The following is a 111536-nucleotide window of genomic DNA, read 5'->3' as shown; positions in this document are numbered from 1 at the left end:
GCCGGGCACGGGCCCGGCCAGAACACCGAATCATGTTCTGCTCAGGCCCGCAACACCACCCGCCGGGCGGTCACCGGGGCCGGGCGGCGCGTACGGCGGCGGCGCTCCCGGCGTCGCCCCGCTCCTCCAGCCCGGCGATGACGCCGTCGATGTCCGGCCCCGGCCGGTTCTGGCTGAGCTTGAACTTCGCCTCGACGCGGCTGATGACCACCTCGACCCCGACGACGGCCCGCAGCTGACCGGCGACGAACGTCGCGGGGGCGTCGTCCACCGACCAGGCCGGATCGTTCCCGGCCTCGTGCAGCTCGGTGAGCCTGCGGACCACCGACTCCGTCCAGGCCGGGTCGTCGTGGACGACCAGCCGGCCGTGGACGTGCGCGGTGACGTAGTTCCAGGTCGGCACCACGCGCCCGTGCTCGGCCTTCGACGCGTACCACGAGGGCGTGACGTAGGCGTCCGGGCCCCGGACGATGACCAGGGCCTCGCCCTCGGCGGGCTGCCGCCACTGGTCGTTGTTGCGGGCGAGGTGACCGAGCAGCGCCCCGTGCGGGCCGGCGTCCGGCTCGTACACGAAGGGCAGGAACGTCGCGAGGAGCCCGGCCGGGGTCACGGTGACCAGGTCCGCCGCACCCGGAGCGGCCAGGAGGTCGCGTACGGCGTCGGCGTCGGGAGCGAAGTGGGCGGGGACGTACATGGTCTTCCTTCCGTTCCGGGCGCCGCGGTCTCCCGGGCGAGGACGCACGTGACAGAACCTACCGCCCGGCCGATCACCCTTCCGGAACGGGCCACCGGCCGCGTGACCGCTCCAGGGCGCCGGGGTGGTGGACGAACGCCGGACGCAGCCCCGCCTCGTCGCAGCGGCTCCTTCACGTCACCACGCTGGATCTCCGAACCTTGACACCGGAGGAGAGCGCGAGAACGCGGAAGGCCCCGGGAGCGGGGCTCCCGGGGCCTTCGTTGGCTCCCGCGATAGGACTCGAACCTATAACCTGCCGGTTAACAGCCGGCTGCTCTGCCGATTGAGCTACACGGGATCGTCGCTTTGCGCTGGTCAGGGGGGAGGTTTTCCCCGCTCCTCTCGGCGCAGGAATAGATTAGCGCACTCTGAGAGTGTGTGTCGCATCGAAGCTCGCGGGTAGGTCGGAGAGGACCGCCCGTCCATGGGTAGGGGGTTCTCGCGAAGCGCGGATGTGGAGGTTGAGATGTATCGACTGATGTTCGGGGCAGGGCTCGCCGTGGGCTACGTCCTGGGAAGCAGGGCCGGACGGCAGCGCTACGAGCAGATCAAGCGCATGGCCGAGCGGGTGGCCGACAGCCCCGCCGTGCAGGAGGCCGCCGGTCTGGTCGGCGCGCGTGTTTCGAAGGCCACCGACATCGCCAGGACCAAGGTCGGCGACGTGGCCAAGAACAAGCTCCCCTTCCTGCAGTCCGAGAACGGCTCGCAGATCGGTGAGCACGACGAAGCGGGCACCGGCTGGCCGCAGAAGGAGAGCCAGGCCGCGGCCGGACCCTACTGACCCGCGAGGTGCACGAGCACGACGAAGGCCCCTTTCCCGGGGGCCTTCGTCGTGTCCGGGGCAGGAGTCCCCCGGCCCGCCGTCAGACGCCGAAGCTGCGGCGGGCCTCCTCCAGCGCCTGCTCGGCCAGGGCCCGCAGGCCGGGGTCGTCGGGGTCCATGCCGCTGTCGAAGACGAACTCCCAGACCGTCCGGTCGTCGTCGGTCTTCCTGGCCACCAGCCGCACTCCCCCGCGCGCGTCCAGCGGGGCGTACCGGCTCACCACGATCGAGGCGGTCACCCGCTCCCGCACCGTCTCCGGGACGCGGCCGGGCTCGGGCAGCAGCGCCCGGTGCTCCTCGCCCGACGTGGTGACCACCGTCAGGCCCTCCTCGTCCCACACCCCCCGGTCCACCCGGAACCACGGCAGCCTGGTCCCCCGGATGTAGAGCGCCCGGTCGGTGGCGATGACGTGGCCGTCCGGCCCCTCGGCGTAGGTGAGCACCCGGTCGGGCGGCGTGACCGCCTCGCGGACCTCGGCGGGCATGCGGTTGAAGAGCTTCATGCTGCCACGTTATCCGCGAGCAGATCGAGGGTGAGGGCGGCCGAGGCGGAGAAGTCACGGCTGCCCCGGCCGCTGCCGTCGAAGGGGTCGAAGCACTCGCGGAAACCCGCCTGCCGTACCAGGCGCAGGGTCCCGGCGGCCAGCAACCGGGCCAGCTCGGTACGGCCGTGCGCGTCGGCCGCCCGCAGCAGCAGCCAGTTGGTGATCACCCAGGACGGTCCCCGCCAGTAGCGGGAGCGGTCGAACTGCGGGGAGCGGATCTCGCAGCTCGGCACCGGGTACCCCGCGGCGCCCATGAACCTGGGCGACTCCAGCACTCCCACCAGCGTGTCCACCCGGTCGGACGGCAGCCCCGGATCGAGCAGGGGGCCGAAGGAACCGACCGCGCAGACCGGGCTGAGCCGTCCGGACCGCAGGTCGCGGGCATGGAAGAGGCCGTCGAACCAGAGGCGTTCCAGCAGCGCCGCGCGGATCCGCTCCGCCGCCTCCCGATGCGGCGCGGGATCGGCCCCCGCCACCGGCGCCAGTTCGGCGAGCGCCTCACAGGAGGCCAGCCAGATCCCGTTGAACATCGGATCCTCGACCGCGAAGGGGTGGTCGTGCAGGTATGCGGGGTCGTAGCCGGAGTCGCGGTAGCGGGAGGCCAGCCAGACGTAGCGGTCGTGGTGGCCGGTCTGCGGCTCGCCGTGGGGCTCACCGTGCGGCTCCCGGCCCCGGTAGGCGGGGTGCAGGGGCGGCAGCGCGTCCAGCGGGGCGTCCCAGACGGGGCTGTCGTCCATCCCCGACTCCCAGGGGTGCACGATCGCCGCCAGCCCTCCCCCGCCGAGGTCCCGGGTGGCGGCGAGGTGGTCGTGCTGCGCGACGAGCATCGGGTGCACCCGGCGGACCAGCGCCGCGGCCTCGTCGCGGTCCGTCGCGTGCCGCCACACCCGCCACAGGGCCAGGGCCTGCGACGGCGGCTGGGTCAGTCCGGAGGTGGGCACCCGGCGCGGGGAGGCGGGGTGGTCCCGTGACCGCCAGAAGGCGGGGCCGGGGAAGTACGTCTCGGCGTGGGAGGCGTGGGAGGGGTGGAAGACGATGTGCGGCACCATGCCGGTGCGCCACTGACCCTCCATCAGTCCGAGCAGCTCCGCGCCGGCCCGGCGGGTGTCCCAGCGGGCCAGGCCCGCGGCGACGAAGGCCGTGTCCCAGTTCCACTGGTGCGGGTAGAGGCCGGGTGCGGGCACGGTGCAGGAGCCCGTCCGGTTCGCACCGAGCACGGACCACGCCTCACGCCCGAGCGCGCCGTTGTCCAACGCGGGCCGCGCTTCCATTCGCCCAGTCTGCTCCCGCATCGACGAGGAGAACAAGGTTCGGATCGGCTACCGACCCGTTGCTCCGCCGCCGGGCGGGCCCGGCCGCGCCGGGCCGCCCGAAGCCGCGCCGGGAGACTCCGGGACCGCTCCGGGACGTCCGGGGCCGCGCCGGGACGCCCTGGAAACGGCTGCGGGAAGTCCTGGAAGGGCCGTGGGAACGGCGAAGGCCCCGGGGAGCTGAGATCGCTCCCGGGGCCTTCGCCGTACGGATGTCCCGCCGGACGCTCAGTCGAGGTAGTCGCGGAGCATCTGGGCGCGGGTCGGATGGCGGAGCTTGGCCAGGGTCTTGGACTCGATCTGGCGGATCCGCTCCCGCGTCACGCCGAACTCCCGGCCGACCTCCTCCAGCGTGCGGGGGTGGCCGTCGGCCAGGCCGAAGCGCAGCTGGATGATGCGCTGCTCACGTTCGGACAACGTCGCGAGGATGTCGTCGAGCTGGTCCTGCAGCATGATGAAGGCGGCCGCCTCCATCGGCACGACGGCGTCGGCGTCCTCGATGAAGTCTCCGAGGTCGGAGTCCTCCTCCCCGATCGGCGACTGCAGTGAGACGGGCTCCTGGGCGATGCGCTGGATCTCGATCACCCGCTCGATCGGGAGGTCCATCTCCAGCGCGATCTCCTCGGGCGCCGGCTCACGGCCGAGATCCTGGTGGAGCTGGCGCTGGACCCGGACGAGCTTGTTGATCGTCTCGACCATGTGCACCGGAATACGAATGGTGCGCGCCTGGTCGGCGATCGCCCGTGTGATCGCCTGGCGAATCCACCACGTGGCGTACGTGGAGAACTTGTAGCCCTTGGTGTAGTCGAATTTCTCGACCGCCCGGATGAGTCCGAGGTTGCCCTCCTGGATAAGGTCCAGGAACAGCATCCCGCGGCCGACATATCTTTTGGCTATCGAGACGACGAGCCGCAGATTCGCCTCGATGAGGCGCTGCTTGGCGCGGTTGCCCTCCCAGACGAGCTCCCGGAACTCCGGGAAGGCCAGGCGCGAGGCGGCACTGGTCAGCTTGTCCTCGGCGAACAACCCGGCCTCGATCGACTTGGCGAGCTCCACCTCCTCCTCGGCGGTGAGAAGCGGCACCCGGCCGATCTCCCGCAGGTAGATGCGGACGAGATCGCTGGTCGGCGCGCGTTTGCCGACGTCCTCCTCATCCGGGCGGCTCGGCTCCTCGTCGCCCTGGGGCTCGAGGACCTCCACTCCCTGTTCGGCGAGCATGCGCACGACGCGTTCGAGCGCGTCGGACGGCAGCTCTGATCTGTCGAGAGCGGCGGCCACGTCCTCGACCGTGACGCTTCCGCGCTCTCTTCCCTTTGCGACGAGGTCGGCCACCTGGTCTACCGCTGGCGGCCCGCTTGGCAGCACCGATGCACCCACGGGAGACAGTCTGCTGTATTAGGCAGTCAAAATGGCAGACCCATTTTTGTAACCGAAGGTAAGGCCGCGATCATTATCGAATCGAGACCTCATTAGGGTTTGACCTAATGACGGCATGGAAATCAAAGACCATTACGCTTCAGCTTCCCGCGGCGCGTTCCCGCAGCACGCGCCGCTGCTGCTCCATCGCGACCAGCTCGCCGAACAGGCGGTTGTACTCCTGCTGCTCCTCGACCGGGTTGGTCCGCTCCATCCGCGACTTCAGCCGCTCGATCTCCCGGGACACCGAGATGAGCTCCAGGGCGGCCAGCATGGCCGAGGCGTAGCGCTCCTCGATCCCCACGCCGGCGCGCAGCTCCTCCACGGCGAAGCGGGTCACCGTACCGCGCAGGTCGTCGGGCGCCCCGGCGAGCAGGCGGTCGACCCACTCGCGGCCGCCCGGCCCGGCGGCGGCCGCGCCCCCGGCGTCGACGATCAGCTTGTGCAGGGCGGCGTGCTCGGGCAGCGTGAACGCCTCCGCGCCGACCGCGTCGAACCCGGGTCCGAGCAGCGCGGGACGCTGTACGGCCAGCTTCAGGATCTCCGCCTCGGTCCGCACGGCCGGATCGGTGAGGTCGGCGACCTTCCTCGGCCCGGCGGGCCGCTGGGCCCGCTGCTGCTGCCGGTCGGCGGAGACGGAGATCTCGGCGATGCGGTCCATGACGAACCGCTCGTTGTTGAAGCCCAGCCACCGGTCGAGGTCGACGGCGTACAGCTGGCGCAGGGCACGGTCCTTGATGCCGGCCACGATCGGCGCGGCGGCGTCCAGGGCGGACAGCCGGCCCTCGTTGGTCGTCACGTCGTAGCGGGAGATCACGCTGCGGATCGCGAACGCGAACAGCGGCTCGCGGGAGGCGATCAGCTCGCGCACCGCGGCCTCGCCGTGCCCGGTGCGCAGGTCGCACGGGTCGAGGCCGTCGGGCTGCACGGCCACGAAGGTCTGGGTGACGAACTTCTGCTCGTCGGCGAAGGCCCGCAGCGCCGCCTTCTGGCCGGCCGCGTCGCCGTCGAAGGTGAAGATCACCTCACCGTGGGAGCCCGCCTGGTCGAGCAGCAGCCGCCGCAGCACCTTGATGTGCTCGGCGCCGAACGCGGTGCCGCAGGTCGCCACCGCCGTCGGCACGCCCGACAGGTGGCAGGCCATCACGTCTGTGTAGCCCTCGACGATCACCGCCTGGGACCGCCGGGAGATCTCCCGCTTGGCGAGGTCGACGCCGTACAGGACCTCGCTCTTCTTGTAGAGGGGGCTCTCGGGGGTGTTGAGGTATTTCGGGCCGTCCTCGGCGTCGTTGAGCTTGCGCGCGCCGAAGCCGATGACGTCGCCGGTGATGTCGCGGATCGGCCAGATGAGCCGCCCGCGGAACCGGTCGATCGGGCCCCGGCGCCCCTCCTTGGCCAGCCCTCCCTTGACCAGCTCGGCGGCGGTGAACCCGCGGGACATCAGGTGCCGGGTGAGCGCCTCCCACTCGGCGGGGGCGTATCCCACGCCGAAGTGCTCGGCGTCGGCCCGCTCGAACCCGCGCTCCGACAGGAACCTGCGCCCGGCCGCCGCCTCGGGGGCGGCCAGCTTGGAGGCGTAGAACTCCGCCGCCGCCCGGTGCGCCTCGATCAGCCGGCTGCGCTCGCCCTGCTCCCGGCCGGGGACGTATCCCCCCTGCTCGTAGCGGAGCTGGATGCCCGCGCGGTTCGCCAGCCGCTCGACGGCCTCGGCGAACGACAGGTGCTCCAGCCGCCGGACGAAGGTGATGGCGTCGCCGCCCTCGCCGCAGCCGAAGCAGTACCAGTAGCCGCGGGCGGGCGTGACGTTGAACGACGGGCTCTTCTCGTCATGGAAGGGGCACAGCCCCTTCAGGTTGCCGCCACCCGCGTTGCGGAGCTGGATGTGCTCGCCCACGATGTCGGCGATCGGGGAGCGCTCACGCACGAGCGCGATGTCGTCGTCACTGATCCGGCCTGCCACGCCGCGAGTCTAGTCGGGCGCCCCGACAGGTCGGCGTCCCCGAGGGCGTCCCCGTGGCGTCTCCACGGCGTCCCCGAGGGCGTCTCCATGGCGTCTCCGCGACGGAGCCGCGGCGGGGCCGTGATGGGACCGCGACGGGACCCCGGTGGGATCACGGCAGGGCCGCGAGGGAGCCGCGAGGGGGCCGACTTTCCCGAATCGGTCATGACGGGCAATGAGGTCGGTTACAAATGTAAGGGCTGTTTCTCGATAGGTTACGCGGGTGGAGATCATGCGATCGGGGCACAAAGCACGACTGGCCGCCGTGACCGGCGCGGTGCTCGTCACCGGGGCCTGCGGCTCGGCCGGCGGGGTGACGAGCGTCAGCGCGCGGCCCGCCGCCCTTTCCCAGGCGGTCGCCGCGACGGCGACGGCCACCCCGGAGAGCCCTGGGACCCCGGCCGCCACGGCGACCGGGAGCCCGGCGCCGGCGGCCACGGGGACGCCCGTCCCCCGGGTGCCGCCGCAGACGGTGCGGCGTCCCAAGGCCGACGAGCCGGTGCAGGTGCCGCCGCCCAGACTCTCGAACTTCACCTACTCCTTCCCCGTCCGGGGATGCCGGGTGACCTACCAGAGCCAGCTCCTCGTGCTGCCCAAGACCACCGTCTGGGCCGCCAAGGGCTGCTCGTTCGTCTCCCCGGTGAACGGCGTGGTCGACGAGGTCAACGTCAAGAACCGGTGGTCGGCCTCCACCGACCGGGGCGCCGACCGCGAGGGCCGCTTCGTGACCGTCATCGGCGACGACGGCGTGCGCTACCTCGGCGGCCACCTGGAGCGGGTCGCCCCGGGGATCGTCCCCGGCCGGCGGGTGACCGCCGGCCAGATCCTCGGCCAGGTCGGCAACTCGGGCAACGCCCGCTCCACGGCCAGCAACCTCTACTTCGCGATCTCGTGGAAGACCGACCCGTCGCTCTGGTGGGTACGGCGCGGCATGGTCAACCCGTGGAACTACCTGGACGCCTGGCTGAACGGCAACCGCACCCTGTCCCCGCGTGACGAGATGACGGCCGTCAGGAACCGGACCGGCGCGACGCCCAGGTGCGCGACCCTGTGCGCCTCGAAGCCGAAGCCGAAGTCCAAGCCCACCGAGCGCCCGCCGCGGCCCGACGACAAGCACATCACGGTGGGCACGCTCAGCGGCGGCTGACCTCCGTACGGCCCGGCCGTCCCGCCCCGTGCGACCGGCCGGCCGTGCGGCCCCGTGCGACCGGCCGTGCGGCGTGACCGGGGGAGCGGGCGGCGTGGCCGGGTGAGGCCGCGGCCCGCGCCGGTCAGCGGGCCCCGTCCTCCAGGCGCCGGTGCCAGGTGACGGCCGCGGTGTCCGACAGCGAGGCGACCTGGTCGACGACCACCCGTAGCCGCCCGGCGTCGTCGGCCGCCTTGACGAAGGCCGCCCGCAGCGCGGGTTCCAGCGTCTCCGGGGCGCCCCGCATGATCAGGTCGGCCAGGCCGCGGATGAGCTCGCGCTGCCTGGCCTGGTTGGCATGGTGGACGTCGCGGGTCATCACATAGTGGGCGGTGAGCCCCTTCAGCACCGCGCACTCCAGCCGGGTGACCCTCGGCACGATGAGGGCGGCCTCGTGGCGGCCCGCGGCCGGGCCGTACGCCTCTCGGGTGGCGACCTGCGCGGACCGGCACAGGTGACCGATGAGCTCGCTGGTCAGGGCCTTGAGCGCGGCGAGGTCGCCGAGGGAGCCGTCGAAGTGACGGGGCCAGATCGGCCGGGCCACCAGGCGGGTGAAGACGTGCTCCAGCTCGCCGGGGTCGGCGTCCGGGGCGTACCAGGAGGCGGTGGTCACGCACACCTCGCGGCGCTCGGCGGGGTCGCGCAGGGCCGCGAGCACGACGTCCCCGGCGTGCAGGGCGTCCTCCAGGTCGTGCACGGAGTAGGCGACGTCGTCGGCCCAGTCCATGATCTGGGCCTCGAAGCTGACCCGCCGCTCGGGGGCGCCCTCCCTGATCCAGGTGAAGACGGGCAGGTCCTCGTCGTAGGCGCAGTACTTGGGGCTCGTCCGGCGCGTCCAGGGATACTTGATCGTGGCGTCCAGGGAGGCCCGGGTGAGGTTGAGCCCGGCACTGCGGCCGTCCTCGGTGAGGACCTTGGCCTCCAGCCGGGTCAGCAGGCGCAGGCTCTGCGCGTTGCCCTCGAACCCCCCGCACGGGGCGGCGATCTCGTCGAGCGCGGCCTCCCCGTTGTGCCCGAACGGGGGGTGACCGAGGTCGTGGGCCAGGCAGGCGGTCTCCATGAGGTCGGGGTCGCGGCCGAGCGCCTGCCCCATCTCCCGGCCGATCTGCGCGCACTCCAGCGAGTGGGTCAGCCGGGTGCGGGGGATGTGCTGCCCGCTGCCGAGGGTCTCGCCCGGCCCGACCACCTGGGTCTTGGCGGCCAGCCGTCGCAGGCCCGCGCTGTGCAGTACCCGCGCCCGATCGCGCTCGAACGGCCCTCGCTCCGGGTTGCCGGGGGGTTCCGGCACCCATCTGGCCTGGTCATGCTCCTCGTAACCGTGCATAAGTGCAGTGATTTTATCCGGCGTCCGCCAATCCATTCCGAACTATGGGAAAACCTCGGATGCCGCGCCGGCGGCGGCCCGGCGGGCGGGGTCCCGCGTCTCGCGGGACCCCGCCTGCCGGACCTCTCAGGCGCTGGACCTCCCGGCCCGGCCGCCCCTTTCCGGCCAGGTCTCCCCTTCCGGTCCCCGGTTCCGTCCGGTCCCCGGTTCCGTCCGGCTCCTCCCGGCCTCCCGGGGGGGTCAGCGGGTGTCGGAGTCCCCGCCGACCAGGGCGGCGCGGCCCGCCTCCAGCCGGGCCACCGGGATGCGGAACGGCGAGCAGGAGACGTAGTCCAGTCCGCTCTCGTGGCAGAAGTGGATGGAGTCGGGGTCGCCGCCGTGCTCGCCGCAGATGCCGAGCTTGATGTCGGGACGGGTCCGGCGGCCCTCCTCGGAGGCGAGCCGTACGAGCCGGCCGACGCCGTCGCGGTCCAGCGACTCGAACGGGGAGACGCCGAAGACGCCCAGCTCCAGGTAGCGGGAGAAGAACGCGGCCTCGACGTCGTCGCGGGAGAAACCCCAGGTCATCTGGGTCAGGTCGTTGGTGCCGAAGGAGAAGAACTCGGCGGCCTCGGCGATCTGCCCGGCGGTCAGCGCCGCCCGCGGCACCTCGATCATCGTGCCGACCAGGGCCTCGACGCCGGTCTCGGCGAGGATCGCCCGCGCCTCGTCCCGGACGTTCTCCAGCTCCTGCACGGCGGCGACGAGCGGGATCATGATCTCCGCGCGGGTCCCCTCGACGGCCTTGGCCGCCTCGGCGATCGCCCGGACCTGCATGGCGAACAGTCCGGGGATGACCAGGCCGAGCCGTACGCCGCGCAGGCCCAGCATCGGGTTCTGCTCGTGCAGCCGCTTGACCGCGGCGAGCACCTTGAGGTCCTTCTCCTCCGCCTGGTCCCCGGCGAGGGCGACCTTCACCGACAGCTCGGTGCAGTCGGGCAGGAACTCGTGCAGCGGCGGGTCGAGCAGGCGGATCGTGACCGGCAGGCCCTTCATCTCCCGGAAGAGCTCCACGAAGTCGCCCTGCTGCAGCGGGCGGAGCGCCTCCAGCGCGCGCTCGCGCTCGGCGTCGGTCTCGGCCAGGATCAGCTCCTCGACGAGCTGCCGCCGGTCGCCGAGGAACATGTGCTCGGTACGGCACAGCCCGATGCCCTGGGCGCCGAACCGGCGGGCGCGGGCGGCGTCCTCGGCGTTGTCGGCGTTGGCCCGCACCTCCAGCCGTCGCTTCTCGTCGGCGTGCCGCATGACGCGGTCCACCGCCCGCACCAGCTCGTCCTCGTGGTCGCCCGAACCCTCGAAGTACTCCACGACCTGGGAGTCCACCACGGGCACCTCGCCGAGGTAGACCGCGCCGGTGGAGCCGTCGATGGAGATGACGTCTCCTTCGGAGACCACGACGCCGCCGGGGGCGGTGAACGAGCGGTCCTGGACGGAGACCTCCAGCTCCTCGGCGCCGCAGACGCAGGTCTTGCCCATGCCGCGGGCCACCACGGCCGCGTGTGAGGTCTTGCCGCCGCGGCTGGTCAGCACCCCCTGGGCGGCGATCATGCCGGCCAGGTCGTCGGGGTTGGTCTCCCGGCGGACCAGGATGACGTCCTCCCCCCTGCCCGCGAGCTCGACGGCCCGCTCGGAGGAGAAGACGGCCTTGCCGACGGCCGCGCCCGGGGAGGCGTTCATCCCCTTGGCGATCCGCTCGGCGTCCGCGTCCCCGGCGAAGCGGGGGAACATGAGCTGGGCGAGCTGGTCGCCGGTGACCCGGGTGACGGCCTCGTCCATGCTGATCAGTCCCTGCTCGACGAGCTGTACGGCGATGCGGAACGCCGCGCCGGCGGTCCGCTTGCCGACCCGGGTCTGCAGCATCCACAGCTTGCCGCGCTCGACGGTGAACTCGATGTCGCACAGGTCGCGGTAGTGGTTCTCCAGCGTCGCCATGATCTGCATGAGCTCGTCGTAGACGGGCTTGTCGATGCGCTCCAGCTCCTGCAGCGACAGGGTGTTGCGGATGCCCGCGACGACGTCCTCGCCCTGGGCGTTCTGCAGGTAGTCGCCGTAGACGCCCTGGTGGCCGGTGCCGGGGTCACGGGTGAAGGCCACGCCGGTGCCGGAGTCCATGCCGCAGTTGCCGAAGACCATGGAGCAGACGTTGACCGCGGTGCCGAGGTCGGCGGGGATGCGTTCCTGGCGGCGGTAGAGGATGGCGCGCGGGGCGTTCCACGACCTGAAGACGGCCTCGACGGCCATGCGCATCTGAAGGTGCGGGTCGGCGGGGAACTCCTCGCCGGTCTGGTCGCGGACGATGCCCTTGTAGGTCTCGACGAGGCGCTGGAAGTCGGCGGCCTCCAGGTCGAGGTCGTCGCGGCCGGCCTTGAGCTCCTCGAGCGCGTCGTCGAAAAGCTCGCCGTCGATGTCCTGGACGGTCTTGCCGAACATCTGGATGAGGCGGCGGTAGGAGTCCCAGGCGAAGCGCTCGTTGCCGCTGGCCTGCTTGGCCAGGCCGTGTACCGACTCGTCGTTCAGCCCGATGTTGAGGACGGTCTCCATCATGCCCGGCATGGAGAACTTGGCCCCGGAGCGCACGCTGACCAGCAGCGGGTCGTCCGCCTGCCCCAGGCGGCGGCCCATCTTCGCCTCCAGCGCCGAGAGGTGCTCGGAGACCTCCTCCTCCAGCCCGTCCGGGAGCCCGCCCTCCGTCAGGAAGTGGCGGCACGCCTCGGTGGTGATGGTGAAGCCGGGGGGCACCGGCAGGCCGAGGTTGGTCATCTCCGCCAGGTTCGCCCCCTTACCGCCGAGCAGATCTTTGAGATCTTTGTTGCCCTCGGTGAAGTCGTAAACGTACTTGGGCACGGCTGCTCCTTCTGCGACTTCAAGCGACGTGTGTCACCGCCTCACTCGGGACTCTACCGATGAAAAAGATGATGAAACGTCACCCATCGGTATGCAGTGCGTTTCGGCATGTCAGCGGGCATACGACGGTCTAATCCAATCCAAAGGAGAGCCAAATAAACCGCCATATCGGCCCGCCGGTGAATTGGTTTATACCAATTGGTATAAACCAATTCACCGGGCATTCACGGGCCGCCGGAGCCGCGCCGCGAGGTTCGGAAAGCGCATTCCATGACAGGCCGGAGAACGCGTACGGCCCCCGCCTCACGGGAGGCGGGGGCCGTACGGGACGGGACGCCGGGCGGGCCGGCGGCGGGTCAGTCGTTGAGGTGCTTGCGGAGGTAGGAGTCGACCTGGTCGAGGGCCACGCGCTCCTGGGCCATCGAGTCGCGCTCGCGGATGGTCACCGCCTGGTCCTCAAGGGTGTCGAAGTCGACGGTGACGCAGAACGGCGTGCCGATCTCGTCCTGGCGGCGGTAACGGCGGCCGATCGCGCCCGCGTCGTCGAAGTCGACGTTCCAGCGGCGGCGCAGCGCGGCCGCCAGGTCGCGGGCCTTGGGCGACAGGTCGGCGTTGCGCGACAGCGGCAGCACGGCCACCTTGACCGGGGCGAGGCGGTGGTCGAGGCGCATGACCGTGCGCTTCTCCATGACGCCCTTGGCGTTGGGCGCCTCGTCCTCGGTGTAGGCGTCGAGCAGGAAGGTGAGCGTGGCGCGGTCGACGCCGGCCGCCGGTTCGATCACGTACGGGACGTAGCGCTCACCGGTCTCCTGCTCGAAGAAGCTGAGGTCGGTGCCGGAGGCCTTGCCGTGCGCGGTCAGGTCGAAGTCGGTGCGGTTGGCGACGCCCTCCAGCTCGCCCCACTCGCTGCCGGTGAAGTTGAAGCGGTACTCGATGTCGACGGTCCGCTTGGAGTAGTGGGACAGCTTCTCCTGCGGGTGCTCGTACAGCCGGAGGTTCTCGGGGTTGATGCCGAGGTCGGTGTACCAGCGGTAGCGCTCGTCGATCCAGTACTGGTGCCATTCCTCGTCGCTGCCGGGCTTGACGAAGAACTCCATCTCCATCTGCTCGAACTCGCGGGTGCGGAAGATGAAGTTGCCCGGGGTGATCTCGTTGCGGAACGACTTGCCGATCTGGCCGATGCCGAACGGGACCTTCCTGCGCGCGGACTGCTGCACGTTGAGGTAGTTGATGAAGATGCCCTGGGCGGTCTCGGGCCGCAGGTAGGCCAGGCCGGACTCGTCCTCGACCGCGCCGAGGTAGGTCTTCAGCAGGCCGCTGAACTGCCGGGGCTCGGTGAAGGAGCCCTTGTTGCCGCAGTTGGGGCAGGTGATCTCGGCGAGCCCGCGCTCCGGGGCGTGGCCGTGCTTCTCCTCGAAGGCCTCCTCGAGGTGGTCGGCGCGGTAGCGCTTGTGGCACGACTGGCACTCGGTGAGCGGATCGGTGAAGGTCTCGACGTGGCCGCTGGCCTGCCACACCTCGGGGGCCAGGATCACGCAGGAGTCGAGGCCGACCACGTCGTCACGGCCCTGCACCACGGCCTTCCACCACTGGCGCTTGACGTTGTTCTTGAGCTCCACACCCAGCGGGCCGTAGTCCCAGGAGGCGCGCAGGCCACCGTAGATCTCGCTGGAGGGATAGACAAGACCACGTCGCTTGGCGAGGCTGACGATGGTGTCCATGATGTCCGTACGGCGTGCCATAAGGGAAAATCTCCATCCGGCTGGAGGTCGGCGAGGAATCGTTGGGCTCCAGCTTAGGGGAGCCGGGCGGGCCGGGTGCCCGCACGGACCGGCACGTCCGTCTTGTCCGTGAAAAGCCCGGGGGAACGTTCCCGGCGGCCCGTCAGGCCCGTGCGACGTCCTCGAAGGCGCTCGGCTCGTTGATCATCAGTGTCATGAGCGGGTACATCGCCATCCGGGCCGCGCCCAGCGCCCGCCGGTAGAACCCGGCACCCTCCCACTCGCTGACCAGCGCCCACAGCTCCGGGTCGTCCACCGACCTGGCGACCCGGCCCCTGATGTGCCCGGGCTGGGCGGCCAGAGTGTCGGCGATGTCGTGTGCCTGGGCCAGGAACTCCCCGGTCCGGGCGGCGGGCACCGAGTAGCGGATGACTGCGAGCATCCGCCCAGCATGCCAGAGCCGCCCGGAAGGGCCGCACCGCGCACCGGCGCGGGAAGAGCGGCGCCGCACGTGCCACCGGAAGGGCCGCGCCGTACACCGGCGCGGGAAGGGCCGCGCCGCGCGTGCCGTCGCGGGGAGGGCGGCGTTAGGCTCGGGCCGTGGCCGACAAACGAAGCCAGCGTCCCGCGCACCCGCTGGCCAGAAGCCGCCCCCCGGAGCGAGGACGCCCCCGGGGCGGCCGCCCGCTCCCGCCGGGCGAGCACTTCCTCACCCCGGGCGCCACGGGCCTGCGGCGCACGGTCGAGCGGCGCAGCGCGGCGCCGCTGGTCTTCCTGTTCGGGCTCCCCCGCTGGATCCTGCCCGCGCTGCTGGTGGTGCTGCTCCTGGCCGGCTTCGCGGTGCCGTCCGTCTGGGGCGGGCTCGCGGTGCTGCCGGCACTGGCGTTCGTCGCCTGGCTGGCCTACATGTCGTGGCCGTCGCTGGGGGTGAAGGGGCGCGTCCTGCGGGTGGCGCTGATCACCTTCCTGGTCCTGCTGATCGCCGACCGTTTCGGGGCCTTCTAACCTGATTTTGACAATCATTTTCATTCTCGTCCATACTGATGGACATGAAGTCGGACTTCTCCCGACGTATGCCCATGCATATCGCCGGCGCCCTCGCCCTCACGACCCTCCTCACCACCACCGCGGCCTGCGGCTCCGGCTCGGCCGACGCCGGGAGATCGGGAGACGCGTTCGGCGTCAGCGCGGCCATGTACCCGCTGCAGTGGCTGACCGAGCGGGTGGGCGGGCCCGACATCGCCGTCACCGGCCTGGCCAAGCCCGGCGTCGAGCCGCACGACCTGGAGCTGTCGCCCATCCAGGTGGCCCGGCTGGAGGAGACCGGACTGGTCGTCTACATCAGGGGCGTGCAGCCGGCGGTGGACGAGGCGGTCGGGCAGCACGCCGCCGACCGGGGGTTCGACGCGGCGACCACGGTACGGACCCTCCCCGCGACCGCCGGCGACGAGCACGGTGACGAGCACCCCGGGGAGACGGCCGAGGAGCACGCCGCCGAACACGGCGACGAGCACGGTGACGAGCACGCCGGGGAGGACGGCTCCCCGATCTCCTACGACCCGCACATCTGGCTCGACCCGTCCCGCTTCGCGACGGTCGCCGCCAAGCTGGGCGAGCGGCTCGCCGCCGCCGACCCCGCCCACGCCCCGGGGTACCGGGACCGCGCCGCCAAGGTGGCGGCCGAGCTGACCGCCCTGGACGGCGAGCTGGCGCGGGGCCTGCGGACCTGCGCCTCGGACGCCATCGTCACCAGCCACTCCGCGTTCGCCTATCTCGCCGACCGCTACCGCCTCCGCCAGATCGGGGTCAGCGGCGTCAACCCGGACGCCGAGCCCGCCCCCGCCCGCCTCGCCCAGGTGGCCGAGGTGGCCCGGCGCGAGAAAGTGACTACCATTTTCACCGAGAGCCTCGTCAGCCCCAAGGTCGCCGAGGTCCTCGCCACCGAGGTCGGCGCGAAGACTGCCGTCCTCGACCCCATCGAGAGCCGGCCGGAGAGCGGCGACTACACCTCCGCCATGCGCCGCAACCTCACCGCACTCCAGGCGGCGCTCCGCTGCTCGTGAAGGACCATCGTGACCTCTGACCAAACCGTTTTCGCCATGAAGGGCGGCCAGGTGAGCCTGGACCGCCGCCCGGTGCTCCGCGGCGTCGACCTGACCATCGAGCCCGGCGAGGTCGTGTCCGTGCTGGGCGCGAACGGATCCGGCAAGTCCACCCTCATCCGCACGCTGCTCGGCCTGACCCCGCTGACGGCCGGCACCACCCTCCTGTACGGCAGGCCGCCCGCCCGGTTCCGCGACTGGCGGCGGATCGGCTACGTGCCCCAGCGGCTGTCGGTGGGCGGCGGCGTGCCGACCACCATCCGCGAGGTCGTCGCCTCCGGCAGGATCGCCCGGCAGCGGAGGTTCCGCCGGACGAGCGCGGCCGACCGCGAGGCGACCGAGCGGGCCCTTTCCGTGGTGGGCCTGGCCGACCGGGCCAGCGACCCGGTCCAGGCCCTGTCGGGCGGCCAGCAGCAGCGGGTGCTGATCGCCCGCGCCCTGGCCGGGGAGCCCGACACCTACGTCATGGACGAGCCCACCGCCGGGGTGGACTCCGGCAGCCAGCAGCTCCTCGCCGACACCCTGTCCACGCTCGTCGCCCAGGGCAGGACGGTTCTGCTGGTCGCGCACGAGCTGGGCCCCCTGGAGCCGCTGATCACCCGCGCCGTGGTGCTGCGCGACGGCTGCGTCTGCCACGACGGCCCGCCGCCGCGCGCCGTCGGCGCCCACGCACTGCCCGGCCACGACCACGTGCACCCGCACGCCGAGGAGAATCCCGTGAGCACGCTCGACTGGAGGCCCACGCCGTGATCGAACTGCTCAGCCTGGGCCTCATGCGGCGGGCGCTGATCGCGGCCCTGCTGGTCGGCCTGGCCGCCCCGGCCATCGGCACGTTCATCGTCCAGCGCCGCCTGGCCCTGCTCGGTGACGGCATCGGCCACGTCGCCCTGACCGGCGTGGCGCTCGGCTTCCTGACCGGCACCGCCCCCGTGCTGACCGCCGTGGCGGTCTCCGTGCTGGGCGCCGTGACGATCGAGCTGGTCCGGGCGCGCGGCAGGACCAGCGGCGACGTGGCGCTCGCCCTGCTGTTCTACGGCGGCATCGCCGGAGGCGCGCTGCTCATCTCACTGGCCCCGGGCGGCAGCAACACCACACTGATGTCCTACCTGTTCGGCTCGATCAGCAGCGTCACCGCCCAGGACGTGTGGGCGATCGGCCTGCTGGCCGCGGCCGTGCTCGGCGTGGTCGCCGTCTTCGGGCGCGAGCTGTACGTGCTGTGCCAGGACGAGGAGGTCGCCAGGGCCAGCGGCCTGCCGGTGCGCTTCCTCAGCCTGCTGATCGCCGTCACCGCCGCGCTGACCGTGGTCATCGCCATGCGGGTGGTGGGCCTGCTGCTGGTCAGCGCGCTGATGGTGGTCCCGGTGGCGACCAGCCAGCAGTTCACCCGGGGGTTCCGGGCCACGATGCTGCTGTCCATGGTGTTCGGGGTGCTCGCCACGGTCGGCGGGCTCACCTCGTCCTTCTACGTGGAGGTGCCGCCGGGTGCGATCATCGTGGTGGTCGCCCTCGCGGGGTTCGTCCTCGCCCTGGGGCTCGGTAGATTCGTACGCCGCAGCCGATCACAGGAGTCCACGCCATGAGCAACAGGCGCGATGCCGTACACGCAGTCCTCCGCAGCAGCGAGGGGTTCCGCAGCGCCCAGGACGTGTACGCCGAGATGCGCGCGCAGGGCGCGAAGATCGGCCTGACCACGGTCTACCGGGCGCTGCAGAACCTCGCCGACGGCGGTCAGGTCGACATGCTCCGGACGGACGACGGGGAGTCCGTCTACCGCGCCTGCGCCAGCGGCGACCACCATCACCACCTGGTCTGCCGCGTCTGCGGGCGGACGGTCGAGGTGGCCGGGCCCGTGGTGGAGCGGTGGGCCGAGGCGGTCGGGGCCGAGCACGGCTTCACCGAGGTCACCCACACGGTCGAGGTCTTCGGCACCTGCGGCGCCTGCTCGGCGGCGAAGGCGGCGGGAACGACGGGAACGGCGGGAACGGCGGCCCGCTCCTGACCGGCCCGCTTCCTGCCGGCCCGCCGCGCCCGTCCGGTCCGATTCCGGCCGGTCCGCGGTTCCCGCCGCGTCCGCTCCTGACCGGCCCGCGGCGCCCGTCCGGCGAGATGCCCCCGCGGGACCGTTCGCGGGATACGCTTCCGAGACGGCCGGTCGCCGTACGCGTTCCCGCGAAAACCACATATAACAGGAGTCAACATGCCATTCGCACATGACATGCTGTGCTCACTCGCCACCATGATCGATCTGATCAACACCTCGCCCACCGTCAACGGCGAGGAAGGGCTGGGCGATCTGCGGACGCTCGGCGAGTTCGTGGAACGTCAACAGGTGAGCAACGTCGGCAGGCTGCGCGCCGCCGACCTGACCGAGGTCCGGGCCCTGCGCGAGTCCTTCCACCGGGTCATCACCGCCCCCGACCGGGCAACCGTGATCATCCGGCTGAACACGCTGCTCGGCGGCACCAGGATCACCGCGGCCCTGGCCGAGCACGACGGCCACCCCCTGCACATCCACTACTTCGCGCCGGGCGTGTCGCTCGCCGAGCGACTGTCGGCCGACCTCGGCGTCGCCCTGGCCCACCTGCTCGTCGAGGACGAGTGGGAGCGCCTGCGGAGCTGCTCGGCCCCCGACTGCGACCACTTCTTCCTGGACGAGTCGCGCAACCGCTCACGTGTCTACTGCGACAGCCGCACCTGCGGCAACCGCATGCACGTCGCCGCCTACCGCGCCCGCCGCCGCGCCTGACCTCCTCCGGGCGCCCTCGCGGCGGGTGACGCCGCGGGAACGGCTCCGGCGATCGGCTTCACGGCGGACGGCTCCGCGGGAGCACCCGAAAGGCGGGGCGGACGAGAACGGTGAAGCGCCGTCCGGGGCGGGGCTCAGCTCGCGCCGAAGCTCCCGTGACGGCCCTCCCCCGCGATGAAACGCGCGGCGCCCGTAACGATGCCCGGCAGGACCTCCAACCCATGGGCCAGTTCGCCCTCCATGGCCTCCTCCTCGCTCAGCCCCTCCTGTTCCAGCACCGACATGCGGTCGCCGCGCATGCAGTCCTGTGGGAGACGCGCCAGGTCGGCGGCGAGGCTCTCGGCGGCCGCGCGTGCCCGGCCGGCCGGGACCACCCGGTTGACCAGGCCCATGTCCAGTGCCTCCAGGGCGGCCACCGGCCGGCCGGTGAGGATCATGTCCATCGCGCGGCCCGTCCCGACCAGCCGCGGCAGCCGTACGGTGCCACCGTCGACCAGCGGCACGCCCCAGCGGCGGCAGAGGACCCCGAACACCGCGTCCTCCTCGGCCACCCGCAGGTCACACCAGAGCGCCAGCTCCAGCCCACCGGCCACCGCGTACCCCGCGACGGCCGCGATCACCGGCTTGGTGAGCCGCATCCGGGTCGGACCCATCGGCCCGTCGCCTCCGGGCGCCACCCGATTGCCCCGCGCGGTGCCGACGGCCTTGAGATCGGCACCGGCGCAGAACGTGCCGCCCTCGCCCCACAGCACGGCCACCGACGCGCCCGGATCGGCGTCGAACTCACGGAACGCGTCGGCCAGGGCCGTGGCGGTGGGCCCGTCCACGGCGTTGCGCGCCTCGGGCCGGGACAGAACCACGGTCGTCACCGGCCCGTCCCGCTCGATCCTGACGGTCATCGCCCACCTCCGGCGCGGCGTTCCCCGACCCTTCGGGCCTTCGTGGCCCGATCCGACTCCCCCATTCAACCGGGAGCTCCCCGACTGCGGGTCTCCGCCCGGGAAACACCGTGTTCGGGCTCCGGACCGAATATGGGATGCGCGCCGCATTCGCCGGTTCATAGGGTGACGTACATGGTGAGGACCGCTTCGCGTCTGTCCGCTTATCCTCCCCTGAACGTGCAGGTGCACACGCCCCGCCTGACACTGTCCGGGGCCACGGACGAACTCCTGGAACGCCTGGTCCCAACGGTCCGCAAAGGCGTGGCCACAAAGCCTCCGTGGCCCTTCGACGATCCGATGTCGCTCTACGAGGAGAGCCCGGAACGCGAGTGGGGCTGGCTGCAGGGAGTGTGGCGCGGCCGCGGCAGGGTCGGCCCGAGCTTCTGGCGTCTGTACTTCGTCGTGGTCATCGACGGAGAGCCGGTGGGCATGCAGGACCTGATCGGCATCGACTTCACCACTTTCGGTACGGTCACCACCTTCTCCTGGCTCAGTCCGGACGCGCGGGGCGGCGGCCTGGGGAGGGAGATGCGCCAGGCGGTGCTGCATCTGGCCTTCGCCGGGCTGGGTGCCCGTGAGGCGGGCAGCGACGCCTTCTTCGACAACCATGCCTCGAACCGTGTCTCCCAGTCCCTGGGATACGTGCCGAACGGCATCGCCTGGGACACCCGGCGCGGTGAGCCGGCGGAGATCAGACAGTGGAGGCTGACCCGCGAGCAGTGGAACGAGCGGCGGCGCGACGACATCGAACTCGTCGCCGTCGATGAGTGCCTGCCGGTCCTCGGGATCGGCCCATCGCCGGCGGACTGATCACCGAGTCACCGCGTTCGGGCGGCTCCGCGCGGAGCCGCCGCCCCTTTCGATCTCAGACCTGGTTGGGCACCGCCCCGCCGTACCGGCGGTCGCGCTTGGCGTAGGTCTCGCACGCCTCCCACAGGTCGCGGCGGTCGAAGTCGGGCCACAGGCGGTTGAGGAAGACCATCTCGGCGTAGGCGCTCTGCCAGAGCAGGAAGTTGGAGGTGCGCTGCTCGCCGGAGGACCGCACGAACAGGTCGACGTCGGGGATCTCCGGCTCGTCGAGGTAGCGGGCGAAGGTCGTCTCATTGACCCGGCCGGGCTTGACGCGCCCGGCGGCGATGTCGGCGGCCAGGCGGACCGCGGCGTCCACGATCTCGGCGCGGCCTCCGTAGTTGACGCAGAACTGCAGGGTCAGCGTGGAGTTGCGCTCGGTCATCCGCTCGGCGTCCTGCAGCTCGCCGATGACGCTCTTCCACAGCCGCCCCGGCCGGCCCGCCCAGCGGACCCGCACGCCCATCTCGTGGAGCTGGTCGCGGCGGCGGCGGATGACGTCGCGGTTGAAGCCCATCAGGAAGCGCACCTCGTCAGGGGAGCGCTTCCAGTTCTCGGTGGAGAAGGCGTAGGCCGAGAGGTACGGGACGCCCAGCTCGATGGCGCCCTCGATGACGTCGAAGAGCGACGCCTCGCCCGCCTTGTGGCCCTCGGTGCGCGGCAGCCCGCGCTGCTTGGCCCACCGGCCGTTGCCGTCCATCACGATCGCCACGTGCCGGGGCACCAGGTCGCGCGGGATGGGGGGCGGAATGGCTCCGGAGGGGTGCGGTGCCGGAGGGCGGACGTTCACGTTGCAGACTCCCTTTCTACGTGTCGAAGAGAGCGTATTCCGTGTTCGAGGTGCCATTGGAGATACGCGGCGACCAGGCCGCTGCATTCGGCGCGGTGGCGCCCCTCGGAGGCGTCGGCGGTCGCCCAGTCGCCCTTCAGCAGCGCGCTCATCAGGGCGATGGTCTCCCCGGCGGGCACCGCGGCGCCGGCCGGGCGGCACGCGCCGCACACCACTCCCCCGGCCACGATGGCGAACGCCCGCACCGTGGGGGCCTTGCACCGGGCGCACGCCTCCAGGGCCGGGGCGTAGCCGGCGACGGCCAGCGAGCGCAGGAAGTAGGCGTCGAGCACCAGCCTGGGCTCGTGCCCGCCGGAGCCGAGCGTGCGCAGGCCTCCGACCAGCAGCAGGAACTGGCGGAGCGCGGGCTCCTTCTCCCCCATGATCAGCCGGTCGGCGGTCTCCAGCATCGCGCTGCCCGCGGTGTAGCGGGGGTAGTCGTGGACGAGCGCCTCGCCGTACGGGTGGATCGTCTCGGCCTGGGTGACCACGTCGAGGGTGCGGCCGGTGTGCAGCTGGAGGTCGACGTGGGTGAACGGCTCCAGCCGGGCGCCGAAGCGCGACATGGTGCGCCGGACGCCCTTGGCGACGCCGCGGACCTTGCCGGTGCGCCTGGTCAGGACGGTGACGATGCGGTCGGCCTCGCCCAGCTTGTGGGTGCGCAGCACGATGCCCTCGTCACGGTACAGACTCACCGGATCAGCTTAGTGCGGTGACCGGGGTGAAAGGCCGTTCTACCCGGTTCATCGGCACGGAACGATCACGAGTGCACGTTGTTCACCTGAAACTAACTAAACTTTGGCTCTCGGCGTACCCTCCGCCTTGATGTTCCACCCCCACCCCCGCACGAAAGGGTGCCATGCCCCGCGTGGTCCTGCTGGGTTCATCGCCCGGCCACGATGACGTCCCCGGCCAGCCGGCGCCGCCCGCCGCGCTGACGCTGCCCGCGCTCCCCGGCTGCCCCACGGTGATCGGCAAGCTGCACGGACAGCTCGCCTCCCTCGACCCGGCGCCGGTCACGATCGCCCGCGTCGCCGACGCGCCGGCCTACCGCGGCTTCCCCGGCACGCTCGTCGAGACCGCGGATCTCGCCGGCGACCTGCGCGCCCTGGCCGACGCGGTCGAGGACGGCGAGGAGAACCTGCTGATCCTCCCGGCCGACTCGCTGATCCACGACGAGCTGATCTACCAGATCACCAAGTCGAAGCGCGGCGCGCTGGCGCTGATCGCCAAGGAGCCCCGCGAGGACCGCGAGGAGGACGAGAACGGCGATCTCATCGTCCCGGACGTCCCGATCGCCGAGGCCGAGCCGGAGATCGGCGATCGGGTGTACGAGGGCCTGCCGGTCCGGCTGCGCGCCGCCAGGTCCCGGGTCGTCTCGGTCGGCTCGGCGTTCCACGCGGTGACCCGGCCCAACGCCATCGCGCTCGGCCCGCTGCACCTGCACCGCAAGCACGCGCCCACGCTGGCCGAGGCCGCCCGCGAGCTGGCGGACATGGCCCACCTGTTCGGCCCCGAGGACGACCTGGTCCAGCTCCTGATCCTGGGCCTGGTACGGCGGGGCGTCTCGGTCGGCATCCGCGGCCGCCGTGACCTGTTCTTCCGGCGGATCACCTCGCCCGAGCAGGCCGACGAGGCCGTGGCCGAGCTGGCGACCTTCGACGAGGACCGCGCCCGGCTGAACAACGCGGTCAAGGGCGCCGACGGCTTCTTCACCACCTACTTCGTCAGCACCTACTCGCGGTTCATCGCCCGCTGGGCGGCCCGGCGCGGGCTCACCCCGAACCAGGTCACGCTGATCTCGATCGCCCTGGGCGTGGCGGCGGCGGCGTGCTTCGCCACCGGTGCGCGGGCCGGGATGATCGCAGGCGGCGTCCTGATCTACTTCGCGTTCGTGTTCGACTGCGTGGACGGCCAGGTCGCCCGGTACGCCCGCAAGTTCGGCGTCCTCGGGGCGTGGCTGGACGCCACCTTCGACCGCTTCAAGGAGTACGTGGTCTTCGCGGGCCTGGCGGTCGGCGCGGCCGTGTCCGGCGTCGGCGACGTGTGGACGCTCGCGCTGGTGGCGCTGGCCCTGCAGTCCGCCAAGCACCTGCTGGACTTCTCCTTCGGCGCGGCCAACCGGCGCAAGCCGCCGTCGCCGCTGCCGTCGATGCCCCTGTCGATCAGCCCCGACACCGACCTGCGCCTGGCGCTGGAGCAGCGCCGTCTCGCGCGCAGCGGCGGCATCCGCGGGCTGCTGAGGATGTGGAGCAGGGCCGGCCGGAACCGCGCCGTGTACTGGGCCCGCAAGATGATCGTCTTCCCGATCGGTGAGCGCTTCGCGGCCATCGCGATCGTCAGTGCCCTCTTCGACGCCAGGATCACCTTCATCACGCTGATCATCTGGGGCGGCATCGCCGCCACCTACACGCTCACCGGACGTCTGATGAGGTCGCTCGCATGATCACCCAACCGCAGACCGCGCCCGTCCCGGACCCGTACGAGGAACGGCTGCGCATCCAGACCGCCCGGCTGCTCGCCTACCGCGACGACGGCCCGCTGGTGACGGCGCTGCGCGGCAGGGTCGGCCCCGGGCTGCCCGCGGTGCCCGCCGCGCTCGCCGCACTCGCCGCGATCATCGCGATGGCTGCGGCCGGGATCCTCAAGGACGGCCCGGTCCTGCTGCTCCCGCCGGTGGTGATGCTCGTCCTCGTGCTGCCGACCGCGGCCCGCGACCACCTGGGCAGGATCGACTGGCTGCTGCCGCCGCTGATCCGGTCCACCGAGTTCCTCACGATCATCCTGATCGGCCTGGCGGCCGACGCGCCCAAGTGGCTGATGTACGTGCTGCTGTACGTGATCGGCTACCACACCTACGACACGGTGTACCGCACCCGGCAGAGCATCTGGCCGCCCGACTGGGTGTTCCGGGCGGGCCTGGGCTGGGAGATCCGGCTGCTGCTGATCGGCGCCGGCGCGGCGCTGGGCGTGCTGACCTGGGTGCTGGCCGCGCTGACCGTCTATCTCGGCGTGCTGTTCGCCGTGGAGAGCGTGACGAGCTGGGTGCGCCTCGACAAGCAGTCGGCGATGCAGGCGAGCGCGAGCGACGACCTGGAGGCCTCCCCCGAGGAGGCGCAGGAGCAGGTGACGGGCGAGCCCGCCTGATCCTCCTTCCTCACCCGGTCCTTCGGAGAAGGGGGCCGCGACGATCCGTCGCGGCCCCCTTCTCGCTTTCCGTCACGACGTCCCCGACGTTCCGATCCGGTCGGCGGCGACGAGGACGGCGGCGCCCAGGGCCGCCAGGCTCAGGTTCGCATAGACCTCGTAGCCGGTCAGGAAGTCCAGGTGCGGGATGACCACGCGGTTGAAGAGGTTGAGGAGCCCGCCCATGAACGGCTGGACGAACAGGCGGTCGATCGTCCCGCTGACGCCCTGGAGGAGCATGAGGAATCCGATGAACTGAATGGCTTTGCCCATGGATCCGACGCTAGGGATCGCCGTCCCGGCGGGGATCGGCCGTCGGAACGCCCCGCTCCGACCGGCGTCGCCGTCCCCGGGCCCCGCCACCGGCGAAGGTAGACGCCGGGTGCGACTTTGGTATCTCCTGCCGTCCGTGAGGAGCGGCGTCCCCCTCCGGGCTCCTAGGCTTTCGGGCGATGAACGGATCCGCACCCGCCGCCGGGGTACGGCGGAGCCCGCGCGACTGGGCCGTGGACCTCCTGCTGTTCCTGCTGGCGGTGCTCTTCGGGCTCGTGATGGCGGGGTTGCGGCTGGAGGTCCACCCCCGGCCGGAGACGTGGCTGTTCAACCTCGACCAGGTCACCGGCGCGCTGGGCTGCGCCGCGCTGTGGCTGCGCCGCCGCCGGCCGGTCGAACTGGCCGTCGTGCTGGTGATCCTGTCGTCGTTCTCCGAGACGGTCGGCGGCGCGATGCTGGCCGCGTTGTTCACCGTGGCGGTGCACCGGCCGCCGCGCACCTCCTCGGCGGTCTTCGCGCTGAGCCTCGTGGGGGCGCTGGGCTTCGTCGTGCTGCGCCCGGAGCCCGAGGACCCTCCCCTCCTGGTGTTCCTGCTGGGCGTCTCGTTCCAGGGCGCCGCGGTGGGCTGGGGTCTGTTCGTCCACCACCGGCGCAGGCTCGCGGCGTCGCTGCGCGACCGCGCCGCCCGGGCCGAGACCGAGGCGGCGCTCCGCGCCGAGCAGGCCCAGCACCGGACCCGCGAGGCGATCGCCCGGGAGATCCACGACGTCCTCGGACACCGGCTGTCGCTACTGAGCGTGCACGCCGGCGCGCTGGAGTACAACCCCGGCGCCCCGGCCGAGGACGTCGCCCGGGCGGCCAAGGTGATCCGGGAGAGCGCCCACCGGGCGCTGCAGGACCTGCGCGAGGTCATCGGCGTGCTCCGGGCGCCTGTCGGCGAGCTGCCGCAGCCCACCCTCGCCGACGTCCGGGAGCTGGTCGCCGAGTCGGGCAGGGCGGGCATGGAGGTGACCCTCGGCGAGGACCTCGCCGGGGCCGCCCCCGATCCGGCGGGCCGCACCGCGTACCGGATCGTCCAGGAGGCGCTGACCAACGCGCGCAAGCATGCCCCCGGCGCCCGGGTGACGGTACGGCTCGCGGGGGCGCCGGGGACGGGGCTGACCGTCGAGGTGCGCAACACCGCTCCCCCCGCCGCGCCGGAGGTTCCTGGGCCCGCGTCCGGCGTCGCCGGGTCCGCGTCGCCCACGCACGGCGATCACCCGGACGAGGGCCCCGCCCTCGCGGCGGCCGCGTACGGCAGGCCGGGCTCATCCGCGTCCGGCGCGGGGTCGGGCCGGGGCCTGGCCGGGCTGGCCGAGCGCGTCGCCCTGGCGGGCGGCCGCCTGGAGCACGGCCCCGACGACGCGGGCGGCCGGCGGCTGACGGCCTGGCTACCATGGCCGCCATGACCGCCGTGACCGGTTCCGTCCCCGCGCCGGTCGGCGTGCTCATCGCCGACGACGACCCCCTGGTCCGCGCCGGTCTGACGATGATGCTGGGCGGCGCCCCCGACATCCGCGTGGTCGCCGAGGCGGGCGACGGGGCCGAGGCGCTCCGTCTCGCCGACCGGCACTCCCCCGACGTGGTCCTGATGGACATCAGGATGCCCTCGATGGACGGGCTGGCCGCGACCGAGAGGCTGCGCGCCCGGGGCGGCGCGCCGGAGGTCATCGTCCTGACCACCTTCGACGCCGACGAGCACGTCCTGCGCGCCCTGCGCGCCGGGGCGGCCGGGTTCCTGCTCAAGGACACCCCGCCCGGTGAGATCGTGACCGCGATACGCCAGGTGGCGCGGGGATATCCGGTGCTGTCGCCCTCGGTGACCCGCCGCCTCATCGACCGGGTGGCGGATCCCGCCCCCGACCTGAGGCGGACCCGCGCCAGGGAGCGTCTCGCCCTGCTGAACGACCGTGAGCGGGAGGTCTCCGTCGCGGTCGGCCAGGGCCGGTCCAACGCCGAGATCGGGGCGGTGCTCTTCCTCAGCGTGCCCACGGTCAAGACGCACGTATCGAGCGTCCTGGCCAAGCTGGGCCTCAACAACCGCGTCCAGATCGCGCTGCTGGTCCACGAGGCCGGGCTCCTCGACGACCACCGCGGAGACGGCCCCGGCTGAGACGGCCCGGACGGGCCGTACGGCCTGACCGGGCGGACCGCGGCGGACCGGCGCGAACCGGAGCGGCGCAGAGCGGGACGGACCGGCGCGAACCGGAGCGGCGCGGACCGGATCGGCACGGATCGGCCGGGGCGCATCGCTCCCGGGGCGGCCGGAACCGGGGCGCGGGCGGCGGGCCGTACGGCTCGCCGTACCGGCTCGCTGTGTTAGAAAGCAGCGGTGGAGTTGGACCGGCTGGACCGTGACATCATCGGGGCGCTCGTCGAGGACGCCCGCGCCACCTACGCGGAGATCGGGCAGCGGGTGGGCCTGTCGGCGTCGGCGGTGAAGCGCCGCGTCGACCGGCTGCGCGACCGGGGGGCGATCACCGGGTTCACCGCGCGGGTGGAGCCCGCGGCGCTCGGGTGGACCACCGAGGCGTACGTGGAGCTGTTCTGCGCGGGCAAGACCTCGCCGTCGGCGATCGGGGTGGCCGTGGCCCGCCATCCCGAGGTGGTCTCCGCCTGCACCATCACCGGCGAGGCCGACGCGCTGCTGCACATCAGGGCCACCGACGTCCGGCACGTGGAGCGGGTGATCGAGCGGATCGCGGCGGAGCCGTTCGTGGTGCGGACGAAGAGCTCCATCGTGCTCTCCCGCCTCACCGACACCCCGGTCATCGTCACGCACAACGAATCCCCGTTTCCCCGGTGAAACACGCAAGGAATCCGCGCGAACGCGCACGATCGCGCCCTTGGCCTGCGTGAACCCGCGTTCCTAGGCTGTAGCCGTTCTCACCGCGACGGTCTCGCCACGACGGCCGCCGTCGTTTCCCACCACGACGTCCTTTGCGGGGTTTCGCATGTCCAAGCACTACCTCATGTGCCGGCCCGACCATTTCGCGGTGGAGTACGCGATCAACCCGTGGATGCACCCGGAGGCGGGCGCCGACCGGGACCGGGCGATCCTGCAGTGGGAGACCCTCAGGAAGGTCTACCTCGAACTCGGGCACGAGGTCAGCCTGATCGAGCCGGTCGAGGGCCTGCCGGACATGGTGTTCGCGGCCAACGGCGCGCTGGTCGTCCGCGGCCGGGTGTACGGCGCGCGGTTCACCTACCCGCAGCGCGCCGCCGAGGGGCCCGCCTACCTGAACTGGTTCGTCTCCAACGGCTACGAGCGGATCTGCGAGCCGGCCTTCGTCAACGAGGGCGAGGGCGACTTCCTCACGCTCGACGACGTGATCCTGGCCGGGACCGGTTTCCGGACCGACATCACCGCGCACAAGGAGGCCCAGGAGTTCCTCGGCCTGCCGGTGGTGACGCTGCAGCTCGTGGACCCGCGCTTCTACCACCTCGACACCGCGCTCTTCCCGCTAAACGGACATAACGTGGCATACTTCCCAGGGGCCTTCTCGGCAGGCAGCCAGGAGGTGCTCCGCGCCATGTTCCCCGAGGCCGTCATCGCCTCCGAGGACGACGCGACCGTCCTGGGGCTCAACGCGGTCAGCGACGGGACCAACGTAGTGATCAACACGGAGGCGGCAGACCTCCAGCTGGAGCTCAAGCGCCGCGGTTTCGAGGTCGTGCCCGTCGACCTGTCGGAGCTGCGCAAGGCGGGCGGCGGCCCCAAGTGCTGCACGCTGGAGATCCGGGGATGAATGCAGGCAGGACGGCCTGACGGCTCTGACCGCTCTGACAGCAAGGAACCGCACCGAAGGAACGGCGGATATCGGATGACCAGCACCAACGAGTTCATCGAACTCAGTGAGCGCCGCAGCGCGCACAACTACCACCCGCTCCCCGTCGTGATCCACGAGGCGCAGGGAGCCTGGGTGACCGACGTGGAGGGCAAGCGGTTCCTGGACTGCCTGTCCGGCTACTCCTCGCTGAACTTCGGCCACGGGAATCCGAAGATCATCGCGGCGGCCCAGGAGCAGCTGTCCCGGCTCACCCTCACCAGCCGCGCGTTCTTCCACGACCAGTTCGCCGCCTTCGCGGCCGGACTCGGCGACCTCACCGGCAAGGAGATGGTCCTGCCGATGAACACCGGGGCCGAGGCCGTGGAGACCGCGATCAAGGTGGCCCGCAAGTGGGGTTACGAGGTCAAGGGCGTGACGCCGGACCGGGCCAACATCATCGTGATGGAGGACAACTTCCACGGCCGCACCACCACGATCGTCAGCTTCTCCACCGACCCCGACGCCCACGACGGCTTCGGCCCCTACACGCCCGGTTTCAGGATCGTGAAGTACGGCTCGGCCGAGGCGATCCGCGAGGCGATCGACGAGGACACCGTCGCCGTGCTGCTGGAGCCCATCCAGGGCGAGGCCGGCGTGCTGGTCCCGCCGGACGGCTACCTCACCCAGGTGCGGGAGCTGTGCACCGAGCGGAACGTCCTGATGATCGCCGACGAGATCCAGTCCGGCCTCGGCCGTACCGGTGACACCTTCGCCTGCGACCACGAGGGCGTCGTCCCGGACGTCTACGTGCTGGGCAAGGCCCTGGGCGGCGGCGTCGTCCCCGTCTCGGCGATCACCGCGAACGCGGACGTGCTCGGCGTGATCAGGCCGGGCCAGCACGGCTCCACCTTCGGCGGCAACCCGCTCGCCTGCGCGGTGGCGAACGCGGTCATCGAGATGCTCGGCACCGGCGAGTACCAGGCGCGGGCCAGGGAGCTCGGCGCGGTCATGCACGAGCGGCTGCGGGCGCTCATCGGCCACGGCGTGGTGGCCGTGCGCGGCCGCGGCCTGTGGGCGGGCGTGGACGTCGACCCGTCCCTGGCGAGCGGCCGCGAGATCTCCAAGGCGCTGATGCGCCGCGGCGTCCTCGCCAAGGACACCCACGGCTCGACCATCCGGCTCGCCCCGCCGATCGTCGTCTCCGAGGAGGACCTCGTCTGGGCCGTCGAACAGCTCGCCGACGCCATCGCCGAATTCACGAGCTGACCGCCCCGGTACGGCCCCGCCCCACGGCGCGGGCCGTACCGGCCGTCACTCCCAGGCGCGCAGGAGATCCCCGGGACCGTAGGCGGCCGCCGTCGTCCTGGATCGGGATACGGCCGTCAGAGGGGAACTCCACGGCGAGCGAGCGTTCGGCGGAGACCAGCAGCGGAGACATGGGATCGGCGAGGGCACGTCCGAGGAACGCCCACAGCTCCTCTCCGGCCCTCCACTCGGCGCGGCGCCGTGTCAGGGCAGCCGGACCGTGCTGACCTCGGAGATCTCGGTGGCCGCCGCGGTGTCCCAGCGGACCGACGGCGGGGTGCTGTCCAGCGTCAGGGTGGCCACCGCGTTGGAGAACCACGGCCCGTGGGCGATCTTCCACTTCATGGACGGCTTGGGGATCTTCGCCAGGCGCGCCAGCCAGCCGCCGATCAGCGTGGCGACGCCGAACTGGGCGACGATGTTGGCCAGGCGGAGCGTACGGCTCAGCGGGTTGCGGATCGGCGAGCAGACGAGCTGGTAGACCGGCAGCCCGTCGGCCTTGGCGACGTAGGAGTAGTGCACGTCGCCGGACAGGATGATCACCGGCTTGCCCGTCCGCGCCAGCAGTCCGGCCAGGTCCTCGAAGGAGCGGCGGAAGGCCGCCCAGTGTTCCAGGTCGACGGCCTGGCGCAGCTTCTCCGACCAGCGCGCCACCCGGGGGCCCCAGGCGCCCTGGGCCAGCTTCTCGTTCCAGTTCTGGATGTGGTGGATCCCGGAGGGCAGCAGGAACGGCACGGACGTGCCGATCACGAAGCGTTCGGCGCCCTCCCGCCGGAGCTGCTCGGCGAGCCATTCCCACTCGACCGGGTCGATCATCCGCCGGTCCTTCGGGTCCAGCTGGCGGGCGCACCGGGAGTCGAGCATGATCAGGCGGGTGTCGCCGAGGTCGCGGGCGTAGCTCCACCGGTTGTCGGTCGGGACGGCGTCGGCGTGCTCGGCGAACGCGTCGAGGATCTCCGCCCCGTCGCCCTCGGCCTTGCACAGCCTGGCCAGCACCTCGTCGGAGGCGCGCTCCCCGGGCGACATGTTGCCCAGGTGCTGGTAGACCCAGTAGGCGCTGAGCCCGGAGATCACCCGGCGCGGCCACCACGACACCCGGGCCATCTGCTCGCGCCAGGTGGCGGAGGTGTTCCAGTCGTCCCGCAGGTCGTGGTCATCGAAGATCATCGCGCTGGGCATCGTGGACAGGAGCCAGCGGATCTCGGGGTCGGTCCACGCGTAGCGGTACAGCTCGGCGTACTCCTCGAAGTCCGCGATCTCCCCGGTGGGCTCGCCGTCCCGGCGGTTCTTGATGAACTCCAGCATCTCGCTGGACGGCTCGTCCGCGTAGACCTGGTCGCCGAGCAGCAGGAGCAGGTCGGGCCAGTCCTCCTCGGGCGTCTCCATCATCGTGCAGCCGTAGGCGCGCAGCACGTCCACCCCGTGGGAGATGGTGTGCAGCGTGTCGTGCGGGACGCTGGTGCGGCACGAGCCGAACATCACCCGGCGGGGACCGCCCGCCCCGAGGAGGCGGATGCGGCTGGGCGGCTGGTCGGGCAGCGGCCAGACGACCTCCCCGTCGAGGCGGACCTCGTAGGTCCCCTCACGGGAGACGTCGACGATCGCGTAGTGGTGGCCGTGCACGGTGAACGTCGACGCCCGCGACCGCACCCCGCCGACCTCGACGGTCACCTCGCAGGGTTCGCTGGTCTCCACCCACACCGACGCATCGGTCTCGTCCACGTAGCGCAGCATCGGACCGACGACAAGTTCCGGCACCTCAGACCTCTCAACCAGTACAGAACGGCAGGCTTTCCTAGGGAAGCCTGCCGTATCGGCGCGTTCCCCCGGCCCGTTCCACCTGATCTGATCGGTTTCAACGGATCAGGCCCGCAGGCAGCGGAACGCACAAGAAACGTTCACACGAACGCAACATGCCCTGCTTGGCGGGCAAAAAACCCGTCATTAATGTGATCGTCACCAACAGTACCGGGCGGGGCAACGGCGCCCCGCCCATCCTACGGAGGCTGTCCTCATGACCACCATGGTGCCGTCAACGACGCCGGCGACCACTCTCATCGGCCCGGGGCGCCAGGCGCTCGACGCCGCGCTGCTCCAGCTCGACCGGGCCGCCGACCGGCTCGGACTCGACGACGGCCTGCGCACGATGCTGGCCACGCCCCGCCGCTCGCTCACCGTCTCGGTGCCCGTCCGCCGCGAGGACGGCCGGATGGACGTCGTGCAGGGCTTCCGGGTGCAGCACAACACCACCCGCGGCCCCGCCAAGGGCGGTGTCCGCTTCCACCCCTCCACCGACGTCCACGAGGTCACCGCGCTGGCCATGTGGATGACGTGGAAGTGCGCCCTGGTCGGCATCCCGTACGGCGGCGCCAAGGGCGGCGTCGCCGTGGACCCGGCCTCGCTGAGCACGCGGGAGCTGGAGCGGGTCACCCGCCGCTACGTCAACGAGATCATGCCGATCATCGGCCCGGACCGGGACATCCCGGCCCCCGACGTCGGCACCGACGAGCAGACCATGGCCTGGATCATGGACACGTACTCCATCAACGCCGGCCGTCCCGTGCCGGGCGTGGTGACCGGGAAGCCCACCATCCTCGGCGGCTCCGCCGGGCGGGCCGGGGCCACCTCGCGCGGCGTGCTGATCTCCGCGCTCAGGGCCCTCGGCGGCTCCGCGGACGGCCGTACCGTCGCGATCCAGGGGTTCGGCAAGGTCGGCGCGGGGGCGGCGCGGTACTTCGCCGACGCCGGCTGCCGCGTGGTGGCGGTCTCCGACGTCACCGGGGCCGTGGTGGACCGTTCCGGCCTGGACGTCGACGCCCTGCGGGCGTGGGCGGAGGAGACCGGCGGCGTGTACGGCTACCGCCACGCCGACGCCCTGTCCCACGACGAGCTGCTGGAGCTCGACGTGGACGTGCTGGTGCCCGCGGCGCTGGAGGGCGTGATCACGGCGGGCAACGCGTCCCGGATCAGGGCCGGACTGGTCGTCGAGGGCGCCAACGGCCCCACCACGCCCGAGGCCGACCGGATCCTCGCCGACGCCGGCACCACGGTGGTCCCCGACATCCTGGCCAACGCGGGCGGGGTGATCGTCTCCTATCTGGAGTGGGTGCAGAACCTCCAGGCGTGCTCCTGGAGCGCGGGCGAGGTGGACGCCAGGCTGCGCGGGCTGATGGAGGAAGCCTTCGACGCGGTCGCGGCGATGTCGGCCGAGCGCGGGATCACCCTGCGCGAGGCGGCGCACGTCATCGGCGTGGGCCGGGTCGCCGAGACCCACCGGATGCGGGGCCTGTACCCCTGAGCCGCCCTCTGGAGCGGAGAGACCGGCCCGTCCGTGGCGGGCGGGCCGGTCAGGGGCGGGCGGACCCGTCGCGGGCGTGGCGGAGCGGCCCGGTCACGTCGCGGTGACGGGCGGCTCCGCCGCCTCCTCCAGGGCGCCGACCAGGCCCGCCAGGTCGCGCATGAGCCGCTCGGTGCGCTCGGTGCCGTAGGCCGCCTCGATCACCCGGTGGTGGCCGGCCACCCCGCCCTCCACCCGGCCGAGCAGCTCGGCGCCGCGGTCGGCGAGGAAGACCGCGACCCGGCGGCGGTCGGCCGGGTCGTGGCCGCGGTAGACGAGGGAGCGGTCGATGAGCCGGTCGATCGCCTTGGTCAGCGTCGGGTGGGGCATCAGCACGGCCTCGGCCAGGTCTCCCATGGAGTGGCCCCGGCCGTCGGCGAGGGCGCGCAGGATACGCCACTGCTCGACGGTCACGCCCTCGGCGGTCACCGCGGCGGCGAGCCCGCGGTTGACGCTGCGCTCGGCCCGGCTGAGGAGGTAGGCGAGCGAGGAGCCCAGCCCGGTGGTCGCCACGTGACGCTCCCGTCTCGGTCGGGTGACGGGCCTGTCGGCGCCCGTCGGCAGTGGAGGATACTCCGCAGTGTGGCAGACATCGTCACGCCCGTCATGGAACCGCTGGAAGCCCGGTTGCTGCGGAGCGCCGCGCTGCGCGTCGGGCTCGTGGTGCCCCTGTCGGGGGTCCTCGGCCTGGTCGGCCCGTGCGCGGTCAACTGCGCGGTCCTCGCCGCCGACGAGGTCAACCTCGCGGGCGGGATGCTCGGCAGGCCCGTCGAGCTGGTGCTGGTCGACGGCGGCGGGCCGGCCGCGCGGGTGGCGGCCGAGGTCGCCGGGCTGGCGGCCTCCGGGGCGATCGACGCGGTGGCGGGCACGCACGGCAGCGACGTGCGGATCGCGGTCGTGCGGGCGCTGGGCGGCCGGGTGCCGTTCGTCTACGCCCCGCCGTACGAGGGGGGCGGGCACGCGCCGGGGGTGTACTTCCTCGGCGAGACGCCGGGCCGGCAGCTGCGGCCGGGCCTGGACTGGCTCATCGACCGGCGGCGGGCCCGCAGGTGGTTCCTGCTCGGCAACGACTACGTCTGGCCGCGACTGGTCCACGGGACGGCCCGGCGTCACCTGCGCTCGCGTGGCGCGGAGGTGGCCGGGGAGCGGCTGGTGCCGTACGGCGTGCGCGACTTCGCGCCGGTCCTGGCCGAGCTGGCCGCCTGCCGGGCCGACGCCCTGCTGGTCAGCCTGATCGGCAGCGACCTCGTCTCCTTCAACCGGGCCTTCGCCGAGGCGGGGCTGTCGCATCCGCGGCTGTGCGGGGCGCTGGAGGAGCACGGCCTGCTCGGCATCGGCGGTGACGCGACCGGCGAGCTGTACGGGGCGATGGGGTATTTCGCGAGCCTGGTCACCGACGAGAGCCTGAGCCTGGGCGAGCGCTACGTCCGCCGGTTCGGCCCCGACGCGCCGCTGCTCAACGGGCACGGCCAGGGGTGCTACGAGGCGGTGCTGATGCTGGCCGCGCTCGCGGGCCGGGCCGGGACGCTGGCCGTGCCCGCGGTGGACGCGGTGGCCGACGGCGCCTCCGTCGTCACCGCGCGCGGGCGGCTGACCCTGCTGAACCGGGGGGTGCGGCGGCGGGCCCATCTCGGCCGGGCGGACGGTCTGGACTTCGACATCGTCCGTTAAATCTTTCTATAGAAAACTTTTCATATGGAAGGATCGCCCCTAAGGTACGACCGGACCCCTTTCCGGCGCTTAGGAGCTCGCTTCCATGACCACCGAGCCCTCCATAGAGCAGTTCGGCTACCGACAGGAACTGCGCAGATCCCTCACCTTCACCGACCTGCTCGTCTACGGCCTGATCTTCATGGTCCCGATCGCGCCGTTCGGCATCTTCGGCAGCGTCTACCAGGGCTCCGGGGGCATGGTCGCGCTGACCTACGCCATCGGCATGGTCGCCATGGCGTTCACCGCGTCGTCCTACGCGCAGATGGCCCGTGCCTTCCCGATGGCCGGCTCGGTCTACACCTACGCGGGACGGGGCATCGCCGCCCCCGTCGGATTCCTGTCCGGGTGGGCGATCATGCTCGACTACGTGCTGGTGCCGGCGCTGCTCTACCTCATCGCGAGCGCGGCGATGGCGTCGTTCGTGCCCTTCATCCCCATCTGGGGATGGCTGATCGTGTTCGTGCTGCTGAACACGATCGTGAACTACACCGGCATCCAGATGACCGCGCGGGTCACCAAGATCATGCTGGTCGCGGAGCTGATCGTCCTGGCGATCTTCCTCATCGTCGGCGCGGTCGCGCTCCTGTCGGGCAAGGCCCAGGTGGGGGCGCTCAGCCCGCTGTTCGACTCCTCGACGTTCTCCTGGCCGCTGGTCTTCGGGGCGGTCTCGATCGCGGTGCTGTCCTTCCTCGGCTTCGACGGCATCTCGACGCTGGCCGAGGAGAGCCAGGTCGACAGCCGCCGGCTGGGCAAGTCGATGATCGCCGCGCTCGGCCTGGCCGGCGCGCTGTTCATCGCGCAGACCTGGGTGGCCGCGCTGCTCGTCCCCGACCGCGCCCGGCTGCTGTCCCAGGGCGACCCGGCCGGCACCGCGTTCTACGACGTCGCCGAGTTCGCCGGGGGCCGCTGGCTCGGCATCCTGACCGCGGTGGCCACCGCCATCGCCTGGGGTTTCGCCAACTCCCTCGTCGCCCAGGCCGCCACCTCGCGGCTGCTGTACGCGATGGCCCGTGACCGCCAGCTCCCGTCCTTCCTCGCCAAGGTGGACCCCCGGCACCGGGTGCCGGTCAACGCCACCCTGCTGACGGCGGCGGTGTCCCTGGCCGTCGGGCTGTACCTGACCACCCGCCCGGACAACGGCATCCCGCTGATCAGCGGGCTGGTCAACTTCGGCGCGCTGGCCGCCTTCCTCGTGCTGCACGTGTCGGTGGTCGTCCACTACGTCGTACGGCGGCGCAGCCGCGACCTGTGGCGGCACCTGCTCGCCCCGGTCATCGGCTTCGCGATCCTGGGCTACGTCGTGATCAACGCCAGCTTCGAGGCCAAGACGCTGGGGCTGTCCTGGATCGCCCTCGGCGTCGTGCTGCTGGCCGTCTCCTACGCACTGGGCCGCCGCCCCACGCTGTCCGGGATGCACGGCGACGCGCCGGAGCCCTCGGCCTCCCGCTCCGGGCGGACGGGGGACGCGCGATGAACGTCGTCTCCTACCGGCCCGAGCCCTCCGAGCTGAGCTACACCTTCGGCGGGCGGCCGGCCGTACGGCGGATCCGGCCCGGCACCGTCGTCGAGATGTACACCGAGGACTGCTTCGCCGGGCGGGTCCGCTCCGTCGGGGACCTGCCCTCGCGCGTCTGCGACTTCCCCTACCTGAACCCGGTCACCGGCCCCTTCCACGTGGAGGGCGCCGAGCCCGGCGACACGCTCGCCCTGCACTTCGTCTCCATCGAACCGGCCAGGGACTGGGCGGTGTCGGCGACCTTCCCGCACTTCGGCGCGCTCACGCCCACCCACGCGACGGCCATGCTCGCCCCGGCGCTGCCGGAGGTCGTCTGGCGCTACGACATCGACGCCGAGGCCCGCGTGGTCCGCTACCACGCCCGCAACGGCGACTTCACCGTCGAGCTGCCGCTGGACCCGATGCACGGCACGGTCGGCGTGGCGCCCGCCGCGTCCGAGGCGCGGATGACGATCACCCCGGACACGCACGGCGGCAACATGGACACCCCCGAACTGCGGGCCGGGGTCACGGTCTACCTGAACGTCAACGTCGAGGGCGGCCTGTTCGCGGTCGGCGACGGCCACGCCCGCCAGGGGCACGGCGAGGTCTGCGGCACCGCCGTCGAGGCGGCGATGAACACCGTCGTCGCGGTGGAGCTGGTCAAGGGGGTGACCACCCCGTGGCCGCGCCTGGAGGACGACACCCACCTGATGTCGACCGGCTCGGCCCGCCCGCTGGAGGACGCCTACCGGATCAGCCAGCACGACCTGGTCACCTGGGCCTCGGAGGTCACCGGCCTGGAGACCCTGGACGCCTACCAGCTCGTCAGCCAGATCGGCGAGGCGCCGGTCGGCAACGTCTGCGACACCAACTACACGATGCTCGCCAAGATCCCCAAGGCGTACCTCGGAGGTCCGGCGGTCTACGAGTCGGCCCACGAACGGCTGCGCGCCCTCGGCCGGGCCTACCTCGGACAGCGCTGACATCTTCGGGCCCGGATCAGGGGCGGGCCCGGCATGTCCCCCCGGCCGTCCGGGCCGTCCTGCGACGCGGCCCGGACGGCCGGCTGGGGCCTAGGACCTGTCAGGTCCTAGAGGGCGTCGGTCGCCGGGTGGATCGCCGCCCGGACGATGTCCTCGCAGACCGCGTGGGTGACCAGGGCGTCGCCGGCGTCGATGACGACGCCGGAGCGGACCGCGTCGAGGAACTCCCGGCAGACCTGCTCGATGCCGCGCTGCTCGCCGACCGGGACCCAGTCGCCGCGCCGGGTCAGCGTCTCCCCCCCGGCGTAGTCGATCACGTCGGCCAGGTTCACCACCCGGCGCTTGACGCCCCCGCCCATGACCTCCACGGTCTCCTCGGACGCGCCGCTCGTCCTGCTCATGATCCCGAACGCGGTGAAGCCGTCGCCCGACAGCTCCAGCGTCACGTGCTCCAGCAGGCCGTCGGCGACCCGGGTGCGGATCTGGGTGTGCTCGACCGGGCCGGGCGCCAGGAACCTGAGCGTGTCCACGACGTGGACGAAGTCGTCGAAGATCGCGACGCGCGGGTCCTCGGGGAGGTCCCTGCGGTTCTTCTGCATGACCACCAGGTCGCGGGGCAGGCCGAGCAGCTCCCGGTAGGACGGCGCCCGGCGACGGTTGAAGCCGACCAGCAGCGACCGCCGCCGCTCGCGGGCGAGCCGTACCAGACGCTCGGACTCGGCGTAGGTGTAGGCGATCGGCTTGTCGAGGTAGACGTGGACGCCCGCCCGGAGCAGCGGCTCGACGACCTTGACGTGCGCGGCGGTCGCGGCGTGCACGAAGGCCGCCTCGACCCCGGCCTCGATCACCTCCTCCACCGAGGTGGAGCGGGACGCCACCCGGTAGGCGTCGCCCAGGCGGTCGAGGGTGTCGCGGTTACGGGTGCTGAGGTGGATGTCGAGGCCGGGCAGCGCGGACAGGACGGGCAGGTACGCCTTCTCCGCGATGTCCCCCAGGCCGATCATGGCGATCTGCATGCTCCGAGCGTACGGCCTACGCCGCCGCCGCGAGACGGTTCCGCCACCACGCGATCGTCGAGGTCAGCGCCTCGTCGAGCGGGGTGGGCGACATGCCGAAGGTCGTCTGGAAATCGGTGGAGTCGAGAACGAAGGGCCGGGTGAACTGGTATCGCAGCTCCTCCAGCTCGCCGAGCATGGGCGAGAAGGCGCCCCCGGCGCGGACCAGCCAGTGCGGCATCGCCCTGACGCCCGGGTTGCGGACGCCGGCCAGCTCGCACAGCCGGTCGGCGACCTGGGCGGCCGGCAGCGGCGCGTCGGTGGGGATGTGCCAGGCGCGTCCCCAGACCCGGTCGTCCCCGGCCGCCGTCACCAGGGCCCGCGCCACGTCGGGGGTGTAGGTCCAGCTGTGCGGCTGCCCGGGGTCGCCGATGAAGCGGGCGACCTTCCCCGAGAGCAGCCGGGGGACGAACCTCTCCCCCAGGTGCGCCTGGTCCAGCGAGCCGGGGCCGAAGTAGTCGGAGGCCCGCAGCTCGGTCACCCTGACCCGGCCGGCCTCGTGCGCGGCCAGGGCGTCGCGCCACAGCCGCACCCGGACGGCGCCCTTGGCGCTGGGCGGGGTGAGCGGGTCGCTCTCGCGCATCGGCCGGTCGGGGGCGGCGTAGCCGTACAGGCAGCCGAGGATCACGTATCCGGCGCCGGAGGTCTCGGCGGCGCCGAGCATGGAGGCGGCCATCGGGGGCCACGCCTCGGCCCAGCGGTGGTAGGGCGGGTTGACGCAGTTGAACAGGGTGGCGGCGCCCCTGGTGAGGCCGGCCATCCGGTCGCGGTCGGCCACGTCCGCGGCGACCCGGCGGACGCCCGGCAGTTTGGGGCCGGAGCCGGAACGGCTGACGAGGACCACCTCGTCACCCCGCTCGGCCAGCAGCCGGGCCACCTGCGAGCCGACCTGCCCGGCCCCCGCGACGACGTGCTTGCTCATGGTCGCTCTCCCTCTCACTCTCACTGGTCTCTCACCGGTTCTCACTGCTTCTCACTGGTTCCACAGCAGCCGCAGCCCCGCGTTGACGAGGAAGACCGCGGCGAGCAGCGCCCCCGCGCCGGTACGGCCGGCCGCCACCAGGGCCGCCGCGCCGCCGCCGAACCAGACGACCTCCAGGGCGACCCGGCCGAGCCCGGTGGCCGGGATCGGCGCGTTGGCGCCGCCGCCCGCGCCGAAGACCGCCCAGACCACGGCGAACGCCACCGGGGCGCCCAGCCCGAGGAGCAGCCTCATCGGCCAGTTCGCTCCGGTGGTGAAGCCCCAGACCCCCGCCGCGACGAGGACGCCCAGCTCCAGCAGGAACATGACGAGGAGGTTCGCGCCTTTAGCGAGGTTCAGCATGGGGGGCTCCGATGAGATCGTTGCTTCGTTGTGAGAGCAATGCTCTCTCAAAAGAGAGACTCTCGTCAAGAGCAGTGCTCTCTTTTATTTCCGCCGCTCTGATATCGTCCTGACCATGAGCTCAAGCCGAACAGCACGGGAACGGGTCAGAGCCGAGCTGACCAGGGAGATCGCCGACATCGCGCGCCGGCAGCTCGCCACCGAGGGGGCCGCGGGGCTCTCCCTGCGGGCCGTCGCCCGGGAGATGGGCATGGTCTCCTCGGCGATCTACCGCTACTTCCCCTCCCGGGACGACCTTCTCACGACCCTGATCCTCGACGCCTACAACGCCCTCGGCGAAGCCGTCGAGAACGCCGACACGGCCGCGCCCCGCGAGGACCACACCGGCCGGTGGCTGGCGGTCTGCCACGCCGTACGGGACTGGGCGCTGGCCCACCCGCACGAGTACGCCCTGCTGTACGGCTCGCCCGTACCCGGCTACCAGGCGCCGCAGGACACCGTCGCCGCGGCCGTGCGCGACACCGTCGTCTACGGCCGCATCGTCTCCGACGCCTTCCACGCCGGGGCGCTGAACCCGCCGGACCTCACCCCTCCCACGGCCGCGTCGTTCGCCGAGGACGCCGCCCGGATACGGGGGATCATCCCGGACGTCCCCGACGACGCGATCGCCCGCGCCCTGGTCGCCTGGACCGGCCTGTTCGGCTGGGTCAACTTCGAGCTGTTCGGCCAGTTCAACAACGCGATCCTCGACCGCGGCCCGGCCTTCGACCACGCCATGCGCTCCCACGCCGCCTACCTCGGCCTGCCCCTCTGAGCCCGTCACCGAGCTCATCCCGCCGCGGCTCCCGGCCGGGCCCGGGAGCCGCACCAGGCCGGCCCTCGAAGGGGCATGACCTCGGACGTGGCGCGTGTGACCTCAGGGTCGGCCGCACGCCCCGGGGCAGAACCCGGCCTCGGGGAAGCGCTGTGACGGCCCGTCCAGGAGGGGCTGCCGCCGTGACTTCAGGTGCCGGTCGAGGAAGGCCGCCACGTACGAGCGGACGAGCTCGGCGGACCGCGCCGCGGTCAGGACGCCGGGAGGGTGCCTGATGCCGAGGGCGTCCTCCAGCAGCGGCGAGTCGGTGAAGGAGCCGTGTTCGCTGCCGGACAGCACCAGCCAGCGCTTCCACCCGGTCAGCCGCTTCCAGTCACGGTCCCACGAGGTGTCGCGGCCCCCCGGGACGTGCTGCGGCGACCCCATGAACATGAACGGCCGGGAGAGGCCGCTCCGGGGGATCCGGGCGTAGGTGGTGCCGTCCATGTCGATCCCGGCCCGCACGCGGGGGTCCTCCACCATGGCCGCCAGGGCGGCGGCCCCGCCGATCGACTGGCCCGCCATCGCGATCCGGGTGCGGTCGATCAGGCCGTGCGCCCCCCACCCGGAGATCAGCCGGTCGAGCACGAAGGAGACGTCGGCGGCCCGGCCCCGGACCACGCCCGTGCCGAAGCCCGGGTCGGTGTCGCTGTCGCAGGCGAGGCATCCGGCGACCCGCCCGCCGGGGAGGGTCGTGGCGTGACTCTCGTAGGTGTGGTCGATCCCGGCCACGACGTACCCCCGGCCGGCCAGGTCCTCGGCCAGGGAGGTGAGCGTGCTCACCGGCTCGGTGAAGCCCGGCGAGAGCACCACCAGCGGAAGCCTCCGTCCGGCGGGGGCGGCGTCCTTGACGGCGTTCGTACGCGTCCTGCTCAGCGTGTCGTACGGCACGCCGGCGATCCCCTTGCCCTTCAGCAGGAGCTCCGACTCCTCGGGCGTCATGTACGGCGCCCGAGGCCCGTCCCGCCGCCCGGCCGGGTACCACAGGGTGACCTTGAGTTCTCTGGCGTCGGCGTCGAGGTTCCACGGATCAGGGCGGGAGGTGTCCTTCAGGTACAGGGCGGTGGTGCCGACCGGGTGGGGGCCGGTCGGGGCGGGCAGGGCCGCGGGGCCGGTCGGCGTGACCGGCGGGGTGCCGGTCCGGGGCGGCGTGGGCGTGGAGCAGGCGGACACTGTCAGGACGGCCAGGACGGCCAGGGCTGTCAGGGCTGTCAGGACGGCCGGTCCCGCGACGACGGCCGGGAACTGTCTCATGGAGAGGTCCGATTCACTCGTGCAGCAGGGTCAGGGCCTTGACCAGCGCGGGGTCGCGCCCGGCGGCCGCGTCCTCGGGGGTCGGGGGCACGTGGTGGTCGGGCGGCACGCCGATCCGGTCGATCACCTCACGGTCAGGCCCCAGGTGGTGCCTGGCGGGGAGGCTCAGGACGGTGTTGTTCCTGAGCAGGTATGGCTGCGCCGGGCCGGAGACGACCCCGGCGGTCCTGGTGCCGACCAGCCGGCCGGCGCGCAGGTCCTTGACCGCGGCGCTGAAGTGCTCGCAGGCCGAGGCGCAGCCGCGGTCGACGAGCACCACCAGCGGCAGGCCGAGCAGCTCGACGGTGCCGTCGGTCCACATGGCCTGGCACCTGTCGTCCACGGTGCACTGGTAGGCGGTGACCCTGCCGTGGACGAACGCGCTCACCAGCCGGGTCGCCTCCGCGGGGCTGCCGCCGCCGTTGCCGCGCAGGTCCAGCACGAGGCCGGACAGCGTCCGGCCCGCGCGCAGCCTGGAGACGGCCTTGAGAACCCTGTTCGCGGAGTCGGAGGCGAACCCGCGCAGCCGTACATAGGCGACGTCGTCGTCCAGCAGCTTCGACGTCACCACCCGCAGGGTGGCCGGATCCTGCGGGTAGAGGCCGGGCTTGAGCGTGACGGTCCGGCGGCGGCCGGTGCTCTGCCGCAGGAGTCGCAGTTCGACCGGGCGCGCCTCCGGATAGCGCGGGTAGAGGGCGGCGATCGCGGGGCCGGCCTTCCCGTCGACGAAGGGCGCCGAGCCGTTGATCGATTCGATGACGTCACCGGGGCGCAGCCCGGCGGCCCGCGCAGCGCCGCCCGGTACGGCGGTGACGAACAGCGGGGGGAGCGCGGCGCCGGGGTCGCCGTCCACCTGCGGGCCGCTGACGTTCGCCTCGACACCCAGGTCGTAGCCGTCACCGTCGTAGTGGTCGGGCGGCGTTCTGACATCGTGCGTCCAGCGGGCGTGGTCGTCGCCGAGGGCGGCCACGACGGCCTCGAGGGTGACGACGGCCAGCCTGTCGCGAAGGCCGGGGACCTTATCGGTGATCTTCCGGTAGGCGGCTTCGAAGGCGGCCCAGTCGGCTCCGCGGTCGCCGGTCAGCGCGGGCATCGTCGCCTCGGGCAGGTCGCGCCCATCGCGGTTCAGCTCCTGGGTCAGGGCGACGAATCCGGCGGTCAGCAGCGAGCGCGCGTCCAGGGTGGCGCCGCCGTAGTGGTTGCCGAGGATGCAGAAGTACGCCTGTTCGATGATGTCGATCGTGGTGGCCGTCTCCGGCCCGGGGATTCCGCGAGGCCGCGCGCAGACCGTGCCGGCGGCCGTGCCCGCCTGGCTGCGCGGCGGCGGCGGCGTGGTGCAGGCCGCCGCCGACAGGAGGGCGAGCCCGGCGGCCGCGGCCCTGACGGCGGTCATGATCGTCTCCTTCGGCGATCGGATGCCCGGGGTGCCGTGCTCACCGATGACCTCGGCACGCCCGGTCATGACAGACGCCTGCGGATCCACCAGAAGCAGAACCCCGTGAGACCGGCGGTGAGCAGGGCGTAGATCCCGGTCTCGATCCACTGGAAGGGCCAGAAGCGCTCAAGGGGGTGGTAGGTCGCCCGCTGCCGGTAGCCGAGGCCGTTGACCTCGGCCAGGCACGCGCCCATTTCCGGCGATCTTCCCATCGGCGCGCAGGGGCCCGACGTGGTGGAGACGCCGACGGGGCCTTCCTCTCCGACACGGGCGATCGTGCGCCCGGACGGGTCGAGGAGGTCGCTGGACAGGGCCCAGGCGCCGGGATGACCGGGAACGACCGGCCTCAGCACGATGTGCGCGGATCCGGTCTCCCCGTCGATGGCGATGCCGGGCACGTTCGCCTGGCTGATCTCGAAGGTCTCGGTGATCGGGGACATCAGGTGGGGCCGGACCAGCAGCGGCACGGCGAACTGGACCGCGACGAAGGCGGTCAGGGTGAGGGCCACGGCGGGCAGCGTGCGGCGCACCAGCATGCCGACGGTCACGCCCAGGACGACGGCGAAGGCCGCGTACCCCATCGGGGTGATGCCGCGCGCGCCGAAGACCAGGGGAGCCATCACGGCCAGTTCGGGAACGGCCGACCTGTCCAGGGGGCCGGACCACCAGGTCACCACGAGGCCGCACAGGCAGGCGGCGGCCGTGGCGGTCAGGCCGATGAGGCCGAGCTTGACCGCCAGCCAGCGGCCGCGGGTGACGCTCTGGTTCCACACCAGCAGGTGGGTGCCCGCCTCCAGTTCGCGGGTGATCAGCGGTGCTCCCCAGAAGAGCCCGAGGAGGACGGGCAGGAGCAGCACGACGAGGCTGACGGCCAGGAAGGGCAGCTGGTGGCCGTCGAAGAAGCGGTCGTAGAAGCGCTCGCAGGTGTCGTCCCTCGTACAGGCGGCGATCCCCGCGGAGTAGCGGGAGGCCAGGTCCGGGCCGGTCAGGGCCAGGACGGCGGTGAGGACGACGAGGACGGCGGCCGTCATCGCGGCCGAGCCGCGGAACTGGCGCCAGGTCAGCCAGATCATCGCCGCACCTCCAGGGCGACCCGCCGGCCGTCGGTGACGGACCCGTCCATGTGGGCCAGGACGAGGTCCTCCAGGCCGAGCCGGCTGACCGTCCAGGCGGGGTCGTGGATCGGGGCGTCGGTGCGGACCACGTACGTGCTCTGCCGGTCGGTGTGGTGTGCGGAGACCACGTGCTGGTCGGCGGGGAGCCTGCCGGGGTCGCGGCGCGGGCCGGTGAGCCGGTGATGGGTGCTCAGCAGCGTGTCGATCTCCCCGGCGACCCGGACGCGCGAGTCGACGAGGACGATCAGGTAGTCGCAGACCCGTTCCAGGTCGGAGACCAGGTGGGAGGAGAGGACGACGCTGAACTCGTGCTCGGCGACGGCCTCCATCAGTCCCCGCATGAACTCGCGGCGGGCCAGCGGGTCGAGCGCGGCGACCGGCTCGTCCAGGATCAGCAGCTCGGGCCGTTTGGCCAGGCCCAGGGTGAGGGCGAGCTGGGCGCGCTCGCCGCCGGACAACCCGCCCGCCCGGTGGGCGGGGTCGATGCCGAGCCGGGCGATGCGCTCCCGCGCCGCGCCGTCGTCCCAGCGGGGGTTGAGCCGCGCCCCCAGCCGCAGGTGCTCGGCGACGGTCAGTCCCGCGTAGACGGGGGCGTCCTGGGCGACGAACCCGACCCTGGCCAGCTGCGCGGGCGTGCTTCCCGGCCGGCCGCCGAGCACGGTGACGCCGCCCGCCGTCGGTTCGAGCTGACCGCAGGCCAGCTTCAGCAGCGTGGTCTTGCCGGCTCCGTTGGGACCGACCAGCCCGACGACGTGACCCGCCGGGATGTCGACGGTGCACTCGCGCAGCGCCCAGCGCCTGCCGTACCTCTTGCCCAGTCCCCGGGCCTGTAAGACGGCGGTCACGCTATGTCCTCCTGAGCGGTGGTCCGGAAGGTCGTCATGAAAAGGGCCTCGATGCTCTCGTCGTCGAGACCGGCCAGGCGGGCCTTGGTCAGCCAGCGGCGCAGCTCCTGACGCAGCGGCCCGTGCGCGGCCAGCGAGGCGTCGGTCAGCGTCCTCGTCACGAACGTCCCGACGCCGGGCCTGGCGGCCACCAGTCCTTCGTGCTCAAGCTCCCGGTAGGCCTTGAGCACCGTGTTGGGGTTGATCGCCAGCCGCGCCACCACCTCCTTGACGGTCGGGAGCCGGTCGCCCTCACGCAGCAGGCCGAGCCGCAGCGCCTGCCGTACCTGCTGGACCAGTTGCAGGTACGGCGAGACGCCCGACCTGCCGTCCAGATAGAACTCGATCACTGTTTCCACCATTTATCTAGTCTCCTAGTACTTTAGGCTAATGGATGTTGATGGATCATGGGAAGCACCCCGCAACCGGCTCTTCCGCGACGGCTGATTCCATGGGATGCCGGGCCGGGGCGCCGAGATCATCTAGGCTGGGCGGTCGTGGAGTATTTCGTGTACGGCCGCGACCGTCCCGGCACGTTCGGGCTCAAGGTGGATCTGAGCGAGGACCACTGGGCCTTCATGGACGGGTACGCCGAGGTGCTGGTCGCCCGGGGTCCCACGCTGACCCACCATGGCGACGAGGCCGAGCCGACGGGCAGCCTGCACATCGTCGACCTCCCGGATGCGAAGGCCGCCCGCGCGTTCGCCCACGAGGAGCCGTACCACCGGGCCGGCGTCTTCGCGTCGGTGCTGCTGTACCGCTTCCGCAACGTCCTGGGCCGCACCATGTGGGACTTCACCGGGGCCGTGGACGGCTACGACCGGTTCCTGGTGCTCGCCATGGGCGGCCCCGGCCCCGCGCCGGCCACGTCGGAACACCTGATCGTGTACGGCGAGCTGCTCTCCCTCGACGGTGAGACGCGGCTCGGCCGGGCGGCCCTGGTGGAGGCTCCGGACCGGGAGACCGCCGCGGCGCTGTTGCCGGCCGGCGGCGACGGCCGTACGGAGGTCCATCCCTGGCGCTTCGGCGGCAGACCCGCTCAGGGCCGCTGACGACCGGCGAGAGCGACCCGGCCATGTCGAGAGCCGACGTGGCTCATCGGATGAAGGCCCGTCCGGGCGGCAGGCCGAGATCGCTCGCCGTCGTCACTTGTAGTTCGGTGAACCGGCTACACGTGGAACTAAAAGTTATTTGTAGTTTCGCGAGGCCACAGTGCTGTTTCCCGATCAGCCCAGGCCTCGGGGCACCTGCCGCCGTCGGCTCCGCACCCGAGGTCTAACCGGCTCCGCATCCAGGCCTCATTCCTCGGAGCGGGCGAACAGTTCGAGGTGGGAGCAGCGGGTGCAGCGGAACGCCTCGATGATCCAGCGCGTCTTTCCCATGCGCCTGGCGTTGCCGAGCGGGCCGCGCTTCAGAGGACCCGCGATCCAGCGACCGTATCCCCGTGAATGCTCTCCGGCGTCCTCGACGAATCCCGGCTCCAGGTCCGTGCCGTCACATTGGGTGCAGCGCATGGTCATGGTTTCCAGTCTCTCGGATTCCCAGAACTCCACCGGCCCGTACTTCCGGAGCGCCGACGCGGTAACGCTTTCTCCCTCTCGATGGCGACAGGGGCACGAGCTCATGATGACGTCCTCTCGCGCTCCGATCATCCGCATTTCGTGTCACTCGACAGGGCCGCCTCCCAGAGCGGCCTCAGCGATGAGTCGTGGGCCTTTCCGCGGTATGTACCGGCGGACCGACGAGTAGGGTCCGGTCACGGCCGGGACGACGAGGAGAGAGCCGACGATGACGACGAGTGGGGGCGCCGAGGAGTTCGCGGGCCGTACGGCGCCGTTCCGGGGGGAGTTGCTGGCGCACTGCTACCGGATGCTGGGCTCGGTGCACGACGCCGAGGACCTGTTGCAGGAGACCATGCTGCGGGCCTGGCGGGCCTACGACCGGTTCGACGAGCGGCGAGCCTCGCTGCGCACCTGGCTGTACCGGATCGCCACGAACGCCTGCCTCACCGCCCTGGAGAAGCGGGACCGCAGGCCGCTGCCGTCGGCGATCGGCGCTCCGGGCGACGATCCGGAGGGGCCGCTGACCCCGGGGTGGGAGGTGCCCTGGTTGCAGCCGTTCCCGGACGCGCTGGTGCCGCCCGCCCACGGTGACCCGGCCGCCGTCGTCGCGGCCCGGGGAAGCCTGCGGCTGGCCCTGGTGGCGGCCATGCAGTTCCTGCCCGCCCGGCAGCGCGCCGTGCTGATCCTGCGCGACGTCCTCGACTGGCCAGCGGCCGAGGTGGCCGAGGCACTGGGCACCACGACGGCCGCGGTGAACAGCGCCCTGCAGCGCGCCCGCGCGCGGCTCGGCGAGACGGCTGCGGCCGGCGAGGACGGCATCGGCGAGCCCGCGGACCCCGCCCGCCGGGCGCTGATCGACCGGTACGTCACGGCGTTCGAGAACGCCGACGTCGCGGCGCTGGAGCGGCTGCTGACGGAGGACGTCGTCCTGGAGATGCCGCCGTTCCTCGACTGGTTCACCGGGCGGGCGGCCTACGGCCGTTTCATCGCCCGCGTCTTCGCCATGCGGGGCACCGGCTGGCGGATGGTCCCGACCTCGGCCAACGGCCAGCCCGCGGTGGCGGCCTACGCGCGCGGGGAGGACGGCCGCCATCACCTGCACACCCTTCAGGTGTTCACCGTCGCCGGCGGGCTCGTCCGCCGTAACACGGTCTTCCAGGACGCCGGGGTGTTCACGGTCTTCGGGTTGCCCGCCGTGCTGGAACCGGGGGCGTTCCCGGCGCGGGCCGGTGGGGCGGGGCCGGGAAATCATATGTAGACAGTCTACGTATCAGCGGTTAGCTTGAGCCCATGAGCGAACTCAGGCGATGGCCGTGGCTTCCCTCCGTGATCGCCGGCGGGCTGGTGCTCGCCCTCATGCTGCTGCTCTACGCCGGCAAACCGCTGCGTGGAATCGTGCTCGCCAGCGCCGTCAACATGGCGTGCGTCGCCTTCTTCCTGGTCGGCGGGATGTTCTTCGCCGCGCGGGTTGCGACCGGGCGGGGCGGGGCGGCGTTCGTCCGCCCGCTGCTGGCCGCCCTCGTGCCCTTCGCGGGCTGCCTGCTGGTCGTGGTGGTGTCCCGGCGGCTCACGCTGCCGGACGAGCCGTTCGCCGAGTCCTTCCTGCAGGACGGGCTCGGCCGGGCGGTCGTCGTCTACCTGCCCGCCGCGGCCGTGGGCTACGTCGCCGAGCTCTTCCGGCGGGTCCGCCCGGCGGGTCCGCGCCGCCGCTGAGCGTCCGGCGGCCGGCTCTCCCCCCGGGCCTCGGCCAGGCGGCCGGTCTCCCCGAGGCGGCCGGGCGGCCGGTCCCTCCTGCCGGACCTGCCGGAACCGCGGCCCGCCACGGCAGGCACCGCGGGCGGCGTACTCCCACGGGGTGATCCGTACCGCACCGAGAGTAGGCCGTTCGCCTCCGTCCGGCGGACGACAGCGCGGGCCGCGTCGGACACCATCGCCAGTGACCGTCCGACGACGGGCGGAAGCGATGGAACAGGAAGGAGCGAACCGTGCGCAAGGTCTACGTCGTGCTGGCCGGCCTGCTGCTGGCCTCCGTGGTCGTGCAGTTCTACTTCGCGGCGGTCGGCGCGTTCGACAGGCCCATGGAGGAGGGCTCGTTCGCGCTGCACGACACGTTCGGCATGATGGCCATCCCGATCCTGTCGCTGCTGGCCACCGTGGCCGCGGCCCTGGCCAAGGCGCCCGGACGGCTGATCGGGTTCACCCTGCTGCCGCTGGGCCTGGTGATCGTCCAGGTGCTGATCGTGGTCCTGGGCAGGGCGCTGAACGACGACACCGGCTACACCACCACCGCGGGCCTGGCCGTCCTCGGCCTGCACGCGATCAACGGCTTGGCCGTCATGGGGGCGGCCGGATCGGTCCTGCGACGGGCCAGGGCTCTGGCGGCGGCCCCGGCCGGAGCCGCGTCCGGCGGGACGGCACCGGGAGAGCCCGCGGCGCGCGTGTCATGAGCGTCGCCACCCTCATCACGTTCGACCTGCTGGTCTCGGTCCTGGTCGCCGTGGCGTGGCTGGGGGCGGGCGCGGCGGCGGCCGCCCGGCGGTCCGGGATCGCGCTGGCCCTGTTCGTCGCGGCGGCCGTCCTGTCGGTGGCCCGCGCCGTCACCGCCGCCGTGCTGGCCGGGGCGGGCTGGTGGTTCGTCCAGGAGAAGATCACCCTCACGGTGCCGCTGCTCGCCGTCGCCGGACTGCTCGCGGCGGCGGTGGCCGGGCCGCGCCTGGTCAGGGCGGCCCGCGGCGGCGGGGCGGACCTCGCGGGGCGGCCCGCCGTCGTCGTCCCGCTGCTCGGCGCCGGCTACGCCGCCGTGGCCGGGCCGGTGTACGCGCTGCTGCTCGGATACCCGGCGACCTGGAGCGCCGGGCTGGTCACGGTGGCCCTGGTCGGGGCGGCCGTGCTCCTCACCTGGCGGATCGTCTCCGCCCCCGTGTCCCTTCCGGCGTCCGCCACGAGGGTCGCCGTCGCGGCGGCACTGGCGGCGGGGCTCGCCGGGACGGGGCTGGCGTTCGTCCCCGCCCCGGAGACCGACGCGGGCGGCGGGCCGCCGAGCGGCCACATGGCCGCCGGGCACCGGGCGGACGGCCGTACGGCGGACGCCACCGGAGCCCACACCGCCGGTGAGCACGCGACCGGCGTGGACGCCATGGGAGAGCACGCGCCGGAGACGCGCGGAGCCGCGGTGGGAGACGCCCGGCCGGTGACCGCGCTGCGCGGCCCCTCCGAACCCGCGCCGGGCGGCACGGTGCGCAGGTTCACGCTGACCGCCCGCACCGCCACCGTCACCCTGTCCTCCGGGCGGCGCGTGGCGGCGTGGACCTTCGACGGCCGCGTGCCCGGCCCGCCGATCACCGCCGTCGAGGGCGACCTGATCGAGGTACGGCTGCGCAACGCCGACGTCACGTCGGGCGTGACGATCCACTGGCACGGCTACGACGTGCCCGCCGGCGAGGACGGGGTCCCGGGCCTGACCCAGGACGCCGTACGGCCCGGTCAGGAGTTCACCTACCGGTTCCTGGCGGACCAGGCGGGGACCTACTGGTACCACACGCACGAGGTCTCCGACATCGGCGTCCGGAAGGGTCTCTACGGCACGCTGGTGGTCAGCCCCCGGGCCGGCGGACCGGCCGGTTCCGGCTCCGACTCCGGCTCCGGCTCCGGACCCGGTGCGGCGTCCGGCGGGGAGAGCGGGCGGACGCGGGACGGCGGCTCCGGCGGACCGGACGTGTCCGCGGCGGGACTGGATCTCACGCTGCCGGTGCACACCTTCGGGGGCGCGACGGTGCTCGGCGACCAGGACCGGACGATCGAACGGTCCGCCGCCCCCGGGACCCCCGTACGGCTCCGCCTGGTCAACACCGACGACACGCCGCACCGGTTCACCCTGGCGGGCACGCCGTACCGGCTGGTGGCCGTGGACGGGCAGGACCTGAACGGCCCCGGCGGGCTGGGCAGGACCGGGCTTCGGCTGCCCGCGGGAGGCCGTTACGACCTGGCGTTCACCATGCCCGCGGCGCGGACGGTGCTGCTCGCGGTGGACGACCGTACGGAGGGTCTGCGGCTGTCATCGCGGGAGGGCGCCGGGGGCGCCTCGGCGCCCGCTCCGTCGGCGAGCCCGGCGCCCGCGTCGGAGTCCGGATCGGGAACCGCCCCGGGGGCCGGTTCCGGGGCGGCCGGACCCGCGGGCGCCGCGGGGAGCGCCGGGGACGGCGCGAGCTGGCCGGAGCTCGACATCACCCGGTACGGGACCCCGGCCGGCACGCCGTTCGGCTCCGGCAACCGCTTCGACCGGCGGTTCACCCTCGTGCTCGACCGCGGCCTGACGTTCTCCGGCGGCCGGCCGATGTACGCGCACACGGTCAACGGCCGCGCGTTCCCGTCCATCCCCACCCAGGTCGTCAGGGACGGCGAGCTCGTCCGCTTCACCGTCGTCAACCGGAGCCGTGACACCCATCCCTGGCACCTGCACGGGCATCGGGTGCTGGTGCTCTCCCGTGACGGGCGGGCGACGGGCGGCAGCCCGCTGTGGCTGGACACCTTCGACGTGCGTCCCGGCGAGGTGTGGGAGGTCGCCTTCCGCGCCGCCAACCCGGGCATGTGGATGAACCACTGCCACAACCTCGCCCACGCCGACCAGGGGATGGTCCTGCACCTGGACTACGAGGGCGTGACCACGCCGTTCCACGGCGCCCACGGCGGCTGAGGGCTCCCCGCCCGGCCGGCGGACGACGGGTCCCCGCGACGACGGTCGCGGAGACCGCGTCCCCGGCACACGGGACGTGCCGGGGGCGCGTCCCTATCCCCTGCCGAGCACCCGGCGCGCGATGCCGCCGAAGACCTGGTTCGGCCGCTGCTGCTCGCCGTGCAGGGCGTTCAGGACGACGAGGCCGCCGGTCATGGCGGGGATGACCCACTGCACGACGCGCAACCGCCGCTGCACCCGGGCGACGTCCTCCGGGGTCTCCTTGCCGGGCTCCAGGGCGCCCTCGGCGGGCACGTCGCCCGCGCGCTCCAGTTTCTTTCCCAGCGCCCTGCTGTAGGCGGTGGCGACCATGGCCCCCGCGGTCAGCGCCGCCTTGGCGGTGCTGCTCTTCCCGACGCCGCTCTGGGTCGCGACACGGCCCTTGTTGGCCGACAGCACGGCGGCCGAGCCGATGAGGTTGGCGGCGATCCCCGCGGCGTTGACCGGGGTCCACCGGCTCCATCCGACGTTGGCCACCCTCGTCCGCTCGCTCCGGTCGTCGACCGCCGAGGCGGCGCCGTTGAGACCGACGGCGCCCATCAGCGATCCGCCGAACCAGGCGGCCATGCCGAGGTCGTGCACGGAGCGCACGATGGTGTTGCGTTGCATCTCTTTCCCCTGTCCCCGAGCGGCGGGCCCGCCGGTTCCCCGGCGGCCCGCCGCGTTCCATTGCGGCGGGGACTGCCGTACCCGACGTGTGGGCCGCAACCCTTCTGGGTGGAACTTCATTCTGCGGAAACCGGGGGCGGCCGCCCCACACGCGGTTCGGGCCTCCCGAAGAGAGGTGAATCACACTGGAGAAGTTCGCCGGCCGTTGTCCCGGGCTTCAGGCCGCCGTTCCCGGACCCGCCACCGGCCCGTCCAGGATCGCGACGGGCGACACGACCGCGGCGAGCGGCGGCGTCTGCGCGAGCGCCCCGGACACCCCGGTCACCACGGACGCCGTCTTCAGCGAGCCCGTCGGGGGCGACCCGGCCGCCATCGTGCGCAGGCTCTGCGGCCTGGTCCACCAGACTCCCGCGGGGGCGCGGATCCAGGTCGCGCACTTCGTCATGTCCGGTACGGCCGGCACGGAGTTCGCCGAGGAGCTCGCCGAGGCCCACCGGCGCGGCGTCGAGGTGCGGGTGATCCTGGACGGCGACAAGCGCGGCGCCACCGTGGCGTCGCGGCTGGCGACCGAGCTGGGCACGGACACCTCGGCCGGATCGTGGGTGCACGTCTGCACCGGCCCGATGTCGGGCGGCACGGCGGCCTGCATCGGGGACAAGGGGCAGCACAACAAGTTCTACACGTTCTCCCGGACGGGCCGGGCCTCGAACGTGGTCGTGCAGTCGTCGGCCAACCTCACCGACCTGAACTCCACGACGTACTGGAACAACGCGGTCGTCCTGCCCGGCAACCGGCGGCTGTACCAGGCGTACGACGGCTACTTCGCCGACCTCGCGGCGGAGCGGAAGAACCTCGACTACTACCGCGTCGTCAACACCGGCGCGGCCGGCGGCTCGGTGCGGGCGCACTTCTTCCCGCGGGCGGGCACGGACGCCTCCACCGACCCCGTCGTCGAGTACCTCGACAAGGTCTCCTGCGAGGGCCGCACGAAGCTCCGCGTCGGGATGTCGGAGTGGGACGCCTACCGCGTCGCGATCCCCGAGCGGCTCCGCGATCTCGCCGCCCAGGGCTGCTCGGTGCAGATCGTCTACGGGATCATGGACGACGAGGTCAGGCGGCTGCTGCTGGCCGAGCCCCGCGTCGAGCTGCGCGCCCTCGGCGACGGGAACGCGCTGCCCGGCCGCATCCACTCCAAGTACCTGCTGGTCGAGGGGTCCTACGACGGGGACCGCGACGCCCGCTGGGTCTTCACCGGCAGCCACAACTACAACGAGACGTCGCTGCGCCGCAACGACGAGACCATGCTGCGGCTCAACGACAAGACCATCTACCGGCGCTACGTCGCCAACTTCGACAAGGCCCGCGCCGCCGCCGTACCGGTTTCCGCGACCTGAGCACCCGCCCCGCGGCCCGGAAAGGCCCGCGACTCCCCCGCGAGCCGTACGGCGGTGCCCGGAAGCACGCCGTACGGCCGGCGCGGTCAGGTCCCGTCCGGGCGGGTGGGCCCGGACGGGACCTGAACCCTCAGCGGGCGGCGCGGTTGACGGCGGAGATGACGGCCTTGAGCGAGGCGGTCGTGGTGTTGGAGTCGATGCCCACGCCCCACAGCACCTGGCCCGCCACCTCGCACTCGATGTAGGAGGCCGCCTTGGCGTCGGTGCCGGCGCTCATGGCGTGCTCCGCGTAGTCCAGGACGCGCACCGGGAAGCCGATCCGCGTCAGGGCGTCGCAGAAGGCGGAGATGGGGCCGTTGCCCACGCCCTCGGCCTCGCGGATCTCGCCGTCCAGCCGCAGGTCGACGCTGATGACGTCCTTCTCGTCGACCGTGGAGACGCCGCGGTGCGCGAGCAGGCCCAGCCTGCCCCAGGGGCGCGCCGGGTTCGGCAGGTACTCGTCGGAGAAGACCTCCCACATCTCGGCCGGGTTGACCTCCCCGCCGAGGGTGTCGGTGCGGGCCTGGACGACCCGGGAGAACTCGATCTGCAGGCGGCGCGGCAGGTCGAGGTTGTGGTCGGCCTTCATGATGTAGGAGACGCCGCCCTTGCCGGACTGGCTGTTGACCCTGATGACCGCCTCGTAGGTGCGGCCGATGTCCTTGGGGTCGATCGGCAGGTACGGCACCGCCCACGGGAACTCGTCCACCGGGACGCCCGCGGCGGCCGCGTCGCGCTCCAGGTGCTCCAGGCCCTTCTTGATCGCGTCCTGGTGGGACCCGGAGAAGGCGGTGTAGACCAGCTCGCCGCCCCAGGGGTGGCGGGGGTGGACCGGCAGCTGGTTGCAGTACTCGGTGACCCGGCGGATCTCGTCGATGTCGGACAGGTCGACCTCGGGGTCGACGCCCTGGGAGAACAGGTTCATCCCCAGCGTGACCAGGCACACGTTGCCGGTGCGCTCGCCGTTGCCGAACAGGCAGCCCTCGATGCGGTCGGCCCCGGCCATGTAGCCCAGCTCGGCGGCGGCCACGGCGGTGCCCCGGTCGTTGTGCGGGTGCAGCGACAGCACGATCGAGTCGCGGTAGGCGAGGTTGCGGTGCATCCACTCGATCTGGTCGGCGTAGACGTTGGGGGTGGCCATCTCCACGGTGGCCGGCAGGTTCACGATGACCTTGCGGTCGGGGGTGGGCTGCCAGACGTCGTTGACGGCGTTGCAGACCTCCACGGCGTACTCCAGCTCGGTCCCGGTGAAGGACTCGGGCGAGTACTGGAAGTAGATCTCGGTGTCCTCCAGCTCGGCCGCCAGCTTCCTGCAGAGCTTGGCGCCCTCGACCGCGATCGCGGTGATGCCCTCGCGGTCCTGGCCGAACACCACGCGGCGCTGCAGCGTGGAGGTGGAGTTGTACAGGTGGACGATGGCCTGCCTGGCGCCGCGCAGCGACTCGAAGGTCCGCTCGATCAGCTCGGGCCTGGCCTGGGTCAGGACCTGGATCACCACGTCCTCGGGGATCCGGTCCTCTTCGATGATCTGCCGTACGAAGTCGAAGTCGGTCTGCGAGGCGGCGGGGAAGCCCACCTCGATCTCCTTGTAGCCGGTCTGCACCAGCAGCTCGAACATCTTGAGCTTGCGGTGGGCGTCCATCGGGTCGATCAGCGCCTGGTTGCCGTCACGCAGGTCCACCGCGCACCACCGGGGCGCGGTCTCGATGACCTTGCCGGGCCAGGTGCGGTCGTCGAGCCTGACCGGGACGAAGGGCTGATAACGCCGGAACGGCATGGGACTGGGCTGCTGCTGCGGATACATGCAATGGCTCCTCGACGTGGGAAACGATCGTGGCCGACGCGCATGGCTCGCTCCGCGACGAGGGGGCCGACCTCTTACAGGCCCTCGTCGCGGCAGCTAAGAAGCAGCCCGCGCAGCATGTCTAGCACGTTAGCAGACCGTCCCAAATCCACGCCTGCGGATCTCATGAATCGAGACGTCCCAGCTCACGGGGGGTGTGGGACGACATCGTCAGCCGAGGAAACCCCGCTCAGGACAGAGCCGTACCGGCCGGGTTAGATTGACGCTACCGCCGAATCCGAATCGGGGAGACCCATGAAGGACACCGACATCCTCGCCCACATCCACGACCTCATCGAGGAGGAGCACGACCTGCGCCGGCGGCTGGCCTCCGGCGGGATCTCCTCGTACGAGGAGAACAACCGGGTCCGGCAGGTCGAGGAGGCGCTCGACCAGGCATGGGACCTGCTGCGGCAGCGCCGGGCGCGCCGGGACGCCGGGGAGGACCCCGACTCGGCGGCGCCGCGCCCGGTCGGCGAGGTCGAGGGCTACCGCCAGTAGCAGCCGGCGGGAGCCGCCGTCCGGCCGTCCCGCCGCCCGTGGTCGCCCGTGGCCGGCGCGGTCCGCGTGGTTAGACTGCGGCCCATGCGCCGAGCCCTCATGTCGCCGCTGCGACGAGCCGTCGGCGTGGCCACCGGCGTGCCGACCGGCCTGGCCGGGCTGGGGTGGGTCTGCGTCTCCTGGGCGGTCGGGGGCGAGCGCGCGCGGAGGGCGACGGCCGCGCTGGTCGGCCTGGAACGGCTCCGCCTGGCCTCCTGGTACGACCACCGCCGCGTCGGCGGCTCCGGCGGGCGCGGCGGGCGCGCCTATCTCCTGCTGCGGGGCGTCCTCGGCGTCCTGGGCGGCTACCTCGCCTTCGCGGGCGTGTTCCTGGCGGCCCTCCTGCTGTACGGCGGGGCGGGGCAGCTCGTCTCGGGTGAGGCCCATCCCATCCCCCTCCGGTTGCCCGGCGTGCGGGTGACCGGGGACAGCTCGGTGTACGGCATCGTCCTCGGCCTGACCGCGCTGGCGCTGTCCGTCGGCTGGGGCGCCGTCCTGGTGGGCCTGGAGCGCAGGCTGGCCGACCGTTTCGCGCCCTTCGGGCGGGACGAGGTGATGAGAGGCCGGATCGCCGAGCTGACCGCCTCGCGCTCCGGGATCGTGCGGGCCGTCGACGACGAGCGCCGCCGGATCGAGCGCGACCTGCACGACGGGGTCCAGCAACGCGGGGTGACGCTGGCGATGCTGCTGGGGCGGGCACGGCACGCGTCCGAGCCCGCCCTGATCGACGAGGCGTACTCCGAGGCGCGGCGGCTGCTCGACGAGCTGCGTGACGTGGCGTGGCGGATCTATCCGGCGGAGCTGGACTCGCGGGGCCTGCGCGCCGCGCTGGACGAGGTGGCGCATCGCTCCGCGGTACCGGTGACGGTCGCCTGCCACTCACCCGGGCGGCTCGCGCCGGAGCGGGAGACCTGCGTCTACTTCATGGTCAGGGAGGCCGTCACCAACGCCAACAAGCACGCCGGGGCGGGCGCGATCATGGTCGGCCTGCGCGCGACGGAGGAGGAGGTGACCGTGACGGTCTCCGACGACGGCCGGGGCGGCGCCGACCCGGACGGCGGCGGCCTCGCCGGGCTGGCCCGGCGGGTGCGGGCGCTCGACGGGACGTTCACCGTGGACAGCCCGCCCGGCGGCCCGACGACGGTGACCGCGAGGCTGCCGTGCGCCTGATCCTCGCCGACGACTCCGTGCTGTTCCGCGAGGGGCTGGCCCGGCTGCTGCGGGACGCCGGGCACGAGGTGACGGCCGTGGGCGACGCCGCCGCGCTCCTGGAGTCCATGGCCGGGGCCCGGCCGGAGGCGGTGATCGTCGATGTGCGGATGCCGCCGTCGCACACCGACGACGGGCTGCGGGCCGCCCTGGAGATCCGCGGCCGGTGGCCCGGCGTCGGGGTGCTCGTGCTGTCGCAGTACGTCGAGCCGTCCTCCGCCTCCCGGCTCCTCGCCGGCCCCGGGGAGGGCCTCGGCTACCTGCTCAAGGACCGGGTGTCGGAAGTGGCCGGGTTCCTCGCGTCGCTGGAGCGGATCGGCTCCGGCGGCACGGTGTTCGATCCCGAGGTGGTCAGGCGGCTGCTCGCCCGTGCCCCGCTGGACACGCTGACCGGCCGCGAGCGGGCCGTCCTGGAGCACCTGGCCCAGGGCATGGTCAACACCGCGATCGCCGAGCGGCTGCACGTGTCGCAGAGCACGGTCGAGAAGCACGTCAACGCCGTCTTCGACAAGCTCGGCCTTGACCGGACCCCCGGCTACAGCCGCCGGGTGCTGGCGGTCCTGCGGTATCTCGACGTCTGAACCAGGCGCGCCGCGACCAGCACGGAGCCCGCGACCGCGGCCGTCACCAGCCAGGCCATGAAGGTCGGGTAGAGGTAGGCCACCTGGATCCAGGAGATGTCGCTCCCCCGGGCGAGGATCCGGAAGACCGGCACGACGGCCGCGCACAGCGCGAGCGGCGCCAGCCAGGGCAGCAGCCCCAGCCACCACCGCCACCCGCTCCGGCGGGCGGCCCACCTCCCGGAGCGGGCCACCCCGCGTGCCGCCGGCCCGGCGGTCGCCAGGATCAGCAGCGCGAACACGAGGTCCGTGACGAGGAAGGGCGTGGCGGGGATCTCCGGCGTCGCGCCCTCGATCAGGGCCACCAGGCCGTCCATCAGGGCTCCGGCGTCGGCGAAGGCCATGCCGGTGTTCGCCATGACGGCGACGCCGTACCCGGACGCCGGCATCAGCAGCTGCCCGGCGGTGGCGGTGAACAGGTCGCCGCCGTGCTCCACGACGGGGGTGCCGCGCTCCGTCTCGCCGAGCATCCAGCCGAGGGCGTACTCGTCGTTCTGCGCGGAGGGGGTGCGCATCTCCTCGACGGTCCGCGGGGAGATGCGGCCGTCCCGCTGCGCGATCAGCCACCGGGCCATGTCGTTCGCGGTGGTGAGGACGCCGCCGGAGCCGTTGCCGAACGCGGTGGGCTCCGGCAGGGCGACGGCCCGGCCGAGGATGTACAGGTGGCCACGTGAGGCGGGCGGCAGGTCCCGGTCGGTGTCGACCGTCCGGCTGTGGCGCATGCCGAGCGGGGCGAACACGTGCGCGTCGAGGTATCCGGCGAACGACCGGCCGCTCACCACCTCGACGAGCCGGGCGGCGACCTGGTAGTTCGTGTTGTGGTAGCTGAAGGCGGTCCCGGGCTCCGTGGCGAGCCTCGCCGTCCTGAGCCGGGCCACCGCGCCCTTCAGCGTGGTGGGCTGGGGCAGGCTCCGCTCGTGGAACGCCGTGTCCGCCATGCCCGACGTCTGGTGGAGCAGCTGCCGTACGGTGATCTTCGCCGCCCTGGGGTCGGCCATCGTGAACTCGGGCAGGTGGCGGCGGACCGGGTCGTCGAGCCCGAGCCTGCCCGCCTCCACCAGCCGCATCACGGCCAGGGCGGTGAAGGACTTGCTGACCGAGGCGACGGGCATGGGGGTGTCCGCCGTCACCGGTGCGCCCGCGGCGGTCACGCCGTACCCCGCGGCGTGGACGACCTCCGTGCCCCTGGTGACCACCACGGCCGCCCCGGGCAGCCCCGTTTCCTCGCGGTAGTCCTCGACGAACGCGGTGATCGCCGCGGGGGTGACGCCGCCGGGCGGGGCGGCTCCGGGCGGGGCGGCTCCGGGCGGGGTCCCGGGCAGGAAGGCACCGGCCGCGGGAAGTACGGCCATGCAGATCGCGATGAGAGTTCTCAGAGACACCCGCCGGACGCTAGTCGCCCGTTCAGGGCCGGAACCATTGCGAGAAACCTCCGTCTCCGCGATGGGAAACCGCCGTACGGCGGGGCCGGCCGGGACGTGTCGTGCGCTGCCCGTACGGCGGGCGGGAAGGACCGGGAACCCCGCTCAGTCCGCGGAGCGGCCCTGGCAGCGCGGATCGGCCGGTCTCTCCGGCGGGGCCGGGGCCAGCCACGACAGCATGCTCTTCTCGACGTACCAGCCGTGCAGGTTCACCCAGGTCCGGGGGGCCTGGTCGGGGTCGGGGCAGAGCACCTTCGACTCCAGCCTGTCGCCGCGGACGAAGCTCACGGTGCCGTCGGCCCCCAGTACGGTCACCATCTGGTCGTCGCTGGCGACCAGGTAGCCCACGAGCACCCTCGGCGTGTCCCGCCCCTTGTCCGCCTTCATCTGGAACGCCGTCAGCGGCAGGATCGGCGCCTTCATCACCACCACGCCCACCAGGAACGGCGCGAAGACCGCCACGACGACGGCGAGCCCGTGGGTGAGGAGCCGCGCGAGCACCCGCGGCACCGGACCGGTCAGCAGGCCCGCGATCCCCGGCGGCAGGATGAGCAGGACCGAGGTCGTCGTGTCCCGCGCGGCGATCGCCTGGCCGATGGCGGGCCACAGCGCGGCGTAGACGAGCACGGCGGCCGCCACGGGCAGGGCGTAGCAGACGACCACCCGCAGTCTCTCCCTGCCGGGGAAGCGGTCGCGCACCGTCAGCCCGGCGGTGGCCAGCGCCAGCATCTCCAGCGTCGGCAGGAACCGCAGCTCCCAGGAGACCAGGCCCACCACCACCGCCAGCACCACCACCCAGCCCGGCAGGCGCTCGGTGGCGTTCAGCAGCCAGGAGGAGCGGTTCGCGCCGCTCCAGTCCCTCGTGCTGATCCAGTACAGGGCGCCGAGCATCCGCCCGCACAGGACGAGGACCGGCAGGATCCACACGGTCGTCAGCAGCACGGCGGTGAGCAGGCCCAGCGGGCTGATGTTCTGCACCAGCAGGAGCAGGGTCTGGGTGTCCTGACGGCTGGCGTACCACAGCCGCATGATGAGCAGGACCAGGGGGAAGGCCGGGAGCAGCGCGAGCAGCCACTCCTGGTTCCTGGGGTGGATTCTGGACGTGCGCTTGGTCCGCCCGATGCCGATCAACTGGTCGAGCACTCCTGGACGGGAAGCGTCCGCTCCCACGGCCACCTGCGCACCGGCGGGGGCAGCGCGCAGGGCTGCTGCGCCTGTGCGACGTTGATGCCGGGGTTGGCCGCCAGCAGCGGGTCGATGTACATCTGGTACGCCTGCTCCCACCGCTGGTCCCGAGGGTCGGCGTAGGAGCGGTAGAGCGCGAGGTCGACCAGGTCGCGCAGCGCCCTGTTGGGGCCGGTGTTGACCGCCCACATCTCGGTCTTCTCCAGTGCGATGTCGTGGTGGACGAGTTTCCCACCGGACTCCGCGACGAACCCGGCCAGGATCGCCGCGTCGGTGGTCACCGCCTCGAACCTGCCCGCCTTCAGATCGGCGATGCAGTCACTGATCAGGTTGCGGGCGGTGGCCTTGGCCCCGGTCGCCTTCTCCAGCTCGATCGCGGAGGTGGAGCTGCCGAGCGTGCAGACGCGCTTTCCCTCCAGATCCACCAGAGAGGTGATCTTCCCCGGGTAGTCGGACCTCGTCACCACGGACTGCTCGGTGTACAGGTAGGGCGTGGAGAACCCGACGGCCGCGTCCTTCCGCCGATCGGGCGTCACGCTGAAGGTGGCGACCACCAGGTCCACCTTGACGAACCGGCCCTGGTCGTCCTTGGCCTGCATACGTGCCCTGTCCTCGGTCTCGATGGACAGGAAGTCGATCTTGTCCGGCGAGAAGCCCAGGTCGGCGGCGATCATGTAGGCGATCTGGATGTCGAACCCCTTGAAGGCACGCCTGCCCGTCTTCTCCTGGAGTGAGATGCCCGGGGTGTCGGACTTCACGCCGATCCGGAGCCGGTCCTTGCTGAACAGCCCGGCCCGCTCCCGCAGCTCCGCCTCGGTGGGCGGCCCGTTCGCCAGCAGGATGGACGTGCCGACCACGACCGCGGCCATGACCAGGGCCACCCAGCCGACGAGCCGGAAGATCCGGAACCTCTTGACCGGTGGCGGCTCCGGCTGCGGGGCCGGGTCGGGCACGGGATCGGGTACGGGATCGGGTACGGGATCGGGCACGGGGCCGGCCTTCTCGCCGGGGCGCCGCAGCTTCCCGGCGAAAAGACCCGCCTTCCCGGACGGTGCCGTCACGCCCTCGTGCTCTTCGGTCATAATCCCACGAACCCCCTGCTCATTAGGCAGGCTAGGGCGTGGCACCGGCTGTGAGGAGGCCCTTCATCAATACGAGATCAAACCGCCTCCCGGCGAAGTGACCGGAATACCCCCTAAGATCCAGTACCGAATGTCAGGAGCGGAGGACGACTCCTCCGCTCCCCCGAGAGGAGCGGCTTCCCGCTTTCCCCGGCTTCCCCGGCCGGGGCGGGCGACGAACGAGCTCTGCCCGTTTCGACCGCAGCTAAGGAGGCGATTCCCCTGCCGGGTGAACCCGTTGGGGGGATGCTGGACGGGATGGATCTCATCATCGGGCCGTACCACGTGACCGGCAGGCTGGGGCAGGACGCCGCCGGCGAGGTCCTCCTCGCCCACGACCCCGGTGGACGGCAGGTCGCGGTCAAGGTCCTCGACCCGGCCCTGACCGCCGATCCCGGCGTCCGGTGGCGGTTCCAGCAGGAGACGGGCGCCGCGTCCCGGGTCGCCCCGCGCTGCGTCGTCCCGGTGCTCTCCGCGGGGTTCGACGGTGACCGCGCCTACGTCGTCACCGAGCACGTCGAAGGCCCCTCCCTGCGTGAGCGGGTCGGGGACCAGGGGCCCCTGGCCGGGCCGGGCCTCGGCTCTCTGGCCGTGTCCGTCGCCGTCGCCCTGCAGGCGATCCACGCCGCGGGCATCGCGCACGGGCGGCTGACGCCGTCCGGCATCCTGCTGAGCCCCCTCGGGCCGAGGGTGGGGGGTTTCGGTCTCGCCGGCCTCCCCCTCCGCGACGTCCCCGGCGAGGCCGCGCCGCCGGAACGGGCGCGCGGCGAGGCGGCCACCGCCGCGTCGGACGTGTTCTCCTGGGGCGCGGCCGTCCTGTACGCGGCGACGGGACGTGATCCGTACGGCCGTGCCGGACGCGAACCGTACGGCGACGCCGACGCCGGCGACCCCGAGGAGACCGCGAGGGTCGTCCGCCTCCGGCCCGACCTGACCGGCCTGCACGGCCCGCTGCGCGATCTCGTGGCGAGCGCCCTCGCCGAGGATCCCGCCCGCCGCCCGGACGTGCGCGACATCGTCCGCGCCCTGACGGGCGTCAGCGACCCGGCCGCCGCGCCGGTCCCGCCCAGGCCGCCCGGCGCGGGCCCCGCGCCGGTCCGGTCGCCGGTCGTTCCGGAGCCGGTCTCCCCGCCCGTGCCCGGTCCGGAAGCCGCCCCGCCGCCCGTCACGGCGGTCCCGGGACAGGCCCCGCCGCCCGTGCCCCGTCCGGAAGCCGCCCCGCCGCCCGTCGCGGCGGTCCCGGGACAGGCCCCGCCGCCCGCCGTACCGGCCGTCCCCGGGTACGCGGGCGCGGCCCCCGCCGTCGTGGGCACGGCTCGCCGTACCGATGCGGCCCGCCGGGCCGATGAGGCGGTTCCGGACACGGCGCGGCAGGTCAGGCGGCATCTCATCCCCGCGGTTGCGGGACTGGTCCTCGCCGGGGTCATCGCCGGGGTCGCCTGGCTCCTCCCCCGGGACCCGGCGACCGGCGACGTCGCGTCACAGGCCCGGCCCAGCGCCCCGGAGAGCGCCGGGCCCGCCCCCACGGGCTCCCCCGCCCCCGTGACGGCGTCGCCGTCGCCGTCACCGTCCCCGTCGCCCGCGAAGCGCACCGCCCGGCCTTCCACCGCGCGCACCCTGCCGTTCAAGGACGACTTCGGCGCCGCCGGCGGCTGGAGCAGCACGGCGGCGGGGAAAGCCGGGAAGCACCGGCCGGACCACGGCGCCTACCGGCTCACCGTCCGGGCCGGTGCGGACCTCCCGGTCACCGCCCCCGTCACCGCCTCGCTGCGGAACACCGTCATCACCGTGAAGGTGCGCCTGATCTCCGGCAAGGGAGACTTCGGGGTGTTCTGCCGCGGCCGGAAGGGGACGGCCGAGCGTTACGAGTTCGCGCTCACCGGTGACGGCGACGCCTCGATCACCCGGAGCGGCAAGGCTCCGTCGGCGGTGCGGCGCGTCCCCGGCCTGCGTCCCGGACGGCTCACCGTCCTGCAGGCGGTCTGCCGCGGCGGCGCGACCGGGACCACGCTGAGCCTGCGGGTCAACGGCAAGGAGGTCGTCTCCCAGGTGGACCGGGCCCGGCCGCCGGCCGCCGGTTCCATCGGTGTCTTCGCCCGGGGCCGGCGCGGCGGTCCCGGGCTGGACGTCGCGTTCAACTCCTTCGAGGCCCGCTCCTGACGGACGCCTTCCCGGTCCGTACGGTCCCGGCTCCGTACGCACCCGGCTCCGTGCGGTCCCGGCCCTGTCGGCCCGTTCTCAGGCGTCCGCCCCTGTCGGCCCGCTCTCAGGCGTCCGCCCGTGGCGGGCCGTACGGACCCTGCCCGTCCGGCCGCCGGGCGGGAGACCGGGTCAGACCGCGAGCAGGCTCTGGACCTCCTCGTCCCGCAGCTCCGCGACCGGGCCGGCGCGGACGACGCGTCCGGCGTCGAGGATCAGGAAGCGGTCGGCCAGGCGCAGCGCCAGGTCCACGTACTGCTCCACCAGCAGTACGGCGAGCCCCGAGGCGTGTAGCCGCTCGATCGCCTCCTCGATCTCGATGACGATGGACGGCTGGACGCCCTCGGTGGGCTCATCCAGGATCAGCATCCTGGGGCGGGCGACCAGGGCACGGGCGATGGCGAGTTGCTGCTGCTGGCCGCCGGACAGGAACCCGGCGTGGCGCTTCAGCAGGGGCTTGAGCCGGGGGAAGACCTCCAGCGCCTCCTCCAGCGCCTCCTTCGGCCCGCCGGCCGCCTCCAGGGCGACCTGAAGGTTGCCGAGCACGCTGAGCTGGGGGAACGCCGCGTGCCCCTGGGAGACGTAGCCCATGCCGAGCCGTACCCGTTCGTGGGGCGCGAGACGGGTCACGTCGCGCCCGTCGAAGACGACCGACCCGGCGGTGGCCGGGAGCACGCCCATCACCGTGTCGAGCAGGGTGGTCTTGCCGACGCCGTTGCGGCCCATCACGCAGACGAGCGTCCCGGGCTCCACCTCCAGGCCGACCCCGGACAGCACCCGGGCCCTGCCGTACCCGGCGTCAAGATCCCGTACCGACAGCATCGCCGCTCCTCCTCCCGAGGTAGACCTCCTGCACCCGGGGGTCCTCGCGGACCTGCTCCACGGGCCCCTCGACCAGGACCCGGCCCTCGTGCAGGACCGTGACCCGCGAGGCGTACCTGCGCAGGAACTCCATGTCGTGTTCGATGACGACCACCGTGCGCTCGCGGGCGATCGACGTCAGCAGCTCGCCGGTGCGCTCGCGCTCGCCCTGCGACATGCCGGCGACCGGTTCGTCCAGCAGGAGCAGCCGGGGCCGCTGCGCGAGCAGCATGCCGATCTCCAGCCACTGCCGCTGCCCGTGGGAGAGCACCCCGGCGGGCCGCTCCGCCATCGGGCCCAGGCCCGTCGTCTCCAGCGCCTCGGCGACGGCCTCACCGACGCCGCGCCGACGCCGGAGCAGCGACCACGGCGTACGGCGGAACGACGCGGCCAGGTCGAGGTTCTCCAGCACCGTGAGCTCCTCGAAGACCACGGAGGTCTGGAAGGTCCGCCCGACGCCGAGCCGTACGATCCGGTGCTCGCGCAGACCCGCCAGGTCACGGCCGGCGAACCTGATCTCCCCGGCGGTGGGGCGGGTGAGGCCGGTGACGGCGTCCACGAGCGTCGTCTTGCCCGCGCCGTTGGGCCCGATGAGGAACCGCAGCTCCCCCCGCCCGACGGTCAGGTCGACGCCGTCGACGGCGCGGAAGCCGTCGAAGACGACCGACAGGCCGCGGATCTCAATGATCGGGTCCTCCGGAACGCCCGCTCCGGGGCCGGACGGGTCAACGCCTGCCTGGGAGCCGGGCGGACTCATCGCTTCCTCCGGGAGGCATGCCCGGGGGCCGGACGGGTTCATCGCTTCCTCCGGTTCTCGCCGAACCGTCCCGCTGAACGGTTCCCGCCGGACGGTTCCCACCGGCGCGGAGAGGACGTCACGCGACCTCCTCCATGACGCGGCCGGCGCCGGGCCCGCCCGGCCGGGGGCTCGCCTCGGTACGGCGGGCACGCCTGCGGGCGAGCGCGTCCCGGCCCGTCGCGGCCAGGCCGAGGACGCCCCGCGGCGCGAGGGTCATCACGAGGATGAACAGGGTGCCCTGCAGGTACAGCCAGCCGCCGGCGAACTCCTCGCTGAACGCGGTCTTGGCGTATCCCATGACGACCGCCCCGGCGACCGCCCCGGCCAGGGTGAACCGGCCGCCCACCGCCACCGCGACGACCAGTTCCAGCGAGGGGACCACGCCCAGCAGCGCCGGCGAGACGATCCCGACGACCGGCACGAACAGCGCGCCGGCCAGCCCGGCCATCCCCGCGGAGATCGCGAAGGTGACGGTCTTGACGAGGGCCGGGTCGTAGCCGAGGAACCTGACCCGGTCCTCGCCGTCGCGGACCGCGACGAGCAGGCGGCCGAAGCGGCTGCGGGTCAGCTGCCGCGCGCCCAGATAGAGCAGGCCCAGCGTGAGCGCGACCACGAGGTACAGCCCGCGCTGGACGGCGTCGTCCGCCAGGTCCAGGCCGAACAGGTCGTAGAAGTTGGTCAGGCCGTTGGTCCCGCCGGTCAGGCCCTGCCGCCCGACGAGGAGGATGGCGAACGCGGCGGCGAGCGCCTGGGTGAGGATCGCGAAGTAGGCTCCCCGGACCCGCTGCCGGAACACCAGAAGGCCCAGCGCGGCGGCGATCAGCGTCGGGACCGCCACGGCGGCGGTCAGCGCGAACACCGGGTTCGTGAACGGCCTCCACAGCGCGGGCAGTCGCTCGACGCCGCTCCACACCATGAAGTCGGGCAGTTCGCCCCGGGCGTCGGCGAGTTTCAGGTGCATGCCCATGGCGTAGCCGCCGAGGCCGAAGAACACGCCCTGGCCGAGGGCCAGCATGCCGCCCTGGCCCCAGGCGAGGCCGATGCCCAGGGCGACGATCGCCAGGCACAGGTACTTGGCCAGCAGGCCGAGACGGAAGGGCTCCAGCAGGAGGGGGGCGGCGACCAGCGCGAGCACGGCCACGGCCGCGAAGACGCCGGGGCCTTTCAGCGTTTTCAGCCCTTTCAGTGTTTTCAGGGTCTTCGGCATTTCCCGTGCCCTCGGTGTTTCCGGTGTTTCCGCTGTTTCCGGCGTTTCCGGATGGGTGAGGTTCATTCAGACCAGTGCCCTCGATCGGGTGACGAACAGGCCCTGCGGCCGGAACTGCAGGAAGGCGACGATCGCGGCGAACACGATGACCTTGGCCAGGCTGGCGTCGGTCCAGAACTCGGCGTAGGAGTTGAGCAGGCCGAGCCCGGCGGCGGCGATCACGGCGCCGCGGAGCCGCCCGAGGCCGCCCGCGACGACGACCAGGAAGGCATCGACGATGTAGTAGGTGCCGAGGGCCGGTCCGACCGGGCCGATCAGGGTGAGGGCGACCCCGGCGACCCCGGCGAGGCCGGAGCCGATGAAGAAGGTCCGCCGGTCCACCCGGCCGGTGTCGATGCCGCTGGTCGCGGCGAGCCGCCGGTTCTGCATCACGGCCCGCATCCGCCGTCCCTGGCCGGTGCGGTTCATGTAGGCCCAGACGGCGACGACGGTGAGGACCGCCAGGGCGAGGATGAACAGCCGGTTGTACGGCAGCGTGCCGAGCCCGCCGCGCAGCCAGTCCGGTGCCTGGACCTGGACGTTGGGCGCCCCGAACAGGTCGCGGGCGAGTTGCTGGAGCACCAGGCTGACGCCCCAGGTGAGCAGCAGGGTGTCCAGCGGCCGGCCGTAGAAGTGCCGGATCGCGGCCCACTCCAGCAGGAGCCCCATGAGCCCGGCGACCAGGAAGGCGACGGGCAGCGCCACGACCACCGCGTCGCGGCCGGCGACGCCCTGGAGCAGGTAGGCCGTGTACGCCCCGGCCATGATGAACTCTCCGTGGGCCATGTTGATCACGCCCATCTGGCCGAACGTGAACGTCAGCCCGACGGCGATGAGGAGCAGCACCGCGCCGATCGACAGGCCGATCGGCAGCTGGTTGAGAAACGCCTCCACCTTCGTCCCTTTCCGCGAGGGGTCTGGCTCCGGAGCGCGGCGGCGCCGCGGTTCTTGCCGCGGGTCGTTCACCGCCGCGCTCCGGAGCCGGTCAGGGGCGGCCCGGCCGGACGGCCGGCCCGGGGCGCGCGTCAGCCCGAGGCCAGGCCGCTCGCCCAGGGGTAGCCCTTCAGGTAGGGGTCGGGTTTGATCGGCTCGCCGGACTTCCAGACCTCCTTGATGAGGCCGTCCGGCTGGACCACCCCGATCCGGGCGGTCTTGTACATGTGCTGGTTCTCGCCGTCGATGGTGACCAGGCCCTCGGGGCGTTCCAGGGCGATGCCGCCCGCGGCCTTGCGCACGGCCTCGACCTCGGTGGTCCCGGCCTTCCTCACCGCCTCGGCCCACAGGTACACCGCGTTGTAGCCGGCCTCCATCGGATCGGAGGTGACCTTGCCGGCGCCGTATCTGCCCTTGAACGCGGCGACGAACTTCTCGTTCGCCGGTCCCTGGGTGGTCTGGTAGTAGTTCCAGGCGACCGGGTGGCCCGCGATGTTGTCCACGCCGATCCCCTTGACCTCCTCCTCGGCGACGCTCACCGACAGGACGGGCATCTTCTCGGCGGTGACCCCGGCGCTGGTGAGCTGCTTGAAGAACGCCACGTTGCTGTCGCCGTTGAGGGTGTTGAAGACCGCGTCCGGCGCGGCCTCGACGACCTTGTTGGTCAGCGTGCCGTACTCGGTGTGCCCGAGCGGGGTGTACTCCTCGCCGAGGACCTGCATCCCGTTGGCCGCCGCGTACGCCTTGATGATCTTGTTGGCGGTGCGCGGGAAGACGTAGTCGCTGCCGACCAGGAAGAGCTTCTTCTTCCCCTGCTCCTTCAGGTAGTCGAGCGCGGGGATGATCTGCTGGTTGGTGGTGGCGCCGGTGTAGAAGATGTACGGCGAGCTCTCCAGGCCCTCGTACTGCACCGGATACCACAGCAGGGCCTTGTTGCGTTCGAAGACGGGAAGCATCGCCTTGCGGCTCGCCGAGGTCCAGCCGCCGAAGGTGGCGGCGACCCTGTCGCGCCGGATGAGCTTGGTGGCCTTCTCCGCGAAGGTCGGCCAGTCGGAGGCGCCGTCCTCCACCACGGGGACCAGTTTCTTCCCGAGCACCCCTCCGGAGGCGTTGATCTCCTCGACCGCGAGGAGTTCGGCGTCCTTGACCGTCACCTCGCTGATGGCCATCGTGCCGCTCAGCGAGTGCAGGATGCCGACCTTGATGCCGTCGCCGTCCGCGCCGCCGCCGGCGGAGGCGGCGTTCCCGCCCGCCGGAGCCTCCCCGCCGCACGCGGCGAGCGCGACGGCCAGCAGGGCGGCGGTGACGCCGGAGCGCCAGGCTGTTCTCCTCAAGTGCCTTCCTCTCTCACCGGTTCCCACCGGTACGGCCCCGCACCGATCCACCTGCCGACAAGGTGGGCGAGTAAGGTTTCCCGAGAAGATCGCGGATGTTAATTGCGCTTTGCCGGGGTTTCACCCCCGTGACGGCCCGGACCGGAAACCACCCGGACATCACCGTGCAACACTTCGGTAACAGCCGGTTCTTATGGTCCGTCCAATGCGGCTCACACCACACGAGCAGGAACGCCTGCTCATCCATGTCGCCGCCGGTGTCGCCCGGGACCGGAAGGCCCGGGGTCTCCGGCTGAACCATCCGGAGGCGACCGCCGTCATCGCGTCCTTCCTCATGGAGGGGGCCAGGGACGGCCGGACCGTCGCCGAGCTGATGGAGGCGGGGCGCACCGTGCTGTCCCGGGGCGACGTCATGGACGGCGTGCCGGAGATGCTGGAGTCGGTGCAGGTCGAGGCGACTTTCCCCGACGGCACCAAGCTCGTCACCGTCCATTGGCCGATCCCGTGACGGCGGGCGACCGCACGGACGTCCCCCGGGAGGCGTCACCGCGTACGGACCTTCCGCACGAGACGGCGCGGGAGGAGCGCATGGTCCCCGGCGAGATCCGGTACGGCGAGGCCCCCGTGCCGCTCAACCCCGGCCGTGAGCGCGTCACCGTCCGGGTCGTCAACGTCGCCGACCGGCCGATCCAGGTCGGGTCGCACTACCACTTCGCCGCCGCCAACCCCGGCCTGGAGTTCGACCGGCGGGCGGCCTGGGGCACCCGCCTGGACGTGCCGGCCGGCACGGCGGTGCGCTTCGAGCCCGGCGTCGAGCGCGACGTGACCCTGGTGCCGATCGCCGGGCGCCGGATCGTGCCCGGCCTGCGCCCGGAGTGGGCGGGCCCCCTGGACGGGATGGACGGGAGCACCGATGTTCGTTGAGCGGTCCCGCTACGCCGCGCTGTACGGTCCCACAACCGGGGACCGGATCAGGCTCGCCGACACCGACCTGTTCGTCGAGGTCACCGAGGACCTCGCCATGGGCCCGGCGGGCGCCGGCGACGAGGCCGTGTTCGGCGGCGGCAAGGTCGTCCGGGAGTCGATGGGCCAGGCCAGGACCACCCGCGCCGAGGGCGCCCCCGACCTGGTGATCACCGGCGCGGTCGTGCTCGACCACTGGGGCGTGGTCAAGGCCGACATCGGCGTCCGGGACGGCCGGATCGTCGCGCTCGGCAAGGCCGGCAACCCCGACACCATGGACGGCGTCCACCCAGATCTGGTGATCGGCCCGTCCACCGAGGTCATCTCGGGCAACGGGAAGATCGTGACCGCGGGGGCGGTCGACTCCCACGTCCACCTGATCTGCCCGCAGATCCTCGACGAGGCTCTGGCGGCCGGGGTCACCACGATCGTCGGCGGCGGCACCGGCCCCGCCGAGGGCACCAAGGCCACCACGGTGACCGGCACCTGGTATCTCGCCCGGATGCTGGAGTCGCTCGACGCCCACCCGGTCAACGTCGCGCTGCTCGGCAAGGGCAACACGACCGGCGCCGAAGGGCTGCTGGAGCAGCTCCGCGCCGGGGCCTCGGGGTTCAAGCTGCACGAGGACTGGGGCAGCACCCCCGCGGCCATCGACGCCTGCCTGTCGGTCGCCGACGCCACCGGGGTGCAGGTGGCGCTGCACACCGACACCCTCAACGAGGCGGGGTTCGTGGAGTCGACGCTGAAGGCGATCGGCGGCCGGGCCGTCCACGCCTACCACACCGAGGGCGCCGGCGGCGGCCACGCGCCGGACATCATCCGGGTCGCCTCGCATCGCAACGTCCTGCCCTCCTCGACCAACCCGACCCGTCCGCACACCGTCAACACGCTGGACGAGCACCTCGACATGCTGATGGTCTGCCACCACCTGAACCCCTCGGTCCCGGAGGACCTGGCGTTCGCCGAGTCGCGGATCCGGCCGGCCACCATGGCCGCCGAGGACGTGCTGCACGACCTGGGGGCGATCTCGATGATCGGCTCGGACTCCCAGGCGATGGGCCGGGTGGGCGAGACGATCATCCGGACCTGGCAGACCGCGCACGTGATGAAGCGGCGGCGCGGCGCGCTGCCGGGCGACGGACCGGCGGACAACCTCCGCGCCCGGCGCTACGTCGCCAAGTACACGATCTGCCCGGCGGTGGCGCACGGCCTGGACGGGGAGGTCGGCTCGGTCGAGCCCGGCAAGCTGGCGGACCTGGTGCTGTGGCAGCCTGCCTTCTTCGGGGTCAAACCGGACCTGGTGCTCAAGGGCGGCGTGATCGCCCACGCCCAGATGGGCGACGCCAACGCCTCGATCCCGACCCCGCAGCCGGTGCTGCCACGTCCGATGTTCGGCGCCGTCCCGGTCACCGCCGCCGCCACGTCGGTCCACTTCGTCGCCCCGCTCGCGATCGAGGACGGCCTGGCCGACCGGCTGGCCGTACGGCGGCGCCTGGTGCCGGTGGCCGACGTCCGCCGCCGGGGCAAGGAGAGCATGCCCCTCAACGACGCCACCCCCGAGATCGAGGTGGATCCAGACACCTTCACCGTGCGGGTGGACGGCGAGACGGTCGAGCCCGCCCCGGCCGAGACCCTGCCCATGACCCAGCGCTACTTCCTCTTCTGAGCGTCGCGTGAACGCCGCGCTGCTGCTGCTGGCCGACTCCCGGCTGCCCGCCGGGGGGCACGCGCACTCGGGGGGCGCCGAGGAGGCGATCCGCGCCGGGGCGGTCCGCGATCTCGCGAGCCTGGCCGCGTTCCTGCGGGGACGGCTGGCCACCGCCGGGGCGGTGGCGGCCGGTCTCGCCGCCGCGGCCTGCGACCTCGCCGCGTCCCGCGAGGCCGGCACGGCGGCGGCCGCGACGGCCGGGGCGACGACCATCGGGACCGGGAACGGGGCCGGGAACGATCACGCCGGGGAGGACCCCCGGGGACGGTCCGCGGACGGCCTCCCGGCGCGAAGCCGTCCGGACGGACGGCCGTCTCCGGACGCCGCGTGGGAGCGCCTGGACGCCGAGGCCGACGCGCGGACGTCGTCGCCCGCGCAGCGGGAGGCGAGCCGTACGCAGGGCAGGCTGCTGTTGCGGAGCGCCCGGCGGATCTGGCCGTCGCCGATCCTGGACGACCTGGCGCGGGCCGCGCCCGCGGGCGCGCACCACGCGGTCGCGCTCGGCGCGGTGGCCGCCGCCGCGGGGTGCTCCCCGGCGGAGGCGGCGCTCGCGGCGGCCTACACCGCGGTCACCGGCCCCGCCACGGCGGCGGTCAGGCTCCTCGGCCTCGACCCGGTCCCGGTCCACCGGCTCCTCGCCGCCCTCGCCCCCGACCTGGAACGGATCGCCACCGGCTCCGCAGCGCACCTGGCGGGCCCGCCGGACCCGGGATCCGGCGAAGAGGCCGGAGTACCGGGCTCAGGACCAGACGGGAGAATCGGCGCGCCGGCCCCGGGACCGGACGGGAGGCCCGGAACACCGGGCTCGGGATCCGCCGCGGAGGCCGGGGCGCCGGACCCCTGGGAACGGCTGCCCGCGCCCACCGCGCCCGCGCTCGACCTGCTCGCCGAACGGCACGTCCGCGCCGAGCCGAGGATGTTCGTCTCCTGACGTCCGGGGCGTCCTGACGGACGCCCCGGACGGAGCACCGGCCGGCACCGCCGCCCACCGGGAAGACCACCACGACAGACCACCAGGGAAAGAAGGGACGGTGACCCTCATGGGCGCTGACCACGACGACCACCACCCGGGGGCCGATCCGCGCGGGCGGGCGCTGCGACTGGGCATCGGTGGCCCCGTCGGCAGCGGGAAGACCGCGCTGACCGCGGCGCTGTGCCGGACGCTGGGCCCGGCGCTCCGCCTCGGGGTGGTCACCAACGACATCTACACCACCGAGGACGCCGACTTCCTCCGCGCGGCGGGGGTGCTCGACCCGGCGAGGATCGCCGCCGTGCAGACCGGCTGCTGCCCGCACACCGCCATTCGTGACGACATCGCCGCCAACCTCGACGCGGTGGAGTCCCTGGAGGAACGGTTCGGCCCGCTCGACCTGGTGATCGTGGAGAGCGGCGGGGACAACCTCACCGCCACCTTCAGCCGGGGTCTGGCCGACCGGCAGATCTTCGTGCTGGACGTGTCGGGAGGCGACAAGGTCCCGCGCAAGGGCGGCCCCGGCGTGACCACCGCGGACCTGCTCGTGATCAACAAGACCGACCTGGCGCCGATGGTGGGCGCGGACCTCACGGTGATGGACCGGGACGCGGCGGCCGTGCGGGACGGAAGGCCGGTGCTGTTCACCTCGATCCGGGAGGAGCCGGACGCACCCGCGGTCGCCGAGTGGGTCTCCGGCCTCGTCCACGTCTGGGCCCACGAGCACGGCCGCACCCACGGCCACGAGCACGGCCACGCCGACGAGCACGGGCACGACCTCGCCCGCGAGCATGACCGCGCCCGCGCCTGATCGCGCGGAGGCGGCCCGGCCTCCCGGAGACCGCCCCACCTCCGCGTCTCCCGCTCACCCTCGCCGCACGGACGGGGACCGCCCCTCCCCCACCCCTCCCGCCGATCCTCGCCGTACGGAAGGGCACCGCCCCTCCCCCGCCCCTTCCGCGCCACGACGCTCGATGCGGGCCAGGGCCGCGCTAGTCACCGAGCGCGGCCCGGACGGCCGGACCGTCCTGGTCGCCATGCGGTCCGATCCGCCGCTCACGCTGCGCCGTACCGGGCCGGGCCGGGTGCACCTGGTCTCGACCGCGGCGGGTCCGCTCGGCGGCGACGACCTGGCCCTCGACATCGAGGTGGGTCCGGGCAGCGAGCTGGAGGTCCTCTCGGTCGCGAGCACGCTCGTCCTGCCCGGTACGGGGGAGTCGGCGCTGACCGTCACCGCCAGGGTCGGCGCCGGGGCGTCGCTGCGGTTCGCGCCCGAGCCGACCGTGCTGGCCGCCGGCTGCCTGCACCGCTCGGCGATACGGCTGACGCTGGAGGAGGGCGCCCGGGTGTCCTGGCGCGAGGAGATCGTCTTCGGCCGGTACGGCGAGCGGCCCGGCCGCTGTCACGCCCGCTTCGACGCGGTGACCCCCGCGGGTCCGCTGCTGCGTCAGGAACTCGTCGTGGGCGACCTGGTGACCGACGGCTCCCCCGCGGTCTACGGCGACGCCCGCTGCGTCGGCAGCGTCCTGGTCACCGGGCGGGCGCCCGCCTCGTCGGTCGGGGACGGCTGGGCGATGCTCCCGCTGGCCGGGCCGGGAACGCTGGTCTCCGCGCTGGCCGCCGACGCCGTCGAGCTGCGGCGGCGTCTGGACGAGGGCCTGTCGCGCCTGCCCGGCACCGGGACGTGACGGCAGGCGCGCGGCTCGCCGAGCCGCGACACGGGAGGACGGGCACGCGGCTCCGCCGTACCCGCGTGGGACGGCGGAACCCCGCGGGCGGCCGTCCCGCCCCGCGCCGTCAGTCGTAGAAGCCGAGCCGGCGAAGCTGCTTGGGGTCGCGCTGCCAGTCCTTGGCGACGCTGATGCGCAGGTCGAGGTAGACCCGGGTGCCGAGCAGCGCCTCGATCTGGCCGCGGGCCCGGCTGCCGACCTCCTTGAGGCGGCTTCCCTTGTGCCCGATCACGATGGCCTTCTGCGAGGGCCGTTCGACGAACATGTGGGCGTAGATGTCGAGCAGGTCGTCGCGGCCCTCACGGGGCAACATCTCGTCGACGACGACCGCGATGGAGTGCGGCAACTCGTCGCGGACGCCCTCCAGGGCCGCCTCCCGGATCAGCTCGCCCACCAGCACCTGCTCGGGCTCGTCGGTGAGCTGTCCGCCCTCGTACAGCGGCGGGCTGGCCGGGAGCCTGCCGGCCAGCACGTCGCGCAGCACGTCGAGCCGCTCCCCGCTCTCCGCCGAGACCGGGACGATCTCCTCGAACTCGGCGAGCTGCGACACGGCCAGCAGCTGCGCGGCGATCTGCTCGCGGGTCGCCAGGTCGCACTTGGTGACGACGGCGACGACCGGGGTCTTCTTCACGGCGGTGAGCTTCTCGGCGATGAACCGGTCGCCCTTGCCGATGGGCTCGTTGGCAGGCACGCAGAAGCCGATCACGTCCACCTCGGTGAGCGTGGACAGCACCAGGCTGTCGAGCCGTTCGCCCAGGAGGGTGCGGGGACGGTGCAGACCGGGGGTGTCGACGATGATGAGCTGGGCGTCCGGGCGGTGCACGATGCCCCGGATGACGCGGCGGGTCGTCTGGGGCTTGGAGGAGGTGATGGCCACCTTGGTGCCGACCAACGCGTTCATCAGCGTTGATTTGCCGACGTTGGGCCGTCCGACGAAACAGGCGAAACCGGCGCGGAAATCAGCTGCTGAAGAACTCACGTCACCCATTGTCCCCGATCGTCGGCTCAGTTCTGACGCGGTGTCCCGTCCGGGCCGGCCACCAGCAGCCGCTCGCCACCCATGTCGCGCACGGCCCGCTCGTCCGCCGGGGAGGGACCCTCGCCCGCGGTGACCAGCGCCGCGGCCTCCAGGGACTCCGCGCCGCTGGAGACGGCCATGGCCACGGCGACCTGCAGCGCCGACAGCGTCAGCGAGGGCAGCGCCACGTCGGTCGCCACGTAGGTCCGGCCCGTCTCGTCGCGCACCGCGGCGCCCTCGGCGGTGCCGTTGCGGGCACGGGCGGAACGGGCCAGCACGATGATCTTGTTGTCCTCGGGGTCGAGGTTCGCGTCGCTCACGGCACAAGGGTATTCAGCCGCCGGATCAGGCGGAGAGGCGGCCGACCATGAGCCGGGCGAGCCGCCGGGTGCTCTCCTCGTCGATCCCGGCCATCCCGCTGTGCACCAGCGAGACGACGGTGTTGCCGACGCGGGCGAAGACCACGTGCAGCTCGTAGGGGTAGCCGTTCAGCCTGCCGCGCAGCCGCCCGGCCCGCACGTCGCCGGGCACGTCCACCTCCAGGGGGGAGACCCGCAGCGAGGTGCCGCGGCCGGCCAGGGGACCGGTCGCCACCGGGCAGTCGTCCAGGGCGTCGGAGATCTCGGCGAAGCGGAGGGCGGCGCCCGCGCCGGCGTAGGACACCAGGGCGACCCCGGCCAGCTCGCCCACGTCGTCGCCCTGGTAGGTCACGGTGACCCGGGGCCCGGCGGCACGGCGCGGAGAGCCGCCGCCGGCCATGTTCAGGAGGGTCCGGCACTCGGGGTTCTCCGGGCGGAACGGGGGCCGCCAGCCGTCCCTCGGCCGGGCCGAGAACCCGTCCGGCATGTCCTCCTGGACGGGCAGCAGGCCGCGCAACCGCGCCTGCTCCGCCCTCGCGTCCGCCCGGGTGTAGCGCGCCGGCCCGGTGCCGCACGCGACCGGGACCATCGCCAGCAGCCCACATACGGCGACCGCGGCGGCGGCCCGGACCCCCGGGGTCCGAGTCCCCCGCCACATGTCCGTTCCCCCGATGTCGGGCGCGGGCCCCCGCCCCCGCCGACCTGCTTCCTTCCCACTCGGCAAAAGCGGCAATCATCGGCAAACACCCAGGACGCCGCCGACCCGGCCTTCTCTCAGGCCTTGCTCTGGTCGTGCTCCGACGCGGTCTCGGCCGGGTCGGCCTCCTCCGGGGGGACCCGCCGGACGAGGACCGTGCCGATCCGGTTGCGCCGCCCGGCGAGGCTCTCGGCCGTCAGGCTGAGCCCCTTCACGACGGCCTCGGAACCGGCGATCGGCACGCGGCCCAGCGCGTGGGCCAGCAGGCCGCCGACGGTCTCCACGTCGTCGACCTCCAGCTCGGCGTCGAAGAGGTCCTCCAGGTCTCCCACGGGGAGCCGGGCGGTCACCCGGACCGCACCGTCCCGCAGGGACTCGACGCGCGGGACCTCCTGGTCGTACTCGTCGGTGATCTCTCCGACGATCTCCTCCAGGATGTCCTCGATCGTCACCAGGCCGGCCGTCCCGCCGTACTCGTCGATCACGATGGCCTGGTGGATCCGGCGGGCCTGCATCTCCCGCAGGAGCTGGTCGATCGGCTTGCTCTCGGGGACGTAGGCGGCCGGACGCATGATCGTCTCGACCTGCTCGGCGCGGCCCGCCTCGCCCGTCTCCTGGACCCGGCGCACGATGTCCTTGAGGTAGGCGATGCCGATGACGTCGTCCTCGTTCTCGCCGACCACCGGGATGCGGGAGAAGCCGCTGCGCAGCGCGAGCGACAGGCCCTGGTGGAGGGTCTTGCCGCGCTCGATGAACACCATGTCGGTACGGGGCACCATGACCTCGCGGACGATGGTGTCGCCGAGCTCGAAGACCGAGTGGATCATCTCCCGCTCGTCCGGCTCGATGACCCTGCGCTCCTCGGCCAGGTCGACCAGGTCGCGCAGCTCGGCCTCGGAGGTGAACGGCCCCTCACGGAAGCCCTTGCCGGGTGTCAGGGCGTTGCCCAGCAGGATGAGCAGCTTGGGCAGCGGGCCGAAGATCCGGGTGAGGCCGTACACCAGGGGGGCGCCGGCCAGCGCGATCGGCTCGGCGTGCTGGCGGCCCAGCGTGCGCGGGGAGACGCCGACGATGACGTAGCTGACGACGATCATGATCGCCGCGGCGGCGGTGTAGGCCCAGCCCTGGTCGCCGAACCAGTCGATGCACAGCAGCGTGACGATCACCGTGGCGATCATCTCGCAGCTCAGCCGGATCAGGAGCAGCAGGTTGAGATATCGGGGCGGATCGGCGACGATCTCCTGCAGCCGAGGGGCGCCCCGGCGCCCCTCGCGGACGAACTCCTCGGCCCGGACCCGTGAGATCCGTGTCAGCGCCGTCTCCGCGCTGGCGATCAGACCGGCGACCACGACCAGGACGACGGCCGAGAACAACCACCCATTGGCACCGTTCACCGCTGGGCGCGCACCTCCCGCCACGATTCGAGCAGCTCGGCCTGGAGGCCGAACATCTCCTTGTGCTCCTCCGGCTCGGCGTGATCATAGCCGAGCAGGTGGAGGATGCCGTGGGTGCACAGCAGCTCGAGCTCGGCCTCGGCGCCGTGCCCCGCCTCGGCCCCCTGCCTGGCGGCGACCTGCGGGCACAGGACCACGTCACCGAGGAGGGCGGGGTCGGCGGGGGCGTCGCCCTCCTGCCGGGCGCCGCTGCCGCCGCCGGGCCGCAGCTCGTCCATCGGGAAGGACAGCACGTCCGTCGGGCCGGGCTCCCCCATCCACTGCTCGTGCAGCACGGCCATGGCCTCTTCGTCGACGACGAGGATCGACAGCTCGGCGAGCGGGTTGATGTCCATCCGCTCCAGCACGTGGCCGGCCAGCGAGACGATGAGGCCCTCGTCGACCTCGACGCCGGACTCGTTGTTGACCTCGATGCTCACCGGTCGTTCTCCACTGTTTTCACGATCTTCCTCGGGGGCGCTTGGCCACGCCTTTGATCGGCTGCGGCGCGCTCTGCCGCTGCGACTCGTCGTAGCGGCCGTAGGCGTCGACGATATCGCTCACCAGCCTGTGCCGGACCACGTCGGCGCTGGTCAGCCTGCTGAAATGGATGTCGGGGATGCCGTCGAGGATGTCCTGCACCACCCGCAGGCCGCTCTGGGTGCCACCGGGCAGGTCGACCTGAGTGACGTCGCCGGTGACGACGATCTTGGAGTTGAAGCCCAGGCGGGTCAGGAACATCTTCATCTGCTCGGGCGAGGTGTTCTGCGCCTCGTCCAGGATGATGTAGGCGTCGTTGAGCGTACGGCCGCGCATGTAGGCCAGCGGGGCGACCTCGATCGTGCCGGCCGCCATCAGCCGGGGGATCGACTCGGGGTCGAGCATGTCGTGCAGCGCGTCGTACAGCGGGCGCAGGTAGGGGTCGATCTTCTCGTACAGCGTGCCGGGCAGGAAGCCCAGCCGCTCCCCCGCCTCGACCGCCGGGCGGGTGAGGATGATCCGGTTGACCTTCTTCTCCTGCAGGGCCCGAACGGCCTTGGCCATCGCGAGGTAGGTCTTGCCGGTACCCGCCGGGCCGATGCCGAAGACGATGGTGTGCTTGTCGATCGCGTCGACGTACCGCTTCTGGTTCACCGTCTTCGGGCGGATGGTCCGGCCCCGGGAGGAGATGATGTCGAGGGAGAGCACCTCCGCGGGGCGCTCGGAGGTCATCCGCAGCATCGCGATGCTGCGCTCCACCGCGTCCGCCGTGAGCTCGGCGCCGCTGCGGACGAGCTCGGTCAGCTCCTCGAAGAGGCGCACGACGGTGCCGCTCTCCTCAGGGCTGCCGGTGATGGTGATCTCGTTGCCCCGGACGTGGATGTCGGCCCGGAAGGCGCCCTCGATGACCCGCAACAGCTCGTCGCCCGAGCCCAGCAGGCTGACCATCGAGTGGTCGTCCGGAATCACCACCTTCGCCTGGGTGCGCCCGGGGGTCTTCGACCGCGGCGACGTTCTGTTGGAATCGTTTGTCTCGGACATAGGCGGGCCTTTCGGCCTGTTCGCCTCCAGATATCGGAGTGTGACTTCTACGCCATGGTATCCGCGACGGGACCCGTGACGCCTCCCGGTTATCAGCCGGGAGGCCAGTTCAGGCCGCGCCCGCCGAGCACGTGTCCGTGCACGTGGAAGACGGTCTGACCGGCGCCGGGACCGGTGTTGAAGACCAGCCGGTAGCCGGACTCGGCGATCCCCTCCTGCTCGGCGACCTCGTGGGCGGCCCTGATCACCTCGTCGGTGAGCCCGTCGTCGGCGGCGGCCAGGGCCGCGGCGGTGGGGTAGTGCTCCTTCGGCACCACGAGCACGTGGGTCGGCGCCTTCGGGTCGACGTCACGGAAGGCCAGCGTGCGGCCGGTCTCGTGCACGATCCGCGCGGGGATCTCCTTGGCCACGATCCTGCAGAACAGGCAGTCGGCTTCACTCACCATGCGGGCACCCTATCCGGTCCGGGCGTTGCCAATCGGTGATGGTCCACGCCCAGCGAAGAAAGATCCACACGGATATGGTGGGTGTGCAAAACTTCAACAACTACAGACCATTGCGATTCGCACGACATGGCCGCCGGGCCGAGGACACGACTGGGTCATGCCCCCTAATGAACCGGAAGAGCGTAAACCCTCTGGGAAGGCCGAGCGTCCCACTGATGTGACCACCGAGACCCTCGTGGCCGACAGGTCGCTCGGGGCGGTGCCCGTCGGCTGGGACGCCGATGCGGCCGTTACCGCGCTCTACAGCGCGCACTACCGGTCGCTCGTGCGTCTCGCTGTCCTGCTCGTCCGCGATGTGGCAACCGCGGAGGAGGTCGTACAGGACGCGTTCGTCGCCATCCACGGCGCCTGGCGCCGCCTGCGCGACACCGACAAGGCACTCGCCTACCTGCGCCAATCGGTCGTCAACCGATCTCGCTCCGTGCTGCGGCACCGGGCGGTCGTGGAGAAGTACGCCCCCAAGGGCATGCCGGACGCGCCGAGCGCCGAGAACGGCGCGATCGGCGAGTTCGAGCGCTCCGCCGTCATCGAGGCGCTACGCGCCCTGCCCGCCCGGCAGCGCGAAGCACTGGTCCTGCGCTACTACGGTGATCTGTCCGAAGCACAGATCGCCCACGCGATGGGAATCAGCAAAGGCGCGGTCAAGAGCCACACGGCTCGTGGCATGGCCGCCCTACGAACCACACTGGAGCAACTGTCATGACCGAGTCCCCCGATGAGCACGGCGAGCTGCTGCGCCGTGCCCTCAACGCGGAGGCGAACTCGGTCGTTCCCTCCCCCGACGGGCTGGAGATCATCCGGGCCCGGATCGAGCGGCGCGGGCTGCGCGGACTCCGCGGGCTGGTGTGGTGGCGCGTCGGCGCCTCCGTCACTGGAGCGGTCCTTGGCGCGGCGACCGTCGTGATGATGGTCCCCCAGCTGCGCGAACAGGTGATCCAGGAGGTCTACAGCGGTGAGGTGAACTTCACCCAGTCCACCGCGCCCGACATGTCGGCCACCTCGCGCCCGCCGTCGAACAACGACAACCGGGTCCCGGCCGTCCCCAGGACGTCCAGCCCCCCGCCCCCGCCCGAGCCGACGACCGAGCGCTCCAGGAGCGCCGCGCCGAACACGAAGGCGACCCCCACGCCCAGGGCGACCCCCACGCCGAAGCCCACTCCGTCGGACGGCTGCCCCACGGTGCCGGGCGACGTCACCGAGGAGTGCCCGCCCACGCCGACCGCGGCGCCCGAGCCCACCGGTGAGACGGAGAGTCCGTGCCCACCCGCCGGCTGCTCCCAGCCGGACGAGCAGCAGCCCCCGACTCCGAGCGAGGGCGTGCCCACCCCGGTGAGCCACTGACCGGCGCCGGTCCCCCGGTCGGCTGAGCCGCCGGCCGGGGGCCGGTCCGCCGCGCGGCCGACCGGGAGTGCGTGCGACCGGTCCGCCGCATGCCCGGACGGCCCGGCCGTGCGGCCGGGCGGGGAGGGCCACCGCGGGCGGCGGGGCACGGCCGTACCGCCGTGCGCCTACCAGCGGCCGGTACGCGCCTGAAGCACCGCCGCGGCCGCGACCCCGGCCGTCGAGGTGCGCAGCACCGTCGGCCCGAGCAGCGCCGGGGCGGCTCCGGCGGCGCGGAAGGCGGTGATCTCCTCCTCGGAGACCCCGCCCTCGGGGCCGACGACCACCACGATGTCCCCGTCGGCGGGCAGCGGAAGCCCGGACAGCGGGGAGGCGGCCTCCTCGTGCAGCACGACGCCCAGCGCCGCCGCCGACAGCAGGTCCGCGACCTCGGCGGTCCTCGCGAGGCCGGTCACCTCGGGCAGGTGGAAGCGGCGTGACTGCTTGGCCGCCTCACGGGCCGTGGAACGCCAGCGGGCCAGCGACTTCGCCGCGCGCTCCCCCTTCCACTGGGTGACGGAGCGGGCCGCGGCCCAGGGCACGATCACATCCACCCCGGCCTCGGTCATCATCTCCACGGCCAGCTCGCCCCGGTCGCCCTTGGGCAGGCCCTGGACGACGACCAGGCGGGGACGCGGCGCGGGCACCTCGTAGCGGCGCAGCACCCGCACCCGCAGGGAGTCCTTGCCGGCGTCGTCCACCACGCACTCCGCCACGACGCCCGCGCCGTCGGTCACGTCGAGCCGTTCCCCGGCACGCAGCCGCCGTACGGCCGCCGCGTGCCTGCCCTCCGGACCGGCGAGCGTGAACCCCTCCCGGCCCAGATCGGCCGCGTCGGCCAGGAAGACCGGCGCCGTCATGCGGCGGGGACGCCGCGGCGGGTCCGGCGGGCGCCGCCCGCGACCCCCCGGAGGACGCCGCTGCGGGCCGGACAGGCACCGCCCTCGACCCCCGGCAGGACGCCACGGCGGACCCGGGAGGCCCCGCCCGCGGCTCCCCGGAGGGCGCCGGGGACCGCCGGGTCAGCGGCCATTGAAGGCGTCCCGCAGGCGGGAGAAGAAGCCCTGCTGGCCCGGCGCGAACTTGCCGGGCGGGCGCTCCTCGCCGCGCAGCCTGGCGAGCTCGCGCAGCAGCTCCTCCTGTGCGGGGTCGAGCTTGACGGGGGTCTCGACGTTGATGTGGACCAGCAGGTCTCCGCGGCCGGTCTCGTTGAGCCGCTGGACGCCGCGGCCGTAGAGCGGAATCGTCTGGCCGGACTGGCTGCCGGGCCGGATGTCCAGCTCCTCGGTGCCGTCGAGGGTCTCCATGACCAGGACGGTGCCGAGCGCGGCGGCCGTCATCGGGATCTGCACGGTGCAGTGCAGGTCGTCGCCCCGGCGCTCGAAGACCTCGTGCGGCCGCTCGACGATCTCTAGGAACAGGTCGCCGGGCGGGCCGCCGCCGGGGCCGACCTCGCCCTCGCCGGCGAGCTGGATGTGGGTGCCGTCCTCGACGCCCGCGGGGATGCGGACCTTGATGGTCCGCCGGGTGCGGACCCGGCCGTCACCGGAGCACTCCTGGCAGGGGTTTCGGATGATCGAGCCGAACCCGCCGCACTGGGGGCAGGGCCGGGACGTCATGACCTGGCCGAGGAAGGACCGGGTGACCTGGGAGACCTCACCGCGGCCGTGGCACATGTCGCAGGTGTCGGGGTGGGTGCCGGGCGCGGCGCCCGCACCCGAGCAGACCTCGCAGAGCACGGCGGTGTCGACGACCAGCTCGCGGGTGGTGCCGAAGGCCGCCTCGCGCAGGTCCAGCTCCACCCGGATGGTGGCGTTGCGGCCCCGGCGGGCGCGCGAGCGCGGCCCGCGACCGCCGCCGCCGGCCGCCGCGCCGAAGAAGGCGTCCATGATGTCGCTGAACGGGAAGCCCGCGCCGAAGCCCCCGGCGCCCGCGCCCCCGCCGGGAGCGAACGGATCGGCACCCATGTCGTACATCTGCCGCTTGCTGGGATCGGACAGGACCTCGTAGGCCTGCGTGATCTCCTTGAACCTCTCCTGTGTCTCAGGATCGGGGTTCACATCGGGGTGCAGCTCGCGCGCCAGCCTGCGGTAGGCCTTCTTGATCTCCTCCGCACTGGCGTCACGGCGTACCCCGAGGGTGCCGTAGTAGTCGCTCTTAGCCACTTAGTTGACCTCTTAGGATGCAGCCAGGATCTGGCTGACGTAGCGTGCCACCGCGCGCACCGCGCCCATCGTGACCGGGTAGTCCATTCGCGTCGGGCCCAGCACGCCGAGCCGGGCCAGTTGCTTGTCTCCCGAACCGTACCCGGCGGCGACGATGGACGTGCCCTGGAGACCGGTGTAGGGGTTCTCCGAGCCGATCCGCACCGTCAGCGCCGACAGGTCCGAGGTTTCTCCGAGCAGGCGCATCAGCACGACCTGCTCCTCCAGGGCCTCCAGGACGTCGCGGAGACCGACGCTGAAGTCGGCTCCCGCGAGGTTGGCGGCCCCGGCGAAGACGATCTTCTCATCGTGCCGTTCGACCAGCGACTCCAGCAGCACCGACAGGATCGTGGTGGCGAACGGGCGGTCCTCGATCGGAAGCCCCGAGGGCAGGTCGGCGACCTTGTCCGGGACCTTGGCCAGCCCGCAGCCGTCGAGCGAGGCGTTGAGCGTCGCGCGCAGGTGCGCGACGCGGGTCTCGTCGACCCCCTCGGGCAGCTCGACGACGCGCTGCTCGACCCGGCCGGTGTTGGTGATGAGGACGAACATCAGCCGCCGCTCGTTCAGCGGGACCAGCTCGACGTGCCGGACCGTGGAGTGCGTCAGCGTGGGGTACTGCACCACGGCGACCTGGCGGGTGAGCTGCGCCAGCAGCCGCACCGTGCGGGTCACGACGTCGTCGATGTCCACCGCGCCGGCGAGGAAGCTCTCGATCGCTCTCCGCTCCGCGCCCGACAGCGGCTTGACCTGGGAGAGCCGGTCCACGAACAGCCGGTAGCCCTTGTCGGTGGGCACCCGCCCCGCGCTGGTGTGCGGCTGGGCGATGTATCCCTGCTCCTCCAGCACCGCCATGTCGTTGCGGATGGTGGCGGGCGAGACGCCGAGGTTGTGCCGCTCGGCGAGTGCCTTCGATCCCACCGGCTCGTTGGTGGACACGTAGTCCTCGACGATGGCCCGAAGCACCGCAAGCCTGCGGTCATCGACCAACGTGCTCACCTCCTTGCCCTGCGCCGAACCGGGAACGCGGAGTCTGGCACTCTGTGTTCCCGAGTGCCAAGTGTACGGCTCTTGCCGACGGGGTGCGATAAGGCGACGGCCCTTTGCTAGCGTCCTCTGGATCGGCGAGGCGTGAGGAGGTGCGGTCGGCGTGTACGAGCGCGACGTGCTGGCGGGGAACTGGCGGCGTCCGGGCAGGGGGAGTATCCCGCAGGTCCCCGCCGAGATCGACCTGGTCGTGGAGGACGCCGACGGCGGATTCTGCGGCGCCGTGGTGGCCTGCGACAAGGAGTCCGTCACCCTGGAGGACCGCTTCGGGCGGCGGCGCGTGTTCCCGCTGGAACCCGCCGCGTTCCTGCTGGAGGGCCGGGTCGTGACCCTGGTACGGCCGGCCGCCGCGCCCCGCGCCCCGCGGCGCAGCGCCTCCGGCTCCATCGCCGTGGAGGGCCTGCGGGCCCGGGTGGCCAGGGAGAGCCGGATCTACGTCGAGGGCGTGCACGACGCCGCGCTGGTGGAGAAGGTCTGGGGTCACGACCTGCGCGTCGAGGGTGTGGTGGTGGAGTACCTCGAAGGGGTCGACCACCTGCCGGAGATCGTCGAGGAGTTCGAGCCGGGCCCGGAGCGCCGCCTGGGCGTGCTGGTCGACCACCTGGTCGCCGGGTCCAAGGAGAGCCGGATCGCCGACCGGGTGGCCTCGCCGTACGTGCTGGTGGCCGGGCACCCGTTCGTGGACGTCTGGCAGGCGGTCAAGCCGTCGGTGCTGGGCATCGGCGCCTGGCCGCGGGTGCCGCGCGGCGTGCCGTGGAAGGAGGGGGTCGTCGCCGCCCTGGGCTGGGACCTCGCCCCGGCCGACGCCTGGCGGCGCATCCTCGGCTCGGTCACCACCTACGCCGACCTGGAGCCGGAGCTCCTCGGCCCGGTCGAGCGGCTCATCGACTTCGTGACCGCCCCGCCGGAGGACGTCTGAGACCGGCCGTGACCGGCCGAGCCCGCCGCCGTCCCCGCCGGGGCCGGGCGCGGCCGGCGAGGTCCACGGGATGACGGCCGAGACCGGAGCCCGGCGCGACCGGCGAGGTTCGCGGGATGACGGCCGAGACCGGGCCCGGTGCGGCCAGGTGAGGTCAGGTGAGGTCGCGGACCAGGGCGTCGGCCAGCAGCCGGCCGCGCAGCGTCAGCACCGCCCGGCCCGCCTTGAACGGCTCGACCTCCAGCAGCCCGTCGGCCAGCGCCCGGGCGGCCACCGGCGGCCGCTCGATCTCCGCCAGGGGGAAGCCCCGGGCGAGCCGCAGCTCCAGCATCAGCCGCTCGACCGCCCGGTCCTCGCCCGACAGCACCTCGCGGGCCTGGGCGGGTGAGACACCCTCGGCCAGGCGGCGGGCGTAGGCGGCCGGGTGCTTGACGTTCCACCAGCGGGTGCCGCCCACGTGGCTGTGCGCGCCGGGGCCGACGCCCCACCAGTCGCCGCCGGTCCAGTAGAGCAGGTTGTGCCGGCAGCGCGCGGCCTCCGAGGTCGCCCAGTTGGACACCTCGTACCACTCGAAACCCGCCTCGGCGAGCATGGCGTCGGCGATGAGGTAGCGGTCGGCCGCCACGTCGTCGTCGGGCATCGGCAGCTCACCGCGCCTGATCCTGGCCGCCAGGCGGGTGCCGTCCTCCACGATCAGCGAGTAGGCCGACACGTGGTCGGGCCCCGCCTCGATCGCCGCGGCCAGCGAGGCCCGCCAGTCGTCGTCGCTCTCACCGGGCGTGCCGTAGATCAGGTCGAGGCTGACGTGGCCGAACCCGGCCTCCCTCGCCTCCCGTACGGCGTGCGCCGCCCGGCCCGGGGTGTGGCGGCGTTCCAGCACCCGCAGCACGTGCTCGCGGGCGCTCTGCATGCCGAAGCTCACCCGGGTGAACCCTCCGTCGCGCAGTCCGGCGAGGTAGGCGCGGTCCACCGACTCCGGGTTGGCCTCGGTGGTCACCTCGGCGCCGGGGGCGAGCCCGAACTCCTCGTCGATGGCGCCGAGGATGCGGACCAGGTCGGCCGCGGGCAGCAGGGTGGGGGTGCCACCGCCGAAGAACACCGTCTCGACCGGCAGGTCGGCGTCGCCGAGGGCGGCCCGCGCCCGCCGCACCTCCGCGACGGCGGTCGCGGCGTAGTCGGCGTGCGAGGCGCCGGGACCCAGCTCGGAGGCGGTGTAGGTGTTGAAGTCGCAGTAGCCGCAGCGGGTCACGCAGAACGGCACGTGGACGTAGAAGCCGAACGGCCGCTCACCGAGCCCGCGCAGCGCGCTGCCGGGGAGCCGGCCCGAGGCCGGTACGGGGTCGCCGTCGGGAAGTGTGGATGGCACGGGTCAAGTCTGCCGCCCCGGGGCGGGTGCCCGGTACGGCGCCGCCCGCCGCCCGGGTGTCCCGCCGTACGCGCCGGGCACGGGGACCCCGCCCGGGGCCCGGTGTGCGCGGCGGTCACCGGGATCCCGTCCGCCGCTCCCCCGCCGGCGGGCGGCGCCGTCCCTACTTCTTGGCCTTGTCGACGGAGGACTCGGTGGACAGCGCGGCGACGAAGGCCTCCTGGGGGACCTCCACCCGGCCGACCATCTTCATCCGCTTCTTGCCTTCCTTCTGCTTCTCCAGCAGCTTGCGCTTACGGGAGATGTCGCCGCCGTAGCACTTGGCGAGGACGTCCTTGCGGATGGCGCGGATGTTCTCGCGGGCGATGACCCGGGCGCCGATCGCGGCCTGGATGGGCACCTCGAACTGCTGCCTCGGGATGAGCTCGCGCAGCTTCTTGGCCATCTCCACGCCGTAGCCGTACGCCTTGTCCTTGTGGACGATGGCGCTGAAGGCGTCGACGGCCTCGCCCTGGAGCAGGATGTCGACCTTCACCAGCTCGGCCTCCTGCTCGCCGTGCGGCTCGTAGTCGAGCGAGGCGTAGCCGCGGGTGCGGGACTTGAGCTGGTCGAAGAAGTCGAAGATGATCTCGCCGAGCGGCATGGTGTAGCGGATCTCGACGCGGTCCTCGGACAGGTAGTCCATGCCCTGCAGGGCGCCCCGGCGGTTCTGGCAGAGCTCCATGATGGCGCCGATGAACTCCGACGGGACCAGCACGGTCGCCTTCGTCACCGGCTCGAAGACCTTGTCCACCTTGCCGGTGGGGAACTCCGAGGGGTTGGTGACGTCGACCTCCTTGCCGTCCTCCATGATCACCCGGTAGACCACGTTGGGCGCGGTGGAGATGAGCGAGAGGTTGAACTCCCGCTCCAGGCGCTCGCGGACGATCTCCATGTGGAGCAGGCCGAGGAAGCCGCAGCGGAAGCCGAAGCCCAGGGCCGCGGAGGTCTCCGGCTCGTAGACCAGGGCCGCGTCGTTGAGCTGGAGCTTGTCCAGGGCCTCGCGCAGCTCGGGGTAGTCGTCGCCGTCGATCGGGTACAGGCCGGAGAAGACCATCGGCTTGGGATGCTCGTAGCCGCCGAGCGCCTCCGTGGCGGCGCGGACGGACGACGTCACCGTGTCACCGACCCGCGACTGGCGGACGTCCTTCACGCCGGTGATGAGGTAGCCCACCTCGCCGACGCCCAGGCCCTTGTCCGCGATCTTCGGCTCCGGCGAGATGACGCCGATCTCCAGCGTCTCGTGCGAGACGCCGGTGGACATCATCTGGATGCGCTCGCGCTTGCCCAGGTGGCCGTCCATGACGCGGACGTAGGTGACCACGCCGCGGTAAGTGTCGTAGACCGAGTCGAAGATCAGCGCGCGGGCGGGGGCGTCGGCGACGCCGACCGGGGCGGGAACGTTCGCGACCACGTGGTCCAGCAGTTCCCGGACGCCCTCGCCGGTCTTGCCGGAGACCTTCAGCACCTCCTCCGGCTCGCAGCCGATGAGGTGGGCCAGCTCGGCGGCGTACTTCTCCGGCTGGGCGGCGGGAAGGTCGATCTTGTTGAGCACCGGGATGATCGTCAGGTCGGCGTTCATCGCCAGGTAGAGGTTGGCCAGCGTCTGCGCCTCGATGCCCTGTGCCGCGTCGACCAGCAGGATCGCGCCCTCGCACGCCTGCAGCGACCGGGAGACCTCGTAGGTGAAGTCGACGTGCCCCGGGGTGTCGATCATGTTGAGGACGTGCTCGGTGTCGCCGACCTTCCACGGCAGCCGGACCGCCTGCGACTTGATGGTGATGCCGCGCTCGCGCTCGATGTCCATCCGGTCGAGGTACTGGGCGCGCATGGAGCGGTCGTCGACCACGCCGGTGATCTGCAGCATGCGGTCGGCAAGGGTGGACTTGCCGTGGTCGATGTGCGCGATGATGCAGAAGTTGCGGATCACCGCGGGATCGGTCTGGCCAGGCTGAATGCGCACCGGTGTCCGTTTCGCAGTATTGAAGAGATCTACGGCTGGCATCCCAGCCGTCTTCCATGGTGACATGTCCGGGTGATTGCCCGGACCAGAGCACGGCGCGGCCTGCGGTTTCTCGCGGTGGTGGCGGCCGTCCTCCTTGTGCTCCCGGGGGTGGCCGCGGCCACCCTCACCCTGCAGTTTACCGGGACCCCGGCGTCCTGGGCGAAGGCGAGCGGCCACGACGCCCTGTGGCTGGGCCACGCCTGGGTGGACGGCCGCAAGAGCGCGGCGGACCTCAGACGCCTGGCCGACCGGCTGCGCCGGACCGGGATCAGGGACGTGTACGTCCACTCCGGGCCGTTCAACGCCGACGGCTCGCTGCCCGACCGCAGTCCCGGGGCGCGCGACTTCGTGAAGCGGTGGCACGCCGAGCTGCCGGACGTGCGGGTGTCGGCGTGGCTCGGGCAGAAGGTGGACGGCTTCCTGGACCTCGACGACCGGGCCGTCCGGGACCGGCTGGTGGAGAGCGCGCGCTCCGTCATGACGCTGGGCTTCGACGGCGTCCACTACAACTTCGAGCCGGTCGGCGACGGCGACGCCGACTTCCTGGACCTGCTGGAGCGCACCCGCCCGGTCCTCGGCGGCGGCCCGCTGTCCACCTCCACCCCGCAGATCGAGCCGTTCCCGCTGACCCGGCCGGTGGTCCGGGGCGTCATCGGCCACGACAAGTACTGGTCGCCGGACTACTTCCGGCAGGTCGCGGCCCGCGTCGACCAGGTCGCGATCATGACCTACGACTCCTTCCTCCCCTCCGAGCTGCTCTACGGCGGCCACGTCGTACGGCAGGCCGTCTTCGCCCTGGACCTCGTGCCCGCGGACAAGACCCTGCTCATCGGCGCGCCCGCCTACCACGACCACGGCGTTTCGTGGTCCGACGGGGCCGAGAGCGTCGCGACGGCCGCGAGGGGCGCGCGGCTGGCGCTGACCGCCCACGGCGGGCACCGCGAGCGGTTCGGGCTGGCGCTGTACGTGGACTTCGCCGCCACGGAGCAGGACTGGGAGGAGTACCGGCGGTTCTGGTTCCGACCGTGAGGGGAGAAGGGTAAGCTTGTCAGGCATCCTTCCGACCCGGCTGTCGATTTGAGCGATCGTCCAGCCGGTTGGTAGTCTGTTCAACTGCGTGTGGCGCGCCCTCTCTGCCCGCGCGCCCCACTCCGACAACTTTCACCGAGGCTTCTTCGTGGCGAACATCAAGTCCCAGATCAAGCGCAACCGGCAGAACGAGAAGGCCCGGCTGCGTAACAAGGCTGTCAAGTCGTCCCTGAAGACGGCGGTCCGCAAGTTCCGCGAGGCCGCCGAGCAGGGCAATGTCGACGAGGCCATCGCGCTGCAGCGCGCCGCCTCCCGTCAGCTGGACAAGGCCGCCAGCAAGGGCGTCATCCACAAGAACCAGGCCGCCAACCGCAAGTCGGCGATCGCCCAGCGCGTCGCCGCCCTGTCGGCCTCCAAGTAGTCCCGGTTCTTCCGGAGCTCGACCCGGGTCTTCCGGAGCGCCGCGTCCCCTCGGGGACGCGGCGCTCCGGCGTTTCCGGCCCTCGCCGCATCCTCCCGAGCCCCTCGGCGCTCGCCGGGCCATGCCGGCCTCCGCTGCTCACCGCGCGCCGGTACGGCTCGCCTTCCGCCGCGCCGTCGACCGGGCGCACGCCTCGGACCCGTACCGCCCGTCGGGACGGCTAACGGCCGGTACGGCTGGCGACGACGACCTGGATCAGGTGTTCCAGCGCATAGGCCGGGTCGGCCCCGCCGCCCTTGACCTGCGCGTCGGCCGCGGCGACGGCCTGCAGCGCGTGGGCGAGGCCCTCCGGGCCCCAGCCGTTCAGCTGCTTCCTGGTCCGGTCGATCTTCCACGGCGGCATGCCGAGATGGCTGGCGAGCTGTCCGCCCCGCAGATTGCGCGGGGCGCCGCCCACCTTGGCGAGCGATCGCAGGCCCCCCGCGAGCGCGCTGACCAGCAGGACCGGGGCCGTGCCGGTGGCGATCGCCCAGCGAAGCTGCTCCAGCGCGTCCCCCAGCCTGCCCTCGACGGCCGAGTCGGCGACGGTGAACCCGCTGACCTCCGCCTGCCCCCGGTGGTAGCGGGCGACGGCGGCCTCGTCGATGGTCTTGCCGGGGGTGTCGAAGGCGAGCTGGTTGCAGGCCGCGGCCAGCTCCCTGAGGTCGTTGCCGACCGCGTCGAGCAGCGCCGCGGCCGCGTCCGCACCGATGGACCGGCCGGCCCGTTTCATCTCGGTCCTGATGAACGCCAGCCGCTCGGCCGGCTTGGTCAGCTTGGCGACGGTCACCACGTGAGCGCCGGCCTTCTTGACGCCGTCGGCCAGCGCCTTGCCCTTGGCCCCGCCGGCGTGCGAGAGCACCAGCACGGTGTCCTCAGCCGGGCGGGCACTGTAGGAGACGACCTCGGCGGCGACGTCCTTGACGAGGTCCTGGGCGGAGCGGATCACCACCACGGCTCCACCGCCGAACAGCGACGGCGAGGACAGCCGGGTCAGCTCCCCCGGCTCGACCTTCGAACCGACCAGGTCGTGGACCTCCGCGCCCGGGTCGGCGGCGCGGCACGCCGCGACCACCTCGCCGACCGCGCGATCGGCCAGCAACTCCTCGTCGCCGACCACCAGTGTCACCCGTGCCGGGTCGTTCGCCGCCATGCCCAGCAGCATGCCACGTGCGGGTGACCGAATCGCAATCAGCAAGCCGTTCGCAATCCGGATGCAGTCGTCCTCGGGCACGCTGTGGAACAGCCGAAGGAGACGAGATCCTCCCCACGGCTGAAGCCAGGGGTCTCCACGCTCAAGGAGTTTCCATGAACCTCATGATGCGCTCCGCCGTCTGCCGTCACACCTGCCCTCGTTGCGGATCGCCCCTCGACGAGGGGCCCGTGGTGTACCGCTGCGCGCGCTGCGGCCGTTCGGTCTACGCCGCCGACGTGGACACCGAGTTCCGCCGCCCGCCGGCGCCTCCCGCTCCGGCTCCGGTTCCGACCCGGACCCCGGCTCCGGCTGTGGCTGTGGCTCCGGCTGCGGCTCCGGCTCCGGCTCCGGCCCTGGCTGCTGCTCCGGCTCCGGCCTGAGGCCTTCAACCGCATGGCCCCTCACGAGAGGCCGCGGCCCCTGACGACGATCGCCAGGCCGTCCTTCCCGGCCACCACGGCGAGATCTCCCGACAGGTCGGTGCGGTAGACCCGCATGCCCAGATGGTTGAGCCGGGCCAGGGTCGCGGGGGCGGGATGGCCGTAGTCGTTGCCCGCCCCGACGCTGATCAGCGCGGCCCGCGCGCCGGTGGCCGTGAGGAAACCGGGATCGCCCCTGGCGGACCCGTGATGGGGCACCTTGAGGATTTCGGCCCGGGGCAGGCCCCGTCGCAGCAGCTCCGTCTGGGCCTCCGTCTCCGCGTCCCCGCTGAGAAGCGCCGACCCCGTCGCCCAGCTCACATGGACCACGACGCTGGCGTTGTTCACTGCCGTCTCCTCTCCGCCGCCGGCGACGACGCCCTCCGGGGGGCCGATGACCGTGAGACGGGAGGGGCCGAAGGTCCAGCTCATACCCGGCCGCGCCGCCCACTCGGGGATCCGCCGGCGGGCGAGGTCGCCGCTCAGCCGGAGCCGCCCGGGCCCGGATCCCCCGTACGGGGTGACGACCACCGCTCCCACCTCGCGCCCCCGGACGACCCCGTCCAGGCCGCCGACGTGGTCGAGGTGCGGATGGGTGAGGATGACCAGCGGCACCTGGCGGATCCCCATGTCGCGCAGACACCGGCCGGTGGACACCGGATCGGGCCCCGCGTCGACCACCACGGCCCGCCCGGGACCGGCGGCCACCAGGAGGGCGTCTCCCTGGCCGACGTCACAGGCGACCAGCAGCCAGCGCTCGGGCGGCCAGCGGGACACGACCGGCCCCGCCACGGTCGTCGCGACGACCGTGCCGACGGCCAGGGCGAGGACGATCCGGCGCGGCCGCCGGCGCCGCAGCGCCAGGACGGCGACGGGCACGGCGACGGCCAGCGCCGCCAGGCCGGGCACGCCACCCGGCCACGGGATCACCGCCAGCGGGAACCCGGCGGCCCGCCCGGCCACCGTGATGATCCACCCGGTGGCCAGGCCCGCCGGGCGGACCAGCAACCGGGCGAGGTCCATCTGCACGGGGGCGACCAGCGCCGTGAGGAATCCGATCAGCGTGGCGGGTGCGATGGCGGGCCCGGCGAGGAGGTTCGCCGGGATCGCCACCGGTTCGAGCTGCCCGGCCATCAGGACCAGCACGGGGGTGACGGCGGCCTGCGCCGCCGCGGGCACGGCGACCGCCTCCGCCGCCCAGCGGGGCAGCCGGGTGGCGAGCCGGTCACGCCAGCGCGGCGCCAGGAGCAGGATGCCGCCCGTGGCGCATACCGACAGCGCGAAGCCGTAGGAGCGGGCGAGGACGGGGTCGAAGAGGATCAGCCCGAGGACCGTCGCCGACAGCGCCGCCACCCCGTCGCGGGACCGGCCGGTGCCGAGCGCCGCCGCCGCGACGAGGCCCATGACGAGAGCCCGCAGGACGCTGGGCGACGGCCGGGCCACCACGGTGAAGGAGATCATGGCCATCGCCGCGAGCACCGCCCTGACCGGCAGGGGGAGCCCCGCGACGCGGGCCAGGGCGATCGCCGCCCCGGCCACGATCGCCAGGTTGGCTCCGGAGACCGCGGTGAGGTGGCTGAGCCCGGCGGCCTTGAAGTCGGCGGTGACCTGCCGGTCCATCCCGGATACGTCACCGGCCACCAGGCCGGGCAGCAGGCCGCGCTGGTCGGGTGGCAGCACCGCGGCGGCCTCCCGCAGACCGGAACGGAGTGCCCCGGCCGCCCGCTGCTCCCAGGAGGGCGCGCCCAGTACTCGCGGAGGCCCGCGCACGAGCACCACGGCGGCGAGCAACTCGGCGGAGTCCGCGTGGACGAACCGGCCCCGGATCGCGACCCGCTGGCTGGGAAGCAGCGGTCGCCACTCCCCGCCCGTGGTGAGCAGCATCACCGGTGCGCGCAACGCCACCCTGCCGTGCGCCGTCTCGATCACCTCGACCCTCGCGGGCACCGCGAAGCCTTCCCGCTGGTAAGGGCCCGCGCGCCGGGGCAGTTCCCGGGGATCCCCCGTCAGCACCGCCTCGATCCCCGCCGGGGCTCCGCTCCTGACGAGTTCGGCCACCGGGCCCGTGCCGACGGCGTGGACCCGGAACGCCACCGTCCCGGCGACCGCGGCGACGCAGCCCAGCACCGTGAGAGACGTGTTCCGCCAGGCGGGGCGCGTTCTCGTGACGCGTGCGCCCATGGCGATGCCGAGAGCCGCCGCGGCGGCGAGCGCGGCGGTGACGGCTCCCACCGGGGCCGGGCAGCCCAGAAGGACGAGGGCGGTAGCCCACGAGGCGAGCGCGGGCAGGGTGAGCCGCGGGGCCCGGTCGAGAAGGACGCGCGCCGCATTCCGCGCCCGGTCCCTCCCGGTGAGGGTCCGTGCCCCGTCGAGGATCCGCGCCGCACCTGGTGTCCGGCCCCTCGGTCCGAGGATCCGTGCCATGTCCCGTGTCCACTCCCTCCGGTCGGGGGTTCGGGTCAAACCCGCACCCGGTCCTTCATCTCGGCGTACTTCCGGTCGCCGATGCCGCTGACCTCACGGAGCTGCTCCACGGTGCGGAATCCGCCGTGGCCGTCGCGGTATTCGACGATGCGGCGGGCCAGCACCTCGCCGACCCCCGGCAGTTGTTCGAGCTGTTGCGGGGTGGCGGTGTTGAGGTCGATGACGGCCTCCGCGGGAGCGGGGTCGGCCCCGGCCGCCGGCGCGGCGGCGGGCCCCGGCGCGCCCACGTCGATCTGCTCGCCGTCGACGAGCCTCCGGGCGAGGTTGAGGTGACCGGTGCCGGCTCCCCGGCGGACTCCCCCGGCGGCCCTGACCGCGTCGGTGACCCGGGACCCGGCGGGCAGAGCGATCACACCCGGACGGCGGACCTTGCCGGTGACGTGGACCACGACCTCGGGGACGGCTCCAGGGACCCGGCCGGTTCCCGCGACGCCCGGCGCCGGCGGCTCCGGACCCTGCCGCGCGAGATCAGGCGGCGCGGAGGAGGGCGAGGGCGCCGGGGCCGCGAGCGGAGCGCCGGGGACGGGGGCGAGGGCGGGGACGGGCGGCGTGAGCGGCTCGGGCTCGGGCTGGGACCGCCAGGCGTAGAGACCGCCCGCGACGACCGCGGCCAGGGCGACGAGGAGAAGCAGGCGCAGACCGGGGCCGCTCGGCGCGGACGCGGGGGCCCGCGCGGCGACGGCCGTACGGAGAGCCTCGAAGGAGAAGGGGACGGGTGCGGAACGCGGGCGCGCGGCGGAACCGCCGGGCGGAAGGTCGCCCGGCGAGGGCAGGCCGCTTGCGAGCGGGGAGGGGCCTCCGGCGGACGGGGGCCGGCCGCCGGGTGGCGGGAATGAGCCGCCGGGCCGGAACGGGTCACCCGGCTGGAATGAACCGGCGGGAGGCGCGAACGGACCGCGGGGCTGGAGCGGGCCTGCGGAGGGAAAAGGGTCGTCGGGTAGGGGTGGGCCGGCGGGTGGGAAGGGGTCGCCGGGTGGGGGCGGGCCGGCGGCGCCGGGCGCCGTCAGCGCCCGCAGCCGTGACTCGGCCCGGAATCGCTCGGTGTCGTGGTCGCTGATCCGCACGCCTGGGACGCTACGGCGGGCTCACCTGCCGTATCCGCGCCGAATCCCGTTCTGGGGATAACCCGCCCTCCCGGGACGGTCTCTGGAAAGGCATCGTCCGATTCCGGTGGCGCGAGGAGACGCGGCCCCGGGATCCGACGCCGGAGAAAGCCGGAAGAGACCGGTAGGGAAGGGTGGGCGGCGAGGGACCCGGTGATCCGGTGAAGAGGCTCGGCGGCCGGCCGAGCCTCCCCCGGGGATGACGCATGGGAGGGTGCTCACCAGGCTGGTGAGAGGTTCGACGGTCGGGCAGATCTCCCCCGAGGGATGACGCGCGGGAGGGTGCTCACCGGGCCGGTGAGCGGCTCAGCGGTGCGGGGAGACCGTGAGGCCGAGCATGCCGGGGCCCACGTGGGCTCCGATCACCGCGCCGACCTCCACCACGGTCACCGAGACGAGCCCGGGGACGCGCTGGGGCAGCCTCGCGGCCATGGCCCGGGCGCGGTCCTCCGCGGCGAGGTGCTGGACCGCGATGTCCACCGGGCCGTTCCCCGCGGCCTGGACGGCGAGATCCTCCAGGCGGGCGATGGCCCGGGAGGCGGTGCGGACCTTCTCCAGGGGGACGATCACGCCGTCGGCGATGTGCAGCAGCGGCTTGGTCCGCAACGCGGAGCCGAGCAGCGTGGCCGCCGCGCCGATCCGGCCTCCCCTGCGCAGGTGTTCGAGGGTGTCGACGTAGAAGAAGCTGCGGGTCTCCTTCATGCGACGGCGGGCGGCGTCGGCCGCCTCGGTCCGGGTGGCGCCCCGCGCGGCGGCCTCCGCGGCGGCGAGGACGGGGAAGCCGAGACCCATGGCGATCGACGCGCTGTCGATGACCTCGACAGGCACGAGCGAGTCCTCGGCCCCGGCGCGGGCCGCCTCGACCGTGCCGGACATCTCCCCCGACAGGTGAATGGAGACGATCCCGGTCGCACCCCGTGCCGCGGCGGCCTCGTAGGCGTCCGCGAAGCGCTGGGGCGCGGGCCTGGAGGTCGTGACCGGAGCCCACTCGCCGAGCGCGTCGTTCATCCCCGCACCGTCTATCTGGGCCACGTCGTCGAGCCCCCTGCCGCCGACGACGACCTGCAGCGGCACCACGGTGATCCCCAGGCGTGAGACCGACTCCTCAGGGAGGTAGGCGGTGGAGTCGGTGACGATGGCGACCGAGGGCGGCATATGCCGAGATTACCGGGCGGGATCGGCCGGACGCGGGGCGCCGTCGCCGGACCCGGGCGACGACGCCCCGATCACCGGACCCTCCGGGTCACCGGATCGGGAAGGGCGCCGGATCGGGACGATCACCCGACCGTACGGGTCTCCGAAACACCAGGAGGCTCCGGACCGCCGCGGACGCCCGGACCGGGACGATCACCGGACCGTCCCGGTCGAACGACCGGGACGATCACTGAACCGGGACGCCTCCGCGCCAGACGCGGCGGGGTTTGAGACCGAAGGCCCAGGCGAAGGCGCCCTCGTGGTCGGCGTCCCACTGGACGATGTCGGCCAGCCGCCCGGGGGCCAGGACGCCCCGGTCGGGGGCGCCGAGGACCGTGGCGCCGCCGAGGGTGGCCGCGCGGAGCGCGTCACCGACGCTCATGCCGAAGGCCGCCACGGCGAGGCTGATGACCAGGGACATCGAGGTGATGCCGCAGTGGCCGGGGTTGTGGTCGCTGCCGAGCGCGACCGTGACCCCCTGGCCCAGCATCCGGCGCACCGGGGGCAGGCTGCCGTGCTGGAGGGCCGTGCCCGGGCAGAGCACGGCGGGAACGCCGTACCTGGACATCAGCGCGATGTCGTCGTCGGAGGTGTGGTGGAGCAGGTCGGCCGACGCGCAGCCCATCTCCGCGGCGAGCTGCACGGCGCCGCGGCGGCTGTGGGCGCCGGCGTGGATGCGGGGCAGCAGGCCGACGTTGCGGCCGGAGGCGAGCACCCAACGGGCCTCGTCGGTGGTGAAGTGGCCCTCGTCGCAGTAGACGTCGACGCTGTCGGCCCCGGCCGCCGCGGCGTCGGCGCACCAGGAGCCCACGGCCTCGACGTAGTCGCGCTGGCGGCCGAAGTACTCCGGGGGGACGACGTGCGCGGCCATGAACGTGACGTGCACGCGCGGCATCATCGGCTCCTTCTCCAGCTCGCGCAGGAGCCGCACGTCGGCCAGCTCGCCGTCGCGGGTGAGGTGGTAGCCGGTCTTGGCCTCGACGGTGGTGGTGCCGCTGAGCAGCCACTCGCGCAGGCGCTCGCGGACGCCGTTGCACATGGTCCACGGGTCGGTGCCGCGGGTGACGGTGACGGTGGAGCCGACACCGCCGCCGGCGGCGGTGATCGCCGACATCGACGAGCCGCTGGAGCGCATCGCCATCTCGGCGTAGCGGTTGCCCGCGTAGACCGGATGGGTGTGGGCGTCGATCAGGCCGGGGGTGACCAACGCGCCGCCGAGGTTCTCCACGTGGTCGACGTCGACGATGTCGTCCACCACCCCGGGGACGCTCTGCGGCAGGTCGGCCGCGCGGCCTACCCAGGCGATCCGGTCGTTGTGCACGAGGATCGCGCCGTTGCTGCAGACGTCGTTGCCGGTCCAGAGCCGGCCGATGTTGGTCAGAAGGCGGACCGTCATCGCATCACCGCCTTGTGCGCGGGGGGAGGCGTCGGGGAGGAGACCTCTCGCGGCCGCGCCGGGCCGCCCCGGCCGGTGCCGGACGCCGTGCCCGCCGGGACCGCTGTGCATCCGGACGCCATCGGGGGTCTCCTGCTCTTATCCGCTTGCTCGTTGGTGGGGCGACAGTAGCGCCGGGATCATGATCAGGCGATTTCAGTTCAGTTACGTTATTTCACAAGTGAGCTTGCTGTACAGGCTAATTGGGAAGAACGCCACTTCACCCCGGCCACCGCCGCCCGGCCGTCCCGGGGGCCGCGCTCGGAGTGGACCTCTCCCTCGCAGCTCAGGCCACTTTTCTCTCATCCGCAACAGGGGACTCCGGAACACCTCCGGGCATGCCGTCCCTCTGAAATTTTTATCATGGCGACCCTGCCCTTGGCAGGAAAACGTCACTTTTGGAGAGTTTTGTACGATTTCTTCAAACCATCAGTCCATTCCACCGATGCCCCCGACCGCAAGCCGGGCCATTGAAATCCCGCCACTGGGATATCTAGTCTGAGCATCCACGGCGGTGAGAATCCACGGCGCGTGACCGGAAACGGTCACGCCGTCGAACGCGAGACCGCCCGGCGCGTACGGCCCGCGCACCGTGGAACCGGCCGCCGCGTACGGCCCGCACGCCGTCGGACCACCCGATGCGTACGGCCCGTGCCGCCAAGCCACCCGGCGCGTACGGCCCGCACGCCGGAGGCCCGGCGGAGACGTGGCGGCAGGCCCGCGCGGACGGCCCCGTCCCCGCGCGCCCGCCCCCTCCACCAGACCCCCCCTACCAGCAAAAATGCCATCGAAGTGGGGCCCACCATGTAATCTTTCGTGGAACCACCCTTCAGATGTAAGCATGGGAGCTACCTTGTCGGTCTCCGCGGACGCCGGACGGCATCGCATCGAAACACTTCTGGCCACGCACGAAGACCAGATCTTCAGGCGTTGGCTCGAGATAGCGGGAGCTTCCTCCAGCGGGCACGTCGACCGCGGAAACCTCAGCGGTCAGCTCCGTGAACTCTACAGCGCCCTCGTCCGGGCGTTCGGCGACTCCGGCGACCCGGGTGACTCCAGCGATCTGCGCGGGCTGCTCGCCGAGCTCTCCCGCAGCCGCGCCCGCCAGGGCTTCACCCCGACCGAGACCGCCACCGTGGTGTTCGGGCTGAAGGAGGCGGTCTACGAGAGCGCCGGCGCGGACGGCTCCTCCGAGACGCTGCAGGGCTTCCTCTGGTTCTCCCGGATCATCGACGACCTGGGCCTCTACACCATGGAGACCTACAGCTCGACCCGAGAGAAGATCATCCTCGACCAGGCCGAGCAGCTCCTCGAGCTCTCCACCCCCGTGGTCAAGCTCTGGGAGGGCATAGTCGCCGTGCCGCTGGTCGGCACGCTCGACTCGGCCAGGACCCAGGTCGTGATGGAGAAGCTGCTGCAGACGCTGGTGGACACCGGCTCCGAGCACGCGGTCATCGACATCACGGGCGTGCCCGCGGTGGACACCCAGGTCGCCCAGCACCTCCTCAAGACGGTGGTGGCGGCCCGGCTGATGGGCGCCGAGTGCGTGATCTCCGGCATCCGCCCGCAGATCGCCCACACCATCGTCACCCTCGGCATCGAGTTCGGCGACATCGTGACCAAGGCCACCCTCGCCGACGCCCTCGCCCACGCGCTGCGTGAGAGCGGCGTCGAGATCGTCAGGAACCGCGGATCCCGCGTCGCCCTGCGGACCGTGGAGGAATGATGGATCGCGTACCCGTCCTCAAACTCGGCGACATCCTGATCGTCTCCATCCAGATCGACCTCCAGGACCAGAGCGTTCTCGTGCTCCAGGAGGACCTGGCGAACAAGGTGGTGGAGACCGGCGCCCGCGGCGTGATCATCGACATCACCGCGGTGGAGATCGTCGACTCGTTCATCGGCCGCATGCTGGCGACCATCGCGGCCATCTCCCGCATGCTCGACGCCGAGACGGTCGTCGTGGGCATGCGGCCCGCCGTGGCGATCACCCTCGTGGAGCTGGGTCTTTCGCTGGGCGGTGTGCGCACCGCTCTCAACCTCGAAAAGGGTGTCGCATTGCTGAACCACCTCGACGGCTCCCAGATCGCCTCGGCAGCACGGTGACGACCCCCGCCGAGCTGCCCATCCACGGCAACAGCGACATCGTGCTGATCCGTCAGCGCGTCAGGACCGCCGCCGTGGAGGTCGGCCTCTCTCTCGTCGACCAGACGAAGGTCGTGACCGCGGCCAGTGAACTGGCACGCAACGCCCTGGTCTACGCGGGGGGCGGGCAGGTTCGGATCGAGGTCGTGCACAACGGCCTGCGCCGGGGACTGCGGCTCGCCTTCAGCGACGAGGGCCCCGGCATCCCCGACCTCGAACAGGCGCTCACCGACGGGTGGACCACCGGCGGCGGGCTCGGACTCGGACTCAGCGGCTCACGCCGGCTGATGGACGAGTTCGAGCTCAAGTCGGCTCCCGGCGAGGGAACGCTGGTGACGGTGACCAAATGGGCAAGGTGATCCGTTCCCAGAACGACACCTGGCTGCGGGCCGAGGACGCCAGCGCGATCGGCGCCATGCGGCGGGTCGCGGTCACGCTCGCCGAGGCGCGGGGGTTCGGCGAGGAGGACGCCGGGCGGGTCGCGGTCGCGGTGAGCGAGGCCGCGTCCAACCTGGTCAAGCACGCGGTCGAGGGGGTCATGCTGATCCGGCCGCACCCGGAGATGCCCGAGGCGATCGAGGTCGTCGCCCTCGACCGGGGCCCGGGCATGCGCGACGTCTCCCGCGCCCTGCGCGACGGATACTCGACGACGGGCACCCTCGGCATCGGCCTCGGCGGCATCGCCCGCATGGCCAGCGGATACGAGGTTCACTCCACGCCCGGCCGGGGCACCGTGGTCGGCATGTACTTCACCACCCGTGACGCCCCGCGGCCCGAGGCCCGGGTCAGCGGGATCACTCGCCCCATCGGCGAGGAGACGGTCTGCGGTGACGCGTTCGCGATCGTCGAGACCGGCGCCACGACGACCGTGATGCTCTGCGACGGGCTCGGGCACGGCGATCCCGCGGCCAAGGCGTCGCAGGAGGCGGTGCGGCTGTTCCTGAAGGACGCGGACCGGCCCCCCGTCACCATCCTCGAACGACTGCACGGCGGCATGCGGCAGACCAGGGGCGGCGCCGCGGCGGTGGCCCACGTCGACCGGGCCGCGGGCAGGATCACCTTCGCCGGGCTCGGCAACGTCTCCGCCTGGATCACCACCCAGGACGGCCGCCAGGGGATGATCTCGGTGCCGGGCATCGCCGGGCATCAGGCTCGCACCCTGCGCCAGTACGAGTACGACATTCCGCCGGAAGGCGTGGTCGTGCTCCACTCCGACGGTCTGTCGGACCGGTGGGACATCACCTCCTACCCGGGACTCGTCACCCGCTCCCCCTCCGTCGTCGCGGCCACCCTGCTGCGCGACGCCGGGACCCGCAGGGACGACGCCTGCGTGGTCGCGCTGAGGACCGGCCCATGACGGGCCGGACGACCGGCGAGGAGCTGATCCGGATCCGTGTCCGCGACGACTCCGACCTCTTCGTCATGCGGAAACTCGGCCGCGAGGCGGCGGAGGCGGTCGGCCTGGCATCCCAGGACCAGATCCGGGTGGCCACCGCGCTGAGCGAGATCAGCCGGGAGGTGCTGAGCGAGGGCCACGAGGCGTCCGCCGCGTTCCTGCTGGACGGCGAGACCCTGGTCGTGACCATCGACCTCCCCGCGGCGACCGGCTTCCGGTCGGCGGACGGCGTGACGCTGGCGGGGCGTCTCCTCGACGAGATCGAGTTCGACCGCGCCGAGGGGCGGGTGAAGATGGTGAAACGGCTTCCCGGGGGACGGCCCGACCGTTCGGTGGCGGAGATCCGCGCGCGGCTCGCCAGGCTGACGCCGGCGACCGCCGTCGACGAGCTGCGCCAGCAGAACCGCGAGCTCGCCGAGACCCTCCAGGAGGTCCTGCAGCTCAACGCCGAACTCCAGGAGACCAACCAGGGAGTGGTCGCCCTGTACAACCAGCTCTCCGAGGAGCTGGAGGAGACCAACCGCGGAGTGGTCGCGCTGTACGCCGAGCTCGACGAGAAGTCCCGGCAGCTCCGGGCGGCGAGCGACGCCAAGAACAGGTTCTGGACCACGGTCAGCCACGAGCTGCGCACCCCGCTGAACTCCATCATCGGTCTCGTCCGGCTCCTGGTGGGCCCCGGCGGCGAGCCGCTGGCCGAGGAGCAGCGCCACCAGGTCCAGCTCATCGGCTCCTCCGCCGAGACGCTGCTGACGATGGTCAGCGAGCTGCTCGACATGGCCAAGGCCGAGGCCGGGCGGCTCGAACCGCAGCCGTCCCAGGTGGACCTCGTCGCATTGACCGAGCGGCTGCGGATGACGCTGCGTCCCACGAGCGGGAACGACCGGGTCACGATCTCGGTGGACGTCCCCGGCGAGGCGTCGGAGATGCTGGTGGACGAGACGATGCTCACCCGGATCCTGCGGAACCTGCTGTCCAACGCGCTGAAGTTCACCCAGGAGGGCGAGGTCAGGCTCGACGTGCGGACCGACGCGCCCGCCCAGGAGATGGTCTTCACGGTGACCGACACCGGCGTCGGCATCCCCGAGGAGCACCTGGACCGGGTCTTCGAGGAGTTCTTCCAGGTCCCGGGACCGATCCAGGTGCAGGTGAAGGGCACCGGCCTCGGCCTGCCGTACGCCCGCCGCCTGACCGAGGCGATGGGTGGCACGCTCCAGCTGGACAGCGCCCTCGGCGAGGGCACCCGGGTCACCGTACGGCTGCCGCACCGGCAGGACGGGGAGCCGGTGGTCGGGCGGGTGCTCGTCGCCGACGACAACGAGGAGTTCCGGGCCACCGTGCGGCGGATGCTCGCCGGATTCGCCGCCCACATCGACGAGGCCCCGGACGGGGAGGTCGCGCTGGAGACGATGGCGCGCGAACGGCCCGACCTCGCGCTGGTGGACCTGCTCATGCCCCGTCTCGACGGCGCGGCGCTGATCGAGCGGATGGCCTCCGACGAGCGGCTCCGCGACGTGCCGGTGATCGTCGTGACCCACGCGACCTCCCACCACTACCCTCAGGGCGTCAGCAGGGTGCTGCCCAAACAGGGACTGCGGAAGGAAGACCTGCTGGAGACCGTACGAGAGGCTCTGGGGCGTGACCATGCCTGACGGACCGGCGACCGTGCTGGTCGTGGACGACACCCCGACCAAGCTCTACATCCTGTCCAGCTGGCTGCGCCGCTCCGGGCACGAGGTCCTGCAGGCCACCGGCGGCGTGGAGGCGCTGGGCAAGGTCCGGGACCTCCGCCCCGACCTGGTGATCCTGGACGTCCGGCTGCCCGACATGAGCGGCTACGAGGTCTGCGAGCGGATCAAGGCCGACGAGGCGACGTCCTCGATCCCGGTCATCCAGATCTCCGGGGCGGCGATCACCCCCGCCGACCGGACCCAGGGGCTGGAGCGCGGCGCCGACGCCTACCTCGCCGAGCCGGTGGAGCCGGACGAGTTCGCCGCCACGGTCGAGGCGACGCTGCGCTACTACCGTGCCCGGCAGCGGGCCGAGCGGATGGCGAACCGGCTGGCGACCCTCACCGAGGTCACCCTGGAGATGAACTCCGCCGACAGCTTCGAGGCCCTGCTGAGCACGGCCGTCGAGGGCGCCTCACGGATCCTCGGCCGGTACGCCGGGGCGCTGGCGATCCCGCCGGACGGCCAGACCCGCAGGTTCGTCGCGAAGTCGCCGTCCGCCGACGCGATCGCCCTGCCCGCCGCCCCCGACCTGCTGCTCCGGATCGGCGCGCTGTCGCTGGGCAACGCCGCGGGGACCCAGGTGTTCACGGCCCCGGCGCAGGACTGGCTGGATCTGATGCCCGACGCCGGGATCAGCGGCGAGGTCACGGCCGTGTTCTGCCGGACCAAGGTCGGCCGCCCGCCGGTCTGCCTGGGGGTGGAGGCGATCCGGCCGCTGGACCCGGACGAGGCCAACATCCTGCGCCAGCTCGGCCAGGCCCTGGCCCTCACCGCGGACGCCCTGCGCGCCTATGCCGAGGAGCACGCGATCGCCCTGACGCTGCAACGAAGCCTGCTGCCGGCGCGGATCCCGGACACCCCGGGGCTGGAGATCAGCTGGCGCTACCAGCCGGCCGTCGACAACGTCGAGGTCGGCGGCGACTTCTACGAGGTGCTGCGGCTGGGCGACCGGGTGATGCTGGCCATCGGCGACGTGCAGGGGCACTCCCTGCTGGCCGCGACGGTCATGGCGGAGCTCCGCCACGCGCTGCGGGCCTCCATGCTCGGGGCCGTGGACCTGGGCGCCTCCATGGCGTTGCTGAACAGCGTGCTGCGGTGCTACCACCCGCGCATGACGGCGACGGTGTGCCTGATCCTGATCGATCCGGCGACCGGCGAGATGGAGATCGCCAACGCGGGGCACATCCCGCCGCTGCTGATCGGCGGTGAGTCCCGCTACCACGGCCTGGGCAACCTGCTGCTGGGGGTGGCGGACGAGACCTACCGCGTCGACCGGGTCACCCTGACCGAGGAGGAGTCCGTGCTGATGTTCACCGACGGGCTCATCGAGGACCGCGACAAGCTGCTCGACGAGAGCCTGGAGATCGTGCGGTCCATGGCCGAGACCTCCGACGAGGACCTGGAGCTCTTCTGCGACCGGCTCATCCGGCAGTTCGGCGCCCGCGAGGACGACGTCGCCCTCGTGGCGTTCCGCCGTACGAAGGCCGGCTGAGACGGCGGGCGCGGGGTCGGCCGAGACGGCGGGCGCCACGCGGATCCGGCTCTGTGCGAAGGCCACCCCGGTACGGCGCGGGCACCACGCGGATCCGGCTCCCGACGGCGGGCCAGGCCCGGAGTGAAGACCGCCGCTGAGAGCCGCGGACACGGATCGGGGCCGGCCCGCGGATGCGGACCGGCCCCGGGAAAACGGCGGGTCAGACGGTCTCGACCGGCTTGGCGGTCCGCTCCAGTTCCGCGAAGAGGCCGGGCAGGACCCTGGCGTGCAGGATCGTGCCGTCCTCGGTGTGCTCCACGTCGATGACCTCGCCCTCCGTGTGGGCGCGGGAGATCAGGTCGCCGCGCTGGTACGGCACCAGCATCCTGACCTCCTGGTCGAAGCGGGGCAGCTCGCGCTCGATGACGGCCATCAGCTCTTCGATCCCGGCGCCGGTGCGGGCCGAGACCACGACGGTGTGCTTCTCCCGCGCGGTCAGCTGGGCCAGCACCACCGGGTCGGCGGCGTCGGCCTTGTTGACGACCACGATCTCCGGGATGTCCCGGGCGCCCTCGATGTCGGAGAACACGGTTCGCACGGCGGCGAGCTGGGACTCCGGATCGGGGTGCGAGCCGTCCACCACGTGCAGGATCAGGTCGGCGTCGCCGACCTCCTCCAGCGTGGAGCGGAACGCCTCGACGAGCTGGTGCGGCAGGTGCCGGACGAATCCGACGGTGTCGGCCAGCGTGAACAGACGGCCGTCGGGCGTGTGCGCCCGGCGGACGGTCGGGTCCAGCGTGGCGAACAGCGCGTCCTCGACCAGCACGCCGGCGCCGGTCAGCCGGTTCAGCAGCGACGACTTGCCGGCGTTGGTGTAGCCGGCGATCGCCACGGCGGGGACCTCGCGCTGCACCCGGCGTGCCCGCTTGGTCTCGCGCGCGGTGGTCATCTCGGCGATCTGCCGGCGCAGCTTGGCCATCCGCTCGCGGATCCGGCGGCGGTCCAGTTCGATCTTCGTCTCACCGGGACCGCGGCCGCCGATGCCGACGCCGGCCGCGGCGCGACCACCGACCTGGCGGGACAGGTTGCCACCCCAGCCTCGCAGCCGCGGCAGCAGGTAGTTGAGCTGGGCCAGCTCGACCTGGGCCTTGCCCTCGCGGCTCTTGGCATGCTGGGCGAAGATGTCCAGGATCAGCATGGTCCGGTCGATGACCTTGACCTTGACGACGTCCTCGAGCTGACGGAGCTGGCCGGGGCTCAGCTCACCGTCGCAGATGACGGTGTCGGCGCCGGTGGCCGAGACGATGTCGGCGAGCTCCTGCGCCTTCCCCGAGCCGATGTAGGTCGCCGTGTCGGGCTTCTGGCGGCGCTGGATCAGACCTTCCAGCACCTCCGAACCCGCGGTCTCGGCGAGCAGCTTCAGCTCCAGGAGCGAGTTCTCGGCATCCGCCGCCGTACCGGAGGTCCAGACGCCGACCAGGACGACCCGCTCGAGTCGCAGCCGGCGGTATTCGACCTCGGTGACGTCCTCAAGCTCGGTGGAGAGTCCCACGACCCGGCGCAGTGCCTGGCGGTCGGCCAGGTCCAGCTCACCGGTGTCGATCGGCTCGTCGAACAGGTCGATGTCCAGCGACTCACGAGTGTCTATGTCGTTGCTCCATTCAGATGCATGGTTCATACGCGTCCTCATCTCACAGGGAACAACGCCTGAACCCTCCGGGTATCTTCCCTCGATGGTGCCACGCGGGCACCGCCATTCTCACCCGGTTATCGGCGGTTTCGCGGTAGGGACCCGCGGCGGACCGGCCGTTTCACCGGGGGCCACCGCCGTGAGCCGGGATCCGCGCCGTGAGCCGGGATCCGCGCCGTGAGGGGGGACCCGCGCCGTGAGGGGGGACCCGCGCCATGAACGGGGAGCCGCGCCGTGAGCCGGGAGCCGCACCATGAGCGGGGACCCGCGCCGCCGCCCGCCGTACGGGCCGTTTCACGAGGGCAGGACGTCGATGTTCCCCGAGCCGGTGCGCGCCTCGACCTTCCTGGGGGAGGCCGAGTCGTTTCCGACCTGGACGGTCTTGTCGCCGGAACCGGTGTCGAGGGTCAGCGCGTAGGTGTTCCGCGGCAGCCGCAGGGTGACGTCGCCCGAGTCGGCCTTGACGGTGACCTGGTCCGGCGCGTCGGCGAACCCCGCCTCGACCGCCCCCGAGCCGCTCTCGGCGGTGAACGTCCGGGCGGTCAGGGAGCGGGCGTCGATGTCGCCGGAACCGCTCTCGGCCCGCACGCCCTCGCCCTTCAGGCCACGCAGGGTGACGGCGCCCGAGCCGGTCTCGGCGGTGAGCTCCCCGACCTCCGAGGAGCCGGCCTCGATGTCGCCGGAGCCGGTCTTCGCGATCGCCTTCGCCCCCTTCAGGCCGCGCAGGGTGATGGTGCCCGAGCCGGTGTCGGTCGTGACGTCCAGCCCCTTCGGGATCTCGACCCTGTAGTGGACCTCGCAGTCGCGGGCGCAGTTCTGGCGCAGGGTCAGCGTGCCGCCGCTGACCGGGTGCTCGGTCTCGGGACGCTTCTTGCCGCGCCAACGGAGCGTCTCGGTGACGTGGACGCCCTGCCGGTCGGAGGCGTTGACCACGATGTCCCCCGAGTTCGTGGTGACGTCCAGGGACTTCAAGGAACCGGCGACGTCGTAGGAGACGACGTCCTGATTGGACGGGCCGAAGCCGATGCCGGCCCCGCAGCCGGAGAGCAGCGCGACGGCGCCCAGCATCGCCCCGGCGACGACCAGGTTCTTCTTCATCAACTTCCTCCAGCGTGGAAACCCGGTACTTCAGGGCCGGGAGGAAACGCGACACGGCGCCGCGCTTCGGGGTGGGTCGCATAGCCGTAGCCGTCGGCTCGTTGGAGCAGCCGCACATGGCGGTGGTGAATGCCCTGTACGGTGCCGTGGCGGGTGGTGATGTTGAAACTGCCGGTGGAGCGGACCGCGACGCGGCCGGTGTGGACTCCGGCCTTCTTGCCCGCCGGGACGTTGGCCCGGACCAGGTCGCCGGTGGCGAACCCCTTGACCTGCTTGGTCCGGGGCAGCCGCAGTCTCGGGAAGCCGTAGCGGTCGGCGCGGGTGCGGGCGTAGGTGCCACGCCCGGTCGCCGTGGCCACCAGGACCGCCGACGGCCAGCCCGTCACCGTCTCCAAACGGCCGACATGCAGCGCGTCCAGGGTGTGGGACTTCGGCGCGCTGGTCCGGGAACGGTTCCACTTCGTGCGCCCGCCCGAGGCCGCCGTAACCGGCAGGCCGGTCGCGTGCAAGGCCCGCCACAGCGCCCACCGGGTGGCGTTGACGGCGGCGGCGTCCCGCAGCGGAGCCTTCGCCTGCTTGAAGATCTTCGCCAGCAGGGCGGGCTCAGCGGCGAGGAACTTCTCCACGGGGTGCGCGTTCTTGGCCTGGTTGCACGGGACGCACGCCACGGTGAGGTTGGCGATCCGGTCGGAGCCGCCTCGGGCGCGCGGGTGGATGTGGTCGATGTTCAACGGCACACCGCTCGCGCCGCAGTAGGCGCAGGCGCGCCCCCATGTGGCCAGTAGATACTCGCGGACCTCGTATCCGGCCAGCGTGCCCCGCTGGTACTCCACTCCTTCGAGCGGCCTGCCCGCCGACAGGGCATGGGTATCGAAGGAGACCCGCTCCACATGAACGGCGGTGACCGGCGCCCAGCGCCTCAGACGGCCCACCCACGACATGGTCGTGTCCACGCGGTGCCGCAAAGACGGCGCCAGCCACCCCTTCGGTCTGGTGCGGTTGCTGAAGCGGGGCGCGCGGTAGCGCAGGTTGCGCGACCGCCGCCCCCGCCGGTAGGCGGCCCGCGCCTTCAGCTTGTCACGGATCCGGCCGCCTCGGTGGTCGAGCTGGAGGGCGTAGGCGCCGGTACGGCTCCCACCATGCTCGGTGAACACCGCGATGCCGGTGTGCTGGGAGCCGGGGTCGATACCGAGTTTGACGCCCTGGAGTGCGGAGTCGGCGGCGAGGCGATCCTTGAGCCGGATGACGAACGGGGTGTGCCGCACCACCACCGCCCGACCGGACGCCAGCAGGCGGCGGGCGCGGGCGGGATGACACGGATCCAGCGGACGGCCACGCTTGTCCAGGACGAACACGGCCGGGTGAACCTCACGGTTCGCTCCCTCGGACGCCGAGGCGCCCTCGGGGTGACGCCGGAGCGAGCGGGTGCCGCCTGCTCCGATCTCCCCTCGCCCCTGTTCCACGCCGGTGCCCGGCAGGGCCGGGAGTCGGTGAGCCGTTTCGTCCCCACCCCCGGGGTTGTCTGCTCTCACCGATTCCAGAGCGTGCCGCTGAGGAAGCACGGCACGGTGGGTCCGCTCACCTACGGGAAACGTCGTCAATCGAATGCACCTCCTTCAAGATGATCGACTCGGGCTGGTCAACGCGGGGCTTCACGGCGCATCACTGCACCTGGAAGCCCTCTCTTTCAAAAGGGGGTCGTTGACGGGTCCCTTTCCTCGGCACACCTCGGCTCGCGGAAGCGCTTCGCCCGCCCGGCCGCTCCCCGCGGCGGGGGAGTCGAGCACAACTCTCACACGGCCCGGTGAGCGGGGGCATCCGGGACTCCCCCGAGCCCACCCTGAGGAAAACCCCACCATTGACCGGCCGGGACCCGCCCAGTAGCGTCTATTCCACATCTCAGAATTGATTTTCCACGATACGGAAAATAATACGGAAAGGAAGCGTATGGACGACGTTGAGATCACCGGCCCCATGGCGGACAGGTTCGACGAGATCCTCACGCCGGAGGCGCTGGCCTTCGTGGCCGCCCTCCAGCGCGAGTTCGGCCCTCGCCGCCTCGACCTGCTGCGCGCCCGCCAGGAGCGGCAGGCGGAGCTGTCGGCGGGCGGCACCCTGGACTTCCTGCCCGAGACCGCGCACGTGCGCGAGTCGGAGTGGACGGTCGCCCCGCCCGCGCCCGGCCTGGTGGACCGCCGCGTGGAGATCACCGGTCCGGTGGACCGGAAGATGACGATCAACGCGCTGAACTCCGGGGCGAAGGTGTGGCTGGCCGACTTCGAGGACGCCAACGCCCCCACCTGGGAGAACACCGTCAACGGCCAGCTCAACCTGCGCGACGCGCTTGACCGGGCCATCGACTTCTCCTCCGGCGGCAAGAGTTACGCCCTCGGTCCGGACGAGGAGCTGGCCACCGTCGTGGTTCGCCCGCGCGGCTGGCACCTGGACGAGAAGCACGTCGTCGTCGACGGCTCCCCGGCCTCCGGCTCGCTCGTCGACTTCGGCCTCTACTTCTTCCACTGCGCCCGGCGGCAGCTCGCCAAGGGCAGGGGCCCCTACTTCTACCTGCCGAAGATGGAGTCGCATCTGGAGGCCCGCCTCTGGAACGACGTGTTCGTCCGGGCCCAGGAGCTGCTGGACATCGCGCGCGGCACGATCCGGGCGACCGTCCTCATCGAGACCTACCCTGCGGCGTTCGAGATGGAGGAGATCCTCTACGAGCTGCGTGAGCACTCCGCCGGCCTCAACGCGGGCCGCTGGGACTACCTGTTCAGCGTGATCAAGAAGTTCCGCACCCGGGGCCGGGAGTTCCTGCTGCCCGAGCGGAACGCGGTGACCATGACCGCGCCGTTCATGCGCGCCTACACCGAGCTGCTGGTCCGCACCTGCCACAAGCGGGGCGCGCACGCGATCGGCGGCATGGCGGCCTTCATCCCCTCCCGCCGGGACCCCGAGGTGAACCGGGTCGCGCTGGAGAAGGTCAGGGCCGACAAGACCCGCGAGTCGGGCGACGGCTTCGACGGGTCCTGGGTGGCCCACCCCGACCTGGTGCCGATCTGCCGCGAGGTGTTCGACGGCGTGCTCGGCGACCGGCCCAACCAGCTCGACCGGCTGCGCGAGGACGTCCGGGTGACGGCCGAGGACCTTCTGTCGGTCTCCAAGACGCCGGGCGAGATCACCGAGGCCGGGCTGCGCAACAACGTGGACGTGGCGCTGCGCTACCTGGCGGCCTGGATGGGCGGGCAGGGCGCGGTGGCGATCCACAACCTGATGGAGGACGCCGCCACGGCGGAGATCTCCCGGTCGCAGATCTGGCAGTGGATCCACAACGACATCGAGCTGGCCGACACCGGGGCCGTGGTCACCAGGGAGCTCGTCGAGCGGATCATCGACGAGGAGCTCGGCCGGATCAAGGCCGAACCGGGCTACGACGAGGCCGGCTACGACCAGGCCACCGCTCTGTTCAAGGAGGTCGCCTTGGACGACGACTTCGCCGAGTTCCTGACCCTGCCCGCCTACGCGCGGATGCCCTGAGGCGGCGTGACCGCACGGGAGATCCGGGAGGGAGGAGCGATGGCGGCGGAACCGCTCGCGGAGCTGACCCGGCGGCTGGAGGAGGTCCTCGGCCGCGGGTCGGTGATCACCGATCCGGTACGGCTGCGCACCTACGAGTGCGACGGGCTGACCCACCACCGGGCCGTCC

The 111536-nt window shown here is 72.5% G+C and carries 105 protein-coding genes and 1 tRNA gene (1 of these 106 only partly in view); 50 read left to right on the top strand and 56 right to left on the bottom strand.

The genetic code is table 11. The features are described 5' to 3' along the window. Positions 1-70: 70 nt before the first annotated feature. Both ACZ6W9_RS13205 and ACZ6W9_RS13200 read right to left on the bottom strand, forming a co-directional pair. Positions 71-694, bottom strand: a complete 624-nt coding sequence (locus ACZ6W9_RS13205) for an FMN-binding negative transcriptional regulator (RefSeq protein WP_470117836.1) — start codon at positions 692-694, stop codon at positions 71-73. A 264-nt stretch (positions 695-958) separates the two neighbouring features. After that, a tRNA-Asn gene (locus ACZ6W9_RS13200) sits at positions 959-1034 on the bottom strand. Between the two features lie 168 nt (positions 1035-1202). Here ACZ6W9_RS13200 and ACZ6W9_RS13195 point away from each other — a divergent pair. Then, complete coding sequence (locus tag ACZ6W9_RS13195; RefSeq protein WP_389955563.1) at positions 1203-1517, top strand: YtxH domain-containing protein; 315 nt, start codon at positions 1203-1205, stop codon at positions 1515-1517. Between the two features lie 82 nt (positions 1518-1599). Here the strand turns inward: ACZ6W9_RS13195 and ACZ6W9_RS13190 are convergent, their stop codons facing one another. The 4 genes from ACZ6W9_RS13190 to dnaG all read right to left on the bottom strand — a co-directional run bounded on the left by ACZ6W9_RS13190 (position 1600) and on the right by dnaG (position 6789). Next, positions 1600-2061: a hypothetical protein gene (locus ACZ6W9_RS13190; protein WP_389955566.1), complete on the bottom strand. Its 462-nt coding sequence runs from the start codon at positions 2059-2061 to the stop codon at positions 1600-1602. Further along, positions 2058-3374 carry an MGH1-like glycoside hydrolase domain-containing protein gene (locus ACZ6W9_RS13185; protein ID WP_470117834.1) on the bottom strand — a complete coding sequence of 439 codons (1317 nt, stop codon included), beginning with the start codon at positions 3372-3374 and terminating at the stop codon, positions 2058-2060. The genes ACZ6W9_RS13190 and ACZ6W9_RS13185 overlap by 4 nt, the downstream gene beginning before the upstream one ends. 267 nt (positions 3375-3641) lie before the next feature. Continuing rightward, the gene (gene rpoD / locus ACZ6W9_RS13180) at positions 3642-4745 is read right to left on the bottom strand and encodes an RNA polymerase sigma factor RpoD (RefSeq protein WP_389955572.1); all 1104 of its coding nucleotides are present in this window, start codon (positions 4743-4745) and stop codon (positions 3642-3644) included. Positions 4746-4929: 184 nt separating this feature from the next. Beyond that, on the bottom strand, positions 4930-6789 hold the full coding sequence (gene dnaG / locus ACZ6W9_RS13175) for a DNA primase (RefSeq protein ID WP_389955573.1): 1860 nt from the start codon (positions 6787-6789) through the stop codon (positions 4930-4932). Between the two features lie 271 nt (positions 6790-7060). Between dnaG and ACZ6W9_RS13170 the strand changes: the two genes are divergently transcribed. Continuing rightward, the gene (locus tag ACZ6W9_RS13170; protein WP_470117923.1) at positions 7061-7975 is read left to right on the top strand and encodes a M23 family metallopeptidase; all 915 of its coding nucleotides are present in this window, start codon (positions 7061-7063) and stop codon (positions 7973-7975) included. Between the two features lie 124 nt (positions 7976-8099). On the opposite strand, the gene ACZ6W9_RS13165 is transcribed toward ACZ6W9_RS13170, so the two are convergent. The 4 genes from ACZ6W9_RS13165 to ACZ6W9_RS13150 all read right to left on the bottom strand — a co-directional run bounded on the left by ACZ6W9_RS13165 (position 8100) and on the right by ACZ6W9_RS13150 (position 14384). Next, positions 8100-9338, bottom strand: a complete 1239-nt coding sequence (locus ACZ6W9_RS13165; RefSeq protein ID WP_389955576.1) for a deoxyguanosinetriphosphate triphosphohydrolase — start codon at positions 9336-9338, stop codon at positions 8100-8102. A gap of 240 nt (positions 9339-9578) precedes the next feature. Continuing rightward, positions 9579-12221, bottom strand: a complete 2643-nt coding sequence (gene ppdK, locus ACZ6W9_RS13160; RefSeq protein WP_389955579.1) for a pyruvate, phosphate dikinase — start codon at positions 12219-12221, stop codon at positions 9579-9581. A gap of 356 nt (positions 12222-12577) precedes the next feature. Beyond that, positions 12578-13963 carry a glycine--tRNA ligase gene (locus ACZ6W9_RS13155; RefSeq protein ID WP_362928480.1) on the bottom strand — a complete coding sequence of 462 codons (1386 nt, stop codon included), beginning with the start codon at positions 13961-13963 and terminating at the stop codon, positions 12578-12580. Between the two features lie 142 nt (positions 13964-14105). Continuing rightward, a complete protein-coding gene (locus ACZ6W9_RS13150) occupies positions 14106-14384 on the bottom strand; it encodes an antibiotic biosynthesis monooxygenase family protein (RefSeq protein WP_389955583.1) in 279 nt (92 codons plus the stop codon). Between the two features lie 158 nt (positions 14385-14542). Here ACZ6W9_RS13150 and ACZ6W9_RS13145 point away from each other — a divergent pair, with 158 nt between their 5' ends. From ACZ6W9_RS13145 to ACZ6W9_RS13120, 6 genes are all read left to right on the top strand, one after another. After that, positions 14543-14947 (top strand): DUF6703 family protein, encoded by a 405-nt coding sequence (locus tag ACZ6W9_RS13145; protein WP_389955585.1) that lies wholly within the window; start codon positions 14543-14545, stop codon positions 14945-14947. Between the two features lie 68 nt (positions 14948-15015). Next, positions 15016-16005 (top strand): metal ABC transporter substrate-binding protein, encoded by a 990-nt coding sequence (locus ACZ6W9_RS13140; RefSeq protein ID WP_389955588.1) that lies wholly within the window; start codon positions 15016-15018, stop codon positions 16003-16005. 9 nt (positions 16006-16014) lie between these two features. Further along, positions 16015-16794: a metal ABC transporter ATP-binding protein gene (locus ACZ6W9_RS13135; protein WP_389955592.1), complete on the top strand. Its 780-nt coding sequence runs from the start codon at positions 16015-16017 to the stop codon at positions 16792-16794. Beyond that, positions 16791-17624 (top strand): metal ABC transporter permease, encoded by an 834-nt coding sequence (locus ACZ6W9_RS13130; protein ID WP_386150273.1) that lies wholly within the window; start codon positions 16791-16793, stop codon positions 17622-17624. Before ACZ6W9_RS13135 ends, ACZ6W9_RS13130 begins: the two co-directional genes overlap by 4 nt. Next, a complete protein-coding gene (locus ACZ6W9_RS13125) occupies positions 17621-18043 on the top strand; it encodes a Fur family transcriptional regulator (RefSeq protein WP_470117829.1) in 423 nt (140 codons plus the stop codon). Before ACZ6W9_RS13130 ends, ACZ6W9_RS13125 begins: the two co-directional genes overlap by 4 nt. A gap of 198 nt (positions 18044-18241) precedes the next feature. Next, a complete protein-coding gene (locus ACZ6W9_RS13120; protein ID WP_389955597.1) occupies positions 18242-18790 on the top strand; it encodes a CGNR zinc finger domain-containing protein in 549 nt (182 codons plus the stop codon). A 134-nt stretch (positions 18791-18924) separates the two neighbouring features. On the opposite strand, the gene ACZ6W9_RS13115 is transcribed toward ACZ6W9_RS13120, so the two are convergent. Beyond that, the gene (locus ACZ6W9_RS13115; RefSeq protein ID WP_389955599.1) at positions 18925-19689 is read right to left on the bottom strand and encodes a crotonase/enoyl-CoA hydratase family protein; all 765 of its coding nucleotides are present in this window, start codon (positions 19687-19689) and stop codon (positions 18925-18927) included. Between the two features lie 132 nt (positions 19690-19821). On the opposite strand from ACZ6W9_RS13115, the gene ACZ6W9_RS13110 reads away from it, so the two are divergent. After that, on the top strand, positions 19822-20541 hold the full coding sequence (locus ACZ6W9_RS13110; RefSeq protein ID WP_470117826.1) for a GNAT family N-acetyltransferase: 720 nt from the start codon (positions 19822-19824) through the stop codon (positions 20539-20541). Positions 20542-20596: 55 nt separating this feature from the next. Here the strand turns inward: ACZ6W9_RS13110 and ACZ6W9_RS13105 are convergent, their stop codons facing one another. Continuing rightward, positions 20597-21370 (bottom strand): isoprenyl transferase, encoded by a 774-nt coding sequence (locus tag ACZ6W9_RS13105; RefSeq protein WP_362928466.1) that lies wholly within the window; start codon positions 21368-21370, stop codon positions 20597-20599. Then, complete coding sequence (gene recO / locus ACZ6W9_RS13100) at positions 21367-22104, bottom strand: DNA repair protein RecO (protein WP_389955605.1); 738 nt, start codon at positions 22102-22104, stop codon at positions 21367-21369. The genes ACZ6W9_RS13105 and recO overlap by 4 nt, the downstream gene beginning before the upstream one ends. Positions 22105-22268: 164 nt before the next feature. Here recO and ACZ6W9_RS13095 point away from each other — a divergent pair, with 164 nt between their 5' ends. Then, a complete protein-coding gene (locus tag ACZ6W9_RS13095; protein WP_389955608.1) occupies positions 22269-23855 on the top strand; it encodes a CDP-alcohol phosphatidyltransferase family protein in 1587 nt (528 codons plus the stop codon). Beyond that, complete coding sequence (locus tag ACZ6W9_RS13090; protein WP_389955611.1) at positions 23852-24556, top strand: DUF5941 domain-containing protein; 705 nt, start codon at positions 23852-23854, stop codon at positions 24554-24556. Before ACZ6W9_RS13095 ends, ACZ6W9_RS13090 begins: the two co-directional genes overlap by 4 nt. 72 nt (positions 24557-24628) lie before the next feature. On the opposite strand, the gene ACZ6W9_RS13085 is transcribed toward ACZ6W9_RS13090, so the two are convergent. Further along, positions 24629-24868 carry a hypothetical protein gene (locus ACZ6W9_RS13085; RefSeq protein ID WP_389955614.1) on the bottom strand — a complete coding sequence of 80 codons (240 nt, stop codon included), beginning with the start codon at positions 24866-24868 and terminating at the stop codon, positions 24629-24631. 179 nt (positions 24869-25047) lie between these two features. Here ACZ6W9_RS13085 and ACZ6W9_RS13080 point away from each other — a divergent pair, with 179 nt between their 5' ends. The 5 genes from ACZ6W9_RS13080 to rocD all read left to right on the top strand — a co-directional run bounded on the left by ACZ6W9_RS13080 (position 25048) and on the right by rocD (position 29943). Next, complete coding sequence (locus ACZ6W9_RS13080) at positions 25048-26316, top strand: sensor histidine kinase (RefSeq protein ID WP_470117823.1); 1269 nt, start codon at positions 25048-25050, stop codon at positions 26314-26316. Continuing rightward, positions 26313-27020, top strand: a complete 708-nt coding sequence (locus ACZ6W9_RS13075; protein ID WP_470117821.1) for a response regulator — start codon at positions 26313-26315, stop codon at positions 27018-27020. The genes ACZ6W9_RS13080 and ACZ6W9_RS13075 overlap by 4 nt, the downstream gene beginning before the upstream one ends. A gap of 219 nt (positions 27021-27239) precedes the next feature. Then, a complete protein-coding gene (locus ACZ6W9_RS13070; RefSeq protein ID WP_362928451.1) occupies positions 27240-27713 on the top strand; it encodes an Lrp/AsnC family transcriptional regulator in 474 nt (157 codons plus the stop codon). A 148-nt stretch (positions 27714-27861) separates the two neighbouring features. Continuing rightward, positions 27862-28656 carry a dimethylargininase gene (gene ddaH / locus ACZ6W9_RS13065; protein WP_470117819.1) on the top strand — a complete coding sequence of 265 codons (795 nt, stop codon included), beginning with the start codon at positions 27862-27864 and terminating at the stop codon, positions 28654-28656. A 75-nt stretch (positions 28657-28731) separates the two neighbouring features. Further along, entirely contained in the window at positions 28732-29943 is a 1212-nt protein-coding gene (gene rocD, locus ACZ6W9_RS13060) for an ornithine--oxo-acid transaminase (RefSeq protein WP_470117817.1), read from the top strand. A gap of 243 nt (positions 29944-30186) precedes the next feature. Here rocD and ACZ6W9_RS13055 read toward each other — a convergent pair whose 3' ends face one another. Further along, entirely contained in the window at positions 30187-31740 is a 1554-nt protein-coding gene (locus ACZ6W9_RS13055; protein ID WP_470117815.1) for an alkaline phosphatase D family protein, read from the bottom strand. Between the two features lie 256 nt (positions 31741-31996). Here ACZ6W9_RS13055 and ACZ6W9_RS13050 point away from each other — a divergent pair, with 256 nt between their 5' ends. After that, complete coding sequence (locus tag ACZ6W9_RS13050; protein ID WP_470117813.1) at positions 31997-33280, top strand: Glu/Leu/Phe/Val family dehydrogenase; 1284 nt, start codon at positions 31997-31999, stop codon at positions 33278-33280. Positions 33281-33373: 93 nt separating this feature from the next. Here the strand turns inward: ACZ6W9_RS13050 and ACZ6W9_RS13045 are convergent, their stop codons facing one another. After that, positions 33374-33832, bottom strand: coding sequence for a MarR family winged helix-turn-helix transcriptional regulator (locus ACZ6W9_RS13045; RefSeq protein WP_470117811.1), 459 nt, complete (start codon positions 33830-33832; stop codon positions 33374-33376). 69 nt (positions 33833-33901) lie between these two features. On the opposite strand from ACZ6W9_RS13045, the gene ACZ6W9_RS13040 reads away from it, so the two are divergent. From ACZ6W9_RS13040 to ACZ6W9_RS13030, 3 genes are all read left to right on the top strand, one after another. Further along, positions 33902-34990, top strand: coding sequence for a substrate-binding domain-containing protein (locus tag ACZ6W9_RS13040; RefSeq protein WP_362928437.1), 1089 nt, complete (start codon positions 33902-33904; stop codon positions 34988-34990). A gap of 85 nt (positions 34991-35075) precedes the next feature. Further along, on the top strand, positions 35076-36506 hold the full coding sequence (locus ACZ6W9_RS13035) for an APC family permease (RefSeq protein WP_389955636.1): 1431 nt from the start codon (positions 35076-35078) through the stop codon (positions 36504-36506). After that, on the top strand, positions 36503-37513 hold the full coding sequence (locus ACZ6W9_RS13030; protein ID WP_389955638.1) for an acetamidase/formamidase family protein: 1011 nt from the start codon (positions 36503-36505) through the stop codon (positions 37511-37513). The genes ACZ6W9_RS13035 and ACZ6W9_RS13030 overlap by 4 nt, the downstream gene beginning before the upstream one ends. A 107-nt stretch (positions 37514-37620) precedes the next feature. On the opposite strand, the gene ACZ6W9_RS13025 is transcribed toward ACZ6W9_RS13030, so the two are convergent. From ACZ6W9_RS13025 to ACZ6W9_RS13015, 3 genes are read right to left on the bottom strand one after another with little or no spacing between them, the layout of a single operon-like run. Beyond that, positions 37621-38529, bottom strand: a complete 909-nt coding sequence (locus ACZ6W9_RS13025; protein ID WP_389955640.1) for a Gfo/Idh/MocA family protein — start codon at positions 38527-38529, stop codon at positions 37621-37623. Between the two features lie 16 nt (positions 38530-38545). After that, positions 38546-39490: an NAD-dependent epimerase/dehydratase family protein gene (locus ACZ6W9_RS13020; protein ID WP_389955643.1), complete on the bottom strand. Its 945-nt coding sequence runs from the start codon at positions 39488-39490 to the stop codon at positions 38546-38548. Positions 39491-39541: 51 nt separating this feature from the next. Beyond that, positions 39542-39892: a YrdB family protein gene (locus tag ACZ6W9_RS13015; protein ID WP_389955646.1), complete on the bottom strand. Its 351-nt coding sequence runs from the start codon at positions 39890-39892 to the stop codon at positions 39542-39544. A 115-nt stretch (positions 39893-40007) separates the two neighbouring features. Between ACZ6W9_RS13015 and ACZ6W9_RS13010 the strand changes: the two genes are divergently transcribed. Then, a complete protein-coding gene (locus ACZ6W9_RS13010; protein WP_470117807.1) occupies positions 40008-40706 on the top strand; it encodes a TetR/AcrR family transcriptional regulator in 699 nt (232 codons plus the stop codon). A gap of 102 nt (positions 40707-40808) precedes the next feature. On the opposite strand, the gene ACZ6W9_RS13005 is transcribed toward ACZ6W9_RS13010, so the two are convergent. The 5 genes from ACZ6W9_RS13005 to ACZ6W9_RS12985 form a co-directional block, all read right to left on the bottom strand. Beyond that, positions 40809-41999, bottom strand: a complete 1191-nt coding sequence (locus tag ACZ6W9_RS13005) for an alpha/beta hydrolase family protein (RefSeq protein WP_470117805.1) — start codon at positions 41997-41999, stop codon at positions 40809-40811. 13 nt (positions 42000-42012) lie between these two features. Continuing rightward, entirely contained in the window at positions 42013-43431 is a 1419-nt protein-coding gene (locus ACZ6W9_RS13000) for a S41 family peptidase (RefSeq protein WP_470117803.1), read from the bottom strand. A 65-nt stretch (positions 43432-43496) separates the two neighbouring features. Beyond that, positions 43497-44546, bottom strand: coding sequence for an ABC transporter permease (locus ACZ6W9_RS12995; protein ID WP_389955657.1), 1050 nt, complete (start codon positions 44544-44546; stop codon positions 43497-43499). After that, the gene (locus ACZ6W9_RS12990; RefSeq protein ID WP_389955660.1) at positions 44543-45433 is read right to left on the bottom strand and encodes an ABC transporter ATP-binding protein; all 891 of its coding nucleotides are present in this window, start codon (positions 45431-45433) and stop codon (positions 44543-44545) included. The genes ACZ6W9_RS12995 and ACZ6W9_RS12990 overlap by 4 nt, the downstream gene beginning before the upstream one ends. Next, a complete protein-coding gene (locus tag ACZ6W9_RS12985; protein ID WP_362928413.1) occupies positions 45430-45834 on the bottom strand; it encodes a GntR family transcriptional regulator in 405 nt (134 codons plus the stop codon). The genes ACZ6W9_RS12990 and ACZ6W9_RS12985 overlap by 4 nt, the downstream gene beginning before the upstream one ends. A gap of 135 nt (positions 45835-45969) precedes the next feature. On the opposite strand from ACZ6W9_RS12985, the gene ACZ6W9_RS12980 reads away from it, so the two are divergent. After that, positions 45970-46524, top strand: coding sequence for a YciI family protein (locus ACZ6W9_RS12980; RefSeq protein ID WP_362928411.1), 555 nt, complete (start codon positions 45970-45972; stop codon positions 46522-46524). Between the two features lie 246 nt (positions 46525-46770). On the opposite strand, the gene ACZ6W9_RS12975 is transcribed toward ACZ6W9_RS12980, so the two are convergent. After that, complete coding sequence (locus ACZ6W9_RS12975) at positions 46771-46992, bottom strand: hypothetical protein (RefSeq protein WP_362928409.1); 222 nt, start codon at positions 46990-46992, stop codon at positions 46771-46773. A gap of 268 nt (positions 46993-47260) precedes the next feature. Here ACZ6W9_RS12975 and ACZ6W9_RS12970 point away from each other — a divergent pair, with 268 nt between their 5' ends. The 4 genes from ACZ6W9_RS12970 to ACZ6W9_RS12955 all read left to right on the top strand — a co-directional run bounded on the left by ACZ6W9_RS12970 (position 47261) and on the right by ACZ6W9_RS12955 (position 51727). Next, positions 47261-48292, top strand: a complete 1032-nt coding sequence (locus ACZ6W9_RS12970; RefSeq protein WP_470117799.1) for a sigma-70 family RNA polymerase sigma factor — start codon at positions 47261-47263, stop codon at positions 48290-48292. Positions 48293-48324: 32 nt separating this feature from the next. Next, the gene (locus ACZ6W9_RS12965) at positions 48325-48747 is read left to right on the top strand and encodes a hypothetical protein (RefSeq protein WP_389955669.1); all 423 of its coding nucleotides are present in this window, start codon (positions 48325-48327) and stop codon (positions 48745-48747) included. A 272-nt stretch (positions 48748-49019) separates the two neighbouring features. After that, on the top strand, positions 49020-49481 hold the full coding sequence (locus ACZ6W9_RS12960; RefSeq protein WP_389955672.1) for a DUF6220 domain-containing protein: 462 nt from the start codon (positions 49020-49022) through the stop codon (positions 49479-49481). Beyond that, complete coding sequence (locus ACZ6W9_RS12955) at positions 49478-51727, top strand: multicopper oxidase family protein (protein WP_470117797.1); 2250 nt, start codon at positions 49478-49480, stop codon at positions 51725-51727. The genes ACZ6W9_RS12960 and ACZ6W9_RS12955 overlap by 4 nt, the downstream gene beginning before the upstream one ends. Positions 51728-51820: 93 nt before the next feature. Here the strand turns inward: ACZ6W9_RS12955 and ACZ6W9_RS12950 are convergent, their stop codons facing one another. Both ACZ6W9_RS12950 and ACZ6W9_RS12945 read right to left on the bottom strand, forming a co-directional pair. After that, positions 51821-52375 carry a hypothetical protein gene (locus ACZ6W9_RS12950; RefSeq protein ID WP_470117795.1) on the bottom strand — a complete coding sequence of 185 codons (555 nt, stop codon included), beginning with the start codon at positions 52373-52375 and terminating at the stop codon, positions 51821-51823. 217 nt (positions 52376-52592) lie between these two features. Beyond that, a complete protein-coding gene (locus tag ACZ6W9_RS12945; RefSeq protein WP_470117793.1) occupies positions 52593-52820 on the bottom strand; it encodes a hypothetical protein in 228 nt (75 codons plus the stop codon). On the opposite strand from ACZ6W9_RS12945, the gene ACZ6W9_RS12940 reads away from it, so the two are divergent. After that, on the top strand, positions 52819-53769 hold the full coding sequence (locus ACZ6W9_RS12940; RefSeq protein WP_470117791.1) for a phospholipase D-like domain-containing protein: 951 nt from the start codon (positions 52819-52821) through the stop codon (positions 53767-53769). The genes ACZ6W9_RS12945 and ACZ6W9_RS12940 overlap by 2 nt on opposite strands. Positions 53770-53899: 130 nt before the next feature. On the opposite strand, the gene leuA is transcribed toward ACZ6W9_RS12940, so the two are convergent. After that, complete coding sequence (leuA, locus tag ACZ6W9_RS12935) at positions 53900-55612, bottom strand: 2-isopropylmalate synthase (RefSeq protein WP_389955683.1); 1713 nt, start codon at positions 55610-55612, stop codon at positions 53900-53902. A 294-nt stretch (positions 55613-55906) separates the two neighbouring features. Between leuA and ACZ6W9_RS12930 the strand changes: the two genes are divergently transcribed. From ACZ6W9_RS12930 to ACZ6W9_RS12920, 3 genes are all read left to right on the top strand, one after another. Then, entirely contained in the window at positions 55907-56152 is a 246-nt protein-coding gene (locus ACZ6W9_RS12930) for a DUF2630 family protein (RefSeq protein WP_362928391.1), read from the top strand. 84 nt (positions 56153-56236) lie between these two features. Further along, positions 56237-57361, top strand: a complete 1125-nt coding sequence (locus ACZ6W9_RS12925) for a sensor histidine kinase (protein WP_470117789.1) — start codon at positions 56237-56239, stop codon at positions 57359-57361. Continuing rightward, positions 57352-57981 (top strand): response regulator transcription factor, encoded by a 630-nt coding sequence (locus tag ACZ6W9_RS12920; RefSeq protein ID WP_389955687.1) that lies wholly within the window; start codon positions 57352-57354, stop codon positions 57979-57981. Before ACZ6W9_RS12925 ends, ACZ6W9_RS12920 begins: the two co-directional genes overlap by 10 nt. On the opposite strand, the gene ACZ6W9_RS12915 is transcribed toward ACZ6W9_RS12920, so the two are convergent. From ACZ6W9_RS12915 to ACZ6W9_RS12905, 3 genes are all read right to left on the bottom strand, one after another. Next, complete coding sequence (locus ACZ6W9_RS12915) at positions 57936-59402, bottom strand: serine hydrolase domain-containing protein (RefSeq protein ID WP_389955689.1); 1467 nt, start codon at positions 59400-59402, stop codon at positions 57936-57938. The two genes, ACZ6W9_RS12920 and ACZ6W9_RS12915, sit on opposite strands and share 46 nt — an antisense overlap. A gap of 144 nt (positions 59403-59546) precedes the next feature. Then, the gene (locus tag ACZ6W9_RS12910; RefSeq protein WP_389955692.1) at positions 59547-60584 is read right to left on the bottom strand and encodes a hypothetical protein; all 1038 of its coding nucleotides are present in this window, start codon (positions 60582-60584) and stop codon (positions 59547-59549) included. Continuing rightward, entirely contained in the window at positions 60569-61708 is a 1140-nt protein-coding gene (locus ACZ6W9_RS12905; RefSeq protein ID WP_389955693.1) for a transporter substrate-binding domain-containing protein, read from the bottom strand. Before ACZ6W9_RS12905 ends, ACZ6W9_RS12910 begins: the two co-directional genes overlap by 16 nt. A gap of 297 nt (positions 61709-62005) precedes the next feature. On the opposite strand from ACZ6W9_RS12905, the gene ACZ6W9_RS12900 reads away from it, so the two are divergent. Then, a complete protein-coding gene (locus tag ACZ6W9_RS12900; RefSeq protein ID WP_470117786.1) occupies positions 62006-63907 on the top strand; it encodes a serine/threonine-protein kinase in 1902 nt (633 codons plus the stop codon). Between the two features lie 171 nt (positions 63908-64078). Here the strand turns inward: ACZ6W9_RS12900 and urtE are convergent, their stop codons facing one another. The 5 genes from urtE to urtA all read right to left on the bottom strand — a co-directional run bounded on the left by urtE (position 64079) and on the right by urtA (position 69119). After that, the gene (gene urtE, locus ACZ6W9_RS12895) at positions 64079-64768 is read right to left on the bottom strand and encodes an urea ABC transporter ATP-binding subunit UrtE (protein ID WP_389955697.1); all 690 of its coding nucleotides are present in this window, start codon (positions 64766-64768) and stop codon (positions 64079-64081) included. Beyond that, positions 64746-65564 (bottom strand): urea ABC transporter ATP-binding protein UrtD, encoded by an 819-nt coding sequence (gene urtD, locus ACZ6W9_RS12890; protein ID WP_389955699.1) that lies wholly within the window; start codon positions 65562-65564, stop codon positions 64746-64748. The genes urtE and urtD overlap by 23 nt, the downstream gene beginning before the upstream one ends. A 118-nt stretch (positions 65565-65682) precedes the next feature. Continuing rightward, positions 65683-66813: an urea ABC transporter permease subunit UrtC gene (gene urtC / locus ACZ6W9_RS12885; protein ID WP_389955701.1), complete on the bottom strand. Its 1131-nt coding sequence runs from the start codon at positions 66811-66813 to the stop codon at positions 65683-65685. 66 nt (positions 66814-66879) lie between these two features. Beyond that, on the bottom strand, positions 66880-67746 hold the full coding sequence (urtB, locus tag ACZ6W9_RS12880; RefSeq protein WP_362928377.1) for an urea ABC transporter permease subunit UrtB: 867 nt from the start codon (positions 67744-67746) through the stop codon (positions 66880-66882). Between the two features lie 131 nt (positions 67747-67877). Beyond that, complete coding sequence (gene urtA / locus ACZ6W9_RS12875) at positions 67878-69119, bottom strand: urea ABC transporter substrate-binding protein (protein ID WP_389955709.1); 1242 nt, start codon at positions 69117-69119, stop codon at positions 67878-67880. Between the two features lie 205 nt (positions 69120-69324). Between urtA and ACZ6W9_RS12870 the strand changes: the two genes are divergently transcribed. The 6 genes from ACZ6W9_RS12870 (at position 69325) to ACZ6W9_RS12845 (ending at position 74448) form a co-directional block, all read left to right on the top strand. Beyond that, complete coding sequence (locus ACZ6W9_RS12870; protein WP_470117782.1) at positions 69325-69627, top strand: urease subunit gamma; 303 nt, start codon at positions 69325-69327, stop codon at positions 69625-69627. Next, positions 69624-70043, top strand: a complete 420-nt coding sequence (locus ACZ6W9_RS12865; protein ID WP_389955714.1) for an urease subunit beta — start codon at positions 69624-69626, stop codon at positions 70041-70043. Before ACZ6W9_RS12870 ends, ACZ6W9_RS12865 begins: the two co-directional genes overlap by 4 nt. Beyond that, on the top strand, positions 70033-71748 hold the full coding sequence (locus tag ACZ6W9_RS12860) for an urease subunit alpha (protein WP_389955717.1): 1716 nt from the start codon (positions 70033-70035) through the stop codon (positions 71746-71748). Before ACZ6W9_RS12865 ends, ACZ6W9_RS12860 begins: the two co-directional genes overlap by 11 nt. 7 nt (positions 71749-71755) lie before the next feature. Further along, positions 71756-72721, top strand: coding sequence for an urease accessory protein UreF (locus ACZ6W9_RS12855; RefSeq protein WP_470117780.1), 966 nt, complete (start codon positions 71756-71758; stop codon positions 72719-72721). 109 nt (positions 72722-72830) lie between these two features. Then, positions 72831-73571 (top strand): urease accessory protein UreG, encoded by a 741-nt coding sequence (gene ureG, locus ACZ6W9_RS12850; RefSeq protein WP_470117778.1) that lies wholly within the window; start codon positions 72831-72833, stop codon positions 73569-73571. Positions 73572-73734: 163 nt separating this feature from the next. After that, positions 73735-74448, top strand: coding sequence for an urease accessory protein UreD (locus tag ACZ6W9_RS12845; RefSeq protein WP_470117776.1), 714 nt, complete (start codon positions 73735-73737; stop codon positions 74446-74448). Between the two features lie 109 nt (positions 74449-74557). On the opposite strand, the gene era is transcribed toward ACZ6W9_RS12845, so the two are convergent. From era to ACZ6W9_RS12810, 7 genes are all read right to left on the bottom strand, one after another. Further along, on the bottom strand, positions 74558-75478 hold the full coding sequence (gene era / locus ACZ6W9_RS12840; RefSeq protein WP_362928365.1) for a GTPase Era: 921 nt from the start codon (positions 75476-75478) through the stop codon (positions 74558-74560). 17 nt (positions 75479-75495) lie between these two features. Further along, on the bottom strand, positions 75496-75828 hold the full coding sequence (locus ACZ6W9_RS12835) for a cytidine deaminase (protein ID WP_389955730.1): 333 nt from the start codon (positions 75826-75828) through the stop codon (positions 75496-75498). Positions 75829-75853: 25 nt separating this feature from the next. Then, positions 75854-76525 (bottom strand): hypothetical protein, encoded by a 672-nt coding sequence (locus ACZ6W9_RS12830; protein ID WP_470117773.1) that lies wholly within the window; start codon positions 76523-76525, stop codon positions 75854-75856. Between the two features lie 116 nt (positions 76526-76641). Continuing rightward, entirely contained in the window at positions 76642-77958 is a 1317-nt protein-coding gene (locus tag ACZ6W9_RS12825; RefSeq protein WP_389955736.1) for a hemolysin family protein, read from the bottom strand. Further along, positions 77955-78437: an rRNA maturation RNase YbeY gene (gene ybeY, locus ACZ6W9_RS12820; protein ID WP_362928357.1), complete on the bottom strand. Its 483-nt coding sequence runs from the start codon at positions 78435-78437 to the stop codon at positions 77955-77957. Before ybeY ends, ACZ6W9_RS12825 begins: the two co-directional genes overlap by 4 nt. A 19-nt stretch (positions 78438-78456) precedes the next feature. After that, a complete protein-coding gene (locus ACZ6W9_RS12815) occupies positions 78457-79518 on the bottom strand; it encodes a PhoH family protein (RefSeq protein WP_389955739.1) in 1062 nt (353 codons plus the stop codon). A gap of 92 nt (positions 79519-79610) precedes the next feature. Beyond that, positions 79611-79961 (bottom strand): histidine triad nucleotide-binding protein, encoded by a 351-nt coding sequence (locus tag ACZ6W9_RS12810; RefSeq protein WP_362928741.1) that lies wholly within the window; start codon positions 79959-79961, stop codon positions 79611-79613. Between the two features lie 160 nt (positions 79962-80121). On the opposite strand from ACZ6W9_RS12810, the gene ACZ6W9_RS12805 reads away from it, so the two are divergent. Continuing rightward, positions 80122-80727, top strand: a complete 606-nt coding sequence (locus ACZ6W9_RS12805) for a SigE family RNA polymerase sigma factor (RefSeq protein WP_362928353.1) — start codon at positions 80122-80124, stop codon at positions 80725-80727. Further along, a complete protein-coding gene (locus tag ACZ6W9_RS12800; protein WP_470117770.1) occupies positions 80724-81365 on the top strand; it encodes a hypothetical protein in 642 nt (213 codons plus the stop codon). Before ACZ6W9_RS12805 ends, ACZ6W9_RS12800 begins: the two co-directional genes overlap by 4 nt. A 167-nt stretch (positions 81366-81532) precedes the next feature. Here ACZ6W9_RS12800 and ACZ6W9_RS12795 read toward each other — a convergent pair whose 3' ends face one another. The 3 genes from ACZ6W9_RS12795 to hrcA all read right to left on the bottom strand — a co-directional run bounded on the left by ACZ6W9_RS12795 (position 81533) and on the right by hrcA (position 84595). After that, positions 81533-82264 (bottom strand): 16S rRNA (uracil(1498)-N(3))-methyltransferase, encoded by a 732-nt coding sequence (locus ACZ6W9_RS12795; protein ID WP_389955746.1) that lies wholly within the window; start codon positions 82262-82264, stop codon positions 81533-81535. Positions 82265-82426: 162 nt separating this feature from the next. Next, positions 82427-83569, bottom strand: a complete 1143-nt coding sequence (gene dnaJ / locus ACZ6W9_RS12790; protein WP_389955749.1) for a molecular chaperone DnaJ — start codon at positions 83567-83569, stop codon at positions 82427-82429. Positions 83570-83581: 12 nt separating this feature from the next. Next, positions 83582-84595, bottom strand: coding sequence for a heat-inducible transcriptional repressor HrcA (gene hrcA / locus ACZ6W9_RS12785; RefSeq protein ID WP_362928739.1), 1014 nt, complete (start codon positions 84593-84595; stop codon positions 83582-83584). A 160-nt stretch (positions 84596-84755) separates the two neighbouring features. On the opposite strand from hrcA, the gene ACZ6W9_RS12780 reads away from it, so the two are divergent. After that, positions 84756-85571 (top strand): DUF3097 domain-containing protein, encoded by an 816-nt coding sequence (locus ACZ6W9_RS12780; RefSeq protein WP_470117767.1) that lies wholly within the window; start codon positions 84756-84758, stop codon positions 85569-85571. A gap of 154 nt (positions 85572-85725) precedes the next feature. Here the strand turns inward: ACZ6W9_RS12780 and hemW are convergent, their stop codons facing one another. Continuing rightward, positions 85726-86937 (bottom strand): radical SAM family heme chaperone HemW, encoded by a 1212-nt coding sequence (gene hemW, locus ACZ6W9_RS12775; protein ID WP_470117765.1) that lies wholly within the window; start codon positions 86935-86937, stop codon positions 85726-85728. 163 nt (positions 86938-87100) lie between these two features. Next, entirely contained in the window at positions 87101-88981 is a 1881-nt protein-coding gene (lepA, locus tag ACZ6W9_RS12770) for a translation elongation factor 4 (protein WP_470117763.1), read from the bottom strand. 30 nt (positions 88982-89011) lie between these two features. Here lepA and ACZ6W9_RS12765 point away from each other — a divergent pair, with 30 nt between their 5' ends. Together ACZ6W9_RS12765 and rpsT are read left to right on the top strand one after the other, a co-directional pair. Further along, positions 89012-90010 carry a glycoside hydrolase family 18 protein gene (locus ACZ6W9_RS12765; protein WP_362928338.1) on the top strand — a complete coding sequence of 333 codons (999 nt, stop codon included), beginning with the start codon at positions 89012-89014 and terminating at the stop codon, positions 90008-90010. A 148-nt stretch (positions 90011-90158) separates the two neighbouring features. Then, positions 90159-90431 (top strand): 30S ribosomal protein S20, encoded by a 273-nt coding sequence (gene rpsT / locus ACZ6W9_RS12760; RefSeq protein ID WP_362928336.1) that lies wholly within the window; start codon positions 90159-90161, stop codon positions 90429-90431. A gap of 220 nt (positions 90432-90651) precedes the next feature. Here the strand turns inward: rpsT and holA are convergent, their stop codons facing one another. From holA to hutI, 5 genes are all read right to left on the bottom strand, one after another. Then, the gene (holA, locus tag ACZ6W9_RS12755; RefSeq protein ID WP_389955760.1) at positions 90652-91623 is read right to left on the bottom strand and encodes a DNA polymerase III subunit delta; all 972 of its coding nucleotides are present in this window, start codon (positions 91621-91623) and stop codon (positions 90652-90654) included. A gap of 443 nt (positions 91624-92066) precedes the next feature. Continuing rightward, positions 92067-94508, bottom strand: coding sequence for a ComEC/Rec2 family competence protein (locus tag ACZ6W9_RS12750; protein WP_470117760.1), 2442 nt, complete (start codon positions 94506-94508; stop codon positions 92067-92069). Between the two features lie 35 nt (positions 94509-94543). After that, a complete protein-coding gene (locus ACZ6W9_RS12745; RefSeq protein WP_389955765.1) occupies positions 94544-95632 on the bottom strand; it encodes a ComEA family DNA-binding protein in 1089 nt (362 codons plus the stop codon). Positions 95633-95977: 345 nt separating this feature from the next. Beyond that, positions 95978-96826, bottom strand: a complete 849-nt coding sequence (locus ACZ6W9_RS12740; protein ID WP_389955768.1) for a DegV family protein — start codon at positions 96824-96826, stop codon at positions 95978-95980. Positions 96827-97052: 226 nt separating this feature from the next. Continuing rightward, a complete protein-coding gene (hutI, locus tag ACZ6W9_RS12735) occupies positions 97053-98261 on the bottom strand; it encodes an imidazolonepropionase (protein WP_362928326.1) in 1209 nt (402 codons plus the stop codon). A gap of 880 nt (positions 98262-99141) precedes the next feature. Here hutI and ACZ6W9_RS12730 point away from each other — a divergent pair. Genes ACZ6W9_RS12730 through ACZ6W9_RS12705 form a run of 6 tightly spaced genes read left to right on the top strand, consistent with a single transcriptional unit; the run spans position 99142 to position 105063 of the window. After that, positions 99142-100026: an STAS domain-containing protein gene (locus ACZ6W9_RS12730; RefSeq protein ID WP_389955772.1), complete on the top strand. Its 885-nt coding sequence runs from the start codon at positions 99142-99144 to the stop codon at positions 100024-100026. Next, a complete protein-coding gene (locus ACZ6W9_RS12725; RefSeq protein ID WP_389955775.1) occupies positions 100026-100406 on the top strand; it encodes an STAS domain-containing protein in 381 nt (126 codons plus the stop codon). Before ACZ6W9_RS12730 ends, ACZ6W9_RS12725 begins: the two co-directional genes overlap by 1 nt. Next, positions 100403-100804: an anti-sigma regulatory factor gene (locus ACZ6W9_RS12720; RefSeq protein ID WP_389955778.1), complete on the top strand. Its 402-nt coding sequence runs from the start codon at positions 100403-100405 to the stop codon at positions 100802-100804. The genes ACZ6W9_RS12725 and ACZ6W9_RS12720 overlap by 4 nt, the downstream gene beginning before the upstream one ends. After that, positions 100792-101802, top strand: coding sequence for an ATP-binding protein (locus ACZ6W9_RS12715; RefSeq protein ID WP_389955781.1), 1011 nt, complete (start codon positions 100792-100794; stop codon positions 101800-101802). The genes ACZ6W9_RS12720 and ACZ6W9_RS12715 overlap by 13 nt, the downstream gene beginning before the upstream one ends. Continuing rightward, on the top strand, positions 101799-103490 hold the full coding sequence (locus ACZ6W9_RS12710; RefSeq protein ID WP_389955783.1) for an ATP-binding response regulator: 1692 nt from the start codon (positions 101799-101801) through the stop codon (positions 103488-103490). The genes ACZ6W9_RS12715 and ACZ6W9_RS12710 overlap by 4 nt, the downstream gene beginning before the upstream one ends. Then, positions 103483-105063: a SpoIIE family protein phosphatase gene (locus ACZ6W9_RS12705; protein WP_389956336.1), complete on the top strand. Its 1581-nt coding sequence runs from the start codon at positions 103483-103485 to the stop codon at positions 105061-105063. The genes ACZ6W9_RS12710 and ACZ6W9_RS12705 overlap by 8 nt, the downstream gene beginning before the upstream one ends. A gap of 202 nt (positions 105064-105265) precedes the next feature. Here the strand turns inward: ACZ6W9_RS12705 and hflX are convergent, their stop codons facing one another. From hflX to iscB, 3 genes are all read right to left on the bottom strand, one after another. Continuing rightward, the gene (hflX, locus tag ACZ6W9_RS12700; RefSeq protein ID WP_389955786.1) at positions 105266-106723 is read right to left on the bottom strand and encodes a GTPase HflX; all 1458 of its coding nucleotides are present in this window, start codon (positions 106721-106723) and stop codon (positions 105266-105268) included. Positions 106724-107029: 306 nt separating this feature from the next. Then, complete coding sequence (locus ACZ6W9_RS12695) at positions 107030-107833, bottom strand: DUF4097 family beta strand repeat-containing protein (protein ID WP_470117755.1); 804 nt, start codon at positions 107831-107833, stop codon at positions 107030-107032. Continuing rightward, positions 107833-109188 carry an RNA-guided endonuclease IscB gene (iscB, locus tag ACZ6W9_RS12690; protein ID WP_470117753.1) on the bottom strand — a complete coding sequence of 452 codons (1356 nt, stop codon included), beginning with the start codon at positions 109186-109188 and terminating at the stop codon, positions 107833-107835. Before iscB ends, ACZ6W9_RS12695 begins: the two co-directional genes overlap by 1 nt. Before the next feature lie 592 nt (positions 109189-109780). On the opposite strand from iscB, the gene aceB reads away from it, so the two are divergent. Both aceB and ACZ6W9_RS12680 read left to right on the top strand, forming a co-directional pair. Continuing rightward, positions 109781-111367: a malate synthase A gene (aceB, locus tag ACZ6W9_RS12685; protein WP_389955792.1), complete on the top strand. Its 1587-nt coding sequence runs from the start codon at positions 109781-109783 to the stop codon at positions 111365-111367. A gap of 39 nt (positions 111368-111406) precedes the next feature. Beyond that, positions 111407-111536, top strand: the 5' portion of a protein-coding gene (locus ACZ6W9_RS12680) for an FAD-linked oxidase C-terminal domain-containing protein (RefSeq protein WP_389955794.1). The gene runs 1328 nt beyond the window's last position; the window shows 130 of its 1458 coding nt (coding positions 1-130); the start codon lies at positions 111407-111409; its stop codon lies off the right edge, out of view.

The organism is Streptosporangium sp. NPDC053982 (assembly GCF_055585205.1).
Note: the sequence above shows the minus strand (reverse complement) of the source record. Positions and strands in the feature narration are given on the sequence as shown.

What these genes read in the sequence shown, in the direction of transcription:
- ACZ6W9_RS13205 (WP_470117836.1), bottom strand. Translation starts at nt 694, where the DNA reads ATGTACGTCCCCGCCCACTTCGCTCCCGACGCCGACGCCGTACGCGAC.
- ACZ6W9_RS13195 (WP_389955563.1), top strand. Translation starts at nt 1,203, where the DNA reads ATGTATCGACTGATGTTCGGGGCAGGGCTCGCCGTGGGCTACGTCCTG.
- ACZ6W9_RS13190 (WP_389955566.1), bottom strand. Translation starts at nt 2,061, where the DNA reads ATGAAGCTCTTCAACCGCATGCCCGCCGAGGTCCGCGAGGCGGTCACG.
- ACZ6W9_RS13185 (WP_470117834.1), bottom strand. Translation starts at nt 3,374, where the DNA reads ATGGAAGCGCGGCCCGCGTTGGACAACGGCGCGCTCGGGCGTGAGGCG.
- ACZ6W9_RS13170 (WP_470117923.1), top strand. Translation starts at nt 7,061, where the DNA reads ATGCGATCGGGGCACAAAGCACGACTGGCCGCCGTGACCGGCGCGGTG.
- ACZ6W9_RS13165 (WP_389955576.1), bottom strand. Translation starts at nt 9,338, where the DNA reads ATGCACGGTTACGAGGAGCATGACCAGGCCAGATGGGTGCCGGAACCC.
- ACZ6W9_RS13155 (WP_362928480.1), bottom strand. Translation starts at nt 13,963, where the DNA reads ATGGCACGCCGTACGGACATCATGGACACCATCGTCAGCCTCGCCAAG.
- ACZ6W9_RS13150 (WP_389955583.1), bottom strand. Translation starts at nt 14,384, where the DNA reads ATGCTCGCAGTCATCCGCTACTCGGTGCCCGCCGCCCGGACCGGGGAG.
- ACZ6W9_RS13140 (WP_389955588.1), top strand. Translation starts at nt 15,016, where the DNA reads ATGCCCATGCATATCGCCGGCGCCCTCGCCCTCACGACCCTCCTCACC.
- ACZ6W9_RS13125 (WP_470117829.1), top strand. Translation starts at nt 17,621, where the DNA reads ATGAGCAACAGGCGCGATGCCGTACACGCAGTCCTCCGCAGCAGCGAG.
- ACZ6W9_RS13120 (WP_389955597.1), top strand. Translation starts at nt 18,242, where the DNA reads ATGCCATTCGCACATGACATGCTGTGCTCACTCGCCACCATGATCGAT.
- ACZ6W9_RS13115 (WP_389955599.1), bottom strand. Translation starts at nt 19,689, where the DNA reads ATGACCGTCAGGATCGAGCGGGACGGGCCGGTGACGACCGTGGTTCTG.
- ACZ6W9_RS13110 (WP_470117826.1), top strand. Translation starts at nt 19,822, where the DNA reads ATGGGATGCGCGCCGCATTCGCCGGTTCATAGGGTGACGTACATGGTG.
- ACZ6W9_RS13095 (WP_389955608.1), top strand. Translation starts at nt 22,269, where the DNA reads ATGCCCCGCGTGGTCCTGCTGGGTTCATCGCCCGGCCACGATGACGTC.
- ACZ6W9_RS13090 (WP_389955611.1), top strand. Translation starts at nt 23,852, where the DNA reads ATGATCACCCAACCGCAGACCGCGCCCGTCCCGGACCCGTACGAGGAA.
- ACZ6W9_RS13085 (WP_389955614.1), bottom strand. Translation starts at nt 24,868, where the DNA reads ATGGGCAAAGCCATTCAGTTCATCGGATTCCTCATGCTCCTCCAGGGC.
- ACZ6W9_RS13080 (WP_470117823.1), top strand. Translation starts at nt 25,048, where the DNA reads ATGAACGGATCCGCACCCGCCGCCGGGGTACGGCGGAGCCCGCGCGAC.
- ACZ6W9_RS13075 (WP_470117821.1), top strand. Translation starts at nt 26,313, where the DNA reads ATGACCGCCGTGACCGGTTCCGTCCCCGCGCCGGTCGGCGTGCTCATC.
- ddaH (WP_470117819.1), top strand. Translation starts at nt 27,862, where the DNA reads ATGTCCAAGCACTACCTCATGTGCCGGCCCGACCATTTCGCGGTGGAG.
- rocD (WP_470117817.1), top strand. Translation starts at nt 28,732, where the DNA reads ATGACCAGCACCAACGAGTTCATCGAACTCAGTGAGCGCCGCAGCGCG.
- ACZ6W9_RS13050 (WP_470117813.1), top strand. Translation starts at nt 31,997, where the DNA reads ATGACCACCATGGTGCCGTCAACGACGCCGGCGACCACTCTCATCGGC.
- ACZ6W9_RS13035 (WP_389955636.1), top strand. Translation starts at nt 35,076, where the DNA reads ATGACCACCGAGCCCTCCATAGAGCAGTTCGGCTACCGACAGGAACTG.
- ACZ6W9_RS13030 (WP_389955638.1), top strand. Translation starts at nt 36,503, where the DNA reads ATGAACGTCGTCTCCTACCGGCCCGAGCCCTCCGAGCTGAGCTACACC.
- ACZ6W9_RS13025 (WP_389955640.1), bottom strand. Translation starts at nt 38,529, where the DNA reads ATGCAGATCGCCATGATCGGCCTGGGGGACATCGCGGAGAAGGCGTAC.
- ACZ6W9_RS13020 (WP_389955643.1), bottom strand. Translation starts at nt 39,490, where the DNA reads ATGAGCAAGCACGTCGTCGCGGGGGCCGGGCAGGTCGGCTCGCAGGTG.
- ACZ6W9_RS13015 (WP_389955646.1), bottom strand. Translation starts at nt 39,892, where the DNA reads ATGCTGAACCTCGCTAAAGGCGCGAACCTCCTCGTCATGTTCCTGCTG.
- ACZ6W9_RS13010 (WP_470117807.1), top strand. Translation starts at nt 40,008, where the DNA reads ATGAGCTCAAGCCGAACAGCACGGGAACGGGTCAGAGCCGAGCTGACC.
- ACZ6W9_RS13005 (WP_470117805.1), bottom strand. Translation starts at nt 41,999, where the DNA reads ATGAGACAGTTCCCGGCCGTCGTCGCGGGACCGGCCGTCCTGACAGCC.
- ACZ6W9_RS13000 (WP_470117803.1), bottom strand. Translation starts at nt 43,431, where the DNA reads ATGACCGCCGTCAGGGCCGCGGCCGCCGGGCTCGCCCTCCTGTCGGCG.
- ACZ6W9_RS12995 (WP_389955657.1), bottom strand. Translation starts at nt 44,546, where the DNA reads ATGATCTGGCTGACCTGGCGCCAGTTCCGCGGCTCGGCCGCGATGACG.
- ACZ6W9_RS12985 (WP_362928413.1), bottom strand. Translation starts at nt 45,834, where the DNA reads ATGGTGGAAACAGTGATCGAGTTCTATCTGGACGGCAGGTCGGGCGTC.
- ACZ6W9_RS12975 (WP_362928409.1), bottom strand. Translation starts at nt 46,992, where the DNA reads ATGACCATGCGCTGCACCCAATGTGACGGCACGGACCTGGAGCCGGGA.
- ACZ6W9_RS12970 (WP_470117799.1), top strand. Translation starts at nt 47,261, where the DNA reads ATGACGACGAGTGGGGGCGCCGAGGAGTTCGCGGGCCGTACGGCGCCG.
- ACZ6W9_RS12965 (WP_389955669.1), top strand. Translation starts at nt 48,325, where the DNA reads ATGAGCGAACTCAGGCGATGGCCGTGGCTTCCCTCCGTGATCGCCGGC.
- ACZ6W9_RS12955 (WP_470117797.1), top strand. Translation starts at nt 49,478, where the DNA reads ATGAGCGTCGCCACCCTCATCACGTTCGACCTGCTGGTCTCGGTCCTG.
- ACZ6W9_RS12950 (WP_470117795.1), bottom strand. Translation starts at nt 52,375, where the DNA reads ATGCAACGCAACACCATCGTGCGCTCCGTGCACGACCTCGGCATGGCC.
- ACZ6W9_RS12940 (WP_470117791.1), top strand. Translation starts at nt 52,819, where the DNA reads ATGTCCGGTACGGCCGGCACGGAGTTCGCCGAGGAGCTCGCCGAGGCC.
- ACZ6W9_RS12945 (WP_470117793.1), bottom strand. Translation starts at nt 52,820, where the DNA reads ATGACGAAGTGCGCGACCTGGATCCGCGCCCCCGCGGGAGTCTGGTGG.
- leuA (WP_389955683.1), bottom strand. Translation starts at nt 55,612, where the DNA reads ATGTATCCGCAGCAGCAGCCCAGTCCCATGCCGTTCCGGCGTTATCAG.
- ACZ6W9_RS12930 (WP_362928391.1), top strand. Translation starts at nt 55,907, where the DNA reads ATGAAGGACACCGACATCCTCGCCCACATCCACGACCTCATCGAGGAG.
- ACZ6W9_RS12925 (WP_470117789.1), top strand. Translation starts at nt 56,237, where the DNA reads ATGCGCCGAGCCCTCATGTCGCCGCTGCGACGAGCCGTCGGCGTGGCC.
- ACZ6W9_RS12905 (WP_389955693.1), bottom strand. Translation starts at nt 61,708, where the DNA reads ATGACCGAAGAGCACGAGGGCGTGACGGCACCGTCCGGGAAGGCGGGT.
- ACZ6W9_RS12900 (WP_470117786.1), top strand. Translation starts at nt 62,006, where the DNA reads ATGGATCTCATCATCGGGCCGTACCACGTGACCGGCAGGCTGGGGCAG.
- urtE (WP_389955697.1), bottom strand. Translation starts at nt 64,768, where the DNA reads ATGCTGTCGGTACGGGATCTTGACGCCGGGTACGGCAGGGCCCGGGTG.
- urtD (WP_389955699.1), bottom strand. Translation starts at nt 65,564, where the DNA reads ATGAGTCCGCCCGGCTCCCAGGCAGGCGTTGACCCGTCCGGCCCCGGA.
- urtC (WP_389955701.1), bottom strand. Translation starts at nt 66,813, where the DNA reads ATGCCGAAGACCCTGAAAACACTGAAAGGGCTGAAAACGCTGAAAGGC.
- ACZ6W9_RS12870 (WP_470117782.1), top strand. Translation starts at nt 69,325, where the DNA reads ATGCGGCTCACACCACACGAGCAGGAACGCCTGCTCATCCATGTCGCC.
- ACZ6W9_RS12860 (WP_389955717.1), top strand. Translation starts at nt 70,033, where the DNA reads ATGTTCGTTGAGCGGTCCCGCTACGCCGCGCTGTACGGTCCCACAACC.
- ureG (WP_470117778.1), top strand. Translation starts at nt 72,831, where the DNA reads ATGGGCGCTGACCACGACGACCACCACCCGGGGGCCGATCCGCGCGGG.
- ACZ6W9_RS12845 (WP_470117776.1), top strand. Translation starts at nt 73,735, where the DNA reads ATGCGGGCCAGGGCCGCGCTAGTCACCGAGCGCGGCCCGGACGGCCGG.
- era (WP_362928365.1), bottom strand. Translation starts at nt 75,478, where the DNA reads ATGGGTGACGTGAGTTCTTCAGCAGCTGATTTCCGCGCCGGTTTCGCC.
- ACZ6W9_RS12830 (WP_470117773.1), bottom strand. Translation starts at nt 76,525, where the DNA reads ATGTGGCGGGGGACTCGGACCCCGGGGGTCCGGGCCGCCGCCGCGGTC.
- ACZ6W9_RS12815 (WP_389955739.1), bottom strand. Translation starts at nt 79,518, where the DNA reads ATGTCCGAGACAAACGATTCCAACAGAACGTCGCCGCGGTCGAAGACC.
- ACZ6W9_RS12805 (WP_362928353.1), top strand. Translation starts at nt 80,122, where the DNA reads ATGCCCCCTAATGAACCGGAAGAGCGTAAACCCTCTGGGAAGGCCGAG.
- ACZ6W9_RS12800 (WP_470117770.1), top strand. Translation starts at nt 80,724, where the DNA reads ATGACCGAGTCCCCCGATGAGCACGGCGAGCTGCTGCGCCGTGCCCTC.
- ACZ6W9_RS12795 (WP_389955746.1), bottom strand. Translation starts at nt 82,264, where the DNA reads ATGACGGCGCCGGTCTTCCTGGCCGACGCGGCCGATCTGGGCCGGGAG.
- lepA (WP_470117763.1), bottom strand. Translation starts at nt 88,981, where the DNA reads ATGCCAGCCGTAGATCTCTTCAATACTGCGAAACGGACACCGGTGCGC.
- holA (WP_389955760.1), bottom strand. Translation starts at nt 91,623, where the DNA reads ATGGCGGCGAACGACCCGGCACGGGTGACACTGGTGGTCGGCGACGAG.
- ACZ6W9_RS12750 (WP_470117760.1), bottom strand. Translation starts at nt 94,508, where the DNA reads ATGGCACGGATCCTCGGACCGAGGGGCCGGACACCAGGTGCGGCGCGG.
- ACZ6W9_RS12740 (WP_389955768.1), bottom strand. Translation starts at nt 96,826, where the DNA reads ATGCCGCCCTCGGTCGCCATCGTCACCGACTCCACCGCCTACCTCCCT.
- hutI (WP_362928326.1), bottom strand. Translation starts at nt 98,261, where the DNA reads ATGACGGTCCGCCTTCTGACCAACATCGGCCGGCTCTGGACCGGCAAC.
- ACZ6W9_RS12730 (WP_389955772.1), top strand. Translation starts at nt 99,142, where the DNA reads ATGGGAGCTACCTTGTCGGTCTCCGCGGACGCCGGACGGCATCGCATC.
- ACZ6W9_RS12725 (WP_389955775.1), top strand. Translation starts at nt 100,026, where the DNA reads ATGGATCGCGTACCCGTCCTCAAACTCGGCGACATCCTGATCGTCTCC.
- ACZ6W9_RS12715 (WP_389955781.1), top strand. Translation starts at nt 100,792, where the DNA reads ATGGGCAAGGTGATCCGTTCCCAGAACGACACCTGGCTGCGGGCCGAG.
- ACZ6W9_RS12710 (WP_389955783.1), top strand. Translation starts at nt 101,799, where the DNA reads ATGACGGGCCGGACGACCGGCGAGGAGCTGATCCGGATCCGTGTCCGC.
- ACZ6W9_RS12705 (WP_389956336.1), top strand. Translation starts at nt 103,483, where the DNA reads ATGCCTGACGGACCGGCGACCGTGCTGGTCGTGGACGACACCCCGACC.
- hflX (WP_389955786.1), bottom strand. Translation starts at nt 106,723, where the DNA reads ATGAACCATGCATCTGAATGGAGCAACGACATAGACACTCGTGAGTCG.
- ACZ6W9_RS12695 (WP_470117755.1), bottom strand. Translation starts at nt 107,833, where the DNA reads ATGAAGAAGAACCTGGTCGTCGCCGGGGCGATGCTGGGCGCCGTCGCG.
- aceB (WP_389955792.1), top strand. Translation starts at nt 109,781, where the DNA reads ATGGACGACGTTGAGATCACCGGCCCCATGGCGGACAGGTTCGACGAG.